General features: G+C 49.9%; 110 protein-coding genes, 2 pseudogenes and 3 riboswitches (1 of these 115 running past the window's edge). Of the genes and pseudogenes, 25 read left to right on the top strand and 87 right to left on the bottom strand.

The genetic code is table 11. The annotated features are described in order from the left end of the window. The 6 genes from ACFQ88_RS01195 to ACFQ88_RS01170 form a co-directional block, all read right to left on the bottom strand. Positions 1–141, bottom strand: the beginning of a protein-coding gene (locus ACFQ88_RS01195; RefSeq protein WP_239634511.1) for an energy-coupling factor ABC transporter ATP-binding protein. The gene continues 750 nt to the left of window position 1, outside the view; only the first 141 of its 891 coding nucleotides appear in the window; the start codon lies at positions 139–141; the stop codon falls past the left edge of the window. Positions 142–151: 10 nt separating this feature from the next. Then, on the bottom strand, positions 152–943 hold the full coding sequence (gene cbiQ, locus ACFQ88_RS01190; protein WP_379451365.1) for a cobalt ECF transporter T component CbiQ: 792 nt from the start codon (positions 941–943) through the stop codon (positions 152–154). Further along, entirely contained in the window at positions 943–1,227 is a 285-nt protein-coding gene (locus tag ACFQ88_RS01185) for an energy-coupling factor ABC transporter substrate-binding protein (RefSeq protein WP_379451364.1), read from the bottom strand. The genes cbiQ and ACFQ88_RS01185 overlap by 1 nt, the downstream gene beginning before the upstream one ends. After that, positions 1,224–1,994, bottom strand: coding sequence for an energy-coupling factor ABC transporter permease (locus tag ACFQ88_RS01180; RefSeq protein ID WP_379451363.1), 771 nt, complete (start codon positions 1,992–1,994; stop codon positions 1,224–1,226). Before ACFQ88_RS01180 ends, ACFQ88_RS01185 begins: the two co-directional genes overlap by 4 nt. A gap of 138 nt (positions 1,995–2,132) precedes the next feature. Next, a riboswitch (cobalamin riboswitch) is annotated at positions 2,133–2,326 on the bottom strand. Positions 2,327–2,397: 71 nt separating this feature from the next. Beyond that, positions 2,398–4,479 (bottom strand): thioredoxin domain-containing protein, encoded by a 2,082-nt coding sequence (locus ACFQ88_RS01175; RefSeq protein WP_379453522.1) that lies wholly within the window; start codon positions 4,477–4,479, stop codon positions 2,398–2,400. 258 nt (positions 4,480–4,737) lie between these two features. After that, a complete protein-coding gene (locus ACFQ88_RS01170; protein WP_379451362.1) occupies positions 4,738–5,043 on the bottom strand; it encodes a hypothetical protein in 306 nt (101 codons plus the stop codon). Between the two features lie 239 nt (positions 5,044–5,282). Between ACFQ88_RS01170 and ACFQ88_RS01165 the strand changes: the two genes are divergently transcribed. The 3 genes from ACFQ88_RS01165 to ACFQ88_RS01155 all read left to right on the top strand — a co-directional run bounded on the left by ACFQ88_RS01165 (position 5,283) and on the right by ACFQ88_RS01155 (position 10,109). After that, on the top strand, positions 5,283–5,492 hold the full coding sequence (locus ACFQ88_RS01165) for an alpha/beta-type small acid-soluble spore protein (protein WP_239634506.1): 210 nt from the start codon (positions 5,283–5,285) through the stop codon (positions 5,490–5,492). A gap of 353 nt (positions 5,493–5,845) precedes the next feature. After that, positions 5,846–7,189 (top strand): ABC transporter substrate-binding protein, encoded by a 1,344-nt coding sequence (locus ACFQ88_RS01160; protein ID WP_379451361.1) that lies wholly within the window; start codon positions 5,846–5,848, stop codon positions 7,187–7,189. A 76-nt stretch (positions 7,190–7,265) separates the two neighbouring features. Next, positions 7,266–10,109: a stalk domain-containing protein gene (locus ACFQ88_RS01155; RefSeq protein WP_379451360.1), complete on the top strand. Its 2,844-nt coding sequence runs from the start codon at positions 7,266–7,268 to the stop codon at positions 10,107–10,109. 152 nt (positions 10,110–10,261) lie between these two features. Here ACFQ88_RS01155 and ACFQ88_RS01150 read toward each other — a convergent pair whose 3' ends face one another. Next, positions 10,262–11,137 (bottom strand): AraC family transcriptional regulator, encoded by an 876-nt coding sequence (locus ACFQ88_RS01150; RefSeq protein WP_379451359.1) that lies wholly within the window; start codon positions 11,135–11,137, stop codon positions 10,262–10,264. A gap of 203 nt (positions 11,138–11,340) precedes the next feature. Between ACFQ88_RS01150 and ACFQ88_RS01145 the strand changes: the two genes are divergently transcribed. From ACFQ88_RS01145 to ACFQ88_RS01130, 4 genes are all read left to right on the top strand, one after another. Continuing rightward, complete coding sequence (locus ACFQ88_RS01145) at positions 11,341–11,505, top strand: hypothetical protein (RefSeq protein WP_239634502.1); 165 nt, start codon at positions 11,341–11,343, stop codon at positions 11,503–11,505. 65 nt (positions 11,506–11,570) lie between these two features. After that, on the top strand, positions 11,571–11,729 hold the full coding sequence (locus ACFQ88_RS01140) for a hypothetical protein (RefSeq protein ID WP_379451358.1): 159 nt from the start codon (positions 11,571–11,573) through the stop codon (positions 11,727–11,729). Between the two features lie 26 nt (positions 11,730–11,755). Then, positions 11,756–11,917, top strand: a complete 162-nt coding sequence (locus ACFQ88_RS01135; protein WP_239634500.1) for a hypothetical protein — start codon at positions 11,756–11,758, stop codon at positions 11,915–11,917. Between the two features lie 190 nt (positions 11,918–12,107). Next, the gene (locus tag ACFQ88_RS01130) at positions 12,108–12,974 is read left to right on the top strand and encodes a DUF4405 domain-containing protein (RefSeq protein WP_379451357.1); all 867 of its coding nucleotides are present in this window, start codon (positions 12,108–12,110) and stop codon (positions 12,972–12,974) included. A 63-nt stretch (positions 12,975–13,037) separates the two neighbouring features. On the opposite strand, the gene ACFQ88_RS01125 is transcribed toward ACFQ88_RS01130, so the two are convergent. The 4 genes from ACFQ88_RS01125 to uidA all read right to left on the bottom strand — a co-directional run bounded on the left by ACFQ88_RS01125 (position 13,038) and on the right by uidA (position 18,615). Next, a complete protein-coding gene (locus ACFQ88_RS01125) occupies positions 13,038–14,249 on the bottom strand; it encodes an MFS transporter (RefSeq protein WP_379451356.1) in 1,212 nt (403 codons plus the stop codon). A 1-nt stretch (position 14,250) separates the two neighbouring features. Further along, a complete protein-coding gene (locus ACFQ88_RS01120) occupies positions 14,251–14,730 on the bottom strand; it encodes a DUF6530 family protein (RefSeq protein WP_379451355.1) in 480 nt (159 codons plus the stop codon). Between the two features lie 634 nt (positions 14,731–15,364). Further along, on the bottom strand, positions 15,365–16,777 hold the full coding sequence (locus tag ACFQ88_RS01115) for an MFS transporter (protein ID WP_379451354.1): 1,413 nt from the start codon (positions 16,775–16,777) through the stop codon (positions 15,365–15,367). Positions 16,778–16,821: 44 nt separating this feature from the next. Then, positions 16,822–18,615 carry a beta-glucuronidase gene (gene uidA, locus ACFQ88_RS01110; protein ID WP_379451353.1) on the bottom strand — a complete coding sequence of 598 codons (1,794 nt, stop codon included), beginning with the start codon at positions 18,613–18,615 and terminating at the stop codon, positions 16,822–16,824. A gap of 236 nt (positions 18,616–18,851) precedes the next feature. Here uidA and ACFQ88_RS01105 point away from each other — a divergent pair, with 236 nt between their 5' ends. Further along, positions 18,852–19,970 (top strand): helix-turn-helix domain-containing protein, encoded by a 1,119-nt coding sequence (locus ACFQ88_RS01105; RefSeq protein WP_379451352.1) that lies wholly within the window; start codon positions 18,852–18,854, stop codon positions 19,968–19,970. A gap of 70 nt (positions 19,971–20,040) precedes the next feature. Beyond that, a complete protein-coding gene (locus ACFQ88_RS01100; protein WP_379451351.1) occupies positions 20,041–20,583 on the top strand; it encodes a GNAT family N-acetyltransferase in 543 nt (180 codons plus the stop codon). Positions 20,584–20,762: 179 nt separating this feature from the next. On the opposite strand, the gene ACFQ88_RS01095 is transcribed toward ACFQ88_RS01100, so the two are convergent. Further along, the gene (locus tag ACFQ88_RS01095) at positions 20,763–21,446 is read right to left on the bottom strand and encodes a DUF7002 family protein (protein WP_379451350.1); all 684 of its coding nucleotides are present in this window, start codon (positions 21,444–21,446) and stop codon (positions 20,763–20,765) included. 322 nt (positions 21,447–21,768) lie between these two features. Here ACFQ88_RS01095 and ACFQ88_RS01090 point away from each other — a divergent pair, with 322 nt between their 5' ends. Then, positions 21,769–22,170, top strand: a complete 402-nt coding sequence (locus ACFQ88_RS01090) for a substrate-binding domain-containing protein (protein ID WP_379451349.1) — start codon at positions 21,769–21,771, stop codon at positions 22,168–22,170. A 78-nt stretch (positions 22,171–22,248) separates the two neighbouring features. On the opposite strand, the gene ACFQ88_RS01085 is transcribed toward ACFQ88_RS01090, so the two are convergent. The 7 genes from ACFQ88_RS01085 to ACFQ88_RS01055 form a co-directional block, all read right to left on the bottom strand. After that, complete coding sequence (locus ACFQ88_RS01085) at positions 22,249–23,289, bottom strand: FecCD family ABC transporter permease (RefSeq protein ID WP_379451348.1); 1,041 nt, start codon at positions 23,287–23,289, stop codon at positions 22,249–22,251. Continuing rightward, entirely contained in the window at positions 23,286–24,311 is a 1,026-nt protein-coding gene (locus ACFQ88_RS01080) for a FecCD family ABC transporter permease (RefSeq protein WP_379451347.1), read from the bottom strand. Before ACFQ88_RS01080 ends, ACFQ88_RS01085 begins: the two co-directional genes overlap by 4 nt. 83 nt (positions 24,312–24,394) lie before the next feature. Beyond that, positions 24,395–25,375, bottom strand: coding sequence for an ABC transporter substrate-binding protein (locus tag ACFQ88_RS01075; protein WP_379451346.1), 981 nt, complete (start codon positions 25,373–25,375; stop codon positions 24,395–24,397). A gap of 144 nt (positions 25,376–25,519) precedes the next feature. Further along, entirely contained in the window at positions 25,520–27,160 is a 1,641-nt protein-coding gene (locus ACFQ88_RS01070; protein ID WP_379451345.1) for a helix-turn-helix domain-containing protein, read from the bottom strand. 192 nt (positions 27,161–27,352) lie between these two features. Further along, positions 27,353–27,874 (bottom strand): DUF4241 domain-containing protein, encoded by a 522-nt coding sequence (locus ACFQ88_RS01065; RefSeq protein WP_379451344.1) that lies wholly within the window; start codon positions 27,872–27,874, stop codon positions 27,353–27,355. A gap of 139 nt (positions 27,875–28,013) precedes the next feature. Further along, on the bottom strand, positions 28,014–28,436 hold the full coding sequence (locus ACFQ88_RS01060) for a VOC family protein (protein WP_239634484.1): 423 nt from the start codon (positions 28,434–28,436) through the stop codon (positions 28,014–28,016). 461 nt (positions 28,437–28,897) lie between these two features. Next, the gene (locus ACFQ88_RS01055; RefSeq protein WP_239634483.1) at positions 28,898–29,929 is read right to left on the bottom strand and encodes a BMP family protein; all 1,032 of its coding nucleotides are present in this window, start codon (positions 29,927–29,929) and stop codon (positions 28,898–28,900) included. Between the two features lie 277 nt (positions 29,930–30,206). Further along, positions 30,207–30,290: riboswitch (cyclic di-GMP riboswitch) on the top strand. An 80-nt stretch (positions 30,291–30,370) separates the two neighbouring features. Here ACFQ88_RS01055 and ACFQ88_RS01050 point away from each other — a divergent pair. Further along, positions 30,371–32,083, top strand: a complete 1,713-nt coding sequence (locus ACFQ88_RS01050; protein WP_379451343.1) for a methyl-accepting chemotaxis protein — start codon at positions 30,371–30,373, stop codon at positions 32,081–32,083. Positions 32,084–32,155: 72 nt separating this feature from the next. On the opposite strand, the gene ACFQ88_RS01045 is transcribed toward ACFQ88_RS01050, so the two are convergent. The 10 genes from ACFQ88_RS01045 to ACFQ88_RS01000 form a co-directional block, all read right to left on the bottom strand. Next, positions 32,156–32,659: a DUF1854 domain-containing protein gene (locus ACFQ88_RS01045; RefSeq protein ID WP_239634481.1), complete on the bottom strand. Its 504-nt coding sequence runs from the start codon at positions 32,657–32,659 to the stop codon at positions 32,156–32,158. Beyond that, the gene (locus ACFQ88_RS01040; protein ID WP_379451342.1) at positions 32,659–34,848 is read right to left on the bottom strand and encodes an ABC transporter ATP-binding protein; all 2,190 of its coding nucleotides are present in this window, start codon (positions 34,846–34,848) and stop codon (positions 32,659–32,661) included. The genes ACFQ88_RS01045 and ACFQ88_RS01040 overlap by 1 nt, the downstream gene beginning before the upstream one ends. A 285-nt stretch (positions 34,849–35,133) precedes the next feature. After that, a complete protein-coding gene (locus tag ACFQ88_RS01035) occupies positions 35,134–35,571 on the bottom strand; it encodes a GNAT family N-acetyltransferase (RefSeq protein WP_239634479.1) in 438 nt (145 codons plus the stop codon). An 88-nt stretch (positions 35,572–35,659) separates the two neighbouring features. Further along, the gene (thyX, locus tag ACFQ88_RS01030; RefSeq protein WP_379451341.1) at positions 35,660–36,379 is read right to left on the bottom strand and encodes an FAD-dependent thymidylate synthase; all 720 of its coding nucleotides are present in this window, start codon (positions 36,377–36,379) and stop codon (positions 35,660–35,662) included. 34 nt (positions 36,380–36,413) lie between these two features. Then, entirely contained in the window at positions 36,414–36,965 is a 552-nt protein-coding gene (locus ACFQ88_RS01025; protein ID WP_379451340.1) for a GNAT family N-acetyltransferase, read from the bottom strand. A gap of 35 nt (positions 36,966–37,000) precedes the next feature. After that, a complete protein-coding gene (locus ACFQ88_RS01020; RefSeq protein WP_379453520.1) occupies positions 37,001–37,447 on the bottom strand; it encodes an 8-oxo-dGTP diphosphatase in 447 nt (148 codons plus the stop codon). Positions 37,448–37,602: 155 nt separating this feature from the next. Continuing rightward, positions 37,603–38,163: a GNAT family N-acetyltransferase gene (locus ACFQ88_RS01015; RefSeq protein ID WP_239634476.1), complete on the bottom strand. Its 561-nt coding sequence runs from the start codon at positions 38,161–38,163 to the stop codon at positions 37,603–37,605. Positions 38,164–38,199: 36 nt separating this feature from the next. Then, on the bottom strand, positions 38,200–38,376 hold the full coding sequence (locus ACFQ88_RS01010; RefSeq protein ID WP_239634475.1) for a hypothetical protein: 177 nt from the start codon (positions 38,374–38,376) through the stop codon (positions 38,200–38,202). A gap of 247 nt (positions 38,377–38,623) precedes the next feature. Beyond that, positions 38,624–38,794, bottom strand: coding sequence for a hypothetical protein (locus ACFQ88_RS01005; RefSeq protein WP_379451339.1), 171 nt, complete (start codon positions 38,792–38,794; stop codon positions 38,624–38,626). Between the two features lie 29 nt (positions 38,795–38,823). Next, positions 38,824–39,522, bottom strand: a complete 699-nt coding sequence (locus ACFQ88_RS01000; protein WP_379451338.1) for a PIG-L deacetylase family protein — start codon at positions 39,520–39,522, stop codon at positions 38,824–38,826. Positions 39,523–39,661: 139 nt separating this feature from the next. Here ACFQ88_RS01000 and ACFQ88_RS00995 point away from each other — a divergent pair, with 139 nt between their 5' ends. Further along, positions 39,662–39,910: a hypothetical protein gene (locus tag ACFQ88_RS00995; RefSeq protein ID WP_239634472.1), complete on the top strand. Its 249-nt coding sequence runs from the start codon at positions 39,662–39,664 to the stop codon at positions 39,908–39,910. Between the two features lie 486 nt (positions 39,911–40,396). Next, on the top strand, positions 40,397–41,005 hold the full coding sequence (locus ACFQ88_RS00985; protein ID WP_379451336.1) for a nitroreductase family protein: 609 nt from the start codon (positions 40,397–40,399) through the stop codon (positions 41,003–41,005). Between the two features lie 237 nt (positions 41,006–41,242). Here the strand turns inward: ACFQ88_RS00985 and ACFQ88_RS00980 are convergent, their stop codons facing one another. Next, positions 41,243–41,566, bottom strand: coding sequence for a hypothetical protein (locus ACFQ88_RS00980; protein WP_379451335.1), 324 nt, complete (start codon positions 41,564–41,566; stop codon positions 41,243–41,245). A 154-nt stretch (positions 41,567–41,720) separates the two neighbouring features. Here ACFQ88_RS00980 and ACFQ88_RS00975 point away from each other — a divergent pair, with 154 nt between their 5' ends. Both ACFQ88_RS00975 and ACFQ88_RS00970 read left to right on the top strand, forming a co-directional pair. After that, complete coding sequence (locus ACFQ88_RS00975) at positions 41,721–42,440, top strand: response regulator transcription factor (RefSeq protein WP_379451334.1); 720 nt, start codon at positions 41,721–41,723, stop codon at positions 42,438–42,440. Continuing rightward, on the top strand, positions 42,437–43,936 hold the full coding sequence (locus ACFQ88_RS00970) for a sensor histidine kinase (protein WP_379451333.1): 1,500 nt from the start codon (positions 42,437–42,439) through the stop codon (positions 43,934–43,936). Before ACFQ88_RS00975 ends, ACFQ88_RS00970 begins: the two co-directional genes overlap by 4 nt. A gap of 114 nt (positions 43,937–44,050) precedes the next feature. Here ACFQ88_RS00970 and ACFQ88_RS00965 read toward each other — a convergent pair whose 3' ends face one another. Then, positions 44,051–44,803: an SDR family NAD(P)-dependent oxidoreductase gene (locus ACFQ88_RS00965; protein ID WP_379451332.1), complete on the bottom strand. Its 753-nt coding sequence runs from the start codon at positions 44,801–44,803 to the stop codon at positions 44,051–44,053. Between the two features lie 229 nt (positions 44,804–45,032). Here ACFQ88_RS00965 and ACFQ88_RS00960 point away from each other — a divergent pair, with 229 nt between their 5' ends. Then, complete coding sequence (locus ACFQ88_RS00960; protein ID WP_379451331.1) at positions 45,033–45,647, top strand: TetR/AcrR family transcriptional regulator; 615 nt, start codon at positions 45,033–45,035, stop codon at positions 45,645–45,647. A 115-nt stretch (positions 45,648–45,762) separates the two neighbouring features. Continuing rightward, on the top strand, positions 45,763–45,987 hold the full coding sequence (locus ACFQ88_RS00955) for a hypothetical protein (protein ID WP_239634465.1): 225 nt from the start codon (positions 45,763–45,765) through the stop codon (positions 45,985–45,987). Between the two features lie 49 nt (positions 45,988–46,036). On the opposite strand, the gene ACFQ88_RS00950 is transcribed toward ACFQ88_RS00955, so the two are convergent. The 5 genes from ACFQ88_RS00950 to glgB all read right to left on the bottom strand — a co-directional run bounded on the left by ACFQ88_RS00950 (position 46,037) and on the right by glgB (position 52,801). Continuing rightward, a complete protein-coding gene (locus tag ACFQ88_RS00950) occupies positions 46,037–46,873 on the bottom strand; it encodes an HAD hydrolase family protein (protein WP_379451330.1) in 837 nt (278 codons plus the stop codon). Positions 46,874–46,984: 111 nt separating this feature from the next. Continuing rightward, complete coding sequence (gene glgA / locus ACFQ88_RS00945) at positions 46,985–48,412, bottom strand: glycogen synthase GlgA (protein WP_379451329.1); 1,428 nt, start codon at positions 48,410–48,412, stop codon at positions 46,985–46,987. A gap of 172 nt (positions 48,413–48,584) precedes the next feature. Next, entirely contained in the window at positions 48,585–49,694 is a 1,110-nt protein-coding gene (gene glgD, locus ACFQ88_RS00940) for a glucose-1-phosphate adenylyltransferase subunit GlgD (RefSeq protein ID WP_239634462.1), read from the bottom strand. Positions 49,695–49,700: 6 nt separating this feature from the next. After that, positions 49,701–50,864, bottom strand: coding sequence for a glucose-1-phosphate adenylyltransferase (locus ACFQ88_RS00935; protein ID WP_239634461.1), 1,164 nt, complete (start codon positions 50,862–50,864; stop codon positions 49,701–49,703). Positions 50,865–50,869: 5 nt separating this feature from the next. After that, positions 50,870–52,801: a 1,4-alpha-glucan branching protein GlgB gene (gene glgB / locus ACFQ88_RS00930; protein ID WP_379451328.1), complete on the bottom strand. Its 1,932-nt coding sequence runs from the start codon at positions 52,799–52,801 to the stop codon at positions 50,870–50,872. Between the two features lie 256 nt (positions 52,802–53,057). Between glgB and ACFQ88_RS00925 the strand changes: the two genes are divergently transcribed. From ACFQ88_RS00925 to ACFQ88_RS00915, 3 genes are all read left to right on the top strand, one after another. Further along, complete coding sequence (locus tag ACFQ88_RS00925) at positions 53,058–54,185, top strand: peptidylprolyl isomerase (protein ID WP_379451327.1); 1,128 nt, start codon at positions 53,058–53,060, stop codon at positions 54,183–54,185. A gap of 181 nt (positions 54,186–54,366) precedes the next feature. Further along, the gene (locus ACFQ88_RS00920) at positions 54,367–55,230 is read left to right on the top strand and encodes a class I SAM-dependent methyltransferase (protein ID WP_239634458.1); all 864 of its coding nucleotides are present in this window, start codon (positions 54,367–54,369) and stop codon (positions 55,228–55,230) included. A 3-nt stretch (positions 55,231–55,233) separates the two neighbouring features. Continuing rightward, the gene (locus tag ACFQ88_RS00915; protein WP_379451326.1) at positions 55,234–55,941 is read left to right on the top strand and encodes an RluA family pseudouridine synthase; all 708 of its coding nucleotides are present in this window, start codon (positions 55,234–55,236) and stop codon (positions 55,939–55,941) included. 122 nt (positions 55,942–56,063) lie between these two features. On the opposite strand, the gene ACFQ88_RS00910 is transcribed toward ACFQ88_RS00915, so the two are convergent. Further along, positions 56,064–56,819: an ABC transporter permease gene (locus tag ACFQ88_RS00910; protein WP_379451325.1), complete on the bottom strand. Its 756-nt coding sequence runs from the start codon at positions 56,817–56,819 to the stop codon at positions 56,064–56,066. A gap of 35 nt (positions 56,820–56,854) precedes the next feature. Continuing rightward, a complete protein-coding gene (locus ACFQ88_RS00905; protein WP_379451324.1) occupies positions 56,855–57,583 on the bottom strand; it encodes an ABC transporter ATP-binding protein in 729 nt (242 codons plus the stop codon). 197 nt (positions 57,584–57,780) lie between these two features. Here ACFQ88_RS00905 and ACFQ88_RS00900 point away from each other — a divergent pair, with 197 nt between their 5' ends. Further along, positions 57,781–58,005 carry a hypothetical protein gene (locus ACFQ88_RS00900; protein WP_379451323.1) on the top strand — a complete coding sequence of 75 codons (225 nt, stop codon included), beginning with the start codon at positions 57,781–57,783 and terminating at the stop codon, positions 58,003–58,005. Between the two features lie 166 nt (positions 58,006–58,171). Here the strand turns inward: ACFQ88_RS00900 and ACFQ88_RS00895 are convergent, their stop codons facing one another. Together ACFQ88_RS00895 and ACFQ88_RS00890 are read right to left on the bottom strand one after the other, a co-directional pair. Continuing rightward, on the bottom strand, positions 58,172–59,026 hold the full coding sequence (locus ACFQ88_RS00895) for a bifunctional 5,10-methylenetetrahydrofolate dehydrogenase/5,10-methenyltetrahydrofolate cyclohydrolase (protein WP_379451322.1): 855 nt from the start codon (positions 59,024–59,026) through the stop codon (positions 58,172–58,174). Positions 59,027–59,088: 62 nt separating this feature from the next. Next, positions 59,089–59,168: riboswitch (ZMP/ZTP riboswitch) on the bottom strand. A gap of 38 nt (positions 59,169–59,206) precedes the next feature. Continuing rightward, positions 59,207–59,614, bottom strand: coding sequence for a MarR family winged helix-turn-helix transcriptional regulator (locus ACFQ88_RS00890; RefSeq protein ID WP_239634452.1), 408 nt, complete (start codon positions 59,612–59,614; stop codon positions 59,207–59,209). 252 nt (positions 59,615–59,866) lie between these two features. Here ACFQ88_RS00890 and ACFQ88_RS00885 point away from each other — a divergent pair, with 252 nt between their 5' ends. After that, on the top strand, positions 59,867–60,034 hold the full coding sequence (locus tag ACFQ88_RS00885; RefSeq protein WP_239634451.1) for a hypothetical protein: 168 nt from the start codon (positions 59,867–59,869) through the stop codon (positions 60,032–60,034). Here ACFQ88_RS00885 and gyrA read toward each other — a convergent pair. The 19 genes and pseudogenes from gyrA to ACFQ88_RS00790 all read right to left on the bottom strand — a co-directional run bounded on the left by gyrA (position 60,031) and on the right by ACFQ88_RS00790 (position 87,705). After that, positions 60,031–62,466, bottom strand: a complete 2,436-nt coding sequence (gene gyrA, locus ACFQ88_RS00880; protein WP_379451321.1) for a DNA gyrase subunit A — start codon at positions 62,464–62,466, stop codon at positions 60,031–60,033. The two genes, ACFQ88_RS00885 and gyrA, sit on opposite strands and share 4 nt — an antisense overlap. Positions 62,467–62,473: 7 nt before the next feature. Beyond that, the gene (gene parE / locus ACFQ88_RS00875) at positions 62,474–64,447 is read right to left on the bottom strand and encodes a DNA topoisomerase IV subunit B (RefSeq protein WP_379451320.1); all 1,974 of its coding nucleotides are present in this window, start codon (positions 64,445–64,447) and stop codon (positions 62,474–62,476) included. A 71-nt stretch (positions 64,448–64,518) separates the two neighbouring features. Then, entirely contained in the window at positions 64,519–65,511 is a 993-nt protein-coding gene (locus ACFQ88_RS00870) for an ABC transporter permease (RefSeq protein ID WP_239634448.1), read from the bottom strand. Then, entirely contained in the window at positions 65,504–66,472 is a 969-nt protein-coding gene (locus ACFQ88_RS00865; protein ID WP_239634447.1) for an ABC transporter ATP-binding protein, read from the bottom strand. Before ACFQ88_RS00865 ends, ACFQ88_RS00870 begins: the two co-directional genes overlap by 8 nt. Positions 66,473–66,500: 28 nt before the next feature. Continuing rightward, positions 66,501–67,325 (bottom strand): GDSL-type esterase/lipase family protein, encoded by an 825-nt coding sequence (locus ACFQ88_RS00860; RefSeq protein WP_239634446.1) that lies wholly within the window; start codon positions 67,323–67,325, stop codon positions 66,501–66,503. 207 nt (positions 67,326–67,532) lie between these two features. Further along, a pseudogene (locus ACFQ88_RS00855) lies at positions 67,533–67,832 on the bottom strand (M23 family metallopeptidase); the annotation flags it as partial. 111 nt (positions 67,833–67,943) lie between these two features. Next, positions 67,944–68,183: pseudogene (locus tag ACFQ88_RS39800) on the bottom strand (G5 domain-containing protein); the annotation flags it as partial. A 1,132-nt stretch (positions 68,184–69,315) separates the two neighbouring features. Beyond that, positions 69,316–71,130 carry an ABC transporter ATP-binding protein gene (locus ACFQ88_RS00845; protein ID WP_239635378.1) on the bottom strand — a complete coding sequence of 605 codons (1,815 nt, stop codon included), beginning with the start codon at positions 71,128–71,130 and terminating at the stop codon, positions 69,316–69,318. A gap of 32 nt (positions 71,131–71,162) precedes the next feature. Beyond that, entirely contained in the window at positions 71,163–73,007 is a 1,845-nt protein-coding gene (locus ACFQ88_RS00840; RefSeq protein ID WP_239634444.1) for an ABC transporter ATP-binding protein, read from the bottom strand. A gap of 391 nt (positions 73,008–73,398) precedes the next feature. Beyond that, positions 73,399–77,070 (bottom strand): dynamin family protein, encoded by a 3,672-nt coding sequence (locus ACFQ88_RS00835; RefSeq protein ID WP_379451319.1) that lies wholly within the window; start codon positions 77,068–77,070, stop codon positions 73,399–73,401. A gap of 86 nt (positions 77,071–77,156) precedes the next feature. Next, positions 77,157–77,429, bottom strand: a complete 273-nt coding sequence (locus ACFQ88_RS00830; protein ID WP_239634442.1) for an NAD/NADP transhydrogenase alpha subunit — start codon at positions 77,427–77,429, stop codon at positions 77,157–77,159. A 39-nt stretch (positions 77,430–77,468) separates the two neighbouring features. After that, the gene (gene nth, locus ACFQ88_RS00825; RefSeq protein WP_239634441.1) at positions 77,469–78,134 is read right to left on the bottom strand and encodes an endonuclease III; all 666 of its coding nucleotides are present in this window, start codon (positions 78,132–78,134) and stop codon (positions 77,469–77,471) included. 237 nt (positions 78,135–78,371) lie between these two features. Continuing rightward, entirely contained in the window at positions 78,372–81,104 is a 2,733-nt protein-coding gene (locus tag ACFQ88_RS00820; protein WP_379451318.1) for an S-layer homology domain-containing protein, read from the bottom strand. Positions 81,105–81,156: 52 nt separating this feature from the next. Then, complete coding sequence (locus tag ACFQ88_RS00815; protein ID WP_379451317.1) at positions 81,157–81,714, bottom strand: GerMN domain-containing protein; 558 nt, start codon at positions 81,712–81,714, stop codon at positions 81,157–81,159. 13 nt (positions 81,715–81,727) lie between these two features. Further along, positions 81,728–83,383 carry an N-acetylmuramoyl-L-alanine amidase family protein gene (locus tag ACFQ88_RS00810; protein ID WP_379451316.1) on the bottom strand — a complete coding sequence of 552 codons (1,656 nt, stop codon included), beginning with the start codon at positions 83,381–83,383 and terminating at the stop codon, positions 81,728–81,730. A 272-nt stretch (positions 83,384–83,655) separates the two neighbouring features. Beyond that, complete coding sequence (locus tag ACFQ88_RS00805) at positions 83,656–85,161, bottom strand: AAA family ATPase (RefSeq protein ID WP_239634437.1); 1,506 nt, start codon at positions 85,159–85,161, stop codon at positions 83,656–83,658. After that, positions 85,154–85,687: a hypothetical protein gene (locus ACFQ88_RS00800; protein WP_379451315.1), complete on the bottom strand. Its 534-nt coding sequence runs from the start codon at positions 85,685–85,687 to the stop codon at positions 85,154–85,156. The genes ACFQ88_RS00805 and ACFQ88_RS00800 overlap by 8 nt, the downstream gene beginning before the upstream one ends. A 194-nt stretch (positions 85,688–85,881) precedes the next feature. Next, positions 85,882–86,373, bottom strand: coding sequence for a cell wall elongation regulator TseB-like domain-containing protein (locus tag ACFQ88_RS00795; protein ID WP_239634435.1), 492 nt, complete (start codon positions 86,371–86,373; stop codon positions 85,882–85,884). Positions 86,374–86,406: 33 nt separating this feature from the next. Then, positions 86,407–87,705: an amidohydrolase gene (locus ACFQ88_RS00790; protein WP_239635377.1), complete on the bottom strand. Its 1,299-nt coding sequence runs from the start codon at positions 87,703–87,705 to the stop codon at positions 86,407–86,409. 268 nt (positions 87,706–87,973) lie between these two features. On the opposite strand from ACFQ88_RS00790, the gene ACFQ88_RS00785 reads away from it, so the two are divergent. Together ACFQ88_RS00785 and ACFQ88_RS00780 are read left to right on the top strand one after the other, a co-directional pair. After that, positions 87,974–88,594 carry a DUF47 domain-containing protein gene (locus tag ACFQ88_RS00785; RefSeq protein WP_239634434.1) on the top strand — a complete coding sequence of 207 codons (621 nt, stop codon included), beginning with the start codon at positions 87,974–87,976 and terminating at the stop codon, positions 88,592–88,594. Positions 88,595–88,622: 28 nt separating this feature from the next. Further along, positions 88,623–89,624 (top strand): inorganic phosphate transporter, encoded by a 1,002-nt coding sequence (locus ACFQ88_RS00780; RefSeq protein WP_239634433.1) that lies wholly within the window; start codon positions 88,623–88,625, stop codon positions 89,622–89,624. A gap of 61 nt (positions 89,625–89,685) precedes the next feature. On the opposite strand, the gene ACFQ88_RS00775 is transcribed toward ACFQ88_RS00780, so the two are convergent. The 14 genes from ACFQ88_RS00775 to ACFQ88_RS00710 all read right to left on the bottom strand — a co-directional run bounded on the left by ACFQ88_RS00775 (position 89,686) and on the right by ACFQ88_RS00710 (position 102,910). Continuing rightward, positions 89,686–90,306 (bottom strand): redox-sensing transcriptional repressor Rex, encoded by a 621-nt coding sequence (locus ACFQ88_RS00775; protein WP_239634432.1) that lies wholly within the window; start codon positions 90,304–90,306, stop codon positions 89,686–89,688. Further along, a complete protein-coding gene (gene dinG / locus ACFQ88_RS00770) occupies positions 90,303–93,158 on the bottom strand; it encodes an ATP-dependent DNA helicase DinG (protein ID WP_379451314.1) in 2,856 nt (951 codons plus the stop codon). Before dinG ends, ACFQ88_RS00775 begins: the two co-directional genes overlap by 4 nt. 81 nt (positions 93,159–93,239) lie before the next feature. Then, positions 93,240–93,878 (bottom strand): tetratricopeptide repeat protein, encoded by a 639-nt coding sequence (locus tag ACFQ88_RS00765; RefSeq protein ID WP_239634430.1) that lies wholly within the window; start codon positions 93,876–93,878, stop codon positions 93,240–93,242. A gap of 62 nt (positions 93,879–93,940) precedes the next feature. After that, on the bottom strand, positions 93,941–94,324 hold the full coding sequence (gene panD / locus ACFQ88_RS00760) for an aspartate 1-decarboxylase (protein ID WP_239634429.1): 384 nt from the start codon (positions 94,322–94,324) through the stop codon (positions 93,941–93,943). Between the two features lie 53 nt (positions 94,325–94,377). Beyond that, positions 94,378–95,241: a pantoate--beta-alanine ligase gene (gene panC / locus ACFQ88_RS00755; RefSeq protein WP_379453517.1), complete on the bottom strand. Its 864-nt coding sequence runs from the start codon at positions 95,239–95,241 to the stop codon at positions 94,378–94,380. A 38-nt stretch (positions 95,242–95,279) separates the two neighbouring features. Next, positions 95,280–96,134, bottom strand: a complete 855-nt coding sequence (panB, locus tag ACFQ88_RS00750; RefSeq protein WP_379451313.1) for a 3-methyl-2-oxobutanoate hydroxymethyltransferase — start codon at positions 96,132–96,134, stop codon at positions 95,280–95,282. A gap of 293 nt (positions 96,135–96,427) precedes the next feature. Continuing rightward, complete coding sequence (locus tag ACFQ88_RS00745) at positions 96,428–97,411, bottom strand: biotin--[acetyl-CoA-carboxylase] ligase (protein ID WP_379453514.1); 984 nt, start codon at positions 97,409–97,411, stop codon at positions 96,428–96,430. After that, positions 97,404–98,708 (bottom strand): CCA tRNA nucleotidyltransferase, encoded by a 1,305-nt coding sequence (locus ACFQ88_RS00740; protein WP_379451312.1) that lies wholly within the window; start codon positions 98,706–98,708, stop codon positions 97,404–97,406. The genes ACFQ88_RS00745 and ACFQ88_RS00740 overlap by 8 nt, the downstream gene beginning before the upstream one ends. A gap of 13 nt (positions 98,709–98,721) precedes the next feature. Next, positions 98,722–99,891, bottom strand: coding sequence for an N-acetyl-alpha-D-glucosaminyl L-malate synthase BshA (bshA, locus tag ACFQ88_RS00735; RefSeq protein WP_239634426.1), 1,170 nt, complete (start codon positions 99,889–99,891; stop codon positions 98,722–98,724). A gap of 61 nt (positions 99,892–99,952) precedes the next feature. Beyond that, positions 99,953–100,651, bottom strand: a complete 699-nt coding sequence (gene bshB1, locus ACFQ88_RS00730) for a bacillithiol biosynthesis deacetylase BshB1 (RefSeq protein ID WP_239634425.1) — start codon at positions 100,649–100,651, stop codon at positions 99,953–99,955. Then, the gene (locus ACFQ88_RS00725) at positions 100,648–101,067 is read right to left on the bottom strand and encodes a methylglyoxal synthase (RefSeq protein ID WP_239635374.1); all 420 of its coding nucleotides are present in this window, start codon (positions 101,065–101,067) and stop codon (positions 100,648–100,650) included. Before ACFQ88_RS00725 ends, bshB1 begins: the two co-directional genes overlap by 4 nt. A gap of 97 nt (positions 101,068–101,164) precedes the next feature. Further along, positions 101,165–101,968: a 4-hydroxy-tetrahydrodipicolinate reductase gene (gene dapB / locus ACFQ88_RS00720; RefSeq protein WP_239634424.1), complete on the bottom strand. Its 804-nt coding sequence runs from the start codon at positions 101,966–101,968 to the stop codon at positions 101,165–101,167. Positions 101,969–102,009: 41 nt separating this feature from the next. Continuing rightward, on the bottom strand, positions 102,010–102,525 hold the full coding sequence (locus tag ACFQ88_RS00715; protein ID WP_379451311.1) for a tetratricopeptide repeat protein: 516 nt from the start codon (positions 102,523–102,525) through the stop codon (positions 102,010–102,012). Positions 102,526–102,571: 46 nt separating this feature from the next. After that, complete coding sequence (locus tag ACFQ88_RS00710) at positions 102,572–102,910, bottom strand: nucleotide pyrophosphohydrolase (protein WP_239634422.1); 339 nt, start codon at positions 102,908–102,910, stop codon at positions 102,572–102,574. A gap of 170 nt (positions 102,911–103,080) precedes the next feature. Here ACFQ88_RS00710 and ACFQ88_RS00705 point away from each other — a divergent pair, with 170 nt between their 5' ends. Then, positions 103,081–103,944: a YitT family protein gene (locus ACFQ88_RS00705; protein ID WP_239634421.1), complete on the top strand. Its 864-nt coding sequence runs from the start codon at positions 103,081–103,083 to the stop codon at positions 103,942–103,944. A gap of 15 nt (positions 103,945–103,959) precedes the next feature. Here the strand turns inward: ACFQ88_RS00705 and ACFQ88_RS00700 are convergent, their stop codons facing one another. The 14 genes from ACFQ88_RS00700 to hisC all read right to left on the bottom strand — a co-directional run bounded on the left by ACFQ88_RS00700 (position 103,960) and on the right by hisC (position 115,272). Further along, complete coding sequence (locus ACFQ88_RS00700) at positions 103,960–104,826, bottom strand: sporulation protein YpjB (RefSeq protein ID WP_379451310.1); 867 nt, start codon at positions 104,824–104,826, stop codon at positions 103,960–103,962. Positions 104,827–104,872: 46 nt separating this feature from the next. Next, positions 104,873–105,526: a DUF1405 domain-containing protein gene (locus ACFQ88_RS00695; RefSeq protein ID WP_239635373.1), complete on the bottom strand. Its 654-nt coding sequence runs from the start codon at positions 105,524–105,526 to the stop codon at positions 104,873–104,875. Between the two features lie 61 nt (positions 105,527–105,587). Next, the gene (locus ACFQ88_RS00690) at positions 105,588–106,469 is read right to left on the bottom strand and encodes a menaquinol-cytochrome c reductase cytochrome b/c subunit (protein WP_239634419.1); all 882 of its coding nucleotides are present in this window, start codon (positions 106,467–106,469) and stop codon (positions 105,588–105,590) included. Between the two features lie 145 nt (positions 106,470–106,614). Beyond that, entirely contained in the window at positions 106,615–107,286 is a 672-nt protein-coding gene (gene qcrB, locus ACFQ88_RS00685) for a menaquinol-cytochrome c reductase cytochrome b subunit (protein WP_239634418.1), read from the bottom strand. Positions 107,287–107,302: 16 nt separating this feature from the next. Next, on the bottom strand, positions 107,303–107,848 hold the full coding sequence (locus tag ACFQ88_RS00680; protein WP_275590473.1) for a Rieske (2Fe-2S) protein: 546 nt from the start codon (positions 107,846–107,848) through the stop codon (positions 107,303–107,305). A 250-nt stretch (positions 107,849–108,098) separates the two neighbouring features. Continuing rightward, positions 108,099–108,533: a DUF2487 family protein gene (locus ACFQ88_RS00675; RefSeq protein ID WP_379451309.1), complete on the bottom strand. Its 435-nt coding sequence runs from the start codon at positions 108,531–108,533 to the stop codon at positions 108,099–108,101. Between the two features lie 120 nt (positions 108,534–108,653). Continuing rightward, the gene (locus ACFQ88_RS00670) at positions 108,654–108,845 is read right to left on the bottom strand and encodes an IDEAL domain-containing protein (protein WP_239634416.1); all 192 of its coding nucleotides are present in this window, start codon (positions 108,843–108,845) and stop codon (positions 108,654–108,656) included. A gap of 44 nt (positions 108,846–108,889) precedes the next feature. Then, a complete protein-coding gene (locus ACFQ88_RS00665) occupies positions 108,890–109,405 on the bottom strand; it encodes a gamma carbonic anhydrase family protein (RefSeq protein WP_239634415.1) in 516 nt (171 codons plus the stop codon). Positions 109,406–109,444: 39 nt separating this feature from the next. After that, positions 109,445–110,581: a hypothetical protein gene (locus tag ACFQ88_RS00660; RefSeq protein WP_379451308.1), complete on the bottom strand. Its 1,137-nt coding sequence runs from the start codon at positions 110,579–110,581 to the stop codon at positions 109,445–109,447. Between the two features lie 143 nt (positions 110,582–110,724). Continuing rightward, on the bottom strand, positions 110,725–111,303 hold the full coding sequence (locus ACFQ88_RS00655; RefSeq protein WP_379451307.1) for a histidine phosphatase family protein: 579 nt from the start codon (positions 111,301–111,303) through the stop codon (positions 110,725–110,727). 91 nt (positions 111,304–111,394) lie between these two features. Then, entirely contained in the window at positions 111,395–112,030 is a 636-nt protein-coding gene (locus ACFQ88_RS00650) for an anti-sigma factor family protein (protein WP_239634412.1), read from the bottom strand. After that, positions 112,027–112,611 (bottom strand): RNA polymerase sigma factor, encoded by a 585-nt coding sequence (locus ACFQ88_RS00645; protein WP_239635371.1) that lies wholly within the window; start codon positions 112,609–112,611, stop codon positions 112,027–112,029. Before ACFQ88_RS00645 ends, ACFQ88_RS00650 begins: the two co-directional genes overlap by 4 nt. A 411-nt stretch (positions 112,612–113,022) precedes the next feature. Further along, positions 113,023–114,114: a prephenate dehydrogenase gene (locus ACFQ88_RS00640; RefSeq protein WP_379451306.1), complete on the bottom strand. Its 1,092-nt coding sequence runs from the start codon at positions 114,112–114,114 to the stop codon at positions 113,023–113,025. A 57-nt stretch (positions 114,115–114,171) separates the two neighbouring features. Further along, positions 114,172–115,272: a histidinol-phosphate transaminase gene (gene hisC / locus ACFQ88_RS00635; RefSeq protein ID WP_379451305.1), complete on the bottom strand. Its 1,101-nt coding sequence runs from the start codon at positions 115,270–115,272 to the stop codon at positions 114,172–114,174. Between the last annotated feature and the right edge of the window lie 71 nt (positions 115,273–115,343).

Genomic DNA, 115,343 nt, shown 5'->3' with positions numbered 1-115,343 from the left:
GATCGCGGTTTTCTTCCCCGTTGGTATGGCTATATTCAGCTGCCGAAGCGCATGCACACTCGTTCCCGGATAGCTGTAAACCACATCTTGCGATTGTATCGCAGGTAACATCGATTCAAGTTGTATGGATTCTCGCTTCATCGTTTCCCCTTCACCCCCATCGAATCCAGCACTCCAATATGACTAATACTGCTACTCCCATACAGGCTTCCACCTTGTACCGCTCAGGAACAGCCTTTTTTACATAAGGAGGCAGCCGGAGCTCGTCTGTAAAGCCTCTCGAAATCAAACCATTCGTGAGTCCTTGGTACCTTTGCATTGTTTTGACAAACAGCCGGGCTATAAGCGTCGCGGTATCACGGATTTTGCCTGCGAAGCCGGACTGGCCGCCCCGCGATTGCTGCGCTGTATACATATCATGAGCCGTATCGGACAGCAAGAATAGGAACCGGTAGGTAATCATCATGATTTCCAGGACCAGAGTCGGCACTCTTAGTACCTTCATGACCTGGAATAGCTCGGACATCGGCGTCGTAAGAATGACGAAAAAGCTTGCTGACACGCAGGCCATAATGCGGATCAGCAGCTGCCCCGCACTCATCAGGCTCGTCAAATTCATATAGATTGTCCAGTGGGATAACGAAAATAATACGATACCGTGAGCCATTTCATGACCGAAATCCATGTTCCGTACTTCTATTATCAAAGCCGGCAAGCTTCCGATGAAAAACAGGCAAGAAGCGCCCAGCATCAAAGCCACCTGCTTGGCGGGAATGGCCGCATAGCCAATAAGCCAAATCAGCATCCACAGGAAAATAAGCAGCTGAATCCACGGATGCGCCACATAAGCAATAAGCAGAAGAAGAGCTGCGAAGCCGCACTTCCACATGGGAGAAACGGCCCGCAGCTTATTGCCATAAGATAAACGATCGATGGTCTTCATCATTGGGACTTCGACTTGGAGGCCCTTCCCTTGAATAAGCCTATCGTGTATCCGATAAAGCCTGCCCCCAATGCGGCTTGCAGCGCGAACAGCATGCTCTCCGTCTCCGGAGGCGGCTCGAGCAGCGACGAGAACCACGGCTCGTAAGCAGGATGCAGTTCCTTGATCATTTCCTCCGCAGCTCCGTCCGCTCCTCCGAATTCGCCGTTGACGAACAATAGAGGAATGGCGGCGAGCAAGATGACGCCCGTCAGCAGCAATATATTTTTAGTCGTTGTTGTCATTGTTCGCGTGCCCCTTTCATTTTGCGCTGCAATACGGACAATTCATTGGAATTGTAAGACTGGAGCCAGTTCCAGATCAGAACGGTCAGCAGTCCTTCACTGATAGCAAGCGGAATTTGAGTAATAGCAAATATACCGCCAAACTTGATAAACGAAGCCGCTATACCGCCTTGTTCCGCCGGAAACGCCAACGACAATTGAACGGATGTCATAACATACGTGGAGAGGTCAGCCATCGCCGCCGCCATAAAGATGGATAGCTTCTGCTTTCCGGTCGCCCCCATCATCCAACGGTACACGGCGTAACCTACCATCGGTCCCGCAACCGCCATGGAAAAAGCGTTGGCGCCGAGCGTCGTCAAACCGCCGTGAGCCAAGAGCAGCGCTTGAAACAGCAGTACTATGGACCCCAGCACACTCATAGGCAGCGGGCCGAACATGACCGCTCCAAGACCGGTACCGGTCGGATGCGAGCTGCTTCCCGTTACCGAAGGCAGCTTCAGAGCGGACAGCACGAACGTGAAGGCACCGGCCAATCCGAGCATCATCTTAAGCTCCGGAGTTTCTTTCGTAATGCGAATCAGCGAGCGAAGCCCCGTAATAAAAAATGGAATAAATAATACCCACCAAAAAATCGCCCACCCTAAAGGAAGAAACCCTTCCATAATGTGCATTGCGTAAGCGGATTGCGGTTCATTGACCGACAAATACAGCACAAAGCCTGCGACCAGGAGCAACGTGCTCACCCATGTTTTCTTGCGTTTCATTTTTATACCCCTCCTACCTTTGTTCAAACAAAAAAACCAATCCGTGTCGGATTGGTCATGGGTACGTGTCAATAGACGACAAACAAAAAAGGCGTTGTCGCTTCATCGTTCGTACACCTCTCCTTTCCTCGAAGGCAATATGGTGCATCACATCAGGTAGGTCTCCTGGCTCACGGATCGATGTATTCTTTCGCCTTCCCCAAATTGCGTGGCAGCTCGAGTGACGTATTGAAAGAAACTCCCCGTATACAGTGGCGGGACCGCTCGGGATTTGCACCCGATTCCCTGTTACCCTTTGTCTTCACAAAGGCACCTGACGTTTTCGTATGTAGTTGTATTGAAGCCGAATAATCCATATTCGTCGCTGAGACTCAAATTCCTTCTTTATCCGAAAAAATTCCGATCAATCCTGTTCCGGCTGGAGCAGCTCTATAAGCTCCTCTAAATCCGTCGTAGGCGATTGGCAGGCGAAATCTCTACACACATATGCCGTTGCCCGTCCGCCTATGGCTCTTTTATCCTGAACCAGCGGAATCAGCCGCCCGACTTCTTCGCCTTCGGCACCATCGGGCACGAATACGGTAATAGCGTTGGGGCGAAAACCGCTTCTCACTTCCTCGAGCATTTCGGCAATCTCATCCGACCCTTTGCGGCCAGCTATAACGATTTCGCTTGTCGGGCCGTAGGCAAAATCCAAGGCGATCAGAAACATCGAGTGGCCTGCCGGATAGCGCTCAATAGAGCCTGCGAACGCCTCCAGCTGCGTATCGGCAATCCGCGACAGCTTGGCATCGTATGTCAGCTTGGACAGCTTCAATAAGTTCATAGCGGCAACCGAGTTGCCTGAAGGCAATGCACCGTCATAAATTTCCTTATTTCTGGAGATAAGCTGCTCGCCGTCATTCCCGTAGAAATACAGCCCTCCCCGCTCCTCATCCCAAAACAGGTCGATCATCTGGGCGTTCAGTTCAACAGCCAGCTTCAAATAACGGATGTCGAAGGCCGCTTCGTACAGCTCGATCAGCCCCCATACCAGAAAAGCATAGTCATCCACATAACCTGGATACGCCGCTTCTCCATCGCGATAACGGGCTAGCAAGCGTCCGTCTTCTCTTCGCAAGTTGATCGTAATAAATTGGGCCGCTTTGGCGGCAGCCTGCAAATACGATTCGTTGCCCAGAGCCTTGGATGCTTTCGCCAATGCCATAATCATCAGACCGTTCCATGAGGTCAATATTTTATCATCCTTGCCTGGATGAATCCGTTTCTCTCGTGCAGCGAACAGCTGCTGCCTGCAGCGCTCGACACGCTCCTTTAGCTCGTGGAGCGCTAATCCTTTGCGGCTCGCCGCCGTCTCCAAATCCTGATGGATCAAGTTAGGGATGCCGCGTCCTTCAAAATTGCCAGTATCGGTAATATCGAATAAATCGCAGTACCATTCCCCGTCCTCATCCCCCAAAGCTTCAACGATTTCCTTCGGGGACCAGACATAAAACTTGCCTTCCTCGCCTTCGGAATCGGCATCCTCCGCCGAATAAAAGCCCCCATCCGAATCGGTCATATCCTGCAGCACATAAGCGAAAATCTGCTCCGCCACTTCGGCATATTTCTTTTTGCCGGTCAATTGGTAAGCTTCGATGTAAGTCCACGCGAGCAGCGCATTATCGTACAGCATTTTCTCGAAATGCGGCACAAGCCACTTCTCATCCACCGAGTATCGGGAGAAGCCGTATCCGACATGATCATACATGCCGCCGCGATGCATGGAATCCAATGTTTTCTCCACCATCTGCAGTGCCTTCTCGTTTCCCGACCTTTGATAATACCGCATCAGGAAGGAGAGATTGTGCGAGGTCGGAAATTTGGGCTTGTTCCCGAATCCGCCGTATTCCGGATCGAACCTTTGCTCATAAATCTCAAATGCTTGATCCAGCGTCTCGGCGGAGATAGACCCATTGAGATTGGCCAGCATGCTTTTTTCCACTTCCTGTACGATCTGCTCGCCAGTCTCGAGCACCTTGTCCGGATTGTTTCTCCACAAGCTGCCAAGCTGTGTCAACAAATCCATTAAGCCATGACGGCCATATCGTTTGTGCTTCGGAAAATACGTCCCGGCAAAAAACGGTTTTTTGTCCGGAGTCATGACGATCGTAAGCGGCCATCCCCCTTGTCCGGTCAGAGCTTGACATACAGTCATGTAAATGTGGTCGACATCCGGCCGTTCCTCCCGGTCGACCTTGATCGATATGTAGTCCCGATTCAGCAGCCCGGCTACTTCTTCGTCCTCGAAGGACTCTCTTTCCATGACGTGACACCAATGGCAGGTGGAGTAGCCGATAGATAGGAAGATAGGCTTGTTATCGCGTTTGGCTATGTCAAATGCCTCTTCGGACCAAGGGAACCAATCGACCGGGTTGTAGGCGTGCTGGAGCAGGTAGGGAGACTTTTCGTTGGCTAATCTGTTGGTGGTGTTGTGTGTGGTTATAGGAATCACCTCTTTGGCAGCTGGATTTTATGTATCGAGTTTAACATAATCAGCTAAAAGGAAAAACCCATGCAATAAAGGCACAGGTTTAGCATCCTGTATAGGTTTGATTACCGCTGCTTCTTCTATAGCCTGTCTATGGTTGATGAACAAGTAAATGGCTAGCTTTACGAATACGCTAAATATCCAAATGAACATAATCCAGACATCCATGTTTTGAATAAATCCTAAATAATTTATAAATCGGACCATACTAAATTACGGAAAGATTAAGGTGGATCCGATATTGGTTCCGAACGTCGCAATAACCCAGACTGCCGTAATGACGCCAATCAAGGATTGTGTCAGTCGATCAAAATCACGGCTAATCATACAAGTCGAAATAATCTGTTCCAATTTATTCGAGTCTGTCAGCTCTTCTATATAAACGAATAGAATCTCAATTTGATCCGTAAGTTTTAACGATCTAAATACGATATCAGCACAATTATGAAAAATATGTCGTAACGTATCGTAGTTGACCTTAACATTTTCGTTCACATCCGCTGGAATGCTTAGCTCCATGTCACTTACTCCCCCTTTCCATAATTTTGGTATTATTTTGTGTGCTTTACTGCTGCTTATTCCAATAAAAGTAAACCATCCTGTTACAAAAAAGTGCCTCTTAGCGAAAGCTAAGAGGCGGTCAAACTCCAAGTCTATGTAATTTAGTAACCGGATTTATTTACCAAATCGTTGTTGCGTATATCTAATTACTTCCTTCACATAATACAGTTACACCAATAAAAAAGGAGTGATTACCAATGGCAAACAACAATTCTTTAGTAGTACAACAAGCTCAGTCAGCATTGAATCAACTGAAGTATGAAGTAGCCCAAGAATTAGGTATTCAGCTATCTCCAACTGGTTACAACGGCAACCTCGCAACACGCGATGCAGGTGCAATTGGTGGAAACATTACTCGTCGCCTAGTCCAAATTGCTGAACAGCAGCTTTCGGGTTACAAACGATAATGCTTTAATGAATTCAGCCATACAGCCCCTTACCACTTTCTAGTCCTCCTTAAGTGGCAAAGGGGCTGTTTTTCATGGAATCTCGAAGCCGATACATAAGATCGGCTTTTTTTCGTTTATCGGATTCGTACCCTAAATCACAAAAAAACATAAATTTGTTCCATAATGTTAGGTAGAATCTCAAAATATCCATCCATTATAATGTAATTGCAGTGCAGGCTGTTAATTTCCGGAGCAGAGTCGGCTGTCTGCAACGTTCTTTTAAACTAAAGGGAGGCCATTAAAAAGTTCGTTAAATGAAAGCGCTTCACTAAAAGTATGTCTATTTTTAGGTTCACAAGGAGGACAATCGAATGAGTGTAAGCAAAGCAGCAGCGGGATTATCCATACTCGCCGTATTCACAGCACTGACCGGCTGCGGAGGAGTCCAAACGGACGCCGGCTCTGGCTCTGGCACAGGCGGCACCTCTTCCGGCAACAATGCACCCGTTAATGCACCGGTTATCGATGCGAGCCCCATAACCTTAAAAGTATACCTGTCGAACAGCTCGCTAACAGCACAAGACTTGAACACGCTGATCGCGGAACCGCTGCAGAAGAAATTTCCGCAAATTTCTGTTGAAGCAATTATGCCGGGCAAAGGAACAACGATTGCCGAGCTGGTTGTGGCCGGACAGCCGCCGGACATCATCTATACGAACAATCTCGACTTCGGCACGTACAAGACGCTGGATTTGCTCGAAGATATTACTCCGCTGATGAAGAAGCACCAAGTGGATCTGGATCGCTTCGATCCGGAATTGCTCGCCAGCGCCAAATCGGATAAAGGCGAATTGTACGGCTTGCCTTTCTTCGCCCATTTCAGCGCGCTTTATTACAACAAGAACATTTTCGACAAGTTCGGAGTCCCTTACCCGAAGAACGGCATGACATGGGAGGATACGATCGAGCTCGCCAAAAAAGTGTCGCGCCTGGACAACGGAGTGGAATATAGAGGGCTAGATCCCGATACGATCGCCCGTATGGCGATGCCTCTCGGGCTCACCTTTGTCGATGCCAAGACGAACCGCGCTTCGGTCAATACGGACGGATGGCGTACAGTCTTTACTTTAGGCAAAGAAATTTGGAACATCCCTCACAACCGGCCGGAGAAGCTGAACTCCTTCCAAGCCCGCAACTGGTTTATGAAAGACCAGACCATCGCCATGCTTCCGTATAACAATCTGCTTAATATCGGTCTCGAGGAAGCTACCAAGCTTGGGCTGAACTGGGATTTGGTCCAATATCCGAGCTACAAGGAGAAGCCGAATTTGTACAACCATGTTGACTCGCAAAATTTTGTCATTGCCAAAACGAGTAAATATAAAGACCAAGCGGCTCAACTGTTAAGCATCATGTCATCGGATGAGGTGCAAATGAAGAGCGCAAGGGCGACCGCGCGGTTATCCTCTCTGAAAAATCCCGAGATGAAGAAGGCTCTCGGAGCGGATATGCCTTTTCTCCAAGGAAAAAATTTGCAGTCCATTTTCAAAAGCTCCTCTCCCCCCGCGCCTGAATATTCGCAGTTCAATACGTCTGTAAGAGATCTTGTGTTCAAAAGCTTCGAGGAATATATGAACGGCAAAGACCTCAACACCGCTCTGCGGGAAGCGGAAGCCAACGTAAACAAGCGATTGGATGCAAACGCGAAGAAATAACGAGCTGCTGCAAGGTGCCGTTGCCGGTCAAGTTCGCGGGTAAACCATATTTGCCAATTCGAAGGGAGCTATTGTCATGACACGAGCAAGGCTGAGCCAATCCGCACATTATTTGCGCTTATGTCTTTTACTCTGTTTAGTGCTGCAAATGTTCGGGTTCCTCCCCGCTGCGCAGGCGGAAGAATCCGGAGAACCGGTTGCCCCGCTGCCGTCCGTCAGCGTAACGTTCGATGTGTACTCGAACATCTCCGAGGCGAATCTGGATGTCGGCGGCACATTGAGCCTGTCCAACCTCAGCTTGGATTCCGCTGTATACCATGGCGATGCCGGGAAAAGCGTAAAAATTAGCGGACGCAAGCAAATGTACAGCCGGCTGAAAATACCGCATGCATTTGACGGTCTCCATATGCAAGCAGGCAAACAGTACAACATTTCTATGTGGGCCAAAGTCGACACAAGCAGCAGCGTGCAGAGCGGCTACTTCTTTCTGTCCGTCGTAACCTATCCAGGGGCCAAGCAGCCGACGGACCCGAATTATTATTTCGATACAGCCAACTACAAATTTCTGGTCGGCCAGGACGGCTGGACGAAGCTGACGCTGCCGTACGCAGCTTCCGATCGCCCGGTATACGGCATTGCCGTCGAGCAGATTGCCTCCGGCAGCTTAACCCAAGTCGTGCCGGTGTTCAACATCGACGATGTGGAGGTCACGGAAGTCCCCCCTCCGACTTCGAAGCGTATTACATACGATAGTGCGACCAGCATACAAAACGCCAATATCGGTGTCGGAGGCGCGCAAGCGCTCTGGAATTTATCTTTGGACAACACGGTCGTGCACGGCGTATATGGCGGCAAAAGCGTTCACATTGTCGGGCGCACGGAACTGTATAACCGGGTCAAAATGAATGATGCGTTTACAGGGCTCGATACGACCCCCGGCACTCAGTACAACGTGTCCCTCTATGCGAGGGTAGACTCTACCAGTCCCGTCAAAGCCGGCTACTTTTTCTTGTCTGTCATCGATATCGACGGCACTATAACGAGCACGGCGTATTATAGCGATAAAGCCAACTACAGGGCGCTCGTTACAGACCAGAACTGGGTGCAAATTACACTGCCGTATACGATCGGCTACGACCCGGTCTACGGCATCGCTATCGAGCAGATGTCGATGCCGGGCTATGCGGACGTTGTCGGCAAGCTGTATATCGACGATGTGGAAGTGGTGAAGACCGGTACGACGACGGAAATCCCCCCTTCCCGAATTCCACCGAAAACGATGCAGGCCGTTGTAGACGGCAAGCAAGTCGTCTACCTGAACGGAAAGCCGGAGACGGTAGACGGCGTTCCGTTCGTGCCGCTTTCCAAAACCTTCTCCGTGCTGCGGGCCAATGTGACGTGGAATGAGCAGACACAGACTGCTGTGGCAGAGAAGGACGGCAGAACGAGCCAGATTACAACCGGCCAATCGTCTGCGGTTGTGAACGGCGCGAGTGTGGCGCTTGCCGCTCCCGCGTATATGAAGGACGGCGTATTGATGGTGCCTGCGCAATATATTGCCGATGCCTTGGAAGCGACCGTCTCGTGGAATGCGGATGACAAGATCGTATCGATCGTCTCCAAGAAAGTGAACGTCATTCAGGTGAACAAAAATGCGGTGCAGCAGGAAATATGGGGCTTCGGCGCCTCGGCCAACGACCCGGTCAACGAACTTATGGGCATGAACGCAGCAGCGCAGCAAACGCTTCTCGATACCTTCTTCGGTATGCAAAACGACGGAGCTGGACTCAATATCATCCGGTTGGAAGTCAATCCTTTTACGAAAAGCGATCCAAATGTAAGAAATGCCCTGCAGGCTTCGATTCACCCTGCGCCTGGCGTATGGGACTTTAATACGGACGCTCATCAAAGATGGTTTGCCGATCAAGCGATCAGCCGCAACCCTGCTATGCGGTTCGCAGGGTCGGTTTGGAGCCCGCCCGCCTGGATGAAGGATAACGAGTCTGCGATGTACGGCGGCCATCTGAAGCCGGAGTACTATGACGATTTTGCCGAATACTTGCTGACTTGGGCTAAGAAGTACAAGGAAGACTACGGATATGACGTCGACTGGCTTAGCATCCAGAACGAACCTGAAGCGGCCATGGATTATGCATCGGCAGTTTATACCGGTTCGGAGCTAAGCAGTGTTGTATCCGCCGTATACGACGCGTTCAAGCAAGACGGTATCGTTGTCCAGCTCGGAGCGCCTGAGGGCGGACACCTCGGTTCATCGTCTAAGCTGCTCGGTCAGATGGACCCTGCATCTGTAGAGAAGCTCGACTATATCGGAACTCACTTCTATAGGTGGGAAACTTACGACACTTACAATTACGATTTGCGCAGCAATAACAAGCCGCTCTTTATGATGGAATACAGCATGCCGGAGCCTAACGACACCTCGATTACGGGAGGCTTGGCGGTTGCCGATCAAATCAATGCCGCGCTGGAACAAGGCTACAGCTCCTACTTGTATTGGCTGTTTGTGACAAGACCCGCCAACTCGACCTCTGTTCTGCGAGAAGGACTCGTCAACTTGAATGCGGACGGCACGTATACGATCAACAAGAGGCTGTACACGATGGGACAGTTCAGCCGCTTTATTCGGCCCGGCGATCGTAAGGTGCAAGCAGTTAGCGGCAACAGCTCCATTACCGTGAGTGCTGCCAAAAACACGGATTCGAACAAAGCGGCGCTTGTGGCGGCTAACAGCTCTTCTGAGCCCGTAACCGTGACCATTAACGGATTAACCGCAGCATCGGTCGCCGTATACCGGACGAGCGGAACGGAAAATATTGCATCGGTCGGAAATTTCGCCACGGATGGCGAAAGCTTCACCCTTACGCTTGCGCCGCTAAGCGTGACGACATTCGTCGAATAAGCTTATGCCTGCAACATTCCGGACCGATACGGTTCCGGATGGACACAAGAAGGAGACTGCCGTTGGGGCAGCCTCCTTCTCTTTTATCTCCACGCTCTAATCTTTACTGCTAGAGCGACCCTAACCTTAAGCAGCATGCTGCATAAGCAATACTAGTCTTGATGGAGGTAACGCTTGCGGAAATCCATCGGCGTAACCCCACTCTTCTCCTTAAACACTTTGTCAAAATAATTGATGTTGCAAAATCCGCACAGCTCTGCGATTTCCGTAATCGACTTTTCCTCATCCAGCAGCAGCCGTTTGGCGTGATCGATGCGCAGCTGTATCAAATATTGAACCGGCGGCATGCCGAACACTTTTTTGAACTGGCTGGAGAAATAATACAAGTTCATGTTCACTTTTTCGCAAACGGTTTCCATGTACACTCTGTCTGGCAGATGCTCTTCCATATAATCGATGGCCGGCTTCAGCCGCATGTAGTGATTCGCGTACAGTCGCGGAGGACTGCTGTTCAAGTCCTGCTCATACAAACGCAGCAGCGGTACGATGATCCGGTATACGCTGGAAAGGATGCTGTATTCATGCCCTGCCTTTGCCCGAGAGTATTCCTCGTAAGCTTTGTCTATCTCCTGACTCAGTTCGTTCCAAAGCGGGTGGGTTCGCACATATTGATTCGCCACTTTGTCCGATCTGAAGAACAGGGAGAGCAGATGCCTCATTTCCAAATTTTCCTGCGAATACAGCAGCGTCTTGTCAAACACCATCCCTTTAATGGCGCCTTCCGTTCCCGGAAACGATGTGACCGAGTGAATTTGGCGGCTGTTAATGAAATAAATGTCGCCGGTTTGCGCGTCAAAGCTGTGATGATCGATTTGGAAACGGACCGGCCCTTGTAAAATTTTCACAAACTCCAAGTGATCATGCCAATGGGAAGAAACTAGCAAATGACGGCCCTGCTGAATGCTCATTTTAAAAGGGAAGCGCTTACTTTCAAAAGACTCAACCTTCTTGTTTGCCGCAGCAAGCATCGGCCGACCTCCTCTCCAAGCGTACGCGATTACATCCACACCTATTTTATTATACCATGATTCGGTTGGCTGACCATGCCGTTTCCGCGGTATGACCGTATAATGGCGATCATTTCGATTATTAAAAAGAGAGGTTACTTATCATGAATAATACTCCTTTTACTGCAAATAATACGGTTCAGTAATGAAATGGAGGATAACTGATGAAACATATTATCACTAAGCAGGTTGCAGAAGAAGCAGGAATAACGGAACCTCAAGCAGAGAAAGCGGTTGATGCTTTAGTAGGATATTTCAAAACGAGGCTCCCTGTCGATACTAACAATGAGATAGAAAGCCTTATAACAGGCGAAGATAAGCTTGATTAACTCTCTGACTAGAGAGTTTTTTCATTCAAACCATTCAATTTAGACGATAACATCGGAGGTACACAATGGAGAACAATCAGAATAAAGACACGGACAATCTGGATCGGGCTGTAGAAACATCCGATTTGCTAGGTGTTCCTGAAGGGGCAAAAGATTTTGTCGATATCATTGGCGATGAGAACATCGATGCATACGGTAATCCGGCTTCTAACTTTGAACGATAGACGTTCAATCCAAAGGAGTGTTACCCATGTCCGATCTAAGAAATAAAAATGATTCGGAAAGCTCGGCAAGCAATATGGAAGCCGAAGATCTTGAGCTTTCATCCGAAATTATGAAGCAATACAATGAGCACTTGAACGATGCCGAATATACAGCACCCGAAACTTGCCGAGCCGGACTCGACGAGTAAACCAAAGAACCACCTTTTAGGTGGTTTTTTGCTTGGCATTTTTAGTATCTTCAAAGCTTGCAGCCGTCAAAAGCAAACCTTGTATCGAAGCTCAAACATTCAGCAAATGTTCAGTCCGTTCTCATGTGTGTTTCAGCTTTCCGTGTGACAATACGGAACAGAAACAGTGATCAGATGGGAGACCGGAATTATGACAAAAAAGAAATCGTATGTGAAGCTTACCCTTGATGCTGCTATGGGAATTACCTTTGCTCTGTTATTTAATAAAATGGTTATGGGCGGCCTTGCTTTTCACGAAATAGCCGGAACAGCCATCGGTTTTGCCATTCTTACTCACATTTTATTAAATGTACCGTTTGTTAAGAAAATTACGTTTAGACTTTTGGACAAAAGCCTGCCTGGTAAAACACGTTTGAGCTACGGGCTGAATGTGCTGCTGCTTATTTCCATGACCTTTGTGATCGTAAGCGGGCTCTTGATTTCCAGAGTTCTTCTACCGGAATTCCGATACGGGAACGAAAATTGGTTCAAGCTCTCCCATATGGGCGTCTCATACCTCACCCTTACTTTAATTGGTATTCATATCGGGCTCCACTGGCATTGGGTTATGAAGGTAACACAACGTCTACTGAACTTGAAGCTTTCTATGGCACGTACCCGCATTCTTATGACGTGTGCGGCAGTGATCGTTTTGCTATTCGGAGCGTACCAAACATACTCGACCCATTTTATTTCCAAGCTTGAGATGATGGAAGTTGTGTTCACCGGCTCATCCGCACCAACGGGACAAGGCGGTATGCATCGTACGGAATCCGGCAGCAGCCTGCGTGCCGAAAGTGGTAGGCCTGAAGGGATGAAGCAAGGCGACAATCCAGAACGCCGTACGATGAAGCCTGCAGAGGGCGCTAGCGGCGGAGGAGCTCCGGGCGGAGGCCGAATAAGTCCGAATTTCGTCAGTGTTATTGCAACTTATTTTGGAATTATGGCGGTATTTGCAGGACTTACTTATTATATGGATAAATGGGCGGGAAGAAAAAAGAGAATTTCCGTCGCATGAGAAAAGAAACTCCAATCCTGAAAAGGGTTAGAGTTTCTTTTTAAATTATATGTGGCGTGCTCGCTATTGCATTCCGGATACTTCCTGCCGTTTTGGGCTGCTTTCGCGCAAAAGTGGAGTCAATAGCAAGACGCCTATGATCAACAAGGCTCCGCTCGCGGCGTATACAGCGAATAAAGAGAATAGATCTTTTAGATATCCCGATACGGACATCCCTATAACCATCATCCCCATGAAAACAGGAGTGATCGCTCCACCGACGCGTCCCATAAATTCAGCTTTTGTATTTCTCACAATAAGTGCCTGAATTCCGCCTTGAACGCATGGATAAAATAATCCGCTGACCACTTGAAGCGTAACGCTCAGCACAACCGATGTGGAGGCGCCCACGATAACGGTACATATGGCGCTAACTAGTAAGCCTGTTGCAAGCAAAACCTGCGGGCGAACCTTTTTGGTCATTCCCATCAACGCAATCCCGCCTATTAGCATCGCCGCGCCATTAGCCATAAGCAGCCACTGTATAAACTGTTTGTCTTGTCCTAACTGCTCCATGGTAATGAATATCAGCAGCGGTTGAATCATTCCCGAAGCCAGGCCGGTAGCGGCAAAGGTAGCGCTCAACGTTCTTAACGAGCGGTTCGCCCACATATATTGAATTCCAGCCTTCATCTCCGACAAAAAACTCCCGCTGTTTTGAAGCTTCCCTTCCTCCGCGTCACGAGGCAGTAACGATAGTATAACGGCCGACAGCATGAAAAATACTAACGTCAGAACAAGGGAAACGGTAATACCAAACTGCACGAAGATAAACGTACCGACAACGGGACCTATAATGGTGAATATAGCTACCAAGGATTGGGAAAAGGCCATTACGCTCTGCAATTGCTCGTTCGGCACATGCTTCTTATACAGCTTCATCGCAGAGGGCTGAGAAAATTGGGATAAGCTCGCCGAGACCAGCGTTCCTAACAAAAGCCCGACCCAATGCCCCATGACAAGGGCAATGATTACCGCCACAACGGAAACGGCGGATAACAGATCACTCCAAACCATCGTTCGCTTGGGCTTCCATCGATCCGCAAACGTTCCGCCGATAATAGCGAACAGAAATATAGGCCCAAATTCAACAACGGAAATTAGCGATACATAATGCGGATCATTGTTGGTTATTTCCGTTACATATAACAGGACGGCAAAGTTACGTATCCATATCCCAAGCTGCAAAAACACCCGGGACAAAATAATCGTTCGAACATATCGATTCGTAAACATGTTAATACCCCATATCTTTAAGAATTCGGGAAAGCGCCCGCAGACGTTCTCCCATCAGCTCATCATTGTCGCTCAACGCTTGGTTGAACCGTTTGATATCTTCCTTAATATTGTCGTTCTCGGTGCAGACGGCTACCGTCATAGCGTCTCCTTGCAAGCCTATCCGGTCAACAACCGGATTCTCCGGGTCATACAAGTCTTGGTACCTATACGACTCGCGAAAATGAAGCATGCTCCTGCATACAAGAAGCGTAAGATCAAGCACCCGGTGAAGCGGTAACTCCTCCGATTGTCCGGCCCCCTTCTCTTCTGTATACCTCCAAACTTGAGCGGATACATCGACTTTCTCTCTATCGTTCCACTGGGTTAACCCAAGAGACAATCCCTTAGCATCCGAATGGTTCGCACTTCGCCCATCAACTCTTTCGTAATTCTCGGAAACAATAACGGGTTTATGCATTAGCGAAGTTGGTATTTTCATTTCTTTGATCTCCTTCCGATATTAACTTTTACTAATTTACTAATTTACTAAATTACTGACTCGCAACCACATCATATCCCATCACATTTTTTAAGTCAATACACAAATACGGATTGTAGCAATTTTACAAATGATTTTTAGGCCAAAAAAATAACCCGTATCCTATGGACACGGGCTGATCTTTCTTTTTTTATGGTAAAATGATGAATGTTTTCCTGCCTACCGAAGAGCTGCAAAAACCACAGCACCGACAACAACTAACGCTAATATCCCAAACTTAGTATAGGTATACGTTCTGAATTTAGGCTTATCCAAATACCCAAGAGCGTCATCGTTTAACGTTTTGGGCATAAGTGTTCTCAGCTGCTTCCTTCTGTCCTGCTCGTCCATCTCATTCCAATGACGAATAAGTCTCAGACTTTTCATGAAAAGTGGAATGTATATACAAGATACTATCACTCCAATAATAATAACGCCCCATATCAGCAAACTATTCAGCTCCATTTCCTCAAAGAATCTTACCACCTATAAATATATAGAAAGTTGGGGTGATGATAAAGCATAAATTCATTCACAGAAGCATGCATACACAAAAAAACCGGCGCCCCATGGGACACCGGCCGTTATTCTGCTCTCACTTCAGCTCTTTTCTCTTCTCTTTTAAATCATTGGCAAGCTGGATGGTCCGCTGCTTATTCAATGGATACAAGAATACCAAGATCAAGAAAATAACTAACAGCACGACCGCAGGCACTAAAGTCCCCAGCGTATGGATACCGGCGAGGGCCTCTGAAGACTGGACCTTCAAAGTGGCGTCGTAGCCGACTGAGGCAATCGCGAACCCGCCAAGACCGCCGGCGAGTGCCTGACCTACTTTACGCGCAAAGGAATAGATGGAGTATACGGTGCCATCCTCTCTCATTCCCGTTACGTACTCGTGATAGTCGATGACATCCGTGACGAAAGCCCACACGACAAGATTGAAGAAAGCGTATCCAAACATAGCAACAGAAGATACGGCGATAAATTGAATAGCGTTCAGCTGCGGCAGAAAATAAAGAAGCGCATACACTACTACGGCAAGCAGGATTCCTGCAGCGGCAGTCTCTTTTTTGCCGAATTTGGCTACAAGCGGTTTTACCATCGGAATGGCGATGAACACGGTAATCGTTTGGATAAAGCCTGCCAAGCTCAGTGCTTTGGCATTGCCGAAGTAATCCTTGAACAAATAGACGTTAACGGCACCGATCAGCATAAAGCAGACCATGAACGTCAGCGAGGCGACAAGAATCCAGATGAGCGGCTTGTTCGCGAGAAGGCCTTTGATTGTTTTCCCAGCATTCATCTTCGTCCCGGATGACCCTGACAAGGTAATTCGTTCGGTCGACAGCTTGTAGCAGGCCATGTAGCAAGAAATAGCCAAAAGCCCAAATATTATGGCCGCCCATAAAAATCGCCCGGCATCCGCTTTATTGTCTACGAAGAACATCAGGGGGCCGACCACATTAATGATCAAGCCTGCCAGCATAGCCCCCATCGTTCTAAAGGTAGATAACGTAGTCCGTTCAACCGGATCGCTAGTAATGACCGAAGCCATAGACCCGTAAGGGATATTGACGGTACTATATAGAGTACCCCAAACCAGGTACGTTATAAAGGCGTAAGCCAAATAAAAACCGTTGGACATGCCCGGGATTTTTACGAACATCAGCACGCCCGACAATACGAGAGGAAACGACATTCTGAATATCCAGGGCTTGAATTTGCCGTTTGTACCTGATGATCTCGTATCGATGAACCGTCCCCATAACACATCCGCAACAGCGTCCCACAATCTGGCGATCAGAAACATCAATCCTACCGTAGCCGCGCTGATATGAAAAATATCCGTATAGTACACCATCAGAAAAGAACTGACAAGAATAAAGAAGAAATCATTGCCGAAATCGCCGAACAAATAACCGAGTTTGTCTCTCCATCCGAAGGGATGAACGGTTGCTCTCTCTACATGGGTCTCCTTCGAAGCTCGGAACACAGTTTGACTCATAGCTTACCCCTCCAAAGACATGAAGTTAACACCGCGCGGCAGGATCATTTGTATCCGAACTCTGGTATGGAAAGCCATCTTTTGCGCAGCTCGTGGGCGGCCAGCTTCGGTTTGCGGTCTCTTGTGAAAATCCCCTTTTTGTTCCCCTGCACGCGAATTATGCCTTGGCTGGTATTAAAATCGGCGAAATTCCACACCTGCTCGCCTACAAAGTTGTCAAATTCATCGAATACCTCGTGATTGGCCTGCAAATATTCAGCCTGATATTCTTCCGTAAACATTACGGGATCGATGTCGTGATACCCGGCTATCGTATCGGCACCGTATTCGGTCATCATAATCGGTTTGCCAGGGCAGCGCTTACGCCAGCCGTCGAACTCTTTGCGAAGCTTCACCTTCGCGGCGTCAAAGTCGCCTCCGTCTACATACCAGCCGTAATAGCGGTTCAACGCAAGCACATCAACCAGCTCCGCTACTTTGCACGTCTCAGGGGTGGACATTAGATGAGTAACGATCGTGACAGGACGGCGCTGCGGATCCATCTGCTTGGCTAGTTGGACGAGCGGCTTGAAATAGTGCTCGGCTCCTTCCTCTTCCGAAGCAGGCTCGTTGGCGATGGACCACATGACCACACTCGGATGGTTCTTGTCTCTAGCGATCAGCTCACGAATGACATCCTTATGGTGCTCTTGTGTCTCCAGCTCTTCCCATGTTTTCCGCTTGGCGCCTCCCGAGAACATGGCCATAAAGTTCAGATGCAGCCCGACGGCAGGCGTTTCATCGATCACAACCAAGCCTTCCTGATCTGCCAGACGCATCAATTCCTCCGAATACGGATAATGTGCGGTACGGAACGAGTTCGCCCCAATCCACTTCATAAGCTTGAAATCCATCACATTAGCCGCTTCGTTAAAGCCTCTTCCATGAATCGGAGAATCTTCATGCTTGCCGAAGCCCTTGAAATAGAACGGCTTATCATTAATCAGGAATTTCCCGTCCTTCACCTCAACGGTCCTTACGCCGAAAGGTTGTTCATACACATCGATGACTTCTCCGGCTTGAACGAGCTCGACTCTCAAAGTATACAAGTAGGCGTTAAGCGGCTCCCATAGCCTCACATTGTTAAGTCTCACAGCACCGTTCCGCCCGCTATGCTCTGCTTCGACAGCGCCGGATGGATCGAGGACGGTTACCTTTACCTCAGCATCTCCGGCAATTTCCGTTTCGTAGCCGACAACGCCGGTTGTTCCGTTAAGCTCGGTAACTACGGTTACATCTTTAATGTAAACCGATGGTGTCGTATAGATCTTCACCGGTCTGTGAATGCCGGCATAGTTAAAAAAGTCGAAGTTCGGACTGTTTCTAACGACTTTGCCGACCCCTTCTATTTCCTTTTCCATATAATGCCCGACCGGCAGAGTAGTATGGTCCACAATATTGTTCACTGCTACCGTCAAGCGATTAGCACCTGACTGCAAGAACGAGTTGATTTCGGCTTCGAATGGGGTGAACCCGCCTTTGTGCTCCATTACAAACTGCCCGTTCACGTAAACCTTGGCGGTATGCGTCGCCGACCCGAATCGCAGCACGATCCGTTCCAAGAACAGCGTTCGGGGAACCGTAAATGTTCTTTCGTACCATACCCAGCCTACGTGGTTGCGAATATCTGCTGTCACCCCAAGATCATTAAAAGACGCTGGTACGGACATAGACATGCCCTCGGTTAGACCCTCGTCATACCACTTTTGTTCAAATCCTACTCCCGTATCCAATTTAAAATTCCATATCCCGCTCAAATCGATAATAGTGCGGCTTTCCGTTACGATTGGATATAGCATGTATATAACACCCTTTCTCGAACGATTGTGTTGTAAGCACTTACATAAAGTATTATACTAAGGTTGCTCCACCTGTCGTAGGATTCCATTTGCATTAATAGGACTACAATAACAGAAATTAAGGATGATGAACGGAAATGGCGACGATCTCGCTTCCTCTAACTACCGTATGTATAACCTTTTTTCAATTAACCGATATCAATACATGCCTCTTGGATTTACAAGGAAAAGTACTGATGGCTCATATCCGTGATCATTTACCGGAGTTTTTGCTCAAGGAGCAGCAGCACGATTGGATGAAGCTGTGCCGCGAAGCGAACGAGGATCCGGAACAATGTGTAATGCTGACTAACGAATGGGGATTATCTTATTTGTCCCGCCGATTTGAAATGGAGGACGAAGCGGATGCAAAGGTACTCATTCTCGGTCCTTTCTTAATTCAAACACCGGACGTGAACTCGCATACCGGCATGGAGCAAAGAAAGCATATGGAGCTGGAGGAATTTTATCGGGGATTGAAGCTGATCAATACCTCCAAAATGCATAGTATCGTGAACATACTGGAGCACGCAGGGACCTTCCGGCAGGCTTCCTTCCGGTATGTGGAGACGACTCCTCAGACAGCGCGGGGATCTGCCAAAACGAATGTCGAGCGTATTTTGGAGCAAACCGACGAAGAAAGCACGCTGATCATCGATGTTCGCTACAAAATGGAAAAAGAAATGATGCGCGCGGTGGAAACCGGGGATAAAGAAGCTTTCAGAAAGCTGCATGCCAAAATTAGCAATCTGTACGATTTCTCCGAGCGTTTCCCCAATCAGCCGATACGAACGATGAGAAACTCGCTCATTATATTAAATACTCTGTTTCGAATCTCGGCGGAGAGAGGAAAGGTTCAGCCCTTCTTCCTTCATCAAATATCCGAGAAATTCGCCAAGCAAATCGAAAGATTCGATACCATCCATTCCCTAACGGGTTTAATGGACGTTATGGTTGACGAATACTGCGATTTGGTACGCGACCGCGCCAAATACGGATTTTCGCTTGTGGTGCAAAAAGCCGCGGAATATTTGACCGTTCATTTCAGCAAGCCGCTGAATTTACAGCATCTCGCCTCCATATGCGCTGTCCATCCGACCCATCTATCCAGACAATTTAAGAAGGAAACCGGAATGACGCTCACGGATTTTCAGCAAAAGCAGCGAATCGAAGAAGCGAAGGTGCTGTTAAAGACATCCCCTTCTTCTATCGGATGGATTGCAAGCTACGTCGGATTCGATGATGCCGGCTATTTCGGCCGCGTGTTCCATAAACTCGAAGGCACCAGCCCTTCGGATTATCGCAAATTCCATTAACAAATGGTAAAATAAGGAACCGTCACTTCGTGCGAGGCGTATTCGAATAACTGAATGAAGGAGGTTAGTCATGGAAGTAACGATCCGAGCCATCCAAGAAGACGAGCTGCCTCTCTTCTCCTCCATCCTCTTGGAAGGAGCTCGTTGGTTGGCCGAACGCGGAATGACCATGTGGAGCGAAGAGCAAGTAGCCGCGGAGAAGCTAATGAAGAATCATCGTATGCATGAAATGATGATAGGCTATTACGACGGTGAACCCGCTGCCGTCATGATCCTTCAGGAAGCAGATGCCGTTATGTGGCCTGAGGACCCGCCCGGCGAAGCTCTATATCTTCATAAGCTGTGCGTCCGCAGAAGCTTTGCCCAAACCGGATTATCCCAAGCGATGATAGATTGGGCGAAGCTGGAGGCCAAGCAAGCGAATAAACGCTATGTAAAGCTCGACTGCGCCGCGGACAGGCCGGCCTTAGTTTCATTTTATACTAGACAAGGCTTTCTAAAAGTAAACGAACGGCTGATGTCGGCAAATACCCTACTTCTTTTTTGGAATATAAACTATAGTAAGGAGATGCTATGCTACAACAACCGCCTGATAAATCTACTTTTACCTTAAAAGGCTCCCTTGTGTTTCTAGGCATTTGCATTTTGCTTGGATCGTGTGTCATTGCCAACAAGTATTCTATCGAAGCTTCAAACCCTTCCAATTCGAGGCTTGTAGAGGAGCAGATGCTAACCAATCAGAAGCTCGACCAATTAATCGAACTGCTCTCTAAGAATCCTTAGGCTATTGCGTTAAGTCATCAGCTCAGCCAGCGCTCTCGTCAGATGGCTCCAACGTTCAGGAACTGCATGGCGATGTTGGATGTATACAGCGCGTAAATAGTCGGATATGGGATGTACTTGTTCTTCAATTAGTACCTCTTTAATTTCGGACGGCTTCGCTGGCACCGTATGATTCACCACTTTCCTGAAGCTGTCCAATGGCAGAAACATCGACGGACTTTTCTTATACGTGCAGCTCGCCGGAAATCTCGGGGCGCTTCCTGAATCGTATTTGGACAGCTTCACAGAGGATCCATTCTCCAGCATTAGAGAATACGCATCAAATTCCAGAACGGCGAACTCTTCCTCCGGCTCTCTGCGTTGATAAGTCTCGATCATTTTCCGGCAGTCTCTAATGGTCGGCCAGAAAAAAACATGCCGGTCCAAGCTGGCACGAAACTGCTCCAGTGTGACGGAAGCATCTATCATCGATTCGGGAATTCGCAGATGCGAATTGAGAGTAACCTCAAAACCGCGATAGTTCACTAGTTTAACCTCGGTTCGGCGCTCACCGGCATTTTCAGGGCACAATGCATAACTGGAGAACAAAGCGTCGAACCGGTCAATGATCGGCAAATTCTTGGCTCTTGTGAAGTGATACAGACATTTTCTCGTCCTCCCCTTTGTTATTTCCGCTACAATCGCATCCCTCATCCGACCGCTCCTTCCAACCATAATCGTCACTTAATTACCCAACTAGCATAACCATTATACCGGAAATGACACTGGGTCATTGAATAAACCTCCTTCTTCAAGTAGAATGCTGTTCACTAGCGATAATCGTTCTCAGCATACAAGAACACGGTACACCCTACGAAAAAGAGGTGTTATTCATGATCGACATTAATGCGTTGGCAGGACAATATACGGGCAGGCTTATTTCTGTCGCCGGTGTTTTTAAAGCCGTTCTTCCGGTGCGAAGCACGTTTCATCCGCCGAGGAGTATATACGTCAATTCCTGCAGAAGCAGTCTGAAATGGCCGCAATGATGGAGAAATCCGGAGCAAAAGGAAAAACAGCCTTATTTATTATGCCGTGGAAAAAGGGGTTCACCTACTGGAGCGGCTCCAGAATGTCGCTCTACTACGAGAAGCTCGGGTTCAAGCCGTTCGAGGGCATGCAAAATGTAGGCGAAAGAACACTGGAAGGAATCAGTAAGCTGAATCCTGAGTACCTTTTTATCGGGAAGGATTATACTCACGTCAGCGAAATCACGCTTGAGGATATAGCCAAGGATCTCGTCTGGAACTCGCTTGACGCAGTAAAAAACAAGAAGATGTTCGTTGTCGATACGGAAATTCTCGGGCCGCTTGCCATGGGACAATGGAAAGGGCTGGACTATATGAACCAGCTGTTTACAAGCGGTCAGTTAAAATAAAAGAAAACGCAAAAGCCGGCCGGACCCTTATTGGATCCGATCGGCTTTTCTTATTCAGAGGAAGCTGAGCACGACGCATTATTTATTCCGATTTTTAAACAATAGAAATATAAAGAACGGTGCGCCGATACCTGCCGTGAACACGCCTGCCGGTATATCAAGCGGAAGAAACACGGTTCTGCCCACCGTGTCGGCTATCAAGAGCAACAGGCTGCCGATTAAAGCCGAAACCGGTATCAAGTCTACAAACGTAGAGCTTACGAGCTTTCTAGCGATATGCGGGGCAATTAACCCGATAAATCCGATCGCTCCGGCAATAGCAACCGCCGATCCGGCCAATGCTACGCTGACCAGCAGCAGCATGCAGCGGTGAAGCTGGACCGGGGCTCCCAATCCTCTCGCGAGATCGTCTCCCAGAGCCTGAATATCGACAAGTCTGGAGTAGTATAGCGCTAATGGAATGAAAATGATGACCCATGGCAGCATAGCGTATACATTTTCCCATGATGTCCCGTAAATGCTGCCGGTCAGCCACACAAAAGCCCGTCCAGCTGCTTTAATGGGGCTTAAAACGAGCATTAGCATCGTCAAAGAGCTCATGATTGCCGAGATCCCTATACCGACCAGTACCAATCTCGTCGGAGTAACCCCTTTATTCCAAGCCAACAAATAAATAATGATGGAGACCAGACCTGCCCCCACAAACGCTGCCAACGGCAACCACTGAATACTAACTGTGCCTGCAAAAAAAGTAATAAAGGCAACGGCCGCGAATGACGCTCCTCCCGTTATCCCAATCACATCGGGCGAAGCAAGCGGATTGCGGATAATACCTTGAAGAATGGCGCCGGATACTCCCAAAGCCGCTCCGACGAGCACGGCGGCAATGATCCGCGGAAGTCTCAGCGTCCCGATAATTAACGCGTTTTGTGGCGTCCCTTGTCCCAGTATCGTTTGAAGCACCTGAACGGGAGAAGTGAATTTGTTGCCGAGCCCGGTACTAAGGACAAAACAAGCGAAGATCAGAATCAATAGTACCGCGATCACTATCACCGTTTTGGTTTGGATTAGAAAGGAGACTGTCCCCTTCTTGCTTCTTATTGCAAGCAGCTGCTTCATTGCGAAACCCCTTTCGAGCGAATCCCCTTCCGAGCGAAGTAAATAAAGAATGGTCCTCCGATAATAGCTGTCATGACCCCTATCGGCAGCTCCCCTGGCATAATGACAAAACGGGCCACAATATCGGCCAGCAGCAGCAGGATGGCACCCAGGATGGCGCTATACGGAATGATCCAACGGTAATCGACGCCTACGAGGAATCTGGCGATATGCGGAATGACCAGCCCGACAAAGCCGATCGATCCGGCTACGGCCACGGAGCTTCCCGCCAATAAGACGACCGTCACCGCTATGGCCATTTTCATGAGTCCCGTTCGCTGCCCCAGTCCTTTGGCGATATCTTCCCCGGAGGCCAGAATGTTGACATGGTGTGCCATAACCAATGCCGCTATACCCGCGAACAGCATATAAGGCAAGACCGGAGCCAAGCCCTCCGCCGATTTGCCAGCAACGGAACCGGCTAACCAGAACATGACGTTTTGCAGCCCGGATTCATTGAGCACCAGCATGCCCTGGGTAAACGAGGAGAACAAAGCCGTCATAGCGGAGCCGGCCAATACAATCTTCATTGGAGTTAATCCGTCCCTTCCAAGAGAACCAAGGAAGTACACGGCTATGGCAGCGATGCCTGCACCAATAAAAGCAACCCAGATCAATTGATCCAATGAGGCAATGGGAAGAAAAGTTAAAGCCATTACGACAAAAAAAACAGCCCCCGCGTTGATACCGAAAATACTTGGAGAAGCCAGCGGGTTGCGGGTCAACGCTTGCATCAGAGCGCCAGCTATCGCCAAATTCCCTCCGATCATGGTAGCGAATAACGCACGCGGAAGCCGTGTCGTCAGGATGATTACGTGCTCGTCCGATTTTGGATCATAATGGATGAATGCATCCATTGCCTCTAGGAAGCCGATGTCTGTCGTCCCTAGGACGATGCTTAGGATAAAGGATACGATGAAAAGAAGAAATCCGAACACCAAACCGATGGTTTTCAGTGGTGTCTGGTGCAGCAATGGTCTCACGATGCTCCTCCTCTTTCAATTTTGCGGCAAACTCACCGGGGCTGTTGACCCCATGGATCAACAGCCCTCCGGATGATACGATATTATTTCAACCCATAGAATCCATAGAGATCATCTACCATTTCTACCGCTGCCAATGGACCGGAGCCATTATTCCATACGGCCGCATCCACCTCGAATACCCGTTTGTTTTGAACGGCTTTCAAATGACTCCACAACGGATGCTCGCTCCACGCCTTTCGCAAATCGAGTCGGCCGTCATTTCTCGTCGTGCTTGTCTGATCGAAGATAATGTCGGCATCCATTTTCGGAATATTTTCCTTGGAGGTGAGCTGTACGCCCCACTCCGTCCCCCTCTGGCCGGCAGGACGTGGAATGCCTAGCTCTTCCAGTACTAGAGCGGAGAAGCCGGTATACACAATCCGTGCATGATCGACCCGGAAATCAACGATTCCCGCTTCCAATTTGAGCTTATCCCCCATCTTCCCTTTGAAATCGGCTACTTTACGCGACCATTCGGCAAGGAACGCTTTCTCCTCCTCCTGCTTGTTTAACGCTTCCGCCGATACTTTCAGCGTATCCTTCCATATATGTACCTCGTCCAGCATAACCGTCGGTGCAATAGCCGACAATTGGTTATAGATCTTCTCGTGACGCGTTTTGGCGCCGATAATCAAATCCGGTTGAAGAGCAACCAATTTCTCCAGGTCCGGCTGGTTTTCTGAGCCCAAATTCGTTACGCCTTCCATCTTCGCCTTTATGTAATTGTACCAAGGCTGCTCAATCCATGCTTCCACCGCACCTACAGGCTTCACCTTAAGTGCAAGTGCAGCGTCTGTAGCTCCTTGAAACAGCGTGACAACCTTTTGCGGCGTACCTTTAATTTCGGTAGTCCCCATAACATGCTTCACGAGTCGGACGCTTTGATTCGGCGTATCCGCTCCTTTTGCCGGCTGAGGAGCCGTTCCTGCTCCTGCCTGCTGTTGCCCTTGACAACCGGCGATAACGAAGGCAATAAGCAGCGTCACCGCCAATATAAGAGATATTCTGTTGGGCCGTACCATGTTTCTTTCCTCCCCTTCTCTGAACACCAATGATGATAATGATTCTCATTCCTATTATACGAATGTGGCTCGCAATGAACATGGATAATTACGACCACTTTTTTGTATAATTCCGACGTCATTGGCGATGGAAGATCACGCTGTTTATCTCATTAAAAGGAGAGGATCCGCTGACTCCGACATCAGCAATTGATGAACCTTGTCCAAAAATAACTGATGCGATAGCGGATTATAGCTCGTGTACAAATGATGGCTATCATACATGCCGTAGACCCTTTTATTTCTGACAGCTTTGAGATCAAGCCAGTGAGGGTTGGCATAGAGCGCTTTTACTTCATGGCGGATCATTTGGTCCATATGGGCGGTTCCGTTGTGCCTAAAGCTCGTTACAAGAATTCGCGCCGCCTCAAATTTGTGCAAATGCTCCGGCAAAACCTCCATGAAGTGGGTTATACCGCGCACGCCTTCTGGAGCCGTCATCTGCAAATCTCCGTACAGCACGGACCCTAAGTTCCTGTGGCCGTACACGCACAATGTGCCCTCTCCGACCCCGAGAATCAGTATCGGTTCGTCGCCGATTCGGCTGCGAATCGAGCTTCGTATCATGGATGCTTTACTTTCATACTTCTCCAGCCAACGAATTGCTTCCGACTCTTTATTGACAAGCTTGGCCACACTCAAAAAATGCGCCCGCCATTCGAGGCCATACTGCAGAGTAATGGTCGGGGCGATTTGCAGCATTAATCTCTCATTCGGCGATGGAACCGCTTGACGGGTACCGCTCATTACGATGATGTCGGGATTGGACGTCACCAGTCTATCCAGGTCAGGCGCAGTGCGGCCGAGCGCAATCGTGTTGCGAAGCCGTGATGTAACAGGATAGGCATGATTGATGACAGCGGCGTAAGGCACAATGCCTAGCGCAATCAAATGGCCTGTCGTTTGATGATTTAACGATGCGATCTTGTACGTTTCTTTCATTTTTTTACTGTAGGATCTCGGGGAACAGCCGATTTCTTCTTTAAATTTCCGGCTGAAATAATATTCATCACTGAAGCCGACGCTCTGGGCAATAGACCTGAGCGATTCACCGGACTGCACCAGCAGCTGCTTGGCTTGATTGATCCTGATTTCATTCAAATACTCCATGGGGCTCTTATGGAACTGTTTCTTGAAAGCCCTTGAGAAATAGTCCGCATTCAATCCCGCGATTTCCGCCAGCTTCTCCCGGGTAATGGCCAGCGGGTAGTTCCGCTCCATATACTCCAAGGTTAGCGGTATGGCCTCGCTCGACTCCCGCTTTTCTTTTGCAACGGATTCTTTGAATAAGATGACAATCAGCTCTTGCAGCAGCATAGCCGCTTTCATGTTCTCCCAGCTGTCGGAGCTATGATTGCAAGTGTCCATCTCCTGGACTTTATCGATCAGTATATGAAAATGAGGAGGATACACCTCGTAGGGAGCATTCATATCTATAGGTACGAACAGTCCTCTATCCGCAGCCTGCAGCACATAAAATTGGATGTAATAGTAGTCCGCCCGCCGGCTGAGGGGGACGCTTAGTTTTGCGTCAGAATTGGGGGAGAGTAAAAATACTTTCTGCTGCCGCAGCGGGTAGCTTCTCCCGTCCATCGTCAGGTCCCCTTCTCCCTCCAGGAAAATCAGCATCCCGTTCAAAGAGGAATCCTGCTGAAAATACGCTTCATTCAAAGTCAAGTGCTGGACGTTTTCCAATTTATACGAATAACTGGCGAGCTGCTTTGCATAGTCTAAGCTGTTCTCCATGCGCACTTATCCTTTCGCTGAAAGTTGTGTTGCAAGTATTCATAGGCATCATATAAACTTATTATAATGATAACGATTCTCACTATCAATTAAAAAGCACACGCAAATAGCCCGGAAGAAGGTTAAGTTATATCAGCTACACCTTCCATCCGGGTTATCTAATTAAACCTATGCTGTTGTAAGAAAGCTGCTCTACACTTCAGAGCATCTAATAAATATAATCTTCACACCGATAACCTGATTGCTTTCATTCACAGCCAAGTACGCTCCATACGCCCCGTCCCCCATGCCTGTACGGGAAACGACGCCACCGTCCATGACCCCGGCTTCCACCGCGCTCTCCGTTATATCGCAGCAAGTCTGGTACCATTCGCTATCTTCCGAAGCAGCTTGATCCTGACCTTCAACGTCAGGGATTCTATACTTGGCGATATCGAAGATTCCGGCTTGACCGCTATCTACACCAACGATAAAGCTGCATTTCATCCAGTGCAGGTCGTCCTTTCGTTCATCGAAGGAAGCGTGGCAAGCCACTAGCCTCGAACAAGCTTCGCCCCAATCTCTAACGTCCTGCTTCTCTACATAACCGATCCAGGTTCCATTCAGAACTTGATCAATAACTCCTCGGATCATCGCCGTCACATTGTGATCGTAGCATGGATCCGAAACGATTAAGGATCCGGAACCTACTTCAAAGCTTCCCAAACGAATCATCCCGTTACTCCTCCGATTATCTCTCATATCTACTATATGAATCCATTGTAATCCGAATGGAATCAACATATCAACGAAAAAAAGCCTGGCTACTTCAGCCAAGCTGGGTGTTGTATCTGCAGCACTTAAGGGTGGCAGTTTACATTCCGCCCATTCCGAGATTGAACTGCCATATAATTCCGAACTTGTCCGTCAGGCTGCCGTAACTTTTGCTCCAAAAGGTTTCTTGCAACTCCATGATCACCGTTCCGCCTTCCTTCAGCTTGCTGAATGCGGACTCGATCTCTTCCTTGCTTTCTGAAACTACGGAAAGGCTGATGTTGTTTCCTGCAGTGAAAGGCATGCCGGGGAATACATCCGAGAACATGACATTGCTGCCGCTAATGGTAAGGCGCGTATGCATGATCAGGTTCTTCGCTTCCTCCGGGAGAGGATATTCCGGATTAGGAGGAGCCTCTCCGAATGTCATCATCTTCGGCTTCTCCGAACCAAATGCTTCTGCGTAAAATTCCACGGCTTCGCGACAGTTCCCATTAAAGTTAACATAAACATCAACTGACATGCATATCACCCTTTCAATAAGATGGTGCCGATCAAGGACACCTCTATGACTCAGTATACTGTATGTACATATAGACAGGCTATTATTCATGCAAAATTAACAAAACAACCTCTACCAAGTCCACCTGAATGATCCAAGTCCCCCTCGTTGAACGCAATTCATTCCATAAATTGGAATAGGATTATACGCACCTAAACTCGCTATTTTCGAAACTCCCGTTCCGGAGGTCATTCTTGGCTCCGACATGTTGCGCCTGACCCTGCCAATGTGTGGACACGAAACGAAAGTGAAAGAGGCGTTCACACCTATCACGCAATCTGTCATTATCGGCCCGATGCCGAATTAGGTACTTATCCATACTAAGGAAAAAAAGCACTTCTCTGCCCCTTGGGAGCAAAGAAGTGCTTAAACTCATTCTCCGAACTCTGAATCTATAATAGTATCACTGCCCGAGTCCAGGCTTAATAATTCGTAAATTCAGGTCCTGTATAATCCGAAGGAATAACAATCTCGCCGGATTTGATTTTTTCTGCGAACGCAGCGATTTTATCCTTCACGTCTTGTGGAACATTAGGTGACAGAGCAAGCCGAACGGCATCCGGATTCTCAAGTCCGATTTTTTTCACGGTATTCGGCTTCCAGGTTCCCTCGGTCAAATCTTTAATCGCTCCGTAAACCGTCAAGCTGGCGTCCGAAATAGCAGATCCGATGAACACATCTGGAGCATCGGCATAGTAATCGCGAACGTTAGCGAATTGATATACGCCATTCTCGCGAGCTGCCTCCGTAACACCGGAACGAGCCGTATTCAGCATTGTGAAGATCATATCCGATCCTGCGTTAATTTGAGCTTGCGCAACTCGTTTCGCCAGAGGGGCATCTTCCTGATTGCCTGTAAACGTAGTGAGCAGCTTTGCGTTAGGGTTTGTGTATTTCACACCGTCGGCATAGGCTGCGCGTCCCAACAGACCAGGGCCTACGCGTGCACCGGAAATATGCGAAACCACGTTTGTTTTGGTCAACAATCCTGCCGCAGCGCCCGCAAGCCATGCGGATTCTTCCTGCTTCACCTGATAGCTGGACAGGTTATCGCCGGTCAAATTCGTTTGAGTGTTAACAAATTTAATTTTTGGATATTCTTTGGCTACCAGCTTCACAGCTTCCGAGCTTTGTCCTGCATGGGCAATGATCATATCCGGCTTTTTCTTAGCCAGTTTTCTCAGCTCATCCGCAATTTTAGCTGTATCATGCGGGATATTTTCCACAAACGTCGCTTTGATTCTGAAATCCTTTTCCGCCTTCTTCAAACCGGTATAAGCGGATTCCATAAAACCGCCGTCCTTGGAGGAACCTGGAATCAACAAGGCGACTTTTGCTTTTTTATTATTGGTGTGTGACGGGTCCTTGCTAGCTTCTGCAGTAGACAAACCGGATGAAAATACAAGTGCCATCGCCAAGCTCGACAAAGCCAATTTCGAAAGAAGTTTTCTCAAGATGTACCCCTCGTTTCCAATTAGTAGTTTTGTCCGGACAAATCAGAGAATAAACTAGACTTCATTTTTTGTCAAATTATGCCGAAAAGAAATATGGGGAATAAATCCAAAATTCGTGTAGTGGCGCCGCCTACAGACCTATTCCTGCAAAATCATCCATGACAAACGCACTAAATTCCGACATTCCGGTACGCAAAGTAAGTATTTAGTTTTAGTAAAGAGGTCTTGTTTTTTTCAAAATGCTATATTATACTTTGGCAAAAAGATACACCCGGAATTACGATAAAGGCAAACTTCTCGAAAGAGAAGGACGCAAAGCTACGGGCCTAAGGATTTGATCTATGGCAGCCGGGCCACCGAAAATTGGGGGGGCGTCCATCCCTTTTTTTGGGGGTGGACTTTTTTTATTTCACATTATCTCAGGTGGGGGATGCTTGGAGCATGAAGTATATCCGAAATTTGCGAATCAAAACGAAAATTGGGGGAATGCTTGGACTTTCCATTGTGTTCCTGCTCATTATCGGCATTACAGGCTATCTTGTTATGGACAAAATGGCTAGCAATGCCCGTGCTATGTACGAGGAAACTTTAATCCCGAACAGTCTCGTTGAGGGACTGCTGTTCGGAAATTCGCAAATGGATTCATTGCAGCTTGAATTGCTGCTGGCCAAAGACGAAGCGATCATTAAGCAAATCCAAGATCAAATAGTCCAGACTCGCGACAAAAATCAGGCGACTCGAAAAACGCTCGAGCAGATTACATTATCTCCGAGGGCACAAGAGCAGTACAAAAACTTCATCGACTTAATCCCGAAAAACAACGAAGCGAAGAAGAAAGTCGACGACTTGGCAGTTGCCAATCAGAAAGAAGCGGCGCATAAAGAGTATGTGAATTCGTTCAAGCCGATTCGTGCGGAAATGATCAAGAGCCTGGAGAACGTTGTTAAGTTCAACGAAGAAGACGCAAAAGTCTTTTACGAGAAAAGCATTGAAAGCTCCAAGATGGCTACCTCCATCATCGTTATCGCAACGCTGCTAGCCGTCGTTTTATGCTCCTTGATCGGATATGGCATTGCCAATATGATCACAAGACCTGTCCGCAGCATCCAGCAATTGATGGCCAAAGCGCAGGACGGGGATTTAACCGTAAACGCTGCATACCAATCCAAAGACGAAATCGGTCTTCTCTCGAAGGATTTCAATGGAATGATCGGAAGCTTGAGAGAAATCATCGCGAAGATCGTCCTTGAGTCGCAAAACTTGTCCGCAAGCTCGGAGCAATTGGCAGCGAGCTCCGAACAATCCACCCAGACTACTCATCACGTTGTTGCGGCCATTCAGGACATTGCCGGAGGCGCGGATCAGCAGCTGCAGAGCACTACCGAAAGCGTACGAGCTATGGAAGAGATGGCGACCGGTATTAACCGGATTGCAGAATTCTCGGGCAATGTATCAGCCATGTCCATGGAGGCTTCCAAAGAAGCTGAAGAAGGCAATATTTCGATTCAGAAAGCAATGTCCCAAATGGACTTAATCCGCGAGTCGGTCAATGATTCATCCAAGGTTGTCAATCAATTGGGCACACGTTCCAATGAAATCGGTCAAATCGTCGATGTAATTACCGATATTTCGATGCAGACGAATTTGCTTGCATTGAATGCCGCGATTGAAGCCGCTCGGGCCGGCGAGCACGGAAGAGGCTTTGTCGTCGTAGCCGACGAGGTCCGGAAGCTGGCGGAGCAGTCGAGACAATCGGCGGAACAGATAGCGGAGATCATCCAGCAAATTCAAGGCGAGACTCGCTCCGCGGTGATCGCCATGGAAAAAGGCAGCCGAGAAGTCGAGCAAGGCACCGTGATCATGCAGGAAGCCGGCGAAGCGTTCCGCAACATATTGAACGCTGTACAGCAGGTCGCTTATCAGATGCAGGAGGTTTCTGCCGCTTCCGAGGAAATGTCGGCAGGCACCGAGGAAATTACCGCTTCGCTCCACGACATGAGCAGCATTACGGAAGCCGCCTTCTCCAAGACGGAGAGCGTAGCAGCAGCTTCGGAAGAACAATTGGCTACTATGGAAGAAATAGCGGAATCCGTCAACGCCTTGACACGGATGGCCCAAGAGCTGCATGAAATCACCTTGCGTTTTAAAAGCTGATAGCCCCCCGTTTACCGGAGGCTGTAAAACAGAAGACCGCCGTTGGAATGAACCAACGGCGGTCTTTCGCTATTACAAGATCTTGTTCCACTGCTTACGGCTATGTGCATCCATCGCGTTAATGTCTACGATCTCGCATCGTCTGCCCTCGATATCGGATATCAAATATCTGCCGGGTGCCGGGGATTGCAAGTGCTCGTGCAAATTCCTCAGCGCTAATGTCATCGGCCCCAGCGTCGTCTCCACTTTCCATATCCATAGAGCCGGCTTCTGCTGAATTTTCTCGATATGAGTAATTCTCGGAATCAAATACCTTAGATTGAGCTCCCTCTCCGCTTCCTCCCTGCTCGCTAGTTCGAGCTCTTGAAGGCTGCGGATAATCCCGATCTCCTCCTCCTTCGGGTTGCGGACCGAGATATATTCCGTCGGTTTGGAGAAGGGGTACGTCCGGTATAGGAGCACCTCCGGATACTCCACACCTTCGATAACGGCTTGAAGTACGCCTCCCGGACTGCGTCCCAGCCACACGTTGTGGCTGTCGAGTAACACAATCTCATATGGATCGCGCTCGCGCATTAGCTCTGCACCCCCTTGATCTTGGACAGCTCACGCTGTGCTTCCACCAGCTTAAAGTAAGCGCCTTGTTTATCCAGCAGCTGCTCGTGGGTTCCGATCTCGACAATTTGTCCTTTATCCAGCACGACGAGTCTATCCGCATTGCGCAGCGTAGACAATCGGTGAGCGATAGCGAATGTCGTTCTCCCTTTGACCAGTCGGGATATCGCCTCCTGAATTTGCCGCTCCGTCTCCGTATCTACGGAAGCCGTAGCCTCGTCAAGGATCAAGATGCGGGGATCGTGAACGATAGCTCTCGCGATCGCAATCCGCTGCTTCTCCCCTCCCGAGAGCCGATGGCCCCGCTCGCCGACCTTCGTGTCGTAACCGTCCGGCAGCCTGACGATGAAATCATGGGCGTTGGCGATCTTCGCCGCCCTCATGATTTCTTCCGGCGTAGCGTCCGGCTTGGAATAAGCGATGTTCTCGGTAATCGTCCCGTCGAACAGGAATGTTTCCTGCAGCACGACGCCGATCTTCTTGCGAAGATCCTCCTGCTTGATCTTCTTCAACGGCACGCCGTCTATGGTAATGGTGCCTTGATTCGGATCGTAAAACCGGCAGATCATATTGATCAGCGTCGATTTCCCCGCTCCGGAATGCCCCACCAGTCCGATCATCTCTCCCGGAGCGACGTTCAAGTCGATATTCTTCAATACGGGATGATGCGCTTCGTATCCATAGGATACCTGGTTCAGCACGACGCGTCCTTCAACCCAGTCCATCGATACCGGCTCCAGATCGTCCGGCACATCGGACGGAGTGTCCATAATTTCGAATACGCGGTCGGCGGCAGCCATCGCTCGGCTGGTCCAGTTCAGCGCCTGGCTGAACCATTGCAGCGGTCCGAACAGCATGCCGAGATAAGCGGAAAAGGCCATCAGTGTACCGAGCGATATTTCGTCCCGCAGCACCATCCAGCCCCCGAAATACCAGACGAGAATAGCGCCGGATGTGGATATTAGCGCGAACAGCGGGAATACCCCTTGCCACATGCCGTCGGCACGAATATTTTGCACGACAAGCTCCTTGTTGGCATCGCCGTACCGCGACATCTCCGTAGGCTCTTGGCCGAAGGCCTTTACGACACGAATACCTTGAAGAGCGTCGCCTACGAGCATATTCAGGCGGTTGATCGCCCGCCAATGACGATACCAGCGGGAGCGGATCGTCGGCCAAATGATCATGGATGTGAATACAATCAGCGGCGTAGGCAAGAGAGCATATATAGCCAGCTTCCAGTCGAGACTGACCATCATCGTAATGACGGCCGCCAGCATGAGCACTTGCCCCGAAATCCACATGACCCCATCGGTCAAAAATTGCCTCATCGCTTCGGCATCGCTATTCACCCTGCCGATAAACTGCGAGGTTTGCCTGCGATCGAAGAAGCCTAGCGACAATCTCATTAAGGAAGAATAAATATCCTTCCGTATATCCCCCATCAGCTTGCCGCCTACCCATACGCCGACATATCCCCTCAGCGTCTGCATCAGCGACAGCATAACCCTTGCGCCTGCTAGCCCCAGCACGAACCATAACAGGGCCATACCAATATTCTTAGGCTGAAGCACGTCATCCACGATAACCTTCGTCAAATAGGGAGGAACAAGCTCCATCAGTGTTGCCAAAATCATCATTACCGCTGCTGCGGTCATCTGGACGCGATATGGCTTTGCGTAGCTTAATAGCCGTGCGGCGACCTTCCCCTTGTCGGTACAAATCGAACAGATTTGCGTTCCCTCCAGAAGAGGCGTACCGCACTGAGTACATCGGCGTGGCAAATCCTTGACCGATGCGACCGGAATGTCCTCTTTGCCGGAAAGCGCTTTAATCAATTTGGAAGCGAATCCAAATTTCCCGGCAAAACTGGAAGTGTACCTGACTAAAGCGACAGGACCCTTCATCGTATCTGCGGTCACTGTTCCTCCCCCGATTGCTGAGACGACACGGCACTCGGTGATTTCCTCGACTCCAAGCTTCGTTAACGATTCTCCATCCGTCTGGTAGACGGTTACCGCATTCTCCGTAACGACGAGCCAGCGTTCGCCGGACTGGCCCTTCTCATCCACGTCTGCCATCGCCGTGAACAAAGGCTTCCCCTGCACCTTCGCCTCAATCGCTTGCGGAAGCTTTTCCAGAATGGACATGATCTCTTCTCTCCTTTAATTGAGCGCATCTGCCCTTCTACCGATTCGGCTGTCACTTCAGGGAGCGGGTTCTACGAACCGAGCAAGAGGCGGTGATTCTTTAACCTTATCCATCATATGGTAGATGGTAAAAAAACACCAAGGTAAAGAACCGTTAAAATAAAAAAAATCGAGGAAGACAAACATATGTTCTCCGTCGATTATTTTACCAAAAGCTATCAGACATGTAAACCATTATTTTCCTAATTCGTCACAAAGTTTCTTCTGCAGCAGTTAAAGCCAGCATCAAGACGAAGTCATGTTCCGGATAAAGTCTGGCATCCTTCGCATCATTCGCTCCTGATCCAACTCAAAATCATACTGTTCATAAAGGCTGTGAGCATCCTTCGTACCCAGAATTCCCATCAGATCCTTCAGCTCGTCGGACCGCACTATCGCCTCGATCAGCTTCTTACCAATATTCATGCCTCTGTACCGCTCATCGACAAATACGTCGCAAAGCCAATACATAGTGGCTCCATCCGTAACGATCCGGGCAAAGGCGACCTGCTGGTCCCCGATATAGGCTCCGTAACAGATCGAATTGTCGATGGACTTCATAATCCGCCCTTTGGACCGTTTGCTCGCCCAATAGCTGCGGGATAAGAAGCCGAGCACCGTATCCAGATGCAGCAGCGATTTATCATCGCTGATTCGAAGCTCTCCTGCGGGGCCGTCGTTCATTCGCAACCACCTTCCCGTACTATGATGTATAAGGCGTTCACGCCCAAAAAAGTAGTTACATTATAACACAGCTGCCTAAAAGTGGAACCTATTCTTTTGGCGAAGCCAGGGATACCAGCTGGTCCATCGAAACAGGGAATAACGGCCTGCTTATTTCCAGTATCGCTTTGGCGTAATCCTGGATCTCCTTCTGGGCGTCGTGCTCCAGCCGCTGATTCAGGAAATGGCATACGGCTTGAAGCGAAGCTGTCCAATACCAGCGGACATACATGCCGTAGGAAGGCAGGAACAGTCTGGCCTGTTCGGCACATACCCCCGAAGAGAGAGCCTCCTCGTATTTATGAATGCCCAGCTCGATATATTCCTTTAAATCCGCCGTCAGTTTAACCCCGCTCTCAGCCGGCAGTACCTCTCCGCTGCCCTGCTTGGAGTTCTCCGGTTTGCTTCGCCACTCCCCGGCTTGAGGTATATAAAAGGTCGGCTCTTCCGTAATATAACGGCGGCTCGATTCGTTCCACGCCTCCAGGCTGTTCCCCGTACCTTCCATATGTGCGGAGCCGATAACATACTTCCACCATTGCCGCGCCACCATCAGCGGAGCGTAAATCTCGAACTGCAGAATCACATGGCGAAACGGCGACGTGTGACTTTCCCTTGCCAAAAAGGCAATAAGCCGGATGTCTCTATCGCTCAGTGCCGAAGACTCCTTGGCATATGACACGCGAGCGGCATTGACTACGGACAAGTCGGATCCCATATGATTTACCAGCCTGACGTAGCCCTGGTCCAAAACTTGGCGAAACGTCATTATATCATCTCCTAATAACCGCCGAGCACCTCGGCTACAGCTTCTTTTTCATAAAAAAGGCTACTTCACCATCAACCATATCGCTGTTGGTGTATAAGGACAGATCGATTCCTTCCAGCTCAAAGCCGCAGTGCTTATAAAATTGAATCGCCGGAAAGTTCGTATTCTGTGTTTCCAGCACAACCGCCCTAAACTTGTGTTGTCTTGCAACGTCCGCAAGACGATTCATCAGCTCCGTGCCGATGCCGCTTCGCCTATGTTTATCGGACACTTGGAAGTTATGCAGCCATAGGGTATGATTCCAGTGCTGAGGCTCGGCAATGGCTGCGCCAACCAATTCGTCGTTAACATAGCAGCCCAGCGAGCAGCCTTGACGAATCATCTTGTCATACGACAGCAGCTCGTCGGGATCCGCCTCCCATTGTTTCCGGTAGGGCTCGTCCAAATCGATAAGCTCAACTCGGATCGTCGTTGTCAGCTCCGTCGCTTCTTTGGCAACCCGGTATTTCTTGGGGGACTCGTAGCCTGTTCCCTCGAGCCGGTCCCGCTCCTCCCGGCTGTAGCTTTGCAGCGGTCTTATGTCCATAAGTGTCTCTCCTTCATCCTTCCATTGGAGCCAAGCTACGGGTAGAGCTTAAAGGTCTCCTTCAACGTCGTATCCGTGCCGGAGTCCCATACGGAGCTCTTTTCGAACGTACCCTCCCGGAAAAATAACGGAAATCGCTCCTTAAACCAGTCCTGCATCGGCAATTCCAACGCTTGGTCCTTGTTTACCCACAACAGCTCGCCTTCCGGCGGATTGGGCAGCAGCTCCCCTTCAAACGAGGTAGCCAAGTAATTGAACACCATATACCGCAAATTATCGCCGGGATCGCAAAATTCAGTCAAGCCTTTGTACACGATCTCGGTTACCAGAAGACCGGTTTCTTCTTTTACTTCACGAATCGCCGCATCGACTATACTTTCCGGAAAATCGACTTTTCCGCCCGGAGCAATGTATCCTGGAAATCCTTTAGTATCGGGTCGGTTAATAAGAAGCACTTGCTCCCCATCCTGAATCATGCACATCGTCAACAGCTTGTACGTTACACCGGAAGACACGCCATTCCCTCCAATATCCGGAACCTCTCGATCCCTCACCGATCCATTGTATATGGAGAATTCGGGAGGAAAACAAGAAATCCTTCCATATTTTCTTTCTCTATTTTAGACTTTTTCCAGATCTATTCTAGCGATTCATTCAGGGCCAAATCATACTCGATAAGCCAGCAGTCTTTCCATATTCCTTCATGAAGCTCGCGCTCCCGCAGCAGCTTCTTTTTCCGGAAGCCGCATTTTTCATATACCCTTAACGCCCTGCCATTGCTCACTTGAGGATCCATGACGATCTTCCCGGCGTTGCGCTCATGCAGCAAGTAATCTATCATCGACTTCACGAGCAGCGTACCGATGCCTTGATTCCAGAACCGGACTTCTCCGATAAATTGATCCATACCGTAGACGCTGTCTACGAAATCCTCATATCCGTATTCCACTCGCTCTTCTTCCGTAATCAAATAAAACTGAATATAACCGATCGCTTGACCGTCGTATTCGATCATGCATCTCGTTTCCTCTTCATCATCGGTATAAAAGCTGTCCAGCACCATCGGCAGGTCGTGCGGACGGTCCCGTCCTTCGTAGAAAGCAAGGACCTCGGGGTCCGATAGCCATTTGACGAGCAGGCCGGCATCCTCTTCTTGAAGAAGCCGAACCTGCAGCCTCTCTCTTTGAAACAGGATCATTGCCATATCACCTCATTAAAATAGAAGAAAGGCTATTTATTTGCCGCTCTTGTACTTTTTATAATTCAAAAAGCATGTGATCAGAAACAGTACGGCCACGATCATAAATCCGTATTTCACCAAATTCGAGCTGGAAATCCATCCGGCAAAGACGAATGCAACGGCAGCAAGCAGATTAATAATGCTTACCACCAAATAGGGGGAATTCTTCATCGTGCGATACTCCTTTGTATTCTGTGCGGATGTCCGATCCATTTCCATCTTATCATACGGATCCGCCGGCTTGAACACCTGACAAAAAAAGCCTGATGCCGAAGCATTAGGCTTTTCTTTCGGATTTGTACGTATGCAGACCTTTTCTTTTGCGGGCGAAGGCGGATACGGCCCTTGCAGCCAGGCATACGCTTTCCGCTGCAATATGTATGTTATAGTACCGTGAACAAGCTCCTATAGCTTTCGCTTAGTGAATCTGGAATATGACCCACTTGTTTAATTCGACGGCATTTCTCTGAAACTCATCATCGTCCATCACAACATATTCATTCGAATCGGGATAACAAATGACATAATACGCTTTGTCTGTTTCTCTGAATAGCTTCTTGGCCATGTCTATGGCATATTGCTTCGTCAAATGAAATCCGCTCCCCCATTGTAAAAAGCTTAGTTGATACCGTCAAAAAGGCCCGCTTCCGCCTTACTTGGATACGATACCCCGCGTTCCCATGCCAGGACAAAGGACTCCAGCCTCCGGTTCTCAGGCAGCTCCCGCAGATCCCCGAAATATCTTTCAATGGCATAAATCTGGGATTGATGAGCGCGCAATGCTTCGGCTTTCATAGGCCAATCCTGCTCGGTATCGATAGTAACCGACGGCAGACGACCGCTTTGCAATAAAGTGTCCGAAGCGACATAATACAGCTTTTGTACCGATGGACATCGTCCGCTCAATACGGCGGCCGTTACGATTTTCGAAATCGTCATATGGTCCGGGTGAAAGTTGCCGCCATCCTCGGGAAAGGTAACCGCTACATCCGGCTTACAGTCGTTAAGATAGTCGATAACCCGGTTTACGAACGACGTTTCATCGACCTCCTTCAGCTTCCCGTCCGGGTAGCCCAGATGCGTCACCTCTTGAAGCCCGATGATGGCTGCGGCACGCTCCATCTCCTGTTCTCTCAGCGCACCAAGCTCTTCGTTGGACAAATGGCTTACTGCGCCATTCTTTTTCCCTGCATCGCCTCTCGTTGCCAAAAGCAGAATAGCGCGGTCGCCGGACCGTTGAAGCCGGCTGATCAAGCTGGCGCACAGAAACGTTTCGTCATCGGGGTGGGCGAATAAAAATGCTGCCGTTCGGCTCATCACAATCTCCTCCTCCCTTCTATTATATCAATAGATCACTCGGGAGATAAGAGTGCAGCGGCGAATAACCGGCCCGCCCGCACGAAGATTGCTAGAATCGCATATAGTATAACATGTCCACCGGAAAGGAGGCGTCATTATGTTTGCCAAGCAAAACTATGCGTTATGTAAACGATACATGAATAAAAAGGTTCGCATTACGACCGTTGACGGACAAAAAATCGAAGGAAAAATCGTCAAATTAGACCGGAACAAAGTATATATTCAGATGCAGCGCAAAACCGGCCGGAACAAAGCCACCGTGTCTTTCTTCCCTTTTATTCTGCCTCTAGTCTTGTTCGATTTACTGGTTATTGTGTTACTGGATAGCCGGCGCAGAATATTCTAATCCTGCGTTCTTGGTCCGTACATCCCTCTGACGGAGGGATTTTTTTTGCCCGGGGAATCCTCAAGCCGTTGCCGGCTGCTCCTTGGGTTGTGGATAAGGTTCTAGCTTACATAAGCCTGCCGGATACAAATCTGAGCTGTAATAATGAAACCCGCTCTTGAAAATCATTTCCTGTTCCTTATAGGAAAGCGGATGAAGCTCTTTACAAAGTATACAGTAGTACATTAGGCGCACCCCTTAATTCCTCGTTACTTCCAATTATCATTATTTTTATGAAGAAAATATGATCATTATGCCGATTTTTGTGAAATAATTGTAAAATTATGATGTCAAAATGTCTTGGCCGTCTCGTACTATGTCAATTCATCCATTTTCGACTCCAATGCTCATTAACGAAAGTATAGAGAAAGAAAATGATGAGGTTGCTAACGTTTTTCAAGTGTGATATATTACAAATAATTCCTATTGGAAAGGTGGTATTTATACATGAGTCAAGCAATTTCTGTACTAAATCAAGTCAATGAAGAGGTTCAAGCTCATCGAAAGTCCGAATACCCCATCAATCCTTTATTTTTGAACCGCTGGTCGCCTCGCTCCTACTCTTCCAAGCAAGTATCCGAGCAGGACGTGTATACGGTACTGGAAGCGGCTCATTGGGCACCTTCTTCCTTCAATGATCAGCCTTGGCGATTTATCGTGGCTCAAACGGAAGAGCAATTAAGCGTATTTCACGATTTTCTGAGCGAGTTCAACCGGTCTTGGGCTGAGAAGGCTCCTGTCCTCATCCTGGTTGCTTCGCAGAAAGTGAGAGACAACGGGGATCCGAACGGTGCCCACTCCTTCGACAGCGGTACCGCATGGGGCTATTTGGCGCTGCAAGCCAAGCTGCTTGGTTTGGCCACTCATGCCATCGGAGGGTTCGACAGGAACAAGGCTCGTACCTCGCTGAACGTACCTGACGATATCGAGCTTCACGCTGTAATCACACTTGGATATCAAGGAGATGCGGCAGACCTTCCCGAAGCTCTGCAAGCGCGCGAAATTCCGAATCAGCGTAAGCCTTTAAATGAAGTCGTTATTCAAGGCGGATTCTAATCTTCCGGCAGCGCCGGAGTTTTTTCCAGCAGCATCCATCCATGTAATGAGTGTAAAATAGATATCTCATCCGAACAATAGGTTGATAGAACCATGACTGTCGGCTTCCCGCAATACAGTTAAGCCTGTTCCGCGTAGGAACAGGCTTTTTTCCATATATAGAGGGACTCCCCGCAAGTATCTGATTGATTTCAAAGCCAATGCTCCCACTTTGCGGGCGGGATTAGTTTACGCTGATCATTCCGCCATCCTTGCTCGCCGTGCTTCTCTTAAGTGATTCAAGCAGCTTCGAATGACTCTCTTCTTGATGATTTGCTGCCGACTTAGCTCATCGCCATTACGAAACGCTTCGTCATGGAACGATTGCAGCAAAGCGTCCGCTGCGGCTGCCGAGGCCGCTTCCTCCTGCTGAAGCAAGTAATAGGCTGCGCGGTAAGCGTATACCTCGAATTGCCTCAAGAGGCTAACCTCCTGCTCCGTCTTCCGGATCCCACACACAGGAACGCTCATCATCCCGGGTATCCGCGCCAGCGCCCCTGACCTCTCTTCTCGTGCATTCAACCGATCATCCTCCCTGTAGCCCGCTCTCTCTTTCATTGTAGAAGCAGCTGTCGGCAAAACTTAGGAACATGTGTGGAAAAAGTGTGTAAAAGCCCATCTGTATCCCTGTTTCTGCTACAATGAACGAGTACAAACCGCATGGAGGACTATAGCTATGAGTCAATATTTCATCGCCGTCGTGGACGACGATTCCAATATTAGAGACATCGTGGAAGCTTATTTGCGCAAGGAGGGCTATCGAACCGTCGGACTAGGCTCCGCCGAAGCCGCATGGGACTTATGGAATACCGATACGCCCGATATGTGGATCTTGGACATCATGCTGCCCGGCATGAATGGATACGACTTTTGCCGGCAAATTCGCAATATAGCCGAGGTTCCGATTATCATGATCTCCGCGAAAGATGAAGAAGTGGATAAAATATTGGGCTTGGAGCTTGGAAGCGACGATTATCTTACCAAGCCGTTCAGCCCGCGTGAGTTGGTCGCCCGGGTCAAGCGCCTGTTTCATCGTTATGCCGGCTTCAAGGATATAGCTGCAAAGCCGACGATGGAAATCGGTAAAAAGCAGCAGCTTGAAATCGGAGACCTGCGCCTGTCTCTCGATGAAAGAAGAGTGTTCTGGTGCGGCAGCGAAACGGAGATGACCGTGAAGGAGTTCACCTTGCTCCAGACGATGGCCGAACAGCCGAACCGCGCCTTTTCCCGGGACGAGCTGCTCACATTGGTATGGGGGAACGATTATTTCGGCAGCGACAGGGCTATTGACGATTTGGTTAAGCGGCTGCGCCGCAAGCTGAGCGATCTTCCCATCGAAACGGTGTGGGGATACGGCTACCGTCTCCGTACAATGAAGGAGGAGGAATTACAATGAAACTGATGTACAGGCTCCATTTGTCCTTCGCCATTTTGCTTGTATGCATTCTAGCGCTGGCCGCAGCCGTTATCTACCCCCTGATGATGGAAACGTTAATTGACGGCCAGCGAAAAGAAATGCGCGAGCAAGGAACGCAGCTGATGCAGATTGTTCAGCTGCAGCCCTCGGTTGCTCTAAATACGCCCTACTCGACTCGCACGCCTTGGACGGAAACAGACCCTGTTGTTCCCAAAACCGAGTCCGCGCCGACCAAGCCTGAGCCTGCTCTTGCTGAATCTGCCGCTCAATTGATCCCCTCCGCTATCCAGCTGGATATCAAAACAAACGCGTTGCTGGTAGAACCGGATCAAAAGGTATCGTTCAGTACGCTGCCTCAAGATCAATCGTTGGAATGGGCCAATATCGTAAAGAAAAATATGACTACGGGCGGCGACGTCTGGCAAGGCTCCGACGACCAATACATCGTAGAGAAGCTGCAGGTGCACAATACAACAGCAACAGCAACAGCCGTATCCGCCGTTCCGGCATCCACCTTGGTATTAACGTCACCGCTCAGCAAAATCAAGCTCATGCAAATTGCGCTGTTCAAAAGAATGATGATTTTGTTATCCGCAGGCGGGCTGCTTGCCTACCTTCTCAGCGTGATCATTACACGGAAGCTCGTCACTCCTCTGATCATGCTTAGAAACGAATTGAAAAAAGTCGAGAACCGGTGGTTCTCCGACGTTCGGCTCGTGGAATCTCCCGGAGAAATCGGCGATGTGGCAAAGACGGTATTTCAGCTTGCCGGCGAGCTGGATAAGCATCAGCGGACGCAGAAGCAGTTTTTTCAAAACGCTTCCCACGAGCTCAAGACGCCTCTGATGTCCATCCAGGGGTACGCCGAAGGAATTCGGGACGGCATATTTACCGGAGAACAAGCGGACAAAGGGCTAGATGTTATCGTCAACGAATGTGACCGGCTGAAGAAAATCGTTACGGAAATGATCCTGCTGGCCAAGCTGGAAAGCGAGGACGGCTTGTTCCAGACGGCAGCCGTACCGGTCGAAGAGCTGGTGACGGAGACGATCGAGCGCATGAATCCGCTCCTGATGCAAAAAGGACTGAGCATTCAAGTGAAGAATGCCGCTCCGTCACTTCAGCCGCTGTTTATTGATGCGGACCGTGAAAAGCTGCTTCAAGCACTTATCAATATTGTCGGCAATGCGGCCAAATATGCTCAAGATACGATCCGCATCCAAATTACCCAGCATCACGATAAAGGAACTTGCCTTGAAATAGCCGACGATGGAGAAGGAATTCCGGAGGAGCTGCTGCCGCAGCTGTTTCAACGGTTTATGAAAGGGAAAAACGGAGATACCGGACTCGGTCTCGCCATCTCGCGAGCCATCGTGGAGCGCTGCCGCGGACAAATCTCCGCTTACAATCAGAAAGACGGCGGTGCGGCGTTCGTGCTTCATTTTCCCGCCAGCCAGGCAGTACCGCTGCATTGACTCTTATGAGCACAAAATGAAAAAGGATAGAGCTCAGAAGGTATCTGAACTCTATCCTTTTTATTATAGCTGGCTTGCATTCTGCTGCTTACCTTGCCAGCAGCTTTACGGAGTTTACTTGGCGATCCAGCCTCCGTCAATAACAAGCTCCGCTCCGGTAACGAATGAGGCCTCGTCAGACGCCAAGTATAGGACACCGTAGGCGATATCGTCCGCTGTTCCGAGACGAGGCAGCATGGTTTCCGCTTGAAACCAGCCTTTTACCTGCTCGTTGGCAATTTCCTTCACGGTCATAGGAGTTTCGATTACGCCAGGGTGAACGGAATTGACACGAATATAATCCTTGGCCAGCTCCGCTGCAGCTGATTTCGATAGAACCCGCAGCGCTCCTTTGGAGGCTGTATATCCGTTCGTACGGTTCATGGCCACGATTCCTGCGACAGACGAAATGTTCACGATCGAACCGCCGCCAGCTTTTCTCATTTCAGGTACTACCAGCTTCATTCCCAGAACGGCCCCGGTCAAATTGATATCCATGACTTTGTTCCAATTTTCCATCGTCAGGTTATCCAAGGTTTGGTCCGTGCTGATTCCGGCGTTATTGATCAGAATATCGATTTTGCCGAAGGCTTTTACGCCCTCCTCTATCACATGCTTCCAATCTTCCTCGGAAGCCACATTATGCTTAACGGCGATGGCCTGACCGCCCTCTGCTTGAATCTCTGCGACGACTTGCTCCAGCTTCTCCAGCTGCAAATCCGTTGCAACGACTTTAGCCCCCTCCCGGGCAAACAATCTGGCTTCAGCGGCTCCTTGTCCCATAGCAGCACCTGTAATGACAGCGACTTTTCCTTCTAAACGCGGCATATATCTTCATCCTTTCTGCAGTTGAATTGGGTCCGGTGATCGGACGCTATTCCTTAGAGAAGTGTGGTTTGGTTTTGCATCATGTTGTATAATCGACATAGTGTCGATATATTTATTATAGCTGATAGCGCAAAATGTACAACCAACACGTTTTCTGCAGATGTCGACTACTTGACATATGACCGTATAATGTCGATCATGTCGGGAAACTTAAACAAGGAGAATCGTTATGTCTACCCATAAACCGAAGCAAGATCCAAGAATAACCCGAACACATCAGCTCTTGCAGGATGCATTACTCGATCTGATCCGGGAGCGCGGCTTCGATAAACTTACCGTTCAACAGATTGCAGAACGTGCTACATTGAACAGAGCGACGTTTTATTTGCATTATCGCGACAAGCATGATTTGCTGCAGCAAGGTATGGATGAAGTTTTGCAGCAGCTGGTCAACAACATCCGCTCCCAAACGGAATCGGAACGGGTTGACTTCCGCAAGGACAAGCCGCACCCGACCTTTACCCGCATGTTCGAGCACATCCAACAGCATTCCAAGTACTATCAGGTTATACTGGCCGAACAGAAAATCCCGCATTTTATGACGCGTATGACTGAAGTGCTGTCCGACTTTGCTTCCGAAGGCATCTCGGCGGTGGAATCGGAGTCGGAAGCGTATCATCTTACCGTACCGAAGGAAATGGCGGTGCGCTATGCGGCCTCCGCCTTCCTTGGCGTGATCATATGGTGGCTGGAGCAGGATATGCCTTATTCGCCGAAGTATATGGCTGCCAATCTGATGAAGCTTGTCATCAAGGGCCCTTACTTAAATAGTCCGTTTCAATAAACTCTTCTCATCACAAAAAAATAGACATAATTTCATCCTCGTCTTGCATAGAATGAATATCATGTCCAAATAGGAACAAGCATGAGCCTATAGTGAGAAGGGGAGTTGATTGCGCGTGTGGGAAAGCGTATTAAAGAAGGAGCAATGGGAGATTCAGGTCGATCAGGATCATAAATCCATTCTGCTTCATGTTTCCACAAATGCAGCGAATAATGAGAAAATTTCGCTTCAATTGGATCAAGCCGAGCTCTTTGAGCTGCTGCATACATTCTTATCGATCAATCGGTCTTTTAATAATGAAACGATGTATTATGATGATTTGGCGGGAGACCATTCCTAGACCATCAATGGCTTCCATGAAAGGCCCGATGCGAATCGGGCTTTTTCCTTTACTGCAGCGCCTGGATGAACCTCGCCACCCCGTCATCGGAATTTGCCGCTATCACTTCATCGGCCAGCGTCTTTAATTGAGGCTGGGCGTTAGCCACCGCGATCTTTTTTCCCGCTGCCTGGAACAAGCCGATATCGTTCAGATTATCCCCGAACACAACAATGTCCTCCGGCTTACAGCCGACATGCTTCGCCCACAGGAGCAGCCCGTCCCTTTTATTCGCGTTGGGATGACTAATCTCCAGAAAATAATGATTCTCGATATAGGCATCGGGCATCAAATGAAGATGAACCCGTTCACCGTAATCTCTTTGGATGCAGTCTGCCAATGGCTGCAGTTCATCGATGGTTCCGATAAAAGTAAGCAGGAGCGTTCTGTATGAACCGGGACAAGCAAGCTCCATTAATTCATGGAACCTCTTGTCGTTCGGCCTGCTTGCGGCAAATTGCCGCTCCCCGCTTCGTATGAAAGGCTCGTGCAGCACTTTTTCGTTATCCATGTCATCCAGCGCGAAAAGTAACGGGCATAACAAATAGCCGGATTTGGCATAGCGGATCAAGTCATTGGTAATATCGGAATCCAAAAAAGCCCCGTCCAGCACACGGCATTCCAACGGGTCAAAGAGAAGCGCACCGTTATATAGAAGCAAAGGGTGCTTCCAAGGAATGGCGCCGGCCACCGAGTTTGAGCTGATATAGCTTCTCGCGGTAGCGTAGCTGATGATCATGCCTTTGCCAAGTGCCTCCTTAACTACATCGACTGCGAATGGAGACAGAGAAGCATCCGGTTGAAGCAGTGTTCCATCCAAGTCCGTAACGAGATAATGCTTGTTCATAACCGACCGTCCTCTATTCTTGATATGGAGAAAGATGGAGAAAGCCAGCGTCTACAAAGACACTGGCTTTGTTCTCTCGCTCTGCCGTTATTTCGGCGAAAGAGTCCTATACTACTTGATCAGCTGCTCGTATAAGGAAGCATACTGCTGGGCCGACTTGCGCCAGCTGAAGTCTTTTTTCTTCAGATTCGCCATCAGATTGCCCCAGGCTTCTTCTTCATGATACGTGGCAATGGCACGCTCCACCGTGTACAGCATGTCGTGGGCATTATAGTGGGCAAAGCTGAAGCCGGTGCCTTCCCCTGTCGATTCGTTATAAGGCTGCACCGTATCCTTCAGACCGCCTGTTTCGCGCACGATAGGTACGGAACGATATCTCATGGCGATCAGCTGGCCGATGCCGCATGGTTCAAACTGGGACGGCATAAGGAACAAATCGGAGCTTGCATAGATTTGCCGCGCCAAGCCTTCGTCGAACAAAATATTCGCAGACAGCTTGTCCGGATATTGATCGGCCGCCCAACGGAACAACTGCTCATACCGGTGCTCACCTGTCCCCAAGATGACCCACTGCGCGTCAAGAGCCATCAGCTCGGAGATTACCCGGTCGATTAGAGCAAGCCCCTTCTGTTCAACCAATCTCGTAACGAGCGCTATCATCGGAATGTCCTTGTTGACGGGGAGACCGAGCTTCTCCTGCAGCTTCACTTTGTTTTGCTGCTTCTTCACCAGGGAATCCCGATAATTCACCTCCAGATGAGGGTCGGTCATTGGATCGAATTCCGTGTAGTCGATGCCATTGACGATCCCGTGCAGCCTTTGGCTTTGGCTTCGCATCAGGCTGTCCAAATACTCGCCGTAAAACGGCGTTTGGATCTCCTCCGCATACGTCGGGCTGACCGTCGTAATAGCATCGGAATAAAGCAGGCCGCCCTTCATGAAGCTCCCACCGCCATACTGCTCCAGCGCATATCCGGTGAAATGCTCGTCACCCAATGCAAAGAAATCCTTGAACTGTTCTTTGGCGAAGACGCCTTGATATTTCAGGTTATGGACCGTCATCATAGTTTTCATATGCGCGTACTCCGGCTGATAACTGAAATGAGCGCGGTACAGCACCGGGATCATCCCCGCCTGCCAATCGTGGCAGTGAATGATGTCCGGCATGAAATCGATGTGCTGGATGGAATCCATGACAGCACGGCAAAAGTACGCGAATCGCTCGGCGTCATCCCCGTAGCCATAGCAGCCGCGGCGATGAAAGTAAAATTCGTTGTCGATGAAATAAAACGGAATGCCTTCGTGCTCGAGCTTCAAAATCCCGCAGTACAGCTTCCTCCAGCCCATTTCTAAAGTAAACGTGGCGACGGTCTCCATGGCTTGCGTATAAGCTGCCGGTATGTCTTCATACTTGGGGAGTATGACTCTGACGTCGATTCCTTGCTTGGCCAATTCCTTCGGCAGCGAACCTATTACGTCCGCCAAGCCTCCGGTCTTGGCAAAAGGTACGGCTTCCGATGCGGCAAATAACACTTTCATGGCTTCCTACCACTCCTTTATTTTTAGAGGTTGTTCAAAAAGTAGTCTTTTGATCACGGAGCAGGTCATGAAGTTATTTCGACATCGAATCTTCCGTTCACCTTCGACCCTACTTTTTGAACCCTCATTTTTATGCTTGTTGGGAGAAATCCCCCAACAAGCTGATTTCCTATTAGATTACTTTGGTTTTGGAAGCGATAAATGGTGCTTGTTTGTCACCGGTAAGCACCCGGCCTCTGCTGATGAATACGTCCTTATCCAGGATGGCATTTTCAATAATGACGTTTTCTTCAATTTCGCAGTTTTGCAGAATGATGCAATTTTTTACATAGGCGCCTTTGCGTATTTTGACACCGCGGAACAAGATGCTGTTCTCCACTTTGCCTTCGATCACGCAGCCGTTGGCAATCAATGAATTACGGGCATGCGCGTTGTCGGCGTATTTCGCCGGCGGCTCATCTTTTACCTTGGTATAAATAAGGTTCTTTTGGAAAAACAGCTCCCGCCAAACTTTCGGGTTCAGCATTTGCATGCTGTGCTTATAGTAGCTTTGAATCGTATTCACAATGCCGGTGTGACCGTCATGCAAATAACCGTACACGCTGAGCTTGTCGATATTCTTCATGATGCCGTCGCGAACGAGGTGATCATAGCCCTGCGCGAGGCACGATTCGACCATATCCAGCAGCAGCTCTTTGTGCATGACGAAAATTTCCATCGAAATGTTGTCGTTGCGCAGCCGTCCCGAGTGGTCCTCCATGACCGTAACTTGCCCGTCTTCCTTGACGGCCAATCGGCGGAACTTGGCGAATTCCTCTTCATCGGCACGCTTGTAGACGACGGTGATATCCGCATTTTTCTCCAGATGGTAATCCAGAACCTCATTCAAGTCGATGTTGCAGACGATGTGACTGCGGGAAATGACGACATAATCTTCGCGGGCGCGATAGAAGTAATCGCGGTGGCTGTAGAATTGGAACAAATCGCCGCGGGCCATGCCGGTTGTTTCGTGCAGAATGGCGGGCAAAATAAACAGTCCTCCGCGCTTGCGGTCCAAATCCCATTCCTTGCCGGAGCCGAGATGGTCCATCAGCGATCGGTACTTGTGCTGGGTAAACACGGCAACATTCTCGATTCCCGAGTTGACCATGTTGGACAGCGTAAAATCGATCAGCCGGTATCTCGCTCCGAACGGAACCGAGGCCACGCATCGGGAATAGGTCAATTCTTCCAATTCATCCGGCTCATTCACCAGATTGATAACGCCCATCATTCGCTTCATACGAGCTCACCCTTTCACGTTGGCCATCGTCGCCACACTGATGTTTTCGTTGCCGCCTATCAAGACGATGTGGGACTGGTCCTCCGGATCTCCGATGACGCAGCCGTCTTCCACAACCGTGTTTTCACCGATAATCGCTTTATATATTTTGACGTTGTTCCCGATACGCACATTCGGCATGATGACGGAATCTTTAATGAAGCTTCCCTCGCCTACCTGTACGCCGTAGAATAAAACGGAATGATCCACTTCACCAAATACGCAGCATCCTTCATTAACCAATGAACGGCGTATTTGTGCTGTCGGCGCTACATACTGCCCTGGCTGGCACGGATTCACGGAGTAAATTCTCCATTCCCGATCGTTTAAGTTGAACTGAGGTTCATTTTCCAGCAGGTCCATGTTGGCTTCCCACAAGCTCTCGATCGTGCCGACATCCTTCCAGTACCCTTCGAACGGGTAGGCATACATTTTCAAATTTTCCCGGAGCATGAGCGGAATGACGTCTTTTCCGAAGTCCTTGCTCGACTCCTCGTTGCTTTCATCCTTGGTCAAGTACGCCTTCAGCACTTGCCAGTTAAATATGTAAATGCCCATGGAGGCCAGATTGCTCTTCGGCTCCTTCGGCTTTTCCGCAAATTCGGTAATTCGTTCGCTATCGTCCGTGCTCATGATCCCGAAGCGGCTGGCTTCCTCCCACTTCACTTCGATCACGGCAATGGTCGCGTCCGCGCCCTTCTTTTTATGAAAATCCAGCATGAGATCATAGTCCATCTTGTAAATATGGTCGCCGGAAATAACGAGTACGTACTCGGGATCGAACTGTTCAATGAAGGAAATATTACGGTAAATCGCGTTCGCGGTCCCTTTGTACCAATCTCCTCCCTGCTGCTCCATATAAGGCGGAAGCACGGTCACTCCCCCGTTCTTCCGGTCAAGATCCCATGGCGTCCCAATGCCTATGTATGTATTAAGCACCAGAGGCTGATATTGAGTCAGCACACCCACCGTGTCTATCCCCGAATTCGTGCAATTGCTGAGCGTAAAATCGATAATCCGGTATTTGCCGCCAAAATGTACCGCCGGCTTCGCCAGCTTATTGGTCAATACCCCCAAACGCCGCCCTTCACCCCCTGCGAGCAGCATCGCTACACATTCTTTTTTGCGCATCGAACCTATCCCCTTTCTCTTTTTCCAGTAGTTGCTTTACGTCGGATCTTGACAGGCTTCAATACGACGGTTGCTAACGGAGGAATCGTAATATGCAGGCTGCACGGTTGAAAATGCCATGTAACGTTTTCCGTCTTCAGCTTTCCTGTATTCAGTTGTCCCGAGCCTCCATACACAGGAGTATCGCTGTTAAATAACTCCGAATATTCACCCGCAAACGGCACGCCAATCCGGTATTTTGCATGGGTTACCGGGGTGAAGTTGCATACGATAATAAGAAAATCCTTAGGGTCGTTCGATTGTCTGATAAAAGATACGATGCTCTGGTTGCGGTCGTGCGGATCAATCCAGGTGAAGCCTTCCGGCCGGTGATCAAGCTCCCAGAGTGACTTTTCCTGTAAATAAAGGCGGTTTAAATCGTGGACGTATTGGTGCATTCCCCGGTGACTGTCATAGCCAAGCATCTCCCAATCCAGATCTTCAAGATCCTTCCATTCGTCGAATTGCCCGAATTCGCCGCCCATGAACAGCAGCTTTTTCCCTGGATGGCCCATCATATAGCCGTAGAGCACTCTAAGATTGGCGAATTTTTGCCAGTAGTCACCCGGCATTTTGTTAAGAAGCGATTTTTTGCCGTGCACGACCTCGTCGTGAGATAACGGCAGTACGTAATTTTCGGAGTAGGTGTACATGAACGAGAACGTAAGCAGATTATGCCGGCCTTTGCGGAAGTAAGGATCGGTTTCCATATAGCGCAGCATATCGTTCATCCAACCCATGTTCCATTTGTAGTTAAAACCGAGACCTCCGTCATGAACCGGTGCGGTGACAAGCGGCCAGTCGCTGGAATCCTCCGCCATCATCAGTGCATGCGGGTAGTTGGAGAATACCGTGACGTTCAGCTTTTTCAAAAATTCGATGGCCTCGAGATTCTCGTCCCCTCCACGCGCATTCTTGACCCATTTCTCTCGCGGCTTGCCGAAATTCAAATACAGCAAGCTGGCAACGGCATCCACTCGCAAGCCGTCGATATGGAACATATCCATCCAGAACAACGCGTTGGAAATAAGGAAGCTGACGACCTCGGGCTTCGAGAAATCGAACGACAGCGTACCCCACTGCTCCTTCTCCGCCTGCGCCGGATCATTATACTCAAAGAGCGGTTGTCCGTCGAAATGGCGCAGGCCGTGATCGTCCTTGACGAAGTGACCCGGGACCCAGTCCATAATGACGCCAATGCCGTTCTGATGGCACCGGTCGACGAAATACATGAAATCTTTGGGCGTTCCGAAGCGGCTCGTCACCGAGTAGTAACCCGTAGCCTGATAGCCCCAGGAACGGTCGTACGGATGCTCTGCCAAGGGCATGAGCTCGATATGGGTATACCCCATATGGACTACATAATCGACCAGCTCATCGGCCAGCTCCCGATAGGTGTAGTATTCGTCCCCCGTCTTCTTCTTCCATGTTCCGGCATGAACCTCGTAAATATTCATCGGCTTGTCGTAAGGCGTCTGCCTTGCGGCCTGCTCCTGCCAAGCCTGGTCCTGCCACTCATAGCCTTCCAGCGAATAGACTCGCGATGCCGTTCCAGGCTTCAGCTCGGAATAGAAAGCATACGGATCTGCCTTCCATACCAGCGTCCCGTGGGATGTGACGATTTCGTACTTGTAATACTCGCCTTCCTTGACGTCGGGAACGAACAAGCTCCATACACCCCAAGTGCTGATTTTGCGAAGTACATGCTGGCTTCCGTTCCAGAAGTTGAAATCCCCTATAAGCCGTACTTCGCGAGCGTGCGGCGCCCAGACGGTAAACCGAACGCCAAGGGTTCCTTCATGTTCCGTAAAATGCGCTCCCAACACCCGGTAGCTTCGGAATAAATTTCCCTCATGGAACAGGTAAAGATCTTCCGGACCGGGGATTACGCTCATCATAGGTCATCCATCCCCTTATTGTTCAATTTTGCGGCCTCTATAAATCAAATACTACATCGGGCAGCAAATTCCTTTCCGCAAATTTTAAATTGTTTTGTAATTCTAAATTCGACCTCTTTTTCCATTCCAGGCAGGAGATTCCTAATCCACTTAGAATAACTTGTAGAAGACCATATCACAACTTTGACAACTGACATCGACATACTCGACGCAACAGTTGCAAGTACATGAGCTTGGAAAGGATGAAGAAAGTCACATGAACGACAAGGTAAAAGGATTGCTGCTTGGACTATCGCTAGGCACGCTGCTGACAGGAACGGTTGCCTATGCGAGCGGAACCCAGATTGAAGTATATTTTCAGAACATCAAATATATGTTTGACGGTTTTGAGAAAAAACCGGCCGAAGATCAAGGACAAGGCTTTATTTACAACGGCACCACGTATGTTCCTCTCCGGTTTGTGAGCGAAGCGCTTGGCAAGGAGGTTCAGTGGGACGGCGATACCCAGACTGCATGGATCGGGAGAAAAATCGACAGAAGCGCGGTTATCGCTACTTACCCGGGGGGCCAAGTGACCCGTGGCGATTATGAAACATATTTGGCCATCATCCAAATGGCCGATCCGCAGCAAAAAAGCGCAGAGCAAACCGACGCCTACAAGCAAAGTGTTATTAACCGCATTGCCGGCTCGCAAATCCTGCTCGACAAGCTAAGCGAAGAAGCGAAGGCGGCGATTCCTTCCGCGGTGGATGCGCAAATGAAAGGAGCCGCTAACTTCCTGCAATCGAACGCCGAAGAGATGAGCAAGCACGGCGTTACCGAGGAAGATATCCGACTGTATGTTCGCGATGGAGTTATTCTCGACAAGTGGCTGCAGTCGTTTACTGACGAAGCCGGACTTAGAGCCGCTTACGATAAAATGGTTGCCGCTAATGATGAGAGTGTCGTGAAGGCTTCGGTCCGCCATATTCTCATTATGAACACGGATAAAGATAAAAAACCGCGCACCAAGGAAGCCGTGGCCCAAATCGTGAAAGAAGTGCAGGACAAGCTTCGGAACGGCGAAGATTTCGCAGTGCTGGCGAAGCAGTATTCGGAGGATATGGGCTCGAAGGATAACGGAGGCCTATATAAGGATGAGCCGATAACCCGTTGGGTGGAAGCGTTCAAGAAGGCCGCCCATACGCTTGCGCTGAATACCGCCAGCGATCCGATTGAGACGGAATACGGCACCCATATTATGCGCGTGGAAGCGCGGGATTTCATCCCCTATGCGCAATTTAACGATACCCAGCTGGCGGAGACCATCATGGACTCTCATTACCAGCAGTTTATGAATAGCGAGCTGCCTTCCCTCCTGCAAATCGTGGAAATACCGAAATAACGGCTTGCGCTTAAGAACTCCTGCAAAGTAAAGCCTTGGCTTGGGAATCAATCCGAATCCATTGCTTATATTGGTAAGAAAGACCGGCGGTCTCCCTCCGGTCTCTTCGTCATGGCATTGCACGTGCAATTAGTGTAAAATGTGGTAGATGTATATTGACAGAAAGAAGGTACCCGAATTCATGTTTGCTGCACACGATTGGAAGGATTACGAATTAATCGATACAGGGGATGGAGAAAAACTGGAGCGCTGGGGCAACATTGTGCTCCGCCGGCCGGACCCGCAGATCATTTGGCCGCTGCCTAAAGAGACAGGCCAATGGCGGGGCGCCGACGCTCACTATCATAGAAGCTCCAGCGGCGGCGGCCAGTGGGAGTACAAGAAGGAAATTCCGGAGCGTTGGACGATTTCGTACGACAAGCTGTCGTTCCACATTAAGCCTACCAGCTTCAAGCATACCGGTCTGTTTCCTGAGCAAGCCGCCAACTGGAGATGGATGATCGACAAAATTCAAGGCTCAGGCCGCAAGATCAAGGTGCTGAACCTGTTCGCCTATACCGGCGGGGCAAGCGTCGCTTGCGCCTATGCCGGAGCGGAAGTATGCCACGTTGACGCATCCAAAGGGGTCGTTCAATGGGCCAAGGATAACCTGCAGCTGTCGGGTCTCGGAGATCGTCCCGTTCGCTTCATCACGGACGACGTATTCAAGTTCGTCCAGCGCGAGCAGCGTCGCGGAAGCAAGTACGACGCTATCATCATGGACCCTCCTTCCTACGGCCGGGGCCCGAACGGAGAGACGTGGAAGCTCGAGACGAATCTGTATCCGTTCGTGGAGTCCTGCATGCAGATCATGTCGGACAGGCCTTTGTTCATGCTGATCAACTCGTATACGACGGGAATTTCCGCTACGGTATTGAAAAATATTTTGGCCATGTCGATGGGCAGATCCTACGGCGGTCAAATTACTTGCGGAGAGATCGGCTTGCCGATCACCGCATCCAAGCTGATGCTGCCATGCGGCATTTTGGGTCGTTGGGAGGCGTAGCCGATGGCGCCGGCCTCTCTTCCTTCCGTTCCCGTGCTGTATGAGGACAATCATATCATCGTCGTCGTCAAGCCGGTCAATGTTCCGACGCAGGAGGACAACTCCCACGATCCCGATCTGCTTACGATGATAAAGCAGGACCTGAAGCACCGGCATCACAAGCCGGGCAACGTGTATTTGGGGCTCGTCCACCGCCTGGACCGTCCGGTAGGCGGCGTGATGGTATTCGCCAAAACGTCGAAGGCCGCTTCCCGGCTGTCCGATGCGGTTCGTACCCGGTCCATCCGCAAGGTTTATACGGCGGTGATCAACGGCAAGCCGAAGCAGCCGCAGGGCACCTTGACCCACTACTTGCTCAAGGATCCGAAGACGAATATGGTTTCGGTCGTACCGCCGAACAAACCCGGCGCTAAAGATGCCGTTCTTGATTACCAGGTGCTCGATCATCAAGAAGGGCTCTCGCTAGTACAAGTCGAGCTGCATACAGGCAGACCGCATCAAATCCGCGTGCAGTTCGCCGCTATCGGCTGTCCGCTCGTAGGGGATCAGCGGTACGGAGCACATTTGACCAAGCCGGGACAGCAGATCGCCCTTTGGTCAACGGAGCTCAGCTTCGAGCATCCTACGACGAAAGAAACGCTTCGCTTCAGCTCCAAGCCGCCTAAAGCTTACCCGTGGTTTCTGTGGGCCGAACGAATGCAGCTGCAATGAGAAAACTATGCTCCGCAGCCCCATAGCGGAAAAAAAGCCTAACGACAGCCTTTTCGGCTTCGTTAGGCTTTTTCAATTCGACAATCCATTTCGACGAATAGCGGCAAAAGGCTCCAAATTATTCACGAGCTCATCGGCTTCAGCCTGTCACCCTCCGTAAACCACAGCCGATAGCTGATCAAGCTCAGCACAATGCTTGTCAGCGCAGCCGACGACACCAGCGCAAACATAATGAGGATCTGGTATCGGACCGCTTCAACCGGGTTCGCGCCCGCCACGATCATCCCGGTCATCATGCCGGGCAGCTGTACGAGTCCTACCGTCTTCATTCCATCGATGGTAGGAATCATGCTCGCTTTGACCGAGCGCTTCAATGGCTCATGAATCGCTTGACGCGTCGTCGCTCCAAGCGACAGCAGCGCCTCGATCTCTCCTTTGGAGGCGTCCACCTCCCGTATCATTTGGTTAATGAACAGCCCGGAAACGATCATGGCGCTCCCTATGGTAATCCCGCTCATTGGGATAATATATTGAGGCGTCGTTTCGATGATCCGCAGCCCAAGCAGCAGTGCCATAGTCGACGCTTCGGTGATCGTAATGGCGATGGCGATTCTCCAGCGGATGCCCTGAAGCCCCTTCCCTCTGCTCCCTGCATTCCATGAGGCTACGGCAATCATGGAGCATAAAATAAGAAGAAGAAAAACAGGATTTCGCGCGTTAAACACAAATTGCAAAACATAGCCTATCAACAGCAGCTGAACGGCGGAACGTACCGTGCCTATCGCAATCTCCTTGCTGAGGCCAAGCTTTTGCCACATGGATATAAGGATAGTAATCGCAATAAATAGCAGAGTCAATATTAGTGCCGTATTGGACATGCCGCTCTCTTCCTTCCTGTTCCGTACCCCGACGGTTATTCATCGTCCCGCGGAATGAACTGCCTGGCCGCCTCCGTCACCGGCTGGTTGAAGAAAATACTCGTTTCGCTGTTCTCCATCAGCGTATGCTCAGCCATAAACCATACCCGGTCACTGGTGTGACGCGCTTGCTCCAGATCGTGAGTCACCCAAATCATAGCGGTCCCTTCGTTCCGATGCCACGCAAGCAGCGTCTGTTCTACAGCCTGCTTGCTGTGCAAATCCAGGGATGCCGTGATCTCGTCCAGCAGCAGCAGCTCCGGCCTGAGAAGCAGTGAGCGAACGAGCGCCACGCGCTGCTTCTCTCCTCCGGACAGGTCGGATGCACGCTTGCCCCAATTCATGCTGCCAAGTCCTACGTCTTGGAGCAGCTTGTGAGCCAAGGCTTCCTCGAATGGCTGCCGATGAAGCTGGCTTACCGCCCGCAAATTATCCTCTACGCTGCCGGGGAGCATGACGGCGTGCTGGGCCACATAGCAAACCTGCTTCCTCCACTCCTGGGGCGTCCACTGCTGCTGGCTCCTCTCCTTGAACCATACCGTCCCCTCGTCGGCTGCATCCAGCATGCCGATAATTCGCAGCAGCGTGCTTTTCCCTTGTCCGGACAAGCCTAACAGAGCTACGATGGAAGGCTCCATGATTTGAGCGTTAACATCGGCAAATAATAGGCGCTGCTCCTCCTGTTGGCGAATCTTTTTCTCCAGCTTCCGAATTTCCAGTAACATGTATCGTTCACATCCCGATTCCCTCTGTTCAATAGTGTCCGCACCCTTGCGTCCGTTTGACGACTTGTCTATTATAGCGCATTTCCAACACTTGGTGCATGAGAAGTTGAATACGACTCAAACTGCGGCGGATAGGGTAATGATATAATAATCCGACGATTCGTCAGAAGACTTCCCAAGCTTAGGAGGAACAAGCGATGGCTAATGATAAGAGAAACTTGATAGAGGATTTGTTGTGTTTAAGAGTCAAATGGAACCCCGGCAGCGAATATCCCCTGAAAGCGCAGGCAGCCTGGCTAGAGGCCGTGGAACGCGCGGTGGAAGCGGAATCTAAAGTGGAACGGCTTCTCCAATCCATAACCGAAAAAGATAGGGAGATTGAACGGTTACGCAGCCTGGTTCATGGTGTGCCCGGGAGCTGAGCTTCTTTGGGAGCCGAATGGCCATCGAGCCGACCGAACCGCCCAGCGATAGCGGCAGCCGAACAAGATTCAGTTCATGACGTATCTCCCACAACAGAAAAAACACCCAAGCCTTTGCCCGGATCCGAACGACCGCACGAAGGCTTGAGTGTTGCTTGGCAAGGAGTTATACGGCACACGCGCTTGCTCTCTCTGCCGCATCCACTGTATGTTTGAGCAGCGTGGCAATCGTCACAGGACCGACTCCTGCAGGGACCGGTGTTATGGCGCTCGCCCTGCCAAGACAAGCGTCATAGTCGACATCCCCGACGTTACCCGGATTATACCCGGCATCCATGACGACCGCGCCCGGTTTGATCCAATCGCCCTGAACGAATTTCGGCTTGCCGACGGCAGCCACAACGATGTCCGCCTGCTTGACGATATCAGCCAAGCCGTTCGTTTTGGAATGGCATATCGTCACCGTCGCGTTCCGGTTAAGCAGCATAAGAGATACGGGCTTGCCTAGAATAGGGCTTCTTCCGATGACGACGGCATGCTTTCCTTCCAACGGCAGCTGATACGCATCCAAGATAGCCAGTATTGCCGCTGGCGTACACGATGGATACAGACCGAAACCGAAAGCGGTCTGGGCGAAGCCCAGCGTTGTGACCCCGTCCACATCCTTCTCGATAGCAATAGCCTCAAAAGCCGCCCGCTCGTCAATGTGATGCGGTACGGGATGCTGAAGCAATATGCCGTGCACGGTCGGATCTGCATTGAGCTCCCTTATTACTGCGAGCAGCTGCTCGGTGGTTGTTTCCCCGCTCATCTGAATCCGTTTGGATTCCATGCCAAGCCGTCTGCAGGCGTTGCCTTTCATTCGGACGTACGTTTCAGAGGCAGGATCATCGCCTACCAGCACCGTAGCCAAGCACGGAGTTATCCCCTTGTCCGTCAACCGGGCGATTCGCTCCTTCAGCTCCTCTTTGATTTCGCTTGCTACACTCGCGCCATCCAAAATCATGCTATTAGTTTCCATAACCATCCATCCTCTCGGCTTGAGTAATGTAAAAACGCAAAAAGGCAAGGGATACGATCCCTTACCTTTGCCCAGGCGTACGGCTAATGTTTCTATGTGCTCCCTCATGGTTACCCATGTTCCGCCAGTTACACATAGCTTATGTACGTATATCATAACGCTATTTTCAATCAAGATCAACTAGGCGTTCGCAACTTTCCCCAATAAATATACCAGTACCTGCTGATTGTGGGAGGAAATCCGGCTTAAATAATTTTGCAGGAAATGATCCCGAATCTCTTTTCCGCGCTGGCATTCGGTCTTCCCTTTGTCCGTTACCTGCACCCAGACGATACGACGGTCCTTCTCATCGCGCTCCCGCGTGATCAGCTCCGCCTTCTCCATCCGGTCGAGCAACGTTGTAATGGCGGCCGGCGTCGTAGCCAAAAACTCAATGAAATCGGAAGGCTTCATTCGCTCGTGTCCCGATAGCAGCTCCAATACGGTCAATTGTCCTTCCGTCAACGTTGGCGCGAGCTCCGTCTCCATATGATTGCGCAAATCTTTGGATAGCTTCCACCATAGCTTAGCAAATTCGTGAGTAACCACAATTCATCACTCCTGCATCTACTTTTATTGCCTTCGTCCGCACTTGCTCCAAGATCGGTAGTACCGTCACCATCTGTGCTGTTACTAATATTATACCACTGACAGCCCAAGGTTTAAAGGTTAACGCTATAAATATTTTAAGACATTAATCGATAAAAAACAGGCACATTAGACCTCATTCAACATATATTGCATTATGGGCACATGAGGATCGGCGGAGCTTGTCAATTCATGCGAAGGAGCGATGCGGTAATGGAAGCGTGGAAGCAGATGATCGGAGAGAAAGCGCTGCAGAAGGGCATAATAAACGACCCACAATGGCTGGAGAGGCTTGATGATTCCATGCCAGTGTGGGCCGTCCTTGAAATGTTCATCCAATTAATAGAAAAAATGGAGCCTAACTACAACAGCTACGATTAATCCACCTTCAGCAGGTCGACGATCAAATCGGTCTTAGGCACTGAAATGACTTGTCTGCCTGTAGATTTGCGCTGCTCGATCGGTGTAGCTTCGGACGAGAAGGACATTCTCTCTCCGCTCTGCAGAACGGCCGTAAGCAGCAGCTCCTCCTTGACGGTATACGCCTTGATAAGGACGTCGCCGTTCGGTCTTACCCGTTTGCCTTCCCGGAACTCGAACGTGAAAATTCCTTTACCTCCCCGGCCTTGAACCGGATAATCCAGTATGAGAGAGCGCTTAGCATAGCCAAGGTCGGAAATGACGAGAAGCTCTCCTTCCTCACCTTGAATCCATTCGGCACTGACAACCTCATCGTCGTCCTTCAGCTGAATGCCGCGAACGCCGCCGGCTGCTCGTCCCATTGGATTAACCTCATCTTCCCTGAACCGGATCGCCATCCCCTGCTTCGTCACCAGCAAAATATCCTGGTCGTTCGTACTCACGCGCACATCGATGATCGCGTCATTCTCCCCTACTTTACAAGCGACGATACCGTTCGAACGATTCGTCATATATTCCTTCAGCTCAGTACGCTTCACCTGTCCGCGCTTGCTGACGAAAACAAGCGATTTGCCCGGATCGTCAAAGTCGCGAAGCGGAATGACGTTCACAATACGGTCATCCTTCGGAATCGGAATGACATTGACGATCGCCGTTCCGTTCTCTTTCCACTTGTACTCGGGAGCCTGATGTACCGGAAGCAGATAGTACTGGCCTTTCTGCGTAAAGATCAGCAGGTTGTCGAGCGTATTGACCTCCAGCAGATATCGGACGTAGTCGCCCTCCTTGAGGCCGGTCTTCTCCAGCTCGCCGCCCGAACGGGTGAACGAGAGCTTGCTTGTCCGCTTAATGTACCCTTCATTGGACAAGGTGACGAAGACGTCCTCCGCCGTTATCATGACCTCGAGATTTACCTTCAGCTCTTCCACTTCGTCCTGAATATCCGAACGGCGGTCCACTCCGTACTTACTGCGAATGCCGGACATTTCATCTTTGATAACACCCATCAGCTTCTTCTCGCTGCTCAAAATACCGCGCAGGTAAGTGATCGTCTTCTGCACATCCTTCAATTCCTTCTCGATGGAATGAATCTCAAGATTGGTCAGCCGGTACAGCTGCAGCGTAAGAATGGCGTCCGCTTGACGCTCGGTAAAGCCGAACTGTGCAACCAAGTTGTTTTGCGCATCCTGGCGATTTTTGGACGCTTTGATCGCCGCGATGACTTCGTCCAATATGTTAAGCGCTTTGGCCAAGCCCTCCAACACGTGAGCCCGATCCTCCGCCTTGTCCAGCTCATACTGGGAGCGGTAGGTCACCACTTCTTTCTGATGCGCTATATAGGCTTGAAGAATTTCTTTGACGCCAAGCTGCCGAGGCGTCTTGTTGACGATAGCCACCATGTTGAAGTTATAGGTGACTTGAAGGTCCGTCTTCTTGAACAAATAAGCCAATATGCCTTGGGCGTCGGCATCCTTCTTAAGCTCTACAACGATTCGAAGCCCGTTGCGTCCGCTTTCGTCACGGACAACGGCAATGCCCTCGATCTTCTTCTCGAGACGGATGTTCTCCATCGCGGTAACAAGCCGCGCTTTGACAACCTGATACGGAATCTCGGTAATGACGATTTGCTGAGCGCCGCCGCGCACCGTCTCAATCTCCGTACGGGCACGGATATAAATGCGGCCTTTGCCGGTACGGAACGCTTCCCGAATACCGTCCGAGCCCATAATGATGCCGCCCGTAGGGAAGTCCGGCCCCTTGATAATCTGCATCAGCTCGTCGAGCTCCATCTCGGGCCGTTCCATCAAGGCAATACAGCCGTCGATGACTTCTCGCAGGTTATGCGTCGGAATTTCCGTCGCGAAGCCGGATGAAATCCCGCTTACTCCGTTCACAAGCAGGTTCGGATAACGGGAAGGCAGCACTACCGGCTCCTTCGTCGTGTTATCGAAATTATCTTTAAACTGCACGGTGCGCTTCTCAATATCGCGCAGCAGCTCCATCGCGATTTCCGATAAGCGGGCTTCGGTGTAGCGCATCGCGGCTGCAGGATCGTCGTCCTGCGAGCCCCAGTTGCCGTGACCGTCGATCAGCACATGCCCCATCTTCCACGGCTGCGCCATCCGGACCATGCCCTCATAAATCGAAGAGTCGCCGTGCGGGTGATAGTTACCCATCACGTCGCCGACGGTTTTGGCCGATTTCCGGTATGGCTTATCGGGCGTATTGCCGGCATCGTACATGGCGTACAATATACGCCGCTGTACCGGCTTCAAGCCATCCCGCACATCGGGAATCGCGCGGTCTTGAATAATATATTTGGAGTAGCGACCGAACCGGTCGCCAACCACTTCTTCTAGAAATGCAGGTAAAAAGCTTTCCAATATCGTCACGTTTCATCTACTCCTCGAACTCGGTGAAGTCGACATTCTCGATAATCCAGCGCTTCCGCGGGTCAACCTTGTCCCCCATCAGCGTAGATACACGCCGTTCGGCTTTGGCCGCGTCCTCAATCTGTACCTGCAGCAGCGTTCGGGTAGCCGGATCCATCGTCGTCTCCCACAGCTGGTCCGGGTTCATCTCACCCAAGCCTTTATAACGCTGCAGCTCGACGTTCTTACCCAGCTCCTTGTTAAGCGCTTGAAGCTGCTCATCCGTCCAGGCATACCGGATCGAGCTGTTTTTGCCGGCTTTCTTCGTTACCTTATAGAGCGGCGGCTGGGCGATATATACTTTGCCCGAGTCGATCAGCGGCTTCATATAGCGGTAAAAGAAGGTCAGCAGCAGCACTTGGATATGCGCGCCGTCCGTATCGGCGTCCGTCATAATGATAATCTTCGCGTAATTGCTTTCGGACGCGTCAAATTCGGGACCGACTCCCGCACCGATGGCGGAAATGATCGCCTTGTACTCGTCGTTCTTCATAATATCGATCAGCTTCGCCTTCTCGGGATTCATCGGCTTCCCTTTCAAAGGCAAAATAGCCTGGTGCTTCGAATCGCGCCCCTGCTTGGCCGAGCCGCCTGCGGAATCTCCCTCAACGATAAACAACTCGTTTCGCGAGTAATCCTTGGATTGAGCCGGAGTCAGCTTGCCGCCCAGGTTTGAGCTCTCGCTCCTGCCCTTCTTCCCGCTCCGCACTTCTTCGCGGGCTTTGCGTGCCGCTTCTCTCGCTTTGGCGGATTGGACCGCCTTCTTCATTATCATTTGGGCGACCTGCGGGTTTTCCTCCAGGAACACGGCCATTTTATCCGATACGACCGAATCGACGACACTGCGCGCCGAAGCGCTGCCGAGCTGGTCCTTCGTCTGGCCGACGAATTCGACTTCACCCATTTTGATGTTAATGACGGCCATCATGCCTTCCCGCAAATCCTGGCCGTCCAAATTTTTGTCCTTTTCCTTCAAAATCCCGGTTTTCCGGGCATAATCGTTCATTACCCGCGTATAGGCGGTCTTAAATCCGGTCTCATGCGTTCCGCCGCCGCGGGTCGGAATCGAGTTGACGAACGAAACGATCGTTTCGGTATAGCCGTCGTTGTACTGCAGCGCCACTTCGACTTCGATCTCGTCCTTCTCCGCCGTGTAATGGATTACGTCATGCAGTACCGTCTTCTCCTCGTTCAAAAACCGGACGAATTGGCTTGCGCCGCCTTCGTAGAGGAATACCTCCTGCTTGTCCGTCCGCTCGTCCTTAATCGTCACCTGGAGACCGGAGTTCAGAAAAGCGATCTCTTGTAAGCGCTCCAGCAGCGTATCGTAGTTTACGGCAATGCCGCCCTGGAACACTCTTTTATCCGGCTTGAACGTTACCTTGGTTCCGGTCTGACGCGTATTCCCTATGACTTCAAGCCCTGTAACCGGCTCGCCGACATGCTCGACTCCGTTATCATCCACCCCATATTCGAACCGCTGACGGTGAGTTTTGCCGTCCCGGTAAATCGTAACCTCCAGCCATTCGGACAGCGCATTCGTAACCGAAGCGCCTACGCCGTGCAGTCCCCCGGACTTCTTGTAGCCTCCGCCGCCGAACTTGCCTCCCGCGTGCAATATCGTAAAGACGACTTGCGGCGTAGGGATGCCCATCTTGTGCATCCCCGTCGGTATGCCGCGGCCGTTGTCATAGACGGTAATCGATTGATCCTTATGAATGGTCACATCGATTTTGTTGCAAAACTTGGCCAAATGCTCGTCGACCGCGTTGTCCACAATCTCCCATACCAAGTGGTGCAAGCCCGACGTGCTGGTGCTTCCTATGTACATGCCCGGTCTTTTGCGGACCGCAACCAGGCCTTCGAGTACTTGTATATCGTCAGCGTCGTAATCCGAACGCGTGGTCGCAGCGGCATCAAATACATCTACCTGATCAGCCATTGAAGACCCCCCTTTACCTGCAAAGCTTATGTTCTAGTGAGTTATACTGTGCATTATATCATCTCGCACCGTTAGTTCAATATATCTTTTTTCGTGAATACCGTAAAGGAGACGATTACCGAAGCAAGTCCCCAGACGGTCAGAACAGCGAGCGAGAACGGCAAATCCATTCCTTTGATCGGCGGCAAGCTGCCCGTCAAATAGTCGGTCAGCCGCAGGTTGACCATGAACAAATATTTGGCCGCCTCCCAAGACGAGACCATGTTGGTCAAGATCGTTCCCGAAATTAACACCGCGAGCATCAGTCCCATTCCCGCCGCCGTACTGCGGATCAATACGGAAACCATAAGCGACATGACCGCGACGATAAGAGCGGAATACCAGACAAGCCCGAATTCCATGATCAAATACAGCCATTGATCTACCGCACGGACATAGGAGGTGTCGACCTCGGTTCCGACGATCTGGAAGCCGAAGAAGACGGGCATATCCCATCCGCCGTATCCGAACACGATCCCGGATATCAAATAACAGAGGAGCGCCGTACAGGTCACGATTAACGAAGTAAATAAAACGATACTGATCAGCTTGCTCATCAAGATTTTCCATCGTCCGACCGGCCTTGTCAAGAGCAGCTTGATCGTCCCCGTCGAATGCTCGGAGGATACCAGGTCCGAAGCGATGACCATAACCATCAGCGGAATAAAGAGGCCGACGGCATTTTTAATGAATTCTCTTGTAAAGGTTACCCCGTTAGGAGCCGCAGGATTCACATCTTTATCCAAATAATATTGCGCAAGCATGACCTCAACCCGGCGAAATTGCTTCCATTCCTCCGGAACGCGGGCGCTCCCGATGCTTCGGGTATAGTCGACAATTTTCTGTCTTTGCTCCGCGCGCCAATCCGAAGTGCCGAACTGCTTCAGATTGTTTTCCGCCACTTTCATTTGCGCATAAGTAAACATGGGGATAAGAGCCGTCAAAATTAGCAAAACGACGAGAAGCCGCTTCTTTTTGATGATTTTGATGCACTCGTTTTTGACCAGCGGGTATAGACTAACCAATGCGTTTCCCCTCCGTTAGGCTTAAAAATAAATCTTCCAGCGTCGGACTTTTCGTCTCTACTCCATACAGCTGAATTCCCGCTTCGACCAGCTGACGGGTTACAACCGGTACCGTCTCCGGATTCAGCTGCGTGACGATATCATGCACTTCTTGCGAGGAATCGCTGCTGTCATACTCTTCCGCCTTATGGCTTACATCAAGAACGACCACATCATTCTGCGCATTAAGCAGCTCCAGCGCCCGTTCCTTCGGAGAAATGCGCCACACGACCCGGCTTGCGGACTCGTCAATCAAGGCGTCGACCTCGCCGACCTTGATCACTTGCCCGTGGCTGATGATCGCAACCCTGTCGCACATTTGTTGAATTTCACTCAACAGATGGCTCGACACGAACAGGCTTAATCCGGTCTGTGCCAGCTCTTGGATAAACATCCGCATCTCCTTGATCCCTTGCGGATCCAAGCCGTTTGTAGGCTCATCCAAGATGAGCAGCTTCGGACGGTTCAGCAGCGCCTGCGCGATGCCTAAACGTTGACGCATCCCGAGAGAATAGGTTTTGACTGTATCGTGGATACGCGCATCCATCCCGACGATCTTGACAACCTCCTGAATCCGCTCCTCATTGATCCCCGGCAGCATGCGGGCAAAATGCTCGAGGTTTTCCCACCCGCTCAAATACGAATAGAGCTCCGGATTTTCAACGATACACCCTACGTACTGCATCGCTTCGTTGTGCTGCTTGTGAACGTCGTACCCGCATATCGTAATGGTGCCTTCCGTCGGTGCGATGAGATCGACCAGCATGCGGATCGTGGTCGTTTTGCCGGAGCCGTTGGGACCGAGAAAGCCGAATATTTCGCCTGCATACACCTCGAAGGAAATGCCTTTTATAATCTCTTTCTTTTTGATCGTTTTCTTCACATTGTGGACAGACAATACAACTTCCGGATGGCTTCCCATAATCCTTCTCTCCTTTGTCTGCTGCGATTTATTTCACAACCTGGACGACGCGCTCGGCGATTCGTTCGTAACCGTCCTGATTCGGGTGAAAATGATCCGTGTACAAGTATTTGTTCAGGTTCAGCTCGAACAGATCGTAGGTCGGTATCAGCACCATATTCGGGTATTTATTGATCATTTCGAACGCAGCCGTATTCCACTTCTGAATGAGCAGCGAGCCTTCCCTTTTCTCATCCAAGTCAAGGAACGGATGATACAAGCCGACGTAGGCAATAACGGCATTCGGATTGGCTTTGGCCACCGTATCCAATATTTGACCGAGCCTCTTCAGCGCCTCCGGCACACGGCCCGCCGCCGCTGCGGGATTAAAGCCCTCCTCGTTTTGCCCGTTGAATATGCCTTGTCCACCCTCGAATAAATCGTTGCCTCCGATCGTCAGAAGAACTAGATCTGCTTGGGCGATCGATTTGCCGATATCCTGTTTCGCATCCATATCCTTCAGCACATCGTAGGTACGGAATCCGGGAATGGCGAAGTTGTTGAGGACGAATACCGGCTTTCCGAATTGCTTTCCAAGCATCTCCTTCACCTGGCCGACATACCCTCGACCTGACAGATCGCCGGTGCCTGCCGTTAACGAATCGCCCAATGCCACAATCTGAATTTTCTCTTTATCGGCGAATGAGGTTTTCACCGGCTTCACCGTTTCTTGAGGCGCTGCCGCGACATCCGGATTGACTGCTTTCTTGGGAAAAATGATTTGATTGAATGCATACACAAAGCCAAAAATACACAGCAGCGTAGACAACAACGCGGCAAGTCCGACCGTACGCCATAAAAATCGAGTAGACAAGACAATTTCTCCCCTTTACCAGCATTCGACAATTGACAGTCGCTTCATTTTAGAGTAGCGGTTTATGGGGCAATTTGCAAATGTACGGCAAAAAACCGGTGATCGTTAGCCGATCCCGGTCTAGTGATTGTAGTTGTGAATGACTGCTCAAAACCGAACCTTCACAAGGTTATACGTTGATAAAAAATATTTATCAGATCAGAGCCGCTAAGACGCCGCCTTGCCCAAAAATTTCAGCGGATTCAGTTGCGAATCTCCCTTGCGCACCTCAAAATGAAGGTGAACGCCGGTAGCGTTCCCGGTCCTCCCCATGACGCCGATTTTCTCGCCCTTCTGCACGATTTCTCCTTCGGTAACGGATATTTTGCTTAAATGCCCATACAGGGTGCTGTAGCCGTTCTGATGGTCGATAATGATACAGTTTCCATACCCACTTTTCCAGCCGGCAAACACGGTTTTACCATGATCAGAGGCCAATATACCCGTCTGCTCCGACACCATATCGGTCCCTGGATGCAGCCTGCCCCATCTTTGGCCGAACTCGCTTGTGAGCTGCGCTTGAAAGACCGGCCACGCGAAGCTTCCTGTTCCGACGCCCGGAATGACTTTGGTTCCTTTTTTCACAACAGCCTGCTTGGCCGGTTGAATCATGATCTCGGCTCCAACCGATTCGCTTATCAGCTCGCCATTAATTTTTGTCGTCAAATAGTCCACACTTTTTACGCCGTTTTCCCCGGCCGTTACGGTCTCAAAGCTTCCCGCCTTCATCTCAGGCTCTTCAATATACGCGGTCGTAAAAGGGATTTCCACCGATTCGTTGTGCTTTTCTACGGTTTTCAACGATAAAAGCGGCTTCATTACGGTCAAATCGAGTACATCCCCAACCCGGATCACCGTACTCTTGATCGATGGATTGTTGCTGTAAATCACTTGCTGGCTGATTCCGAACTTGTGAGCGATACATGAGATGCAATCTCCCCGCTGAACCGTATATGTAATGGGCTGCATGCCGCCCGTTTCGATCTTGTTTAATAATGCTTCCGACTCGTCCACTTGCTCCGGTTGAATCTCCACCGCGGCAAGCTCCACTTTTTGCGTCCATTCTGCGGACACAAGCTGTCCGCCGCCGCCCTCTGCACCTGCCTCCGCGGCTGGAACATATTTACTCTTGTACCTGTCCAAAAGCCGGTTCACGACCTGCTCATCCTTGACGATTCCAAGCGGAACCCCGTCGATTTGAATTTGTACACCGCTGGTCCGGACTCGCGCCCTCTTCTCCAACGACGCCAATACCTGCTCATTGTTGAAAGCCGCTTTATACTCTTGCTCCTTCACAAAATGCACATCCCCAAGTACCATCTCCGCCTGAACGGTCGGATATTGCAGCTTGATCTGCTGCTGTTTACGTGCCAGCCAATCGTTGACGAGAGCCTGGTCACTGACCGCGCCTATGTGCTCGGTTCCTACAAACACTTGATACCGGGTAACGATATGCTGGTACATGTATACATAAACAGAGGAAAAAACTACAACGAGCACCGTCATCAAGCAGCACGAGACGACCAACCATTGATTCTTTTTCCAGCTTGTTATGTAATCCACTTGAACCTCCTGCACTTCAGAATATTTACGAACACCTTATCATCGTATTCTCGCTAGTCCCTGAATAGCACCTCTCTTCACAATACAGGTCTTCCGGCCAATGTGTGAATAAACAGTAATCGACACAAAAAGACACCCTTGCGGGTGTCAATTTTGTCGTGAAGCCCTTGTTATCGAAAATTCTGTATGGTAACCCGGTGGGGTACCTCCTTCCAGCCGCTGTTGTTTTCAGAAAATCTTTAATTTATCGCTTTCTAGCAGTAATTTTCTGAACACAAAGGCGGTCGCTTACGCTCCTCCAGGAGATACCCCACCTACCCCCAGCTACTATTTTCGGGTAAAAACGGGTTTCTCGACAGACTGAGACACCCTTGCGGGTGTCTCCTTGTTAGCCTACTTCTCGTAAAAAGCGGTATTGCGCTTCAATTAATCCGTAGTAAATTCCCTTATGTCGCATAAGCTCTTCATGATTTCCTTGCTCCATAATGTTTCCGTGATCCAGTACGACAATCTTATCCGCATTGCGGATGGTTGACAACCGGTGAGCGATAATGAAGGAGGTTCTGCCCGCCAGAAGCGTCTTGAGCGCTTCCTGGATTTTGAGCTCGGTTTCCGTATCGATACTTGCCGTCGCTTCGTCGAGAATCAAGACGCGAGGATCGGCGAGAAGCGCGCGGGCGAAGGAGATCAGCTGCCTTTGGCCCATCGAGAGAACGTTCCCCCGCTCCTGCACCTCGGTATCGTAGCCTTGGGGCAGGTTTACGATGAAATCGTGAGCGCGTACCGCTTTAGCCGCAAATTCAATCTCTTCGTCCGTTGCATCGAGACGCCCAAACCGGATGTTATCCCGAATCGTCCCCGAGAAGATGAATGTATCCTGCAGTACGATACCGACCTGCGAACGCAAGCTCGGAACGGAGACATTGCGGATATCGTGACCGTCGATAGTGATCGAACCGCTCGTAATGTCGTAAAAGCGGCAGAGCAGGTTGATAATCGTGCTCTTACCCGATCCCGTATGGCCGACGAGGGCAATGGATTCGCCCGCCTTTACGCTGAGATCGATGCCTTTTAGCGCCAAACGGCCCGGTTCGTATTCGAATTCCACTTTCTTCAATTCAATATCGCCTTTCACCCGCGGCAGTACGACTGCATCGGCAGCTTCATCCACGTTCGGCTTCTCGTCGATGAACTCGAAAATCCGTTCCGATGAAGCCATAGCAATCAGCATTTGCGAGTACATCTGACCGAGACGGTTGATCGGCTCCCAGAAATGTCCGATATACGTAGCGAAGGCAACCAATATACCTATCGTAATTTCTTCTTGTTGTATCAAATATGCACCGAACCAGAATAAGATACAGTAGCCGATAGCTCCGGTAACCTCAATAATCGGGTTGAACGATTGGTTCAGCGTCGTCGCCCGGTTCCAAGACTTATGGTTATCAAGATTCATGTGGTCGAAGAAAGCGATGTTTTCTTTTTCCTGCGTAAACGCCTGTGTTACCTTGATCCCTTGAATACATTCGTTCAAGTGGGCATTGATTCGCGACTGCTTCGTCTGCACAACCTGCCATGCACGTCGAATATGTAAACGCAGCTTGGTAGAGATGACGAACATAATCGGTACGGTAACGATAATAGCCGTTCCCAGCTTGAAATTATAGAATAACAGGATGAATATAATACCGATCAGCTGTACGCAGTCGATCAGCAGGTTCACGACCCCGTTGGTAAACAGATCCTGCAAGGAGTTGACGTAGTTCGTAATCCGGACCAGAATCGATCCTGCAGGCCGCTTGTCGAAAAATTTGAACGACAGCGTCTGAATGTGACTGAACAAATCGTGCCTGAGATCGTAAATGACCTTCTGGCCAATCATATTCGTGTAGCGGATTCGGTAATTGTTCGCCGCCCACTGAATGACGTACAATCCGAGCATCCCGCTAACACATAGCATCAATAATTGCGTGTTGCCCTGTTTCAATGCATTGTCGATGGCATAGGCGATAAGCAGCGGATTCAGCAGCTTCGTTAAAGCTCCAACGATCATCATGGTAATAATAACGGGCAAAATTTGCTTAGAATAAGGCTTCAAGTAATGACTGAGCCGCTTTACCTGGCCCCAGTCGAACTCTTTATCGAGTACTTCATCGTCCTGATATACAAACCGTTGACCGGCCTGGCTGTTATCAGCCTTCAGTCCGGACGCCGCTTTCGCTGACGCTGACTTGCTCACTGTGCGTACCCCCCTGTTTTGGCATGAACCGCTGCTGCAACCTGATTCGCCGCCTGATGGCTTTCCTCCGGAACGACGGAATGAACGTCCGCCGATGACTGAATGAGGTCCGGGTTGTCGGCAAATTGGATTTTATAGGTTTCAAGGTACGGCCCTTCTTGCTCCATTAGCTGCTCATGGGTACCTCTTTGAACAATGTGTCCTTCATCGAGTACAATGATTTCATCCGCATGCCGGAGAGAAGAGATCCGATGAGCGATAATAAAGGTGGTCCGCCCTTTCATCACTTCCTGGAACCCTTGCTGAATTTCGTGCTCCGTCTCCATGTCGACTGCGCTGGTTGCGTCGTCGAGGATCAAAATTTTCGGATTTTTCAACAAAGCGCGCGCAATGGCGATACGCTGCTTTTGGCCTCCGGACAGTCCCATGCCTCTCTCGCCGACAATCGTGTCGTAGCCTAACGGCAGCTCCATGATGAAGTCATGCGCTTTGGCCAGCTTGGCGGCATGAATTATTTGATCCATAGACACATCCCGTACGCCGTAAGCTATGTTGTTGCGGATGGTGGATGAGAACAGGAACGTTTCTTGGAATACGATGGCCATTTGATTGCGCAAGCTTTCGAGCTCGATGTCGCGGACGTCCCTTCCATCTAATGAAATGCTGCCGTCCTTGACGTTATAGGCTCTCAGCAGCAGCTGAATGACCGTGGATTTGCCCGATCCCGTTCCGCCGAGCAGCCCGATGACCGAACCCGCCGGCGCGTCCAGGTTAAAATGGTGCAGAGCAGGCTGTTTATCGGTATAAGCAAACGTTACGTCATCGAAGCGAACATGTCCTTGAACCTGATCGGAGGACAGCTGAATCGCGTTCTCTTTATCCTTGACGTGGACATATTGATGCAGGACTTCAAGAACCCGTTCACCTGCCGCCTTGGACTGGGTAAAGTTATTGATATGAAACCCGATACCCCACATTGGCCCGATGATGTACCAGATCAAGCTGAAACAGGCAACCAATTCTCCGAGGGATATCGATTGATTTATGACCATATAGCCGCCGATCCCGAGCAAAATCACGACGCTCAGGTTCGCGAACAGCTCCATCAAAGGAAAATAGCGCGCCCAAATTCCGGATGTCAACACGTTATTGACCTTGTACTCTTCGTTGCGCTCCGAGAACTTAATAATTTCATGAGGCTCCCGGGCAAACGATTTCACGGTGCGTACACCGGTAATGTTCTCTTGAACCGATGTCGTCATCGTGCTCATCGATTTGCGGATCGACCGAAAGGCAGGATGTATTTTCCCCTCGAAACGGATCGCCGTAAATACAAGAAACGGCATAAAAATCATCGTGATCAAGGTCAGCTGCCAGTTGATGCTTACCATCATGATCGTCCCGAAGGTGAACATCATGAAAACGTTTAATATTTGTACGAAGCCGAACCCTATGAAATCTCGAACGGCCTGCAAGTCCGCTGTGAGACGGGACATCAAATCCCCTGTGCGAGCTTTATCGTAGTACTGAAACGACAAATACTGCAATTTTTTGTAACATGCATTTCTCAAATTATACGCTACATTGTTGCCGAGCCTTCCGCTCATAGTCCCGTGAAGAAACTGGAAAAAGGCTTTACAGCTTACCACCCCTACGACAAGTAATGACAGATAAGGCACCACGGAAAAATTGTTCTTCGAAATCACATCGTCAATCAGGTAGCGCAGCAGGTTCGGGTAAACCAAACCTAACGCCGTTGCGGTCATCAGCGAGAAAATCGATGCGAACAAATACTTTTTCTCCGACCAGTAAAATTCCTTAAGTTGCCTAAAGACTTCCATGGTGACCCCCTCCAGTGACTTGCAGCCTAAAAAGGCCGCTTAAGCAAAAATTGCTTCCGAAGCAGCGTGGACTGCATTCGAAAGCGTTCGCTTTTTTTGAATCTTAACATCATCCCCCGGGAGCGGCAACAAACCGTCCTGTCATAATTCCCCTTTACGGGAGAAATAAGCGCATTTCTTCACAAAATGGCAGCACAATCCACCTATATCACGTGAATAATGCCAATTCCCGCCAATGAAAACCCTTTCAATAAAACTAATGAAATCGGCTGTCCCCGACAGGACAGCCGACATGAAATTGCGGTTTGAAGCCAGTGAAACTTTCGGTATAAACCGTTTTTTCAACCAAGAAATTCGAGGGTGGGACAAGACTTACAGAGCCTCGGAAGACCTAGAGAAACGACTGCAGCTTGCTCTGCTTCGCCTGAAGCTCGCCGATATCGATCGACATCTCCAAGGCGGCCAATTGGCCCTCCGCATATTCTCCAAGCTCCCGCTGCATCTGTTCCGCCAAATCGCGGTACCATGCCTGGAGCTGCTCGCGGTATTCCGCCTCCAGCCGATCCGTCTGCTGCTGCACGAAAGCGGCCAGCGGCTCGTTCAGCCGCGCCTCCAGCTCGGTTCGCATCGTCTGCTTGCCGTCTCCTTCGAAGAAATGCTTCGCGTTCTTATAAAATCCGGCAAGCCACTTCAACGTTACGCTGTCACCGGCATGAAAAGCGTCCGACAGCTGCGGCGTCTGAAGCTCCCGCGGTTCATAGGCCGAAGGCTGGAACGCGGAGAGATCGGCGCCCAGCGCCAGAAGCCATTGCTCTCTTCGTTTCTTGGCCGTCTTATGAATGGCATTCTCCACTCTCAGCGTGGTCGCGAGAATTTCTTGCGACAAGTCGAAGGCAATCATCCGGCGCAGATCGTCCCAAGCGGACTGTATGATGGACTTTGTATCTTTGCCTTCCTCGCGGAATACCGCCGGGTTGAAAGCCAGATTGAACAGCTCGCCGAAACGGAAACCGACGCGCTGCTTCACATAATAGAGCAGCTCCTCGATTTCTTTACGGAGCTCCCGCTCTTCCGGCTCGGTCGAGATGCCTTGCAGCATCCCGACCGCCTCTTGCAGCGCCTTCCGAACGGCTGCCGCTTTGCTGCTGCGCTCGGTGGCATCCGACTGTGCGCTCCCGATCCACTGCTTCAGCACGTCGGATGCACGAGCCAAATCGGTGATGCCGGACCGAACGGCAATTTCGGTAAGCTCCTCCAGAGAGAACCGGACGAAATCCGATTCGAATTGTGCGATACCGGAGTTTTGTATCGTTTCTTCGCTGCCGGCCAGCTTCCCTTCCAGCGCGTAATAGCTGGATAACGGGTAAATCCGCGGTTGGCGGATTCCGTGCTGCTGCAGGTTGGTCACTACATGCCCCACAACGCCTTCAAGCTCTTCCGCAGTGGATGCAAGATCCGCCGCGTTGACGATGAAAAACATTTTATCCAGCTCGAAGCTGTCCTTCACGCGGCCGAGCTGAAGCAGAAACTCCCGGTCGGCGTGCGAGAAGGCATGGTTATAATAGGTAACGAACAAAATGGCGTCCGCATTTTTTATATAGTTGAAGGCAACGCCCGTATGGCGCGCGTTAATGGAATCCGCCCCCGGCGTATCAACCAGGACGATCCCTTGATCGGTTAACGGATTGGAATAATACAGCTCGATCAGATCGACGAAGCACGATTTGGCTTCGTCGGCCGCATACGCGCCGAACTGCTCCTTATCGACTTTCAGCTCGCTGCCGATATGGTCTTCAACGTCGCTCCAGCCCCGCTCCACCGCTTTGAGGAAGGTGTAATGAGGCTTGCCCTTAGCCGATACTTGCTCGGCCGACAAGCGGCGGATCGCGCTCAAGCCCTCCTGGAGCGTAGACACTTCGATTCCGAGCACCTCGAGGGAATAGCGGATATCGTCGGTAAGACGGTCCATCGTCTTCATCCGTACTTTCGCCGTGCCGTGAGGCCAGCCGTTCTCCGGCTCCGGCGGCATGATCTTGTTGATCGCCGCCGTCGTAGGATTCGGCGATACCGGAAGCACCCGTTCGCCGATCAAAGCATTGGCGAACGAAGATTTGCCTGCGCTGAACGCGCCGAACAAGGCGATGGTGAAGCGGTTATGCTCCAGCCGCTCCGCCTTCTCCTGCAAGGAGCGGCAGATGCTCGCCAGCGGAGCGAGCCCCGCGAGCTCCTGCGCGCCCTGGGCGAGCCGCGCCGCCGCTTCGCGCAGGCGGGCGCGGTGGCTGCCCTGCGCCAGCGGCGCAGCGCCTGTGCGCGCCGCGCGGCCCGCTGCGGCGGCTACCGCCGCGAGGGCATCGCGCGCGGCATCGCCGGCGGCAGCCTGCGGCGCTGCGGCGCCGGAAGCGGCCGCCACGTTGGCCGCGGCCGGGTCCGGCAGCGCCGGCGCAGCCACGTGCAGCGCGGCAAGCGGCGCCTGCAGCTGCGCGGCGTAGGCCGCCTCCGCGGCGGCGAGGCGCTCGAGCTCCCGCAGGCTGCCGAGGCGGCTCTCAAGCGCGCCGAGCTGCTCGCGCAGGCTCTTCAGCTGCGGCTCCGTCGCAGCCTTAAGGGCGGCCGCAAGCTCGTCGATCAGATCATGCGCAAGCTTGCGGTACTGCATCTTCAGGTCGCTCGCCACCTGCTTCGTATAATTGAGCGTATAATCGCCGCCGAAGCCGGCTGCTTCATTGACTTGATCGGCGAGCCATTCCGGCCTCACGTCAACATGCAAACGCTCAACAGCGGCTCTGACGCGGTCCGGATCAACCTGCGGCGAATCATCCATTCCTTTGCTCAGCGCCTGCTGCAAATGCCGTTCCACCTGCGTCGCAACCTGTCCGGCGAAATCGCCGTGGAATGCAGCGAGCCGTCGCTCCACTTCCTTCGCCGTCTTGGCCGCGCCTGCGAAGAAGCCTACTTTGAAGCCGGGCTTCCGGCTTTGCAAATACTCGTGCGCCAGATCGCGTGTCACCGCGGGTGTGATATTGGCATTGTCCAATATCGCTCCCACTTCCTTGCGCAGCGCCGCACGCAGCGTCTCCGGCAACGCTGCCGTCTCGGCTGCCGCCTTGCCAAGCTCCGCCCACTGCTGCTGTGCCGACTCGGCACCCTCGTCGGCGGCTAAGCGGGCGCGCAGCTCCTCTTTGGCCGGCTCGTTGCGCTCGGCCATTTTTCCGGCATGCGCCGCAGCCAGATGCTTCGCCGACTTTTCCAGGCTCAGCGACGTCAGCTGCCCGCGTTCCTCGATCAGCCTGCGCAGCAGCCAATCCAGCTTGCCCCACTCGCTGTGGGGATGAGCCGGGACCTTAACGGACGTATAAATAATCCCGTCGGGCTTAATGTGCCAATTGCCGAACGCTTCCTTGACTCCTTCGCGATACGTTTCGAAGGACAGCTCCTGATCCCGGTGTTTGTCCACCTGGTTGATCAGCAAATACAGCGGCTTGCCCCACTCCTGCATTTTTTTCGTGAAGGCAAAATTGATTTCCGACTGGACATGGTTGTAGTCCATTACATAGAACACGACATCAGCCAGATGAAGCGCAGATTCTGTTGCAAGATGGTGGGCATCGTCCGTAGAGTCGATCCCCGGTGTATCCAATAGCGCGGTGTGCTCGCCAAGGAACGGAATCGGATACCGCAGATTGACCGTTTCAATGGCTTCTCCATCTCGGCAATAAGCCGCCAGCTCCTCCAGCGGTACGGTCTGTACACGCGCTTGCTCCACGTCTCCTTCTACCCGGTGGGTCACTCTTGCTCCCGCTTCACCGTTGCTGATGCTGACGATATTCGCGCTTGTAGGAATCGGACTCGAGGGCAACAGCATATGCCCGCACAATTTATTGATCAGGCTCGACTTCCCGGCGGAGAAGTGTCCGCAAAAGGCGATATAAAAGCTGCCGGTTTCCGCTTTCTGCAGCAGCTGCGTAATTTTCTTCTTATTTTCCGCATCCTTAGCTTCCTCTACCTGTTTAAGAAGCGTCCGAATCGCGCTTTCCATGGTTTCCCCGATAACTGTCAAGTTGCTCATCCCAATCTCCCCGTAACTAATTTCTAATCCCCCATAATTTTTGCAGCTTTGTGCATACAACAAAAAAAACCGAATTGCTTCGGCTTTTAGTGTACCACACTTTCCTTCTCGGGGATAAAGATTTCAAACAAGTTGCGGTGCTGCAAAATGGTGATGTCTTTATCGCGAACTTTCATAACGACAACTTCCGGCTTCGTTCTCATGCGGTCCAAATAGTTGTCCGGAACGCTTCCCGATTCCATAACGGTTACGCCTTCCACTTGCTTCTCTTCATTCTCTGCTAACGGTGTGCTGAGCACCTTTTCGTAAATATCCGAGAACACTTCGAAATCGTTGGTGTATACTGCGATACATTTCATTGTTAATCCCATCCTTATTTTTTGCTGTGGTAAAGTTTGCTACTGTATAGGTTTCCTACGACTACCGGATTTCATACGTTTTTTTCCTTCACGACACGATTCCGTCAGCGGACAGCTCTCGCATTGCGGGTTTTGCGCCTTACAATGATAGCGCCCGAAAAAGATCAGCCTGTGATGCGTCTCCGTCCATTCCTCACGCGGAACGAGTTTCATCAGCTTTTTTTCCACCTCGAGGACGGAATCCTTCAGGTTCGCCATTCCCAATCGCTTCGAAACACGTTCCACATGGGTATCCACTGCAATTGCAGGAACGCCGAATGCGTTCGATACTACCACGTTAGCCGTTTTCCGGCCCACGCCCGGCAGCTCTACCAGCTGCTCGTGAAGCTTTGGTACTTCACCGCCATACTTGTCCAACAACATAGCGCACAACGCCTGAATGTTCTTGGCTTTATTCCGGAACAACCCGATACGCCGAATATCCTGCTCCAGTTCTTCCAGTGGAACGGCTAGATAGTCTTCAGGCCGCTTATACTTTTGAAACAAAGAAGCCGTCACCTTGTTGACCGTCTCATCCGTACACTGGGCGGACAATAATACGGCGATCGTCAATTCGAAGGAATTGGAATGATTCAGCTCGCAATGGGCATCGGGAAACATGCCGGCTATCGTATCGAGAATGCTGCGAACCTGCTTCTTGTTCATTGGCACAAGCTACCTCTTTCTCGTAGTATAAACTTCAGTTTAACGAATCGCGGCATAGGAATCAATGACTTCATACGACAAAATACGAACTTTTCACGAAAATTCTCAATAAATTTTTCGACAAGCCCTAAGAAAGAAATACCGCCTACAGGACAGATATTGATGCTTCTCTCCTATAGACGGTTTCATGAAAGTAAAAGTTACTGCCTTTGTGCAGAAAAATAAGGAAAAATCCGATTATTTTTCTACTTCGTAAATTTTATCATCCAACACGTAAATGGTTACTTCATCGTTTTCTACGAAGCTCGACGGTGCAACGGTCGTAGCGCCTTGGTGCAGATAGGCTCTTGCGTAGAAGTTGTACGTCGTTTTATCGCCGGAGCCGCCCGGCTTCAGCTGGAGCAGGTTCAGAACCGGATCATAGGAGCTGACCGTCCGTTTGGAGGCTGCGGCTTTCGTAATGATCAATTGGTCCTTGGCGTCTTTGATGATTTCGACACGATCATTAGCTTTAATGCTGTTCAAATCCGCCGAAGTGGTGCCAAACTCCTTGATTACGAACTTGCTGCCTACCGTTAATATTTGTACTCCTTTGGCGTAATCCGAAACCGTAATCGTGCCGGCATTGGAATCCACGCCTGTCACTTTACCGCGAGTAGTATTCAAAATTTCCACGTTCTCCAGCTTTTTGCCGGTGTAAGAAACCTTGATATACTCATCCACCAAAATATCACCGAAGCTGTGCGTCGCTTTACCCGGATTCACAATCTTATCATTGCTGTCGATCGTGAATACAAGCATGCCGCCGCTCTCGTCTTTTACGCTTAGCTGTCTTTCGGTGGAGTTGGATATGAGCGTTTTGTATACGTCGGTTCTCTTCACGGCAATTTGCGTAATGAGATCCTGATCTTTATTCAAGTTGCCGACTACGGTATCGCCGATCTTAAGGTCGCTCAAAGTAGCGCCGGCCTTCGCCAAGGTTTCCACTCCGATGTTAGCCATCATACTGAATGTTACGTTTTGTCCGCCGGACGCACGGATGGTAATTTGATTCGTGCTCGAGTTGATTTGCGTTACGGTTCCTTCCGCATTCATCGCATATTTAATGCTGATGACCTTATCTTTGGAAACCTTCAAATCCACCTTCGTGCCCTTGGTCTTGGTAAATTTATCCGTAAAATCGTCCAGATTCATCGGAGCATCCCAATAGCTGATACCTGTAGTATCTGTCATCCGATAAGCAAACGGATTTCCGTTCTCGTCGGTAACCGTAAGCAATTTCGATTCAGGCTCGTAAGTGACGATTTTGGCAAACGACATTTGTTTGACCGATCGGCTCGTTACGCCAACCTTAACAACCTTGTCGTTCACCAGATCCAGCTTCAATTGGTCTCCGGCTTCCAGATCGAATAATCCGGCATTGCCCAAGCCCTCGATGGAAACTACGGCATTTTCCGCAATATAATAAGCACCCAATGTGTTGTCGGCCTTGTTAATCGTCAATATTTTCTTATCTTCGCTGACGCTTTGTAACGTTCCTTCGATACTCGCTCCGATGTCGGCCTGCTTGGATACCTTGATACCTGTAACCTGGTTGCCTTTAATATCATAGGAAACGATATCTCCCGAACGAACCTTCGACAAGTCGCCTGCCGCACCGCCTGGCAAAGTTACCGACAGCTTGATGCTGATCGGGAATGTCTCGTTCTGTCCGGACGCCTTCTCCATGAACGTAATCTTATTCGCGTCGCGATCAATGTTTACAACGCTGCCTTCGGCCGTCTTGGTAACCGGAACTTGCTTCACAATGATTTTTGAATATTTGGAATTCGGAATAAGCAGGTTGCGTTTCAGCTCAACAATGCTTCCGAGCGGAATGGAGCCCAGACTCAAGCCGCGGCCGTCTTTATCCGTCACCGTTACGTTAGGAGCCAACTCCTTCAGATCCTCCGTACCGCCTTGAGTTACGGATACCATCATCTTAGGCACATAAATTTGATCCAGCGTTCCTTCGAACGTTTCCATTTGCTCTTCGTCATTGGTCAATTCGATGTATGAGGCCGTTCCATTCGATTGAATGACATAGATTTCATTGGTTTCCTTCAGCTGAGTCGAAGGAATTCTGCTGTCATCCTTGGCATTATAAAATACGGTATCCGTTGAAACGGTAAACTCCTTGGTATTTCCTTTTTTATCCAGAACCGAAATTTTACGGTCCTTCATTTCCATCATATAACCGATGAATACGCGATCCGAACGGGTCGTCAATTCCTTGTCCGCTCTGCTCAGGAACGTCGCCATTTGCGCACGGGTGACATTTCCCTTCGGCTGGAACATATTGTCGTCCATCCCGTTGACGATGTTCAAACTAACGGCAGCATTGATATAGCCTACCGCCCAGGAGGAGATGTCCTTGGAATCGGCAAACGTCGACGGATCGGCATTTTTTTGATCGGCCAAGTTTTCTTTATCGATGGAACGAATAACGAGCTTTGCGACCCATTCTCTTGTTGCAGACTTGGATCCCCAAGCGGTCTTGGAGTTTGCCGCAGTTCCGTCGGATTCTTCCTTGACGCTCAATAAGCCTTTTTCAAACGCCAATGCTATGTATGGTTTGGCATAACTGTCCACCGTAACCGGCAGATTCGTTTCCGTCTTGTTCTTCAAGGCTTCGCTTTCCAGCCCCATCATCCGCACGGCCATAATGACGACATCCTGCTGGGATACTTGGGTATCCGGGCTGAACTTGCCTTTGTCTACGCCCTGAATAATACCCAATGCGGCCAATTTGGTAACATGCTTGATCGCCCAATGGTCGCTAGCGACGTCGGTAAATGCAGAGCTTGTATTCACCGCAGTTGTTGAACTATTCTTAACCGTTTCTGCAGCGAACGCGGGACTGCTTACCAGCATGGATGCCGCAATGATCGCCGCGGCCATTTTCTTGGTGTGTGTATGCTTGTTGTTCATGTTATTGCCCCTTCCGGTATACTTTGGTAAAGAGAGCCTCAAAAAAGCGCGGTTATCCGCGCTTCATCGGATGAGGCAGGTCCATATGTCCCATTAAACTGTCTACGGCTTTTCCGTCTAGTAAAATATCCAGACTCTGAATCTCTGAAAACTGGAAAACCGTTTTTTTCATAGCTTCCAACAGCATCGCTTCTCCGCCGGAGCCTAATCTCGACTCGGGAGCCATCGATACGTCAACCGTTAAAGTTCCATTCTTTAATGCAACGGAATTGAAAGTAAACCCTTTTAACAGCGCCAGGTTCTTGCTATCCGGGCTGGCTGTCAAAGCTTTCAAGGCTGCCGCATATTTGTCGCTGTCTTCTTTGTAAGTGATAGATGCTTCCTGCTCGACAAGCTTCTCTGCATTTTCATCCCCATAATATACCTTGATCTTCAATTGCTTGCTTTCCGGTACGGCCGGTGTCGGCGCCGGCGTAGGCGTCGGTTGGGTTACGGGAGTCTGTGTCTGGCTCCCCGAACCTTGCGCAGGAGTTTTGGCCTGCCCGCAACCGGACAACAGCACGATCAACGTCAAACCGATTATGGCGCTGTTACGTATCCGTCTTTGCATCGCTACCCTCTCCTTAGTCGATATTCAACTGCTGTTTGATAGCAGCAACGATGGACGCGGCAACTCGATCCTGGAATTCTTCCGAATACATGGCTGCTTCATCGGATTTGTTCGTTAAAAAGCCGAGCTCCAGCAGCAAGGAAGGCATCGCGGTATTCTTAATGACATAGAAATTGTTCTGCTTTACCTTGCGGTCATTGAATTGCGTAGCCTTCAACAGCTTCTCGTGCATCAGCTTGGCGAATTCGAGACTTTGTTCGGTATAATAATAGGTTTCTATTCCTTCCACCGATTCTTTGCCCGCCGAATTGCCATGCACGGAAACAAATAGATCCGCCTTTAAGTCGTTGGCAAACTCGGTACGCCCGTCCAGTTCAACGAATGTATCGTCGTCGCGCGTCATATAAGGCTGGATGCGCGGCTCTTTTTCCAGAAGCTTGTATACTTTGGTCCCCAAAGACAATACGAAATCTTTCTCCCGTCGTTTCGTAAGGGATATCGCGCCGGTATCTTTGCCGCCATGCCCAGGATCGATCACGACCTTATAACGGTCCTTTGCTGCGGAAAGCGTCCATGACAGCTGAGATGTGACGGTCGCTGTACTGGATCGGAAATCTACTTTTTTATTCAAATCTATTATTATTCTAACGATAGACGATTCTTTTGAAAATAGCAAATATCGAATTTGCGTGACACTATCGTGGTTCTCCTTGATATCGCCTTCGCCTTTCTCATTCAGCTTCAACGAAGGATCCAGCTGCCCGTTAGGGATATCGATGACAATGCGATCCGGATTGGATTCTATCTTTACGCTAGGTTTGGTTACCGCTCCGCCGGTCTTGATTACGAACTGGTCCTTCTCAAGCGAAATCGAGCGGACGGTCGTTTTCGTTTCTTTCCCATTGTCTCCAGACGTCTGCTGATCGTCTTTAGAGCCGGATTCCGGCTTGCCAGCCGGTTTGTCCTCAGGTTTGTCTACAGGCTTGCCGGAAGGCTTGTCCGCTTCGCTGGCACTCGTACCTGTACTTCCTTTGTCCTGCCCGGTTCCTTCCGTTTTGGATGGGTTCGGTGTCGGTGTAGGTGTAGGCGTCGGCTTCGCCGGCGATTTATCGTCGTTCTTGGAATCCTCAGGCTGTTTTGTGTCCGACGGCTTATCAGCCTCAGCCTGCTTGTCCCCGGAGCTGTTGTCTTTACCTGTAGAAGCTTCTCCCTCGCCATTGCCTGCGGAAGGCTGCTCCTCCTCGTTCTGGAACATAAACACGGATCGCGTCAAATCGTCCCATGTCACCTTCACGCCGAATTGCTCGCTTACGAACCGCAAAGGCAGCATCGTACTGCCTTCAACAATGGTCGGGGAGGTTTCCAGCTTAAAGCTCTTGTTATTCACTAAAGCTTCCGCTTTATCAATGAAGAGCTGGATGCTGACCCCGGATTTATCTACCGTAACCTTGCGGCTTTTTTCCTCCCATTTCACTTCCGATCCCAACGATTCCGCGATAATGCGTACAGGCACAACCGTATTGTTCTTAATAATTCGCGGCGGCACTTCCGCATTCAGCTGTTTTCCGTTCAAGAACAATTGAATCGGCTGAACCGCGGCAAGCGCCATCATTGGAAATAGCAACAGAGAGACAAGCAGCATAGAGATTAAAGCGGTAATAACTCTCATCATACACCTCAGCTTATGTAGTATTATGTTTATGGATATGATCGGAAATCGGATCAAAGGGTATTTTGGCGAAACTTACCAATCTATTAGACTCAAAAATAGCGAAAAAGTTGCGAAAATCGATAAATTTTTCATAGAATCGCTGCTGCCCTTGCCGTAAACCCGTCTTGCTGAGCCAGAACGGTTATTTAACGCAAAAAAGCTCAAAAATACAAGCAGCCATGCTTGCATCTTTGAGCTTTGCCCGAATTTGCCTAGGCAAACGGGAAATATTAAGCTGTTTGCAGACGGGATTGCTCCAGCAATTCCCGGAACTGATCCCCGGAGAGCACTTCTTCTTTAATCAATATATACAGCGATTGTTCAAATACAATCCGATGACGTTCCAATAGCTCGCGAGTACGCTCCGTAAGCTGATCCAGAATCATCGCGTTTTCCTTCATCAGCTCTTCCTTCGTTACCATTTGACGATCTATGATCCCAAGATTCGTCAAACCGGAATCCATCATCGTGCGCACCATATTCAACGACTGTTCGAAGTCATTACGGGAGCCTGTGCTGCGTCCGCCGTAGAACATTTCTTCGGCTACTGCTCCGCCCAAGGCGATAACGATTTGATCCTCGATCTGCTCTTTCGTATACAAATACTGATCCTGCTGCGGATTATGACGCACATAGCCGAGCGCCTTGCCGCGCGGGCTAAGCGCAACCTGAGACACGGAGCCGGGACGTACCGCCTCAGCTGCAATCGCGTGGCCCAGCTCGTGCAATGCGACGCGGTCGCGTTCTTCTTTCGTCGATTCACGGTCCGTTCTTTCGCCGATCATGACTTTGTCCACAGCTTGGGACAAATGACGCTGCTCGATCAGCTCGCTATCTTCACGCATAGCATAAATCGCCGCTTCGTTCATCACGCTCTCCAGCTGCGCGCCGGAGAAGTGGAACGTTTCCTCTGCAATGCTCTCCAGATTGACATTCTCGGCAAGAGGCTTGTTTCTGCCGTGCAAATTCAGGATGTGCAGTCTGCCTTTCTTATCAGGCAAATCCACTTCGATATGACGGTCGAAACGTCCCGGACGAAGCAATGCGCTGTCCAGCATTTCCTTGCGGTTCGTCGCGGCCATAATCAGCACGCGGGGACTTTCCGTCGTGTGGATGCCGTCCATCTCGGTCAGCAGCTGGTTCAGCGTCTGATCGTATTCGCGGTGCTGTCCGCCATCGCGCTTACCGCCGATGACGTCGATCTCGTCTATAAAGACGATCGCGCTGTCTTTATTTTCTTTCACGGCACGGCTGCGCGCTTCCTTGAACAAATCGCGGATGCGGCTCGCACCGACACCGACGTACATTTCGACAAACTCACTGCCGGATGCGGCGATAAATACCGAATTCGTATAATGCGCCGCAGCTTTGGCCAGCAGCGTTTTCCCGGTGCCCGGAGGCCCTTCAAGCAAGATGCCCTTCAAAGGACGAATGCCCAGCTTGCGGATTTCTTCGTGCTTAATAAGAAAATCAAGCGCTTCTTTCAGCTCCGTCTTCGCCCGCTGCTGTCCGCCGATATCGTCGAACGTCATATAGGACGGTGCCTGCTGTCTTTTCGACTTGCCGCCCGAGCCTCCAAAGCCCGCGCTGGCGCTGCGCATTTGATTCATATAGAACAGCGAACCCAAAATAATGGCCATAAACACCAGCGGAATGGCGTTTACTCCTATGAAAAAGAGGAATATTATTAAGACCGGAATAAATCCGATGGCAATTTCTTTATAGATCTTACTCATTAGGCCACACCCCCATTTTCTCAGGCGTGCGAGGAAGCATCACATATTTGCTTTTGTCACCGTCCGTCAACGTAATGAAGACGAATTTATCATCCATTTCCGTCGCCACTTTCATATCCGATGCATTCTTGACACGGGATTGCAGGGTAGTCGGGATTTGAGCGTAATGTCTCGTTTCCATGGCCTGAGCCACATCGAACAAAGCCGAAGACCACCATTGCTCCATCTCCGGGGTCGTATCGTTCACGACTTTAAGCTTCAGCTCTTTTTTGCCAAGGAAAGCAGTGCTTTCGTTTTGAATTTTCGCATAGGTTTCGCGCAAGCTTGTTCCCGGTTGAAGCTTCAATTCCACTACAGCCTCATTATTCGTAATACGCGTATTGACCAAGTCCACTCCTGGCGTTTTCGCAACGATACTTTCCAACGGATTCTCCATAGCATAGCTTTGATATGCAAACCAGCCGCCAAACAAGACGGATGCCGAAATAACTACACTTACAAGTACAGGTAAGAGACGCAACTTCATAAGCCGACGTCCCCCTTTCTATTTAGTATATCGATTAATATATCACCGCAAGCATATTAAGAGTATATCACATCATAAATCAAAAGTACTGATGCAATGTGTGGCAATGAAGCCATTTCCCTAACAGAACAATAAAAAAACGAAGCTTATGCCGGAACCCACAAGCTCGCAGGAACCGACATTGGCTTCGCTATTCATTGAATGCTCAGACGATAAGTGTCCAACCATGCACCGTCTTTAAAACTATAATAATCGTAATAAAAGCGCTCGCTGCCTGTTTCATCGGCCGGCAGCTTGTAGAAAGCCTCCCAGACCAAATTTCCGTTGAGCACGCCGGGCATCGTCCGCAGTACGTCCGCCGTCGGCTGCTTTGTCTGCAGTACCGAGAGAACCTGCTCTTCCGTAACTCCATCGCTTTGCATTTGAGTGAAAATCTCGTCTTCCCCAACCCATACGATCAGCTTTTGCGCAATTTTATCTTCACCGCGGATGACGGTATACGCTTTGTCTCCTACGAACCGCTCTACTTTGTCCGCTTTCGTCAAAATCGTTTTTTCATAGGCGGTTTGTACCGCGCTCCGCTGGATTTTCCATTCGTCCTCCTGGACGGCGTTAATAAAGCGCAAGCCAAAAAACAAAAGAAGAGCAGCTGCAGCGACCGCTGCAACCGCTATTTTGATTTTCATGGTGAAACTAACCTCCTATGAGTAATCATCCGTTTACTCGCTAGTCAGCCGTTCGAAGCAGCGCTGAGCTTCAAATAGCACCTTTTCTTCATCCAAAGTGAGGCATTCGCCGTCTTTCACAATTCTTGCTCCGTCTACCCACACATCCGTAACGTCTTTCGCCGACGCGGAATAAACGACGTGGGAGATGAAATTCGTTTTCGGGAAGAAATGCGGCTGGTCTATATCAAGTGCGATGAAGTCGGCCTTCATTCCCGCTTCCAGAGCTCCTACATCATCAAGCCAGATTGACTTGGCTCCTTCCAATGTGCCCATGCGCAATGCCGCTTCGGCAGGAACGGCCACAGGATCTCCAGTAACGGCTTTATGAATCAAAGCAGCCAAGCGCACTTCTTCGAACATATCCAGGTTGTTGTTGCTCGCCGCGCCGTCCGTACCCAAGGATACTTTCACCCCGTTGTTCAGCAATTCCGGCACTCTTGCAATTCCGCTTGCAAGCTTCAAGTTGCTGCCCGGATTATGCGAGACTCTAACGTCATATTTCTTCAATACTTGAATTTCTTCATCCGTCAAATGCACCCCGTGGGCAATTAAGGTTGGTCTTGCGAATACACCGAGCTTCTCCAAATGAGCAACCGGTCTTGCGCCATAGGAATCTACATTATCTTGTACTTCTCTCGCCGTTTCGGACATATGCGTATGAATAGGAAGATCCAGATCATGAGCTGCTTGTACAATACGTTCGATATAATCCGGAGGGCATGTATAGGGAGCGTGAGGCGACATCATCGTCGTAATGCGACCTCCCGCTTTTCCGTGCCAATCCTTCGCGAATTGGATCGCTTCTTTCAGCTTCGCGTCCTGTACCTCCGGAGGGCATAGACCGATTACGCCGCGAGTCAGGCATGCGCGCATACCGCTTTGTTCCACGGCTTGCGCCACTTCATTCATATGGTCGTACATATCGACGAACGTGGTAGTACCGCCTTTGATCATTTCCAGGATCGACAGCTGGGTTCCCCATTGCACATCGTGTGCGGTGAATTTGCCTTCCATCGGCCACATCTTCTCTTGCAGCCACACCTGCAGGGCAAGATCGTCACCATATCCGCGAAGGAGTGACATCGCTGCATGGCAGTGCGTATTCACCAGACCGGGCATGTACAATTTGTTGTTCCCGTTGATTTGCTCATCATAATGATCCAAAGGAAGCGGCGCTTCTTTACCTATATATGTAATTACATTTCCTTCAATCACCATACACCCGTGGACTACCGGATTATCGTGATTCCATGTTATGAAAATCCCATTTGTAATAATCGTTTTTTTCATCATCACCTAGTCCTTCCCATGTTCAATAGCATCAATCTCCACTGTACAACTTCAATCCGTCAAAATCAAGTAAGGAATGCTGGCCCAGTCCCAATTGGGGAGCATAATTTGAACATTGATGAACATCTCCCGAAATGGACAAACTATGATTGCATTCCATCAGTATCATGTGTTATTTTTATTTTTGTGTTAATTTTAACGCTATTTTTCTACATAATCTGCGTTAATCAGCGTTTTTATATTGAGATATTATTAAGGAGGCCGTTTCATGCTTTTTGCCAAAAAGAACGACACCGACTTTTTGCTCCTGTTAATCAAAGCGTCGGAGAACACGCTGCACGCGGCACAAACGTTCCGCAACGCCGTTATGGGGGATCAGCCGCCGGCTGCATTTTACCCTCAGCTGAAGGATTTGGAAAATAAAGGCGACCAAATCACGCACCAAATCTTTAAAGGCCTTAACAAAGTGTTCATAACTCCTTTGGATCGGGAAGACATTATGGAGCTGGCCTCCAAAGTAGATGATGTGATCGACGGTATCGAGGCGACTATCGCACGTTTCGATTACCTGAATATCAGCACAAGCGATAATTACATGAGAGAATTTTCCGCCGTATTGGTCGATAGCTGTCAGCACATTCTGGACGCATTCAAATTGTTGTCCAAAAAGAAATATATGCAAATTACCGAACACACCGTTCAGATCAACAGCCTGGAGAACGAGGCGGACCGTCTCATGCGCGAAGGCATTCGAGAAATTTTCTTGAATCCGAAGGATCCGTATCATGATTTTAAACTGAAGGAATTGTATGAGCGACTCGAACAAACTACGGATGCCTGTGAAGACGTAGCGAATATTTTGGAGAGCGTCGTCCTGCGATATTCGTAAGGTCTTTCATAATCGGTAGGAGGTAAACATGCTAACCTTTTTAATAATCATCGTTGCTCTGGCGCTTCTGTTTGACTTTATTAACGGATTTCATGACACGGCGAATGCTATAGCAACTTCTATTTCAACCCGGGCGCTCTCTCCCAAGTTCGCGGTCTTTTATGCAGCGATATTGAACTTTATTGGAGCGATCTTCTCGTCGGAGGTGGCCAAGACGGTCGGAGGAAAGGTTGCGAACCCTGCGACGGTCGAGAACGGCGTACTTGTTGTTATTGCGGCATTGCTAACTGCTATTATATGGAATCTAGTCACATGGTATTTCGGCATTCCATCCTCCTCCTCGCATACGCTGATCGGCTCGCTGGCCGGCGCGGTTATTGCTGGCGCTGGGGTAGCCTCCGTCAACTGGAGCGGCTTCAAGGAAATCATCATCATTCTGATTTTATCGCCCATCGTTGCATTTGCTACGGGGATTATTGTTATGTGGATTATTCGCCGAATTATTTTCATGAGCGGCAATCATTCCAGATCGAAGCTGAACCGGATGTTCCGTTTCTTTCAAATTTTCTCCGCAGGGCTGCTGTCTTTGTCACACGGCGGGAACGATGCTCAGAAAGCGATGGGAATCATTGTCTTCGGTATGGTTGCTTTAGGTCATCACGACTCACTGGATGTTCCGTTATGGGTCAAGCTGTCGGCTGCTACCGCAATGGGCTTGGGTACTTCGATCGGCGGATGGAAAATTATTAAAACGGTAAGTAAAAACCTGATCAAGATCGAGCCGATCAACGGATTTGCTTCCGACTTAAATTCTTCCATCATTATCCAAACATCGACGGCCATGGGGATGCCTCTTTCCACCACTCATGTTATCTCCTCTTCCATCATCGGTACGGGTGCTGTCATGAGGTTCCATGATGTGAAATGGGCTACGGTTACCAAAATGGTCATGACCTGGATTATTACGATCCCAATCAGTATGGCTCTGGCCTATATCATTTACAAAATCATCTTCCTACTGTCTGCATAAGTAAGGACGCACAAAAAAGCCTACATCGAATGTAGGCTTTTTTCATGTTCTCAATTTCCCATTAATCCAAGTAGTATGCCAAGCTTTGCAGCTCGGTGGTGAAATCGGCGTGATGGACACGAATTTCGTTCGGGACCTTGATGATAATAGGTGCAAAATTCAGTATCGCTTCAACGCCTGCTTCCACAAACTGGTTGGCTACGTTCTGCGCTTCGGCCGCCGGTACGGTTATAATGCCGATTCGGACATGCAGAGCTTCGATCGTTTCCTTCAGCTCGCCCATCGGCTTCACATGAAGATTATTGATGGACTCCCCGATTTTCGAGGCATGGGCGTCGAACACGGCCACAATTTTCATATTATCCTTCAAATAAGCGTTGTAATTGCATAAGGCGCGCCCAAGATTCCCCGCTCCGACCAATGCAACAGGAATGACTTTATCCAGCTTCAGAATTTGCCGTATTTTCTCTATCAGATAATCGACGTCGTAGCCGATTCCCTTTTTTCCGAACTCTCCGAAATAGGCTAGATCCTTGCGAATTTGCGCCGGATTCAAATCAAGCTTTTGACCCAGATCCTGTGAAGAAACGGTGCTGACATTTTTCTTGCTCAGTTCGTTCAAAAATCGAAGATAGACGGGCAGCCGCCGAACGACCGCCTCTGATATTTTTATTGTTTTCATGTACCGCTTTCCCCCATCCACTGCTTAATTCTCGGAACCAACTGATTGGTCGGCATGTGCTCGATCTTGGGGCCGGGCAGCGAGTACAAAAAGTACTTCCCGTACGTCGTATCAATGACCCTGGTATCATAAATGATGACGATACCTTTATCGTTTGCGGTGCGTACGAGCCTTCCGAATCCTTGCTTGAAACGAATGACCGCTTGCGGAACCGACAGCTTCATAAACGCGTTTTGGTTCAGCTTTTTTAACTTCTCCGTCTTGGCTTCCACCAGAGGATGATTCGGCGGCTGAAATGGCAGCCGGACAATAGCCAGACAGGTCAGCGCATCTCCGGGAATGTCGACCCCTTCCCAAAAGCTGCTTGTGCCAAGCAGCACGCTTGCCGGGCTGCTCTGGAACATCCGCGTCAATTTGCTGCGGTTGCTGCTGTCTACCCCCTGCCCCAGCACCTGAATGCCGAACGGGCTTAGAACCTCCTTCAGCGAAGTATGAACCAGCTTCAGCATCCGGTTGGAAGTAAACAGCACCAGCATCCGGCCCTTCGTCTCCAAGGCCACTTCCGCAAGCGACTGCGTCAAATGATCGAGAAATTGCTGCTCGCCGGAATTTCCTCTAATGCTCGGAAAGTCTCTCGGTATCACAACCAGCGCTTGCTGACGGTAATTGAATGGCGACGGCAATTGAACCGTTTTCAGTTTGGCGGGTTCATCCTTGCTCTCGAGCCCCAGCTGTTCGCAGGTATAATCGAACGATTTGCCCACGGATAATGTAGCCGAAGTCATGACCACGCTGTCCTTGACATCGAAAAAATGCTGCTGAAGCATCGGGCTTACGTCGATAGGCACGCAAACCAATTGAAGCGACTTGGCTTTATTGAATTGGCCGCCTTCGAGCCAGTACACATAATTATCATCCGGCATGGTCATGAAGAAATGAAGATTGTCCCTCTGACGCGACAGCTCCTTCACCGTACCGCTAAGGTCGGTCACCATGCCTTGCAGATCCAGCTCTTCCTGCACTTCTTTCAGTTCGCTGACCATTTTGTCCATCTTCTTCAGCACTTCATTCGTTACGAGGTGAATATTCTCCTCCAGAACAAGCAGCTTCTCCCATACGGCCGGCGTATCGTCTTTCTTGACCCTGAAAACTAGCTGGCCACCTTCGGTTTGCGAAGGGTCCGACCGGCTAGCCAACAGCTGATACAACGCTTCCGCCAGCTCATCCCACTGCTCCTTGACCTGAACCAGCTTCGGCGCAACCGCATCGATCGTATCGCACCACGCTTGAGCCCGCTCCGATTCGTTTCTTTGCAGGCGCGCTTTCAACGAAGGAAGCTGGCCGCTTCTCGCGTCTTTATAAAGCCACCATAGCGTGTTAATAAAGGTGCCATAGTACATCTCGATGCCTAAATGCTTGCTCGCCACCTCTTCGAAATGATGAGCTTCATCGATGACCAAATGTTTATAAGTCGGCAGCAGGCGGTTCTCCGCCTTCGTATCCGTAAACAACATAGAGTGGTTAGTAATGACCACGTCCGCTATGTTGGACTCATGGCGGGCGCGATGGTAGAAGCACTTTTTGAACCAGGGACAAGCCCTATTCAGACAGGAGTCGGAATCGCTCGCCACCGAATGCCAGAACTGCGCACCCCGGTTAGCGGCAAAATGCAGCTCTTCTTCATCTCCGCTTTTCGTTTCGCTCAGCCAAACCAGCATCTGGCCGGCCGTGATCCGGTCTTCCTTGCCGTTCTCGAAATCCTGCATATTCAATTTATGCTCGAATTTACGCAAGCACAAATAATGGCTTCTTCCTTTCAGCACGGACGCCTGGAATCCTACGGGAAACAAGCTGTGAAGCAGAGGAATATCCCGCTCGCGAATTTGCTCCTGCAGGTTGATCGTATGGGTGCTGACCAGTACCTTCTTATCCTGCTTCAGCCCGTAATACAACGATGGGATCAAATAGCCCAGCGATTTACCCGTACCGGTTCCCGCTTCAACCATCAAGTGTAGTCCTTGCTGAAATGCCGATTCCACTTCCTCAAGCATCCGCACTTGAGCTTCCCGGTCCTCATATGAGGCGAACCGCTGCTTCATCTGTTCCTTCAACTGCTCATAGAAGTCCGAAAAGCTATCGGGAAGCTTCGATACATCCGTATCCTCCCTAACCGGCTCTTCGTCTCCCCAATCGTCTACATTGATTGCGAACTGGCGGAAATAACGTCCTGTCTCCGTATCAACGGTGGTAAACATTTCCTTGTACGTTTTCATCTCTTGAACAAACCAGCCGAAATCGGACGTTACTCCATCGAACAGGATAGACAAGCGCTGAATGGTCAATAGCGGCAGACTTTGAAATTTCTGCAGACAGCGCAGCCAAATTTCAGCGGTTACTTCCGCATCGCTATCCGCCTGATGAGGCCTCTCGTGCTCGATCCCGAAGGCAAGACAAACCATGCTCAGCTGCAAGCTCGTTAATGAAGGGAACAATACCCGCAGCGCATCCATCGTGTCCAGCACCCGGCCGTCGAACGGAAAATAGCCGTTTTCATCAAGCGCTCTCTGCAGAAAGCTCAAATCAAAAGCGATATTGTGTCCGACCAGAACGCAATCCTGCAGAAGTGGAACCATTTCCGCTACTACCGCATCAAGCTCGGGAGCTTCGCGAACCATCTCGTCGTCAATGCCGGTTAGCGTTGTGATAGAAGAAGGTATACCTATCCCGGGATTTACCAGAGAAGTATACCTGTCCGTGATGATATCGTCTTGTATGATGACGAGGCCAACCTGTATAATGCGATCCGCAGGCTGGCTCCCGGTCGTTTCAAAATCCAATACCGCGAATTTCATTCCTTTTATGTCAATCCCTTCATTCCCACTCTCTTCTTAGCATACCAATACTGCAGGGAAAAGGGAATAGTAAACTTCATCCTATGGGAGCCGGTTCGGCTGCTGATGAAATTGAAGCTGGCCTTTTTTTTCTGCGCAAAGCCCCATTTCCATCAACGGCTGAACGCTCGTCGGATCCGTTTGGAAAGCAAGATTGAAATACTCGAAGGCTTTGTCCATGTTGCTGTGGTGAGCTTGAATGCAGCCCATAGCGTTGTACGAAATAGCTCTCATCTGGTTGTTCTCGGTTAATTGAGATAAAAAATGAAAATGACTGTAGCTCTCCGCGATGTCTCCTTTGCGCAAATAACTCATGGCCAAGTACATCCGAGCCAATGTAAAATCCGGCTGCTTATGCACCATCTCGGAAAACTCGCGGATCGCTTCGTCAAACATCAGGAGCTTATAATATCCTTGGCCTTTGGAAAAAGCGTCGGAGCGCTTGCCGACCATTTCGGGATCCGTATAATCATTGGTAAGTGGTGCTGGATGATGCTGCTGGTGAAAAGCGGCAAGCTTTTCTTCGAATAATAGCCATTCTTCAATAAACGTATCGCTCATCGCTTTCAATGCTTTCAGCTTCTCCTGAAGCTGCTTCTTTCTGACGCCTGTCGCCGTTGCATATTGGGAAGTCACTTCATCAAGCATTTCGTTCATGGAGGCAAATAAATGTTTGAACATGTAGGCATCCCACCTTAGCTGAGCATACCCTCATTTTTCGCCCCCACACGGCTTTTCATTCGTTACATGACGGTGGAATGAATTTCTTCCTTCAATACGCTGATAACTTTATTATTTTCACCCATTATGGCAACTTGCGGATGATGCTTCCGTGCTTCTTCATCGGTCAGCATAACGTACGATAAAATAATGACGGTATCGCCTACCTGCACCATGCGTGCCGCGGCTCCGTTCAAACAGATGACACCGGATCCTCTCGGACCGGGAATAATGTAGGTTTCTAAGCGGGCGCCGTTATTGTTATTGACGATCTGCACCTTTTCATTTGGAAGCATATCGATCAAATCAAGCAAATCTTCATCGATCGTAATACTGCCTACGTAGTTCAGGTTCGCTTCGGTTACGGTCGCGCGGTGTATTTTGGATTTGAGCATCGTTCTGAACATGAGTTGAACCTCCTGTAAGAAGTTTTCTGAATAGAAAACCGGCTTCGTATAAATTACAACTGAATGATGGTATTGTCAATTAACCTTGTTTTACCGAACTTAACCGCCAACGCGACGATGATGCTCGACACTGCCTTCAAATCGGTTACCGGCTCCAATGAAGGATACGTCAAAACATCGGCGTAATCGATTTGCGCAAGCGGAGACTGCTCAATATGCTGCTTGACGGCTGCCTGCAGTTCCTCCGCCGCTATTGTTCCATTAGACTCTTTAACGAGCCGCTCGGCGAGTCTCAATGCGGAAGACAGCACCAGTGCCTGCTTGCGTTCCTCCGGCTGCAAATACACATTGCGCGAGCTCATCGCCAAGCCGTCCTCTTCTCTTAAGGTAGGACAAGGAATGATATCGACCGGAATGTTCAGATCATCCACCATTTGCTGAATGACGGCGACCTGCTGAGCGTCCTTCATCCCGAAGAACGCAAAGTCGGGCTGCACCATATTGAACAGCTTCGTAACTACGGTAGCCACTCCGTCAAAATGCCCCGGACGCGATGCTCCGCACAAACGATCGGTTACTTCCGACACCGATACGATTGTCTTGGTCGGCCGCGGATACATGTCGTCTACCGACGGCAGAAATACGAAATCGACACCCGCTTCCTTAGCAAGAGCCAAATCTCTTTGCTCGTCGCGCGGATATCGCGAGAAGTCTTCATTGGGACCGAACTGCAGAGGATTAACGAATATGCTCAGGACTACGATGTCGCTCTTCTTGCGCGCCGCCTCCAGCAAGCTCGCATGCCCTTTATGGAGATATCCCATCGTAGGCACGAAGCCAACATTGACGGTCGGCCGCCCGGCTCTCGCCGCGCGAACCGCTTGGCGAATTTCATTTACGCTATGGAGCACTTTCATTTCTTTGGTCGTTTGCATCGTTTCTTCGCCCCCCCGATTTATTTCTTGCTTCCGTATAAAAATTCCGCAACTTCCTCTTCCATTTGGAAGGAATGGCTTGGCGCCGGAAACTCACGGTTTTTTACTTCCTCCACATACTTTATCAAGCCTTTTCGAACCGTGTCTCCAATGGAAGCATATTCTTTAACGAACCTTTTCGGCACAATGTTGGAGGCGTAGCCGAGCGCATCGTGAAATACCAGCACTTGTCCGTCACAATGCGGCCCTGCTCCGATACCGATCGTAGGGATCGAGAGCTCTTCGGAAATATGCGCGGCCAATTGCTCCGTCATGAGCTCCAGTACTACGGCAAAAGCTCCAGCCTGCTCCAACGCTTTTGCATCCTCAAGCAGCTTGCGTGCCGATTCGGAGTTTTTCCCCTGGATTTTGTATCCGCCGATCTGATGAATCGATTGAGGCGTCAAGCCGATATGCCCCATCACTGGAATACCGGCACGCGTACAGGCTGCGACAGCTTCGGCGATCTCCGCTCCGCCTTCCATTTTGACCGCATGGGCTACCCCTTCCTGCATAAGGCGAGCCGCATTGCGCAGCGTTTGATCGATGTTTCCATGGTAGGTCATGAACGGCAAATCCGCCACGACGAAAGTAGACTTGGCTCCTCTTACGACCGCCCGGGTATGATATACCATATCGTCCAAGGTTACCGGCACGGTGGAGTCGTAACCAAGCACGACATTTCCTAATGAATCGCCGACCAAAATGACATCCACGCCCGCTTCCTCAGCCAATACAGCGGAAGGATAGTCGTATGCCGTTATTACCGAAATAGGAACGCCATCCGTTTTCATTTTTTTTAATTTCGACGTAGTGACCGGTTTGCGTTTTTCCATCTAACAACACACCTCTCCATTGAATTTTAACTACAAAGGCCAAGGTTAGTTTTAGTATGAACTAAAAAACCTTTTAGCCCTCGAGAGCTAAAAGGTTCACATGCAAAAAAAATCATATGATCCTTCTGTCTCGGTCCGTTAGGCTCAGAGCAGAATCCGACATATTCCAGGTAAAGCTATAAAGTTGTCCAGATAAAGCCTTACAAGCAAGTACAAGTGTGATTCCTCGCGGATATCACCTTGATACTTACAGTATACCAGACTTTTCAAGTTTGGGAACCTTTTTTTCGACATTATGCATCCGGCGAAGCAAACTGAATATCTCCAGAATACCAGTTGGCCAAGCTCCCGTCCGGCAATCGCACGGTGATGGCGCCGGAGTCGTGCAGTCCGACCGCGAATCCTTCCGACATGCCTTTCGGCGTCTGCAGCCGGATCGAACGCTGAAGAGATACGCTGAGCGCTTCCCACAGCAGCTTAATCGGTCCGAAGCCCTGCTCGTGATACAGCGTGTACAATGACTCCAGCTCCTGCAGGAACTGGCATAAGATGTCCTCGCGATTCCATTCCCTGCCTGCGGCTATGGCCAGCGATGTCGCTTTGGCTCTCAGCTCGTCATCCGGATAATCTTCCTGCTTCAGATTGACGCCGATCCCGATACCCGCGACGACAAATTGCAAATTCTCGTCCTCCGCGCTCGATTCGAGCAAGATGCCGCTAATTTTTTTGCCTTCGATCAGCAGATCGTTAGGCCACTTTATGCCAATCGGCAAACCTGTTGTCTGGCGCAGCGAACGGCAAAGCGCTACCGCCACCAGCAATGTGAGCTGAGGAGTGAACTGCAGCGGAATTCGCGGCTTCAGCAGGATGCTCATCCATATGCCTTTGCCTTTGGGCGAATGCCATTTGCGCCCCAGCCGGCCTCTGCCGGACGTTTGCTGCTCCGCAATGACCAAGGTGCCTTCCTCGGCTCCCTTAGCGACAAGCTCGCGAGCAACGATCTGCGTCGAATCAACCTCGTCGAAATAGCGGATCGTTTTGCCGAAGCTCTTTGTTTGCAGGCGGGACAGCAAGCTTGGTATATCCAGTCGAGCCGGCTTTCCTACAAGACGGTACCCTTTACGCGAGACGGCTTCGAATTCATAGCCTTCCTGGCGCAGTCGCTCAATGTGCTTCCAGATCGCCGTCCGGCTGCAGTTCAAGGTCATGCTCAGCTCTTCGCCGGACAGAAACTCATCCGGACGCGCCTCGAACATTTGAAGCAGTTGTTCATGTATGGCCACGGTTATCACTTTCCTTATTATTTGCTGCATATTGTGCCGCTTCATCTAATAGCGCACTTTTGTCATTAGCAACTTGTCCGAGTGCGGCTTGCTTGACCAAGTGCTGCAAAGTCTGAGCCACCCACGGTCCCGCCGGCTGCCCAATAGCAGCTATAAGCTCACCGCCGTTCAGCTGCAGGGAAGCCACCTTGTCTACCGGCATTTCCTCCAGCCATTGCATTCCAGATCTCATGCAATATGCTGCGCTTTCGTCCGATCCCCCCAAAGCGAGAAGCACTTGAAGGTTCATGGACAAAATGTCATGCAACGCTTCCATCGCCGGTTTGCCATGGCGGATGGCGGCAAGCTTCCATACCATCGCCGCAACCTTCTCTATCGGTTCAGAAGGATGCTGAGACAAGCCTTCCCCAACATACACGGCTGCTCCAACGATATGCCGCACCTCGTCGATCTGCTGCTTCGAGAACGTCAAGCTTCGTAGTTCTTCCTCGGTTTGATCCGCTGAAGCGCCTAGTCGCAAATAGACATAAGCCCACCTTCTGAGCGGCCCCTTCAGCTTGCTTAAATCCGCTGGTTCCTTCAAGGATCCGAGAGATGCAAGAAGGAGCGGAATTTTGCTGTACCGCAAAATTCCACTCGCCGCCAAAAGGTCAATAGCTCGGTTGGGCGATGATCCCGACAGCATCCGCTCCAGCTCCATCCGTACCCGCTCCATTGCAATATGCTGGAGCAGCGGAGCCAGCCTGCACAATGCATCCCAAGTGGCCGCCTCTACTTCGAGAGCATATTCCGATGCGAACCGGATACAGCGAAGCATCCGCAGCGCATCCTCCTGAAGCCTCTCGTCGGGATTGCCGACACAGCGAAGAATGCCCTGCTTCATATCGGATTCACCGTGGAAAGGATCGATCAGCTTTCGCTCTCGATCCAGCGCCATGGCGTTCATCGTGAAATCTCTGCGGCGCAAATCCTCATACAGGCTGTCGATATATTCAACTTCCGCAGGACGCCTATAGTTTTCATAAGCGTCCTCTTTGCGGAATGTCGTTACTTCATAGGGCTGCCCCTGGATCACTACCGTTACGGTTCCATGCTGAATCCCGGTCGGAATCGTTCTGGCAAACATACGCTCAACCTGCTCCGGACGCGCCGAAGTCGCGATGTCGTAATCCTTCACCGGCCGATTCAATAATTGATCGCGGACGCAGCCGCCGACCAGGTACCCTTCAAATCCGTTCTTATGAAGCGTTTCAATCACTTCATAAGCTCCCTTTTCCAAAGCTTCCTTCATGCCGACCCCCGTTTTAACAGTTCAATGGTTTCAACTTGAGCTCGTCGGGCATGGGGATTCCCAGCACGCGATAGTAGATTTCCTCGTACTGCCTAGTAATGATGTCATTACAGAATGTATACCGCGCTCTATAAAGACAAGCTTCTCTCATCTTCTCGTACAAGCCCGGATCGGTCAGCAGCATTTTCGTATAATGCGCCATTTGATCCACATCGCCGATTTCGGCCAAGAATCCGGTCTCTTCGTGCGTAATCAGCTCCGGAATCCCTCCGGCATTCGAAGCGACCGACGGTACGCCGCAAGCCATCGCCTCCAGAGCTACTAGACCGAAGCTCTCCTTCTCGGATGGAAGCAGCATGACATCGGATAGCGAGAGCAATTGAGCGACATCATCCTGCTTGCCGCAGAAGGTAACCCGATCCAGCAGTCCCTTCTCCTTCACTTTGCACAATACTTTGGACAGCTCCGGCCCCTCGCCAACGAATAGAAGCCGGGACGGAACGTCCTTGCTGATCCGGTCGAATACCTCCACTACGTCCGTTACCCGTTTGACGGGGCGGAAATTGGAAATATGTATGAGAATCTTCTCGTCGGGATGCGCGAACTCCTTGCGTAATGCCGAAACCTCCCGCGGATAATAGACTCGTTTATCTACAAAGTTATACGCCAGATCAATTGGCTTATCAATGGACAGCAGATTGCGCGTTTCCTGAATCAAATCCTTGGATACCGCCGTAACGGCATCACTACGGTTGATTGCATAGCGGATCAGATCGCTCAACGATTCATCCTGGGCCAATACCGTAATATCGGTCCCGTGCAAAGTCGTAACCACCTTGATCCGGTCGTTGACCATTTGTTTGGCGAGCAGCGCGCATACGGCATGCGGAATCGCATAATGAACGTGCAATAGATCCAATTCCTCCAGCTGGACCACCTGCGCCAATTTACTTGCAAGCGACAAGTCGTACGGAGGATATTTGAATACGTAATAATCGTTGACTTCCACTTCATGATAATAAATGTTTTTATCGAATTTTCCTAAGCGGAAAGGCATGCTATGAGTAATAAAATGGACCTGATGACCTTTTTCGGCAAGCAGCTTGCCTAGTTCGGTAGCCACAACACCTGATCCTCCCAATGTAGGGTAACAGGTAATTCCTATTTTCAACCGATCTTTCACGCGGCTCCCTCCCTTGCTCATGGTTACTGTTTATTAGTATTTCCCACTGACTTCCATTGAATCAGAATAAATGGACTAAATATGGAAGCTTGCTGACGAAGCCTTCCGCATAAGGCACCATTCGTTTCTGCCCGAGCATCCGATCCTTCGCTTCTACGCGCTCCAAATATCCTTGGTTCAGAGGCGTGTTGACAAAATCGTTGCCGGACCCGACAGCTTCAAATTGCGTCCGGTAGGCTTGCAGCGCCTGCATCTTGCTGTCATGACTGTCTGTAATATCTACGATCAAATCGGACTCGGCAACATCGTTAATAAAATAAAAATAACACTGCTCCACCGTATGAGCTTCGGTTTCGGGCTCGTATCGGCGCAGCTTAGCGTTAAATACCGCTTCCTGCACCAGCTTGCTGCAAGCGATATGGTCCGGGTGACGGTCTTCCCAATACGGTGCAAATACGATTCTAGGTTTATGCTTGCGGATTTCCAGCGTAATGATCCGGATCAAATCCGGCCCCATCCACAGCCCACGGTCCGGCAAGCCCAGGTTGCTCCTCATTGCCAGACCCAGCAGCTCGGAAGCCAAAGCCGCCTCTTGCTGCCGAATCTCTACGGTACCGTTAGAGGACATCTCCGCCAACGTCAAGTCGCAGATCCCAACCTTGTAACCTGCCGAGGTATGCTTATAGATGGTGCCTCCCATACCAATTTCCGCGTCATCCGGATGAGCACCGAAAATAAGAATATCTAATGGTTCGGTCATTCCTCGATACCCGGCTTATATTTATGCACCAGCTCTCTCCACGCAAAATCTCCGCGGTCGAGCGCCTTTACCAAAATCTCCGCCGTGGCGATATTCGTTGCAACAGGAATCCCTTGAACGTCACAGAGACGAAGCAATGCAATGATATCCGGTTCATGAGGCTGCGCCATCAACGGATCGCGGAGAAAAATGATGAAGTCCATCTCATTGGTCGCAACCATCGCTCCGATCTGCTGATCGCCTCCGAGGGGGCCTGACATGAACCGGTGCACGTTCAGACTCGTATTCTCCATGATCCGCGTGCCGGTTGTTCCCGTCGCATACAGCTCATGGTGCTCGAACACCGTTTCATAGGCGATGACGAAATTAACCATCTCTTCTTTTTTTCTATCGTGTGCGATTAACGCTATCTTCATTGACATCCTGGTCGGCTCCTTTGGATAACTTACAAAACAAGGACTCGGCACATGCGTCATCCGCATGCTCCATGGTCCTTTGTCCGTTTCTCTTCAATTAGTCTATGAAATGCTCAAAACCGTACACTAGGCCGGTAAACTCCATTACTTTCTTCACAGCAACGTTAACGCCAGGCATATAGCCTGCTCGATCATACGAGTCGTGGCGGATCTTCAGCGTCTGTCCGAACGCTCCGAAGATTACCTCTTGCTGTGCGAATACTCCCGGCAGGCGAACGCTATGTATTCTAAATCCATTGTATAATCCGCCGCGCGATCCTTCAATGGTTTCTTCTTCGTTAGGATTGCCTTGACGCAGCTCCTGGCGGCTCTCCGATATCAGCTCCGCCGTTTTGATCGCCGTGCCGGAAGGCGCGTCCAGCTTCTGGTCACCGTGGTACTCGATGATTTCCAGATGAGGCATATATTTAGCTGCTTGCGCAGCAAACTTCATCATCAAGATGGCGCCGATCGAGAAGTTGGGAGCGATGATGCCTCCGATGCCCTGTTCTTTGCATTGCTTGTCCAGATTCTCGATATCTTCAGGCGTAAAGCCGGTTGTCCCCATTACGGGACGAACCTTATACCGAATCGCCAATGCCGTATGGGTTGCAGCCGAATGCGGTGCTGTGAAATCAACCAGCACATCAGGCTTGCCTTCTACCAGAGCTAATTCCAAATCGTTGCTCATCAATACGCCGCAAGGCTCCAGACCAACGAGCCGGCCGGCATCCATCGTCGTATCCGACGTACGGCTTACGGCTGCCGCCAGCTCAAGATCCGGATCATTCAATACCATTTTCACTACTTCACGGCCCATACGGCCGCTGGCTCCAGCTACTGCAACTCTAATTCGACTCATCGCTTGTTATGATCCTTTCTTGTACATGAAATGTCATTGTTCTAAGATTGCATATATTGTTTTAGCCTCATCCGGTACTCTTCAAACAGCTGAATGCCGATCTCGTGCTGAGGATCGAGCTTCAGCAGCTCTCGAATGGCTTGAATCGCGAGACTGTATTCTTTGGCTATGGAATAAGCGATTCCGAGGAGCAAGAAAGCTTCCGATGACAAAGAATCGAGAGCTACGGCTTGCTTCAGGAGCGATATGGCCATCCAGACCTGGCCTTCGCTTTCATTAATATACTTTTCGGCTTGCTGAATGATTTCCTTGGCCCGCAAATGCTGCAGGTGATAGCGGAAATGCTCCTCATCCGGTTCGAGCTGAATTGCTTGGGTGGCATGCTCTATCGCTTTGGAGAGTTTGTTGCTTCTAGCATAAGTAATCGATAGTCTATAATGAAAGGCAGCATTGTCCGGCTCCATCGCAATCGCCTGCTCGAACCATACAATCGCCTGCTCAAAATCATTGCTGAGTATGGCTTCGTATGCTTTCTTGACTAGCTCTTTCCCATCCATCTGCCCATCCTCCTTTAGTTAAAGGTGATGGTACAGCATATGTGTTCTACTCGTTATCGGTGTTTATTTTTGTCCATCTGTTCGCGTCACGAGTACGGAATTTATGCATGATTTTGTCGTGCGCTTCCGTCAGATCGATTCCGAGTGAATTGGCAAAGCAAATCGTTATAAACAAAATATCTCCCAATTCCAATTCGATAGAATTGTCCTCTTCCGTCGGCTTCTTCGGCTTTTCGCCGAATTGGTGGTTCACTTCCCGCGCAAGCTCACCCACTTCTTCCGACATCCGGGCCAGCATCGACAGCGGACTGAAATACCCTTCCTTATATTGCGATATGTATTGGTCGACTTCCTGCTGCAGTTCCTTAAGCGATCGTTCCGTCATCGAGTATGTTCACCAACCTTGTCACTTTGTACAACGCTATATATGTTTTAGATTCCCATTTACCATGTTAACGCAAACAGGTAGGGAAGACAAATTTTTTTTTGCCAAATGATGAGGTATACTAGTAACAACCTGACATGAATCGGAACCTTGAGCAGGGCGGGAGGGAAATGGATTTGCTTACAAAGAAACTAAAAATTTGGTGCCCCATTATGCTGGGAACCGCCATCTATGCGTTCGGTCTGCACTATTTTGTCATCTCGAATGAATTGATGGAAGGCGGCATTACCGGGATCGCGCTGCTGCTGAATTATATTTTCCATGTTCCGCCGTCGATGACGACGCTGCTCATCAATATCCCGTTGTTTTATTTGGGCTGGAGGGTGCTTGGCAAAGAAACAATGTACAATACCGTCATCGGCACGCTGTCATTGTCGTTCTTCTTGTGGGTAATGGAGGTGCTAATACATAACGGCTGGATTGTTCCGTTCCGCTCGGAGCACGATTATTTTCTCGTTACGGCGTATGCCGGTTTAACCTTGGGAGTCGGCCTTGGACTGGTGTTTCGGTACGGAGGGACTACCGGGGGCTCGGACATTATCGTCACTATCGGTCAAAAGTGGATCGGCTGGAGCATGGGACGCGTCATCCTGGCGTTCGACACGCTGGTCATCGGGTCCGCGCTTTTCTTCATTCCGAAGGAAAAAATATTGTACACGTTCGTTGTCGTATTCATTACGACCAAAGTGATCGACATCATTATAGAAGGAGCTTACGCGGCTCGCGCATTCACTATCATTACCGATCATGCGGAAGAGCTTGTAGATGCCATCTCGGAGCATATGGATCGCGGAGCCACTCTCATTCCAGCGGTAGGAGCCTACTCGCGGACGCATAAGCACATGGTATATTGCGTCGTGTACCGGCAAGAAATGAAAAGGCTTAAAGACATCGCCCGAACCGTCGATCCTCGTTCTTTCATCATCATTACCGAGGTTCATGACGTTGTCGGGGAAGGCTTTAAGCCGGAATAAAGCAGTACAGCAGGGTTAAGCCTCATCGTTCTTTCTTACCGGAACAAGCCCGTTATCTTTCTTGGACAAGCGCCAGCCGGCGAAGCCTAGCGCAGCAATAATGACCGATCCGATGGCTACCGTCCACAGAATCGGATCGTTATCATCGACTACCGGTAAAAAGGCCGTCGTATCCTTTTTCAGGAAGAGCTTGTCGATCAATTGCCTTACTTGGGGCAGTACATTATCAATCGGCTGATACGGCTGCTGCTCCGTTCGGGCTTGTCCGGCAATGAACGTGATCAAGGAACGGAATTTATCTACGTCCACCGGATCGCGGCTGATCAGCAAGCTCGGGATAATGATCGTAACATGCCTGTCCAATACGGAGACGGCCTTCTGGAACTGTGGAAGCTTCTGCTCCTTGCCGGCTTGCTCGACACGGTTCACATCTTCCTGCAGCAACTTGTAATATTGCAACCACATCGGCTGCTCCGGATGCGAGAGCGCATCCGTTGCAAGTCTGATTTGCGCAGCGGCTATTTGCCCCTCCTCGGGAGATACGCGGACGGAATTGAACAGCTTTTTCCCCTGAGTTACGGATTCAGTTAGCGCATTCAAGCCTTCGAGCGTCGTTAGCCCCTCATATCGAATGGTAGTGACTTGATCGCTTACTTGTTGAAGCAGAGCTCGTCCCCCATCCAAATCCCCCTGCATGACCTTCTTATACATATCGTCGGCTGTCTCGTTAAGCAGCTCCACCCTTTGCAGCTGTTCTGTGGATGGCTTCGGTTCGACGGACTCTATGGGCTTGTCCCCTTTACTGCAACCCGCAACAAGCTGTATTCCCAACACAACGACAAGCACGAGGCCAAGGCTTCTCCAAGTGCCTCTATACAACATCGGACATCCCTCCTCTTACCATCATCCTATGGAGGGATGTCCACATTTAGACCTCGCGCTTCGCTAAAATTTCTCTTATCTTATAGATAACCCAAGCCACGATAATACTTACGATACTAAGCTCAATGGTGAAAGCGGCGATCGTCGGCAAGTCATCCATCAGCGGATCCGGAAGCCACGGGAACACCCCATAGACGTAATCCATAAAGTCGTTCAGCAACGTCCATGCCGCGACGGCGATGATAGGCCAAATTCGGTATGTGTATAACCGTAAATATAACAACGCTTCCGCCGCCATCCCCAGGTGAGAGATCGTAAGCATCCAGTCCTGCCACACGATTTCGCTTCCTTGGTAAGCGCCCGCCCAGATCATGGATACGGCCCAGATGCCATATTTGAAGGAAGTTACTACTCCGAACGCTTCGACAAAGCTGCGAAACCAGGAGCGCCGGGGCTCGCCGTTCCTTTTGTAGGAGTCCACAAGCAAATACACGATAGTGCCTGTAAAAAATAAGCTTGCCGTCGGGCTGTCAGGTACAAAGGGCAAGTAGGCGGGAGACATCGTGTCAGCCGTATAGGTCATTTGTTTCCAATACCATTGATACCCGTAAATCGTCCCCAAAAAGTTGACCCAAAACAAAGACCATAGCATAAACCGGCCGGATAGGAACGCTTTGGAAACATAGGTGCGAATCGACATGCTAAGCAATGGGCTACCTCCCTAAGAGAAAGACCTGACCGCTGCCGGTCAGGTCTTTGCACTACTCTTTCTTCTGTTTGGCCAGCCAGTCAGCCATCTTGTTGATGTCTGCGTCGGTCAAGCCCTTCTTGATGTTCTCATCGTATTGAGCGGACATGTTGCCTTGTCCCTTTTTGATGATGTTCATAATTTCATCCTTGCTGTGCTTGTCACCGATTCCGCGAAGAGCAGGAATACCGGACGACGGCATACCTTTCAGTTCACCGCCATGGCAAGCGATACAAGTCGATTTCTTGAAAATTTCAGCGCCCGGATCGTCAGGAGCCACGATAGCCGCTGCTGCAGCAGGCTTCTTCGCTCCGCCTCCGCCGCTTTCGCCTTTACCGGCATGCATTTCTTCTTCACGCTTGATGTGCTCAGGAATGATGTTCTTTTCCTTAAGCTCGTGTTGATAGTGGCTCCAGGAAGTAACAGTCAAATACGTACAAGCGATCAGCGTTAAAATCATCAAAGAAGATGCAATAGGACGTCTGTAAAAACGTCTTTCTTTGCCTGTATCCAGGAAAGGAGCAAGCATCAAGCTGCCGAACAAGATGCCCGGTACACCCAATGTTCCCAATACGAGGAATTGATCGGATGTATAAGGGTATTTCAACAATTGGTACATAAACAAGAAGTACCAGTCAGGCATTGGAATAAATTGCGTATTGGTAGGATCCGCAGGATAACCCAACGGTGCAGGCTCGGATACAACAAGAGCCAAAATCCCAACCAGAACGACGACCCCAACCATCCATTCTTTCAGAAGGAAGTTCGGGATAAATACTTCGGATTTGCCCGGATATGCCGAGTAATCCGGCTGAACCATTCTCGAAGATTTCGCGCGAACACGGGAATCTCCCACATAAACGATTTTTTCGTCAGACTTATGGCCGTGTGCCAAATTCCGCCCCTCCTTACTTCTTTAAGTGTCAGAAAGGCCATCAGGACAACCGATGGACATTTTCTGCACGCAAGAAAAACCACCGTTACAACGCAATCGGCCTTCCCGGAGGATCAGCCGACACGCGCCCGGTATCTCATTCATTTTATAGCGGTCCGGAAATCCCTTGCTTACGAATCATGAAGAAGTGTCCCGCCAGCAATGCAAGCAAAGCTCCTGGCAAGAAGAACACGTGTAAGGCAAAGAATCGAGTCAACGTTTGTGCACCGACAATCTCGCCGCCCTGCAGGAACGTCTTCGCATAGCCACCGATAAGCGGAGCGGATTCAATGATCTTCAGCGTAACGCTTGTTGCGAAGTAAGCTTTGTTATCCCAAGGAAGCAGGTAACCTGTCAAGCCCAGACCCAACATAACGAAGAAGATCAGAACGCCGACGACCCAGTTCATTTCGCGAGGCGCTTTATACGAACCTGTGAAAAATACACGCAGCGTATGTAAGAACATCATGACGATAACCAAGCTGGCTCCCCAGTGATGCATACCGCGGACAATAACTCCGAACGCTACTTTATGCTGCAGATAGTCAACACTTGCATACGCGTTAATAATATCCGGCACATAGTACATCGTCAAAAACATACCGGACAAAATTTGAATAACCGTGATAAAAAACGTCAATCCACCAAAGCAATAAACAAATGCGGAAAAATGGTGTGCCGGGTTAACGTGTTCAGGAACCTCGTGATCGGCAACATCTCTCCACATCGGCGTGATATCAAGACGTTCATCAATCCAGTTATACATGCTTTTAAACATCCGATGTTACGCCTCCTTATACCCTTTTGTTAGGACCAAGTTGTCCTAAATAAACGAAGCCGTTCTCTACCTTCAGTTCGTATTGATCCAAAGGCAATGGCGCTACGGCAAGGTTCTTACCGTCAACCGTGTAGTGTGCGCCGTGGCAAGGACAAAAATATTGATCCTTATAGTCCGGGCTTGCGTTCCAGTTAACCGTACATCCAAGATGCTTACAGGTCGGATTCAAAGCAAAAATCTTGCCTTCCTTGTCCTTGGAAATCCAAGCTTCCAGCTCGACATCGCTCTCATACCAGCCGTCAACCTGATGCACTTTAAATTTAAATGCTTTCGGAACGCTCTCGATCTTCGTTTCTTCGACGACCTTCACCCAAGCCGCTTGCGATTTCGGTTGAAGTACCGGATCGACAGCAAAGCGAAGCATAGGAACAATCATTCCGGCGCCCATGAATGCGGAAGCCCCACCAAGGGTATAGGACAGAAACTGCCTGCGGGACATCTCGCGACGTTTAACCGGCCGTTCACCTTGATGCTGCGCATCATGACTATTGTGCTGACTCATTCTCGTTCTACCCCCTTTTGCAACATATATCACGTCGTTCGACATAACTTTACACCACATACTAGGACATTACTAATAATAGCTTACGACTCTAGGTGCGTCAAGAATGTTGACTTCCATTTCGAGCCATCAAATCTTGTCCCTGCTGCAACATTTAACGAAATTGTCACATCTGTTCACAAAGGGAAATAGTATGTCCCATAACTTAGAATTAGCAAAAAAGGTACCGTTCATACACGGTCCGGGAACGTTACATCCCTGTCCACAAAGTTTGCAGGCTTACTGCGATTTTCTCTTTAATTTCCGGCATGGATGTTGACAGCTGCTCAGGGCTAAGAACGAATACGAGGTCCGCATGCTGCTCGTCCGATGCAAGCTGCTCCAGTCCCTCTGCCTCGGCGGAGATAACAACGACATAAGGGAAGCGCTCCTTCAAGCGCCGGACAACGCCGGCCAGAAGAGCCATATCCTCTTCTCCTTCTATATAATGAAAGGCAGGATACGTCAGCACTCTTCCTTTATAAGGAATTTCAAAGCAGTCCAGCGCGTCCCTGAGCGCTTCGAGAGCACGGGTCGCCTCCCAAGGCTCTTCATCCCCGGTCAGCCCGGTAACCGGCAGCAGGCAAGTATCCACGTAAGGCTTAAGTTCGTTCCATGTTGAGCTTTCCACATCGCTAAATTTCATCGTCGTTCCTCCATCAGCTGGCTTCATATGATCTCACTCTAACACAAAAAAAAGACATATGAGTGGAATTCATATGTCTTTCAAAAAGATGTCATAATTCAGGTCCAGGAGTTGTATCGGTTATGTTCCATTACTGTGGAGCGATTTCAGTTCTGTAGTGAGGGCTAGAAACGATACTTCGTCTCCTTTTGCCAAAGCCAAATCAATTTCTCTGTACAAATACTGCTCCCTGTATTTACGCACGGCTTCATCAAGCACCATTTCCGCAAACAAGCTCAGCATCATATCATTGGAAACATTCATTTTGCCCATAGAACCTACCTCCAAACCTAATGGCATATTCATATTGTTAGAGCTTAAGGCTTAGCCTGCTGCCTGTATTCGCTGCCTTTCTTCACATAGCTTTCCATCGTTCGCTGCATTCTTTGAAGATCGCTCTGCTGCAATTCCCTTACGACCTTGGCAGGTGAACCTAGTGAAAGAGTGTACGAAGGAATGTGCTTGTTTTCGGTAACCAACGAACCTGCCCCTACTAAAGCATATTCATCAATCTCTGCTCCGTTAAGTACAATAGCCCCCATGCCGATTAATGTGCCTTTACCTATTTTGCATCCGTGAATAATGGCGCCGTGTCCTACGGATACTTCCTCCGCAACGATCAACGGCTGGTCAGTATTCACATGTCCTATGCATCCGTCCTGTATATTGCTGTTACGTCCGATCCGAATGGGAGCCAAGTCTCCTCTGAGCACGGTATTGTACCAAATGCTCGCTCCTTCTTCAATTACCACGTCACCGATAATTTGAACCCCGTCGGCAAGAAAGACGGTAGGGTGAATTTGCGGCATAATGCCGTTATAGCTGTGCAGCATGTTGACTACTCCCCTTTTCCAATAGATGGTGGAGTGATTTTAGCAATACTCCGAATCATTGTCAAACGGGATCTCGATTTTGTCATCCTCCGCAACGTAGCTCCCTTGAATGACACTGCTGCCCAGCTTCGTAACCTGGATGACCGTCCCGGCGTCCTCGGCTTCACCGATTCGAATTAATCCGAGATGCATCATCATCTGCAAAATCCGCTGCTCCATGATCGACTCGGCAGAATCGTAATAAAAGGGCCGTATTAAAGGAAGCAATGCTTCCTTTAGCGATTCCGCCGTCACCCAGCTTTTCGACAGCTTATCCATCCAATGGACAAGCGACTGCAGGTTGGGAATGGCTCCCTTGTATAGACGCAGCCAAAACCGGTACACCTGTACAATATCCTCTTTGCGGGCTTGGCTTAGACGTTCCCTGCCCTTCTCGCTCAATGCGAGAACCTGGTTATGCTCCGTTATCAAATCGGCATAATAGCAATAATCATAGATGAGCGAGAACCGATTCGGATAATCCTTGAACAGCCGGCCGTAGCCGAACCGCCAAGCTGTCTTGCCTACCGTCTCCTCCTTGACGGAGAGCCGGTCCAGCACCTGCTGCAGCTGCCTTTTATACATCGTATTGTCCGCCGTCAGCACCGCTTCGTTCTGCTCAATGTAGTGCAGAAAATGATAGATGTCATCGATGATCAGCTTCTGCTCATCGCGGTATACCATCGGCTCGCTCGTGTAAACCAGCTGCTTTTGAAGCTGTTTGGTCAACGCTTCGCTAAATCTTCGTTTCAAATCGTTAGGAACCTGAAACAAATACCTTGTGTTCTGCGAATATCCGTTAAACAGCCAGCCGCGCTGCTTGAACCGGGAGATCATGTCCCGCGGATTCCAGCCTTCATTCTCATCTTTCACAAAACGGCTTTGCTGCACCCGCGCAATAAGCTCCTCCAGACTAAATGAGCCTCGCTGATCGAAAATTAAGGAGTTCAAGAAGCGGATGTCTTCGATCGACAGGTCAATGACTTGACGCTCGAACACTTCTCTGCGGCTGACCATTGAGAGAATCGACTGAATGAGCTCATTTTTGGAGTGACCGTTGCATTCGCAGTTGTACGTATGGGCAATTCGGCTCAAGTCCTGAATGTCCGCATAACTTAACATGTCCGCCAGATTCATCGTACGACACCTCCAAGCTTGCTTAGTACCATTATGGGAATTTGTGCCGAATTTAAACGCTCCAAAGGAAATTTTCATGATGGATGTCTTTTGAAAACAAAAAAAGCCCGCTGTCGTATGCGGACTTCTTCTATATGTTCGGATCACATTTCTGCTAAGTGCGCCGTGCAATTCATCAATGCGCAGCTCCACCCTGAGGCTTCTTTATTCATGATGGTAAGCGAAGTATTGTTCAGGTGGGATTCCACGGGATTGCCCAGCATGGATTCTATTACCGGGGCGATATAACCGCCGTGACTGACAAGCAAAATGCGCTTCCCTGGATGTGCCTGCTCCAGCTCCTGAAGGAACGAATTCCACCGCTCAAGCAAAGCCTCATCCTTCTCCATACCCAGCTCCAGCCCTCTCCAGCCTTCGCCCCACCGGGAAATTCGCTCCTCCAGCGTCGTCCCTTCCACTTGCCCGAACGAACGCTCGCGAAGCCGCATATCCATTCCGATCAGAGGAGTGCCGGTAGCTTCAGAGATCGTAAGCGCCGTCTGCTTGGCCCGCAGTAAGTCGCTGGAGACAATCCCGTCCCATGCCTCTCCCTTTAACCGCTCAGCCAGCAGCTTTGCCTGCAGCAATCCGACTTCCGCGAGCTCCGTATCCATTTGCCCCTGCATCTTGCCGGCCAGGTTCCATTCCGTAGTACCGTGTCGAATAAAGCCTAAAGTGATCAATTCATTCCGCCTCTCTCTCTCCTGTAAGTGTTACTTCTATATAGGACTCCAAAAAAATAAAATGCCCCGAAAGGGGCAATTTCGCGCTAGACTACGATCGAGTTCTGGACAACCAGTTCATAATAAGAAGTGTACAAGTAAGGCCGAGCAGCGATACAAAAATCATATAATCCTTGAACGTATGAATCGGTCCGACTTGATACATGAACGGTTCGCTGAAGCCCTTCAAGCTTGCCACAGCCGATGGCATCGTATGTACGTTCATCGACTCCGATTTGCTTCCGGCTACTACGACCGGATCTCCTATCCGCCCGAAAACGGAAGAATCCGTAGTTGCAGCGAGCGTATCAGGTGCAGGCGAATGGGTGATCGAGTAAACAAACGAGAATATGAACAGCGCCAGGCAAAAGGCGATTACGGCCGTTATATTCCGGCGAAACTTATAGGATATGGAGTACATGCGATCCGCAACGGGAACTCTCCACGACTCATCCTGATAAATCCGGTTCATTACGTTCCGCGAGATCGGCGACTGGCTCTCTTCGAACGGCTCGTGCCCGGCCGCAGATTTAATCAATTCCGTACTCTCCAGCCATATTTCAAACTCCGCCGCGCAGCTGCGGCAATGCTTAATATGCTCATCAACACGCTGGCGTTTTAAATCATTCTCCGGCAAATCCCAATAGACGCCCAGCAGCTCTTGAATATCATCACATTTCATCATCATTTCATCCCTTCAATCTCCTCAAATATGGGATCAAGAAAGTATGGTTCCAATTGGAGCTTTACACTCGCCCTTGCCCTGAACAATAAGGATTTCACCGAGCTTACGGTCTGCCCAAGGATATTGGCAATCTCCTGATAGTCCAATTGATCGTATTCGCGTAATATAAGCGCTGACCTTTGCTTCTCAGGTAAATTGTTAATAGCGTCTCGAACCATCGATACTTTCTCATTACGCAGCATGGATAGCTCCGGCATGACGTCTTCCCCTGCAAGAGGCTCATGCTTTTGCTCTAAAGAAACCTTAATACTTTTATTTTTACGCAGCTCGCTTAGCACCGTATTCCTGGCTATCGTATACAACCACGTGGAAAAAGTCGCCTCGACCTCCCGGAATGAATTCAAGCTCCGATATGCCTTATAAAAGGTTTCGTTGCATAGATCTTCCGCAAACGACTCCATTTGTGCGCTCTTCAGCATGTGATAGATAAAAGCCAGTATTTTACGCTCATAACGACGCATTAATTCATCGTAAAGCTGGACGTTACCGTCCTTGATCTCTCTGATCAACTGGGAATCGGTCATCAAAATACGACCCTCCTTGTGATTCCTAGCTTACCCCCAGTGATTCTTACTTGTTTGACTATAAGGGAGTAAAAAAGTTGCGGTATATTTTAAAAAAAATTAAGAATAATGTGGTTTCTTTATTTTATTCGGTAAACTTGGTCAAAAATCCTGCTTAATCGACATCTTTCATACAACTTTCAGAATTACTTCCAAAAAAAGGTGTATATTGTTACTACTATTGTACGACTCGAACTTCAAAAAATGGTTACAAAACAAAAAAAATAACCGCCTATAAAAGGCGGCTGCACAGAGTGCAAATATTCGGATAGGAGTGGAGAGAAACCATACTGTACTTTTATTATATGTATACGTTTTCAAAATGTCAATACTTTTTTGAAAACGTTTTAATTTTTATTATAAAAAAGAAAACTATGCGTGAACCGCATAGTTTTCCTTGTTCAACAACTCGGCCGCTTTATCCATTTGGTACTCGTCTCTAAAGGAAAGACGAAGCACACCCGGGACATCCTCCCGGCTCTCGATAATCTGGATATTGCTCAAGTTGACTCTGTGATTGCCAAGGAGCGTCGCAATCTGGCCGATAATACCCGGATGGTCAGGGATATCTACATAGATCTCATACACCGAGGTCAGGACGCCTTTACGCCTTTCCGGCAGCGCAGAACGAAAGTCATTCGCCATGCGGAACTGTTCTGCAATCCCTGCCCCATCGCCCTGCTTTAGCAGCTCTATGAACGAAGCGATCTCCAGATTCCAGTCCTCCAGCAGCTTCAGTACGACATCCCGGTTATCGATCAATATATCTCGCCAAACGACAGGATCGCTGGACGCGATTCTCGTGATATCCCGGAACCCGCCTGCCGCCAGATTCGAATAGAGTGCGTTATCCCCATTGTACCGAGCAATTTGATTGACCAATGCAACGGCAATAATATGCGGAAGATGGCTGATAGCACCGACCACATCGTCATGCAGACGAGGATCCACTTTGACGAGCTGCGCTCTCGTATGCAGGAGCAGACCGGCCAGGCGGTCATACACCTCTACAGGCGTCGACTGCTCCGGTGTGAGCACGTAGAACGCATTCTCGTACAATAGCGATGTGGCAGCTTCTACGCCCGACTTCTCTTTGCCGGCCATCGGGTGCCCGCCGATAAAGAACGCATCCTTGAACTGAAGCTTGGACGCAAACTCCGCAATCGACGCTTTGGTGCTGCCGACGTCGGTAATAATGCATCCGGGCTTCAGAGGAAGCTCCGAAAGCCTCCTCAAGTAGTCCTCTATGTTGCCGACAGGGACGCAGACGAATATAAAGTCCGCATCCTGAGCCGCTTCTTCCATCGAAGTCGTTGCATGATCGACAACATTCCGCTTCAAGTATTTATCTACAGACGACTGGCTGTTCGAATGGCCTACAACCGTAATTCCAGGCTTCCCCTTGAAGCACAGCGCCAAAGATCCGCCGATCAGCCCTACGCCAAAAATTGCAATTTTTGTCATGAATAAGTTCCTTTATTTTGTTTTATACGGGAAGAGTCTCCGCTTGCCTTACTTGCCTTAGGCAATGACGGCTACTTCCTCCAGCACTTGCTTGAGAGCGCCGATAAACTTCTCGTTTTGCTCCTGGCTTCCCACGGTTACGCGCAGCATGGTCGGAAGGCCCCAACCTGGATCGTGGCGTACGATAATCCCTTTACGCAGCAGCCCTTCGAATACGGCATTGCCCGGACGCTCGACGTCTACCATGATGAAGTTACCGTGTGCGGAGTAGTAGTTCAGCTTCAGCTCATCGAATTGAGCGGACAAATAGACGATCCCCTTGGCATTCGCCTCACGGCAATCCGCGATGAATTGCTCATCGGCCAGAGCAGCCACTGCCGCTTTCTGGGCAAAGCTTGTCGTATTGAACGGCTCGCGAACCTGATTGATCGACTTGATCACATCGGGATGTCCGATACCGTAGCCGATACGGAGCGACGCCAAACCGTAAATTTTCGAGAACGTACGCAGGGTGATCACATTTTTGTATTGGTTAACCAATCCGATGCTATCGGGATATTGGCCGCTCACGTTGTACTCGGCATAAGCTTCGTCCAAAACGATCAGCACATGCTCCGGTACGGCATTGATGAAGTCGACAATCTCCTGATGCGTATTCATCGTGCCCGTAGGGTTGTTAGGGTTGCACACCCAAATAATTTTGGTGCGCTCGTTCACTTTGCTCAGCATGCCTTGCAGATCGTGGTATCCATCCACGCAAGGAACCTCGATGCATACCGCGCCTTCTATTTCCGCATTATGCTTATATTGCGGGAATGTTGGCGAAGCCATGATCGTTTCGTCTCCAGGCACGAAAAAAGCGCGCGCAAGCATCAAAATAATTTCGTCCGAGCCCGCTCCGAAAATGACTTGGTTCGATTCCACGCCAAAATGGGCAGCTACCGCATTCGTTAATTCCACCGCGCCGCCATCCGGATATATGCTAGTTTGCTCAACACTTGCAATAATGGCTTCTTTCGCTTTCGGAGAGCAGCCGAACGGGTTTTCGTTGGAAGCGAGCTTAATAACTTCCGTCAAGCCCAACTCTCTCTTTACTTCTTCCATAGGTTTGCCTGGTTTATACACCGGCAGGTGGACAATGTTCTTCTTAGGCTGCACGCTGGTCACCTCATTCGATAATTGGTTCTAACTAAGGCAAATGCGTGTTCAATAATGAACACGCTCGCACT

The organism is Paenibacillus sp. NPDC056579 (genome assembly GCF_042793215.1).
GTDB lineage: Bacteria > Bacillota > Bacilli > Paenibacillales > NBRC-103111 > Paenibacillus_S.
This window is presented reverse-complemented; position numbering and strand designations above follow the sequence as displayed.

Excerpts from the sequence above, each read along its gene's own strand:
- ACFQ88_RS00830 (WP_239634442.1), bottom strand. The coding sequence starts at position 77,429 with ATGAAATGTATCGCAGTATACACCAACGATTTCGAAGTGTTCTCGGAT.
- ACFQ88_RS00865 (WP_239634447.1), bottom strand. The coding sequence starts at position 66,472 with ATGGGAAGCCATCCGGAAGTTGTATTGTCTGTCCACAATGTGAAGAAA.
- ACFQ88_RS01115 (WP_379451354.1), bottom strand. The coding sequence starts at position 16,777 with ATGAGTCAAACTGTGTTCCGAGCTTCGAAGGAGACCCATGTAGAGAGA.
- ACFQ88_RS01025 (WP_379451340.1), bottom strand. The coding sequence starts at position 36,965 with ATGGACATAAGACCGCTGCAAAGCTACAGCCGGGAGGAGCGGGACCGG.
- ACFQ88_RS01165 (WP_239634506.1), top strand. The coding sequence starts at position 5,283 with ATGGCAAACAACAATTCTTTAGTAGTACAACAAGCTCAGTCAGCATTG.
- dapB (WP_239634424.1), bottom strand. The coding sequence starts at position 101,968 with ATGAGTCGAATTAGAGTTGCAGTAGCTGGAGCCAGCGGCCGTATGGGC.
- ACFQ88_RS01160 (WP_379451361.1), top strand. The coding sequence starts at position 5,846 with ATGAGTGTAAGCAAAGCAGCAGCGGGATTATCCATACTCGCCGTATTC.
- ACFQ88_RS00810 (WP_379451316.1), bottom strand. The coding sequence starts at position 83,383 with ATGAGAGTTATTACCGCTTTAATCTCTATGCTGCTTGTCTCTCTGTTG.
- ACFQ88_RS01120 (WP_379451355.1), bottom strand. The coding sequence starts at position 14,730 with ATGAAAATACCAACTTCGCTAATGCATAAACCCGTTATTGTTTCCGAG.
- ACFQ88_RS00900 (WP_379451323.1), top strand. The coding sequence starts at position 57,781 with ATGGCTAATGATAAGAGAAACTTGATAGAGGATTTGTTGTGTTTAAGA.
- ACFQ88_RS01090 (WP_379451349.1), top strand. The coding sequence starts at position 21,769 with ATGGCCGCAATGATGGAGAAATCCGGAGCAAAAGGAAAAACAGCCTTA.
- ACFQ88_RS01155 (WP_379451360.1), top strand. The coding sequence starts at position 7,266 with ATGACACGAGCAAGGCTGAGCCAATCCGCACATTATTTGCGCTTATGT.
- ACFQ88_RS01050 (WP_379451343.1), top strand. The coding sequence starts at position 30,371 with ATGAAGTATATCCGAAATTTGCGAATCAAAACGAAAATTGGGGGAATG.
- ACFQ88_RS00960 (WP_379451331.1), top strand. The coding sequence starts at position 45,033 with ATGTCTACCCATAAACCGAAGCAAGATCCAAGAATAACCCGAACACAT.
- ACFQ88_RS00785 (WP_239634434.1), top strand. The coding sequence starts at position 87,974 with ATGCTTTTTGCCAAAAAGAACGACACCGACTTTTTGCTCCTGTTAATC.
- ACFQ88_RS01135 (WP_239634500.1), top strand. The coding sequence starts at position 11,756 with ATGTCCGATCTAAGAAATAAAAATGATTCGGAAAGCTCGGCAAGCAAT.
- panB (WP_379451313.1), bottom strand. The coding sequence starts at position 96,134 with ATGGAAAAACGCAAACCGGTCACTACGTCGAAATTAAAAAAAATGAAA.
- ACFQ88_RS00665 (WP_239634415.1), bottom strand. The coding sequence starts at position 109,405 with ATGCTGCACAGCTATAACGGCATTATGCCGCAAATTCACCCTACCGTC.
- ACFQ88_RS00700 (WP_379451310.1), bottom strand. The coding sequence starts at position 104,826 with ATGTTGTATAGAGGCACTTGGAGAAGCCTTGGCCTCGTGCTTGTCGTT.
- ACFQ88_RS01070 (WP_379451345.1), bottom strand. The coding sequence starts at position 27,160 with ATGGAGAACAGCTTAGACTATGCAAAGCAGCTCGCCAGTTATTCGTAT.
- ACFQ88_RS00815 (WP_379451317.1), bottom strand. The coding sequence starts at position 81,714 with ATGCAAAGACGGATACGTAACAGCGCCATAATCGGTTTGACGTTGATC.
- ACFQ88_RS00695 (WP_239635373.1), bottom strand. The coding sequence starts at position 105,526 with ATGTCGATTCGCACCTATGTTTCCAAAGCGTTCCTATCCGGCCGGTTT.
- ACFQ88_RS00915 (WP_379451326.1), top strand. The coding sequence starts at position 55,234 with ATGGCGCCGGCCTCTCTTCCTTCCGTTCCCGTGCTGTATGAGGACAAT.
- ACFQ88_RS01095 (WP_379451350.1), bottom strand. The coding sequence starts at position 21,446 with ATGAGGGATGCGATTGTAGCGGAAATAACAAAGGGGAGGACGAGAAAA.
- ACFQ88_RS00715 (WP_379451311.1), bottom strand. The coding sequence starts at position 102,525 with ATGGATGGGAAAGAGCTAGTCAAGAAAGCATACGAAGCCATACTCAGC.
- ACFQ88_RS01045 (WP_239634481.1), bottom strand. The coding sequence starts at position 32,659 with ATGCGCGAGCGCGATCCATATGAGATTGTGTTACTCGACAGCCACAAC.
- ACFQ88_RS01000 (WP_379451338.1), bottom strand. The coding sequence starts at position 39,522 with ATGAGCCGAACGGCAGCATTTTTATTCGCCCACCCCGATGACGAAACG.
- uidA (WP_379451353.1), bottom strand. The coding sequence starts at position 18,615 with ATGCTATATCCAATCGTAACGGAAAGCCGCACTATTATCGATTTGAGC.
- parE (WP_379451320.1), bottom strand. The coding sequence starts at position 64,447 with ATGGCTGATCAGGTAGATGTATTTGATGCCGCTGCGACCACGCGTTCG.
- ACFQ88_RS00835 (WP_379451319.1), bottom strand. The coding sequence starts at position 77,070 with ATGAGCAACTTGACAGTTATCGGGGAAACCATGGAAAGCGCGATTCGG.
- ACFQ88_RS01140 (WP_379451358.1), top strand. The coding sequence starts at position 11,571 with ATGGAGAACAATCAGAATAAAGACACGGACAATCTGGATCGGGCTGTA.
- ACFQ88_RS00705 (WP_239634421.1), top strand. The coding sequence starts at position 103,081 with ATGGATTTGCTTACAAAGAAACTAAAAATTTGGTGCCCCATTATGCTG.
- dinG (WP_379451314.1), bottom strand. The coding sequence starts at position 93,158 with ATGAAATTCGCGGTATTGGATTTTGAAACGACCGGGAGCCAGCCTGCG.
- ACFQ88_RS00725 (WP_239635374.1), bottom strand. The coding sequence starts at position 101,067 with ATGAAGATAGCGTTAATCGCACACGATAGAAAAAAAGAAGAGATGGTT.
- ACFQ88_RS00640 (WP_379451306.1), bottom strand. The coding sequence starts at position 114,114 with ATGACAAAAATTGCAATTTTTGGCGTAGGGCTGATCGGCGGATCTTTG.
- ACFQ88_RS00780 (WP_239634433.1), top strand. The coding sequence starts at position 88,623 with ATGCTAACCTTTTTAATAATCATCGTTGCTCTGGCGCTTCTGTTTGAC.
- ACFQ88_RS01010 (WP_239634475.1), bottom strand. The coding sequence starts at position 38,376 with ATGAAGAATTCCCCCTATTTGGTGGTAAGCATTATTAATCTGCTTGCT.
- ACFQ88_RS01065 (WP_379451344.1), bottom strand. The coding sequence starts at position 27,874 with ATGATTCGTTTGGGAAGCTTTGAAGTAGGTTCCGGATCCTTAATCGTT.
- ACFQ88_RS00660 (WP_379451308.1), bottom strand. The coding sequence starts at position 110,581 with ATGAATCTGGCGGACATGTTAAGTTATGCGGACATTCAGGACTTGAGC.
- qcrB (WP_239634418.1), bottom strand. The coding sequence starts at position 107,286 with ATGTTTAAAAGCATGTATAACTGGATTGATGAACGTCTTGATATCACG.
- ACFQ88_RS00970 (WP_379451333.1), top strand. The coding sequence starts at position 42,437 with ATGAAACTGATGTACAGGCTCCATTTGTCCTTCGCCATTTTGCTTGTA.
- ACFQ88_RS00800 (WP_379451315.1), bottom strand. The coding sequence starts at position 85,687 with ATGAAGTTGCGTCTCTTACCTGTACTTGTAAGTGTAGTTATTTCGGCA.
- ACFQ88_RS01085 (WP_379451348.1), bottom strand. The coding sequence starts at position 23,289 with ATGAAGCAGCTGCTTGCAATAAGAAGCAAGAAGGGGACAGTCTCCTTT.
- ACFQ88_RS01060 (WP_239634484.1), bottom strand. The coding sequence starts at position 28,436 with ATGTCAGTTGATGTTTATGTTAACTTTAATGGGAACTGTCGCGAAGCC.
- bshB1 (WP_239634425.1), bottom strand. The coding sequence starts at position 100,651 with ATGACCGAACCATTAGATATTCTTATTTTCGGTGCTCATCCGGATGAC.
- ACFQ88_RS00935 (WP_239634461.1), bottom strand. The coding sequence starts at position 50,864 with ATGCGCAAAAAAGAATGTGTAGCGATGCTGCTCGCAGGGGGTGAAGGG.
- ACFQ88_RS00710 (WP_239634422.1), bottom strand. The coding sequence starts at position 102,910 with ATGACGGAACGATCGCTTAAGGAACTGCAGCAGGAAGTCGACCAATAC.
- glgA (WP_379451329.1), bottom strand. The coding sequence starts at position 48,412 with ATGAAAGTGTTATTTGCCGCATCGGAAGCCGTACCTTTTGCCAAGACC.
- ACFQ88_RS01075 (WP_379451346.1), bottom strand. The coding sequence starts at position 25,375 with ATGGTACGGCCCAACAGAATATCTCTTATATTGGCGGTGACGCTGCTT.
- ACFQ88_RS00765 (WP_239634430.1), bottom strand. The coding sequence starts at position 93,878 with ATGTTCAAACATTTATTTGCCTCCATGAACGAAATGCTTGATGAAGTG.
- ACFQ88_RS00680 (WP_275590473.1), bottom strand. The coding sequence starts at position 107,848 with ATGAGTCAGCACAATAGTCATGATGCGCAGCATCAAGGTGAACGGCCG.
- ACFQ88_RS01035 (WP_239634479.1), bottom strand. The coding sequence starts at position 35,571 with ATGAACGACGGCCCCGCAGGAGAGCTTCGAATCAGCGATGATAAATCG.
- glgD (WP_239634462.1), bottom strand. The coding sequence starts at position 49,694 with ATGAAGCGAATGATGGGCGTTATCAATCTGGTGAATGAGCCGGATGAA.
- panC (WP_379453517.1), bottom strand. The coding sequence starts at position 95,241 with ATGAAAGTGCTCCATAGCGTAAATGAAATTCGCCAAGCGGTTCGCGCG.
- cbiQ (WP_379451365.1), bottom strand. The coding sequence starts at position 943 with ATGAAGACCATCGATCGTTTATCTTATGGCAATAAGCTGCGGGCCGTT.
- ACFQ88_RS00985 (WP_379451336.1), top strand. The coding sequence starts at position 40,397 with ATGAGTCAAGCAATTTCTGTACTAAATCAAGTCAATGAAGAGGTTCAA.
- ACFQ88_RS00965 (WP_379451332.1), bottom strand. The coding sequence starts at position 44,803 with ATGCCGCGTTTAGAAGGAAAAGTCGCTGTCATTACAGGTGCTGCTATG.
- ACFQ88_RS01130 (WP_379451357.1), top strand. The coding sequence starts at position 12,108 with ATGACAAAAAAGAAATCGTATGTGAAGCTTACCCTTGATGCTGCTATG.
- ACFQ88_RS00995 (WP_239634472.1), top strand. The coding sequence starts at position 39,662 with ATGTTTGCCAAGCAAAACTATGCGTTATGTAAACGATACATGAATAAA.
- ACFQ88_RS00975 (WP_379451334.1), top strand. The coding sequence starts at position 41,721 with ATGAGTCAATATTTCATCGCCGTCGTGGACGACGATTCCAATATTAGA.
- ACFQ88_RS00650 (WP_239634412.1), bottom strand. The coding sequence starts at position 112,030 with ATGATGATGAAATGTGATGATATTCAAGAGCTGCTGGGCGTCTATTGG.
- ACFQ88_RS00910 (WP_379451325.1), bottom strand. The coding sequence starts at position 56,819 with ATGTCCAATACGGCACTAATATTGACTCTGCTATTTATTGCGATTACT.
- ACFQ88_RS00790 (WP_239635377.1), bottom strand. The coding sequence starts at position 87,705 with ATGAAAAAAACGATTATTACAAATGGGATTTTCATAACATGGAATCAC.
- ACFQ88_RS01015 (WP_239634476.1), bottom strand. The coding sequence starts at position 38,163 with ATGATCCTGTTTCAAAGAGAGAGGCTGCAGGTTCGGCTTCTTCAAGAA.
- nth (WP_239634441.1), bottom strand. The coding sequence starts at position 78,134 with ATGAACAAGAAGCAGGTTCGCAGCATTCTCGATACGATAGCCGGCATG.
- ACFQ88_RS00740 (WP_379451312.1), bottom strand. The coding sequence starts at position 98,708 with ATGAAGGAAGCTTTGGAAAAGGGAGCTTATGAAGTGATTGAAACGCTT.
- ACFQ88_RS00905 (WP_379451324.1), bottom strand. The coding sequence starts at position 57,583 with ATGTTACTGGAAATTCGGAAGCTGGAGAAAAAGATTCGCCAACAGGAG.
- ACFQ88_RS01145 (WP_239634502.1), top strand. The coding sequence starts at position 11,341 with ATGAAACATATTATCACTAAGCAGGTTGCAGAAGAAGCAGGAATAACG.
- ACFQ88_RS00795 (WP_239634435.1), bottom strand. The coding sequence starts at position 86,373 with ATGAAAATCAAAATAGCGGTTGCAGCGGTCGCTGCAGCTGCTCTTCTT.
- ACFQ88_RS00675 (WP_379451309.1), bottom strand. The coding sequence starts at position 108,533 with ATGAAATTTAGCGATGTGGAAAGCTCAACATGGAACGAACTTAAGCCT.
- ACFQ88_RS00775 (WP_239634432.1), bottom strand. The coding sequence starts at position 90,306 with ATGAAAACAATAAAAATATCAGAGGCGGTCGTTCGGCGGCTGCCCGTC.
- ACFQ88_RS01105 (WP_379451352.1), top strand. The coding sequence starts at position 18,852 with ATGGCTCATATCCGTGATCATTTACCGGAGTTTTTGCTCAAGGAGCAG.
- ACFQ88_RS01180 (WP_379451363.1), bottom strand. The coding sequence starts at position 1,994 with ATGAAACGCAAGAAAACATGGGTGAGCACGTTGCTCCTGGTCGCAGGC.
- ACFQ88_RS01125 (WP_379451356.1), bottom strand. The coding sequence starts at position 14,249 with ATGTTTACGAATCGATATGTTCGAACGATTATTTTGTCCCGGGTGTTT.
- ACFQ88_RS00840 (WP_239634444.1), bottom strand. The coding sequence starts at position 73,007 with ATGGAAGTCTTTAGGCAACTTAAGGAATTTTACTGGTCGGAGAAAAAG.
- glgB (WP_379451328.1), bottom strand. The coding sequence starts at position 52,801 with ATGATGAGCGTAATCCCCGGTCCGGAAGATCTTTACCTGTTCCATGAG.
- ACFQ88_RS00805 (WP_239634437.1), bottom strand. The coding sequence starts at position 85,161 with ATGAGTAAGATCTATAAAGAAATTGCCATCGGATTTATTCCGGTCTTA.
- ACFQ88_RS01040 (WP_379451342.1), bottom strand. The coding sequence starts at position 34,848 with ATGTCCATTCTGGAAAAGCTTCCGCAAGCGATTGAGGCGAAGGTGCAG.
- ACFQ88_RS01185 (WP_379451364.1), bottom strand. The coding sequence starts at position 1,227 with ATGACAACAACGACTAAAAATATATTGCTGCTGACGGGCGTCATCTTG.
- ACFQ88_RS00645 (WP_239635371.1), bottom strand. The coding sequence starts at position 112,611 with ATGACCGATTCCCAGTTGATCAGAGAGATCAAGGACGGTAACGTCCAG.
- panD (WP_239634429.1), bottom strand. The coding sequence starts at position 94,324 with ATGTTCAGAACGATGCTCAAATCCAAAATACACCGCGCGACCGTAACC.
- thyX (WP_379451341.1), bottom strand. The coding sequence starts at position 36,379 with ATGACGTTTCGCCAAGTTTTGGACCAGGGCTACGTCAGGCTGGTAAAT.
- ACFQ88_RS00925 (WP_379451327.1), top strand. The coding sequence starts at position 53,058 with ATGAACGACAAGGTAAAAGGATTGCTGCTTGGACTATCGCTAGGCACG.
- ACFQ88_RS00885 (WP_239634451.1), top strand. The coding sequence starts at position 59,867 with ATGGAAGCGTGGAAGCAGATGATCGGAGAGAAAGCGCTGCAGAAGGGC.
- ACFQ88_RS00895 (WP_379451322.1), bottom strand. The coding sequence starts at position 59,026 with ATGGAAACTAATAGCATGATTTTGGATGGCGCGAGTGTAGCAAGCGAA.
- ACFQ88_RS00950 (WP_379451330.1), bottom strand. The coding sequence starts at position 46,873 with ATGAACAAGCATTATCTCGTTACGGACTTGGATGGAACACTGCTTCAA.
- ACFQ88_RS01100 (WP_379451351.1), top strand. The coding sequence starts at position 20,041 with ATGGAAGTAACGATCCGAGCCATCCAAGAAGACGAGCTGCCTCTCTTC.
- ACFQ88_RS01150 (WP_379451359.1), bottom strand. The coding sequence starts at position 11,137 with ATGCTTGCTGCGGCAAACAAGAAGGTTGAGTCTTTTGAAAGTAAGCGC.
- ACFQ88_RS01020 (WP_379453520.1), bottom strand. The coding sequence starts at position 37,447 with ATGTGCATGATTCAGGATGGGGAGCAAGTGCTTCTTATTAACCGACCC.
- ACFQ88_RS00820 (WP_379451318.1), bottom strand. The coding sequence starts at position 81,104 with ATGAACAACAAGCATACACACACCAAGAAAATGGCCGCGGCGATCATT.
- ACFQ88_RS00920 (WP_239634458.1), top strand. The coding sequence starts at position 54,367 with ATGTTTGCTGCACACGATTGGAAGGATTACGAATTAATCGATACAGGG.
- ACFQ88_RS01170 (WP_379451362.1), bottom strand. The coding sequence starts at position 5,043 with ATGGAGCTAAGCATTCCAGCGGATGTGAACGAAAATGTTAAGGTCAAC.
- ACFQ88_RS00670 (WP_239634416.1), bottom strand. The coding sequence starts at position 108,845 with ATGGGCAAAATGAATGTTTCCAATGATATGATGCTGAGCTTGTTTGCG.